Genomic DNA, 113,168 nt, shown 5'->3' with positions numbered 1-113,168 from the left:
AAGTCACGGTAAGCCACTGTTTTCATTAGTTTACTATTGATTCACCCTCCTTCTTGCCCGGCAGAACTTGCCGACCCCCGCCGTTCACTGGGCACATCTTGCCGACCCGAGCCCCAAAAGGACCCGACGAACGCCCCTCGAACGGGGCGGCGTCGGCCCTCAGACGCGGCCTTCAGGGCCAGCCTTCAGGGCCGACCTAGTTGCGGAAGAGGCTCAGCAGGGTCTGGCTGGAGGAGTTGGCGATCGACAGCGCCTGCACGCCCAGCTGTTGCTTGGTCTGCAGGGCGGTCAGGCGCGCGCTTTCCTTGGCCAGATCCGCATCCACCAGATTGCCGATGCCCGCCTCGGTCGCGTCCTGCAGCTTGTTCAGGAAGGTCACTTGCCGACCGACCGACTTGGACTGGGTGCCCAGGGTCGAAAGGGCTTCCGTCACCTTGGCGATGGCGGCGTCGACCGCGCCCGTCGTCGCGGCGCCGGCGGCGATGGCTTGGTTGGTGATGGTGGTGATGGCCGTGTCGGCGGCCATGCCGCCTGCGACCGTGAAGCCGATCGCCGTCGTGCCGCCGCTGACGTCCTTGATCAGATTGGTCGCCGTCGCGCCCGTCCACAGGTTGACCCCGTCGAAGCCCGCCCCGGCCAGGGCCGAGGTGATTTCGGCGCCCAGGGCGCGGAAGTCCGTCAGATAGGAGGTCTGGGTCGCCCCGGTGGAACCGGCGATGCTGACCGCCAGCCCCTTCATCTCCTCCAGGGCGGCCGTCACCGTATCGCCGGCGGCCAGGGCCACATCGACGATCGACTGGCCGCGCTGCAGGGAGGCGCGCACGGACTCCATTGCGCCCATGTTGGCGCGCTGTCCGGTGGCGATGGCGTAGATGGCGCCGCTGTCTTTGGCGCTGGAGACCTTCATGCCCGTGTTGACGCGGTTTTGCGTCATTTCCAACTGGGCGTTGGTCTTGTTCAGGTTCTGCAGCGCGATGGACGCGCCGTAATTGGTGTTGATGCTCGCCATTTTGGCTGCCCTCTTTCACTTCTGTGCATGTGCGACGCCGTTTTAGCGTCGGGAGCATTTTGCTCCGCCCTCCCTAGAGCAAGGGCGGGGCCAAGCCGGTGAGCCGAGCCCATTTCATCAAGCCATTGATTTATCTGCCTTGTTATTGATGGAAAGGCGGAAAACTCGGCAACTTCTGTCGTGCGGCGGCAGAAGTTGCCGAGTCGTTTTTGCCCCATGCCTTCTTAAGGCTGCGGGACGGACGCCCGTCCCGCAGCCTGCATCGCCCGCTCGGCCAGAAGCGTCTCCACCGCCAGCCGGCGAGCGCCGTCACAGGCCAGCACCTGGGCGCCGCGCAACATATAGGCGGCCTCAAGGTCAGCCAGGGTCGGCGCCGCCGGCAGCGTCGCCAGGGCGCAGGGGCGGCTCGCCGTCTCGGGCAGGATCAGACGCGCGGGCGCAACCGGCGAGGTCCGGGGCGAGCCGGCACAGCTCGCGGTCGTGAGCGCGCAGACGATCGGCGCGGCGGCTTTCCAGAAGAGTGTTTGCATCATCGGCCCTTTTCGCCTCGGAGACGGCGACGGCGGTCGCCCGCGTGGCCTCGATCTCCTGCTGTTTGAAATGCTCCAATCGACGAAGTTGCGCGACGGTCCCCGCCTGCTCATGGCGACGAGCCTCGCCCTCCGCCCTCGCCGAGGCTGCGGCCTCGGACGCCCGGGCTTCGGCCCGAACCCGTCGGCGCTGCTCCAGGTTCAGCGGATCCCAGCGAAAGCCCAGCCCGCCCAACAGGGCGACCGTCAACGCCACGACCGCAACGACGGCCGCCGTCCAGCCCCCGGCCCGCAGACCTTTCCTCAGAGCGTCCGGGGTCATGGAAAGACCCTGTGATCCAGTTCGAAATGGGGGCCGTCCCGCAGGGTCCGCCAGTCGCCGCCCCAGATGATCGGGGTCTCAAGCTCCTGGGCCGCCGCCTTGAAGGCCGCCGCGATCCGACCGTAGAGCGGCCAGTCCCAGCGGACCTGTCCGTCCACCAGGGCCGCCACATCGACCGCGTGGCCGGTCAGATGGCGCGAGCGCCGGGTGCGGCTGGCGCCGGCGGCGACCAAGGCGGCCTGTCGTTCCGCCGTCCGAACGCCCTCGGTGATCATGAAATCGACGGGGCTCCGCGCGATGGCGGCCTCGACCACGGCGACCAGGGCGGGATGCACGCCCAGGAGCCGTCGGCGCGAGCTTTGGGACAGTCCGAAACTCATGGCCGACCTCCCGGCAGGCGAGGACGGGCGGTTGCGATCATGGCGGCCAGCTGCTGCGCCGTCGGCGCGACCAGATAGAGCACCAGGATCAGGGCCAGCAGCCCCATCAGCCCGTCCGTCATCTTGGGCAGCATTTCGGGGGGCGTTCGCCCCACCGTCCGCATCAGCAGGACCCACAGGCCGGCGCTGACCATGAAGGCGTAGAGCCTGCGCCACAGCCAGCGCGCCTCCGCCAGGGGCGGACTGAAAGACCGGTCCGAAACCGGCCGTCTGCGTCTGATCATTCTTCGTCCTCTTCATCAAAAGGCGCGCTGAAGTGTCGGCCGTCCCAGCCGGTTTGCGCGCGGCGATCCCAGTCGTTCAGCGCCTCCGGCGCATCCCAGGCGTCCCTGTCCAAGACCTCGATCGGTTCAGGCGCATCGGGCGAACGGCTCATCCGATCGCCGTGATGCGGATCACGCCTCCCGCGCCTGCGCCCCCGGCGCCGGACAGGTTCAGGCCCGCGCCGCCGCCCCCGCCCCCGCCGCCGAACCCGCCGCCAGGGCCGCCCGCCCGGCCTGGACCTCCAGCCTGGGCGTCGCCCCCGCCGCCTCCGCCGCCGACCCAGGCCAGATTGGGCGTTGAAGACGTTTGACCGGGTTGGCCCGCCGCTCCGCCGGGACTTTGTCGGCCGGTCCAGCCGCCGATCCCGCCCGGACCGCCCGCGCGGGGCGCATCGGCGGTCGACAGGCCCCCGCCCCCGCCGCCCCCGCCGGGGCCGTCGGGACACAGGGTTTCGCCCCCGCCTTGGGCCGTCGCTGTGATCGAACTGTCGCCGCCGGGATCGCCTCTGCGCAGCCCCAGGCCGCCGATGCCGCCCTGACCGGCGGCCGCGCCCCCGCCCCGACCCCCGGCGCCGCCGGCGGCGCTCAGCAGCATTCCTCCGCCCTCGCCCAGAGCGGTCCAGCCTCCGTTGGAGCCGTCCGCCCCGGCCCCAGAAGCGGCGGCCCCGCCGGCTCCGCCGGTCCCGACCGTCAGCACCAGCGTCCCCGCCAGATCCTCGACCGCCCAGCGTCCTTCGCTCAAGCCGCCCGCCCCGCCGCCGCCGCCGCCGAACCGCGCCGTTCCCGAAGGCCCCGCCATGCCCGATCCGCCCCCGCCGCCGCCGCCGACGCAGACGACCTCGATCCACCGCGCCCAGGTCGGCGGGGCATAGACGCCGTCCGCAGTGAAGACGCTGGTTTCGCGCCGGGTGGCGCCTTGATCGAAGGCGACCCTGCCCGTCGCTCGATCCACGGCGAAGGCGCGGCGCCAACCGCCGCCGTCGGCGCTGACCTTCAGGCTCAGATCCTCGTCGCCGACCAGACCCAGTTCCGCCCGACCGCCGTATCCGCTCTGGAACAGCAGCGACAGCACGTCGCCCGCCGCCTCCTTGTTCAGGGTCAGGCGCAGATCGCCGTCGCCGCCCTCGCCCGCCCCGCGCGCGGTGAACAGGGCTGCGTTGCTCTTGATCGCCAGGGGGTTTGCGGCGTCCGCCGTCGTTCCCACCCCCAGGCGGGACAGACCCTGGGCCTCGCCCAGACAGTCGCCCAGCGCTTGCCAGCCGGCGGCGCTGCGAACCACGATCACGCCCGCATCCAGAACCAGGGCGATCAATCCCGCGGGCGCGGCGACCTCGGTCCAGCCGCCCGCCTCGAACCGCATCAGGGCGCCCGCCGGGCGCCCGCTCCAGGCCGAGCCGACCGGCTGCTGCGGCAGGATGTAGAGGTCGCCGTCCGCGGGCTGTGCCGGTTGGTTCGAAACCGACCGGCTGATCACCGCCGTCTGCACCAGGGCGTCCAATCGGCTCAGGGCGGCGTTCAGGGTCACATGCTTCTGCATCTGCCCCGCCGCCAGATAGGGCAGGCCCAGGCGTGCCGTGAAATCTTCGCTCATCGCCGTCTCCGTTCTTGTCGGAGACCAATCTGCCGCCACCGCGAACCCAGGCGCGTCAGACGGACGGAGCGGCGATCACAGGCTTGTTTTCACGTCAAAAGTTCGTCGCGACCGGCGGAGTTTCGTCCCGTCGCCCCCAGGCTCAGTCGTGCAGATAGACCACGCGACGCAGGGACTTGTGGTTCCGGACCGTCTCCAGATGGCGTTCATGCTCGCCGCTGGCCCGGGCGTTGGCTTCGGAGTCCTCGACCCAGTGGCTGGTCTCGATGTCCTTTTGCAGGGCCTTGGCCGCCAGCAGCTGGCCGGGGAAGAAGGTATCGACCAGATCGCCGGCGAGCGGCACCGTCCCGGTCGCCGTATCCAGCGCCATATAGGCCGCCATTCTGGCCAGCGTCCCAGGCGCCGCCTTGGCCCGAATCGCCTGCAACAGCAGCCAGGCGCCCGTGCCCGCCGTATAGGCCGTGCCGACCACTGGCGCCCAGGTCAGGAGGGCGTCCATGCCGAAGCCGACCGGACCTATGCCGATGACCCGGTCCGACAGTTTCTTGACGCCCTCGACATTGGACCAGATCTTCTCGATATCCTTGATCGACCGTCTGGCCATGTCGCCTCTCACTGCGGCCCATCAACGCGACATAGCCAACAGCGTTCACCGAGAAAGGCAATAAGGATGTCGTTGCTGAAGACCGCAGCCAACGCCGCCGCCGGTCTGGTCCTGCTCGGCCTGGCGACCGTCGGCGCGGCGGCGCTCAGCGGCGTCGGACATCGCTGGGTGGACATACTGGCCCAGTTCGCGGCGCCGGCCCTTTTGGCGGCGTCCGGCGTGACCCTGGCCTGCCTGATCCTGCGCCTCTGGCCCGCCGCCGGCGCAGGCGTCGCTTCGGTTCTTGTCCTGGCGATCGCCGTCTGGCCGCAGTGGGCGCCGTCCCAGGGCCACGCTGCGCCTGACCAGCCTGTGGTTCGACTGTATTCCGCCAACCTCTGGGTGGAAAACACCGACGTCGCCGCCATGAAGCGATCGATCGCAGCGGCGGACGCCGACATTCTGGTGCTGATCGAGGTGGGCGATGCGGCGTCGGATCGTCTGGACGACCTCCTGGCGGGCTATCCGCACCGCGCGGTCATGGGGGCGGCGGAGGCGCCGGGCGGCCGGGCCCTCTCGGTCGTCGCGTCCCGCTATCCGATCCTGCGCCGCCTGCCCGCCTCTCGCGACGGCCTGTCGGCCGTGGGCGCCGTGGTCGAGACGCCCCTGGGTCCGATCAACGTCTTCGGCGTCCACCTGACCCGGCCGTGGCCCTATCAGTATCAGTGGGGCCAGATCACCCAGGCCATGGCCCTGGACGCGCGCCGACGCGCCGCGCCGCCCCATCCGGTCATCGCCGCCGGCGACTTCAACAGCGTATCGAGCGCCCGGATCGGCCGCCAGATCAAGACGGACATGGGGCTCCTGCCCGCCCCCGGCTTCCCCGGCACCTGGCCCTCGGCCCTGCCCGCCTTTGCGGGTATCGCCATCGACCAGGTCTATCGCTCGCCGGACCTGGCCCTGCTCAGCCGCCGCATCGGCGAACCGACCGGCTCGGACCACTATCCGGTCGTGACCGAGTTCACCCGCGCCACGCCCTGACTTCCGGGTTCAGCCGCCGATCAGGGCCTTCAGCCGGGCCTCATGGCCGTCCGTCGGAAAATCGTCGGCCACCCAGCCCTCCTCGAAGGCCTTGAGGATGCGTCCCGTGTCCGGTCCCGGCTGAAGCCCCAGCCGCGCCAGGTCGCGGCCGCCGACCGGCAGCCGGGGGGGCGTCCAGTCCTCGGCCAGCCGCCGCAGCGGGCCGCCGTCGCTCCCTTCCGCCGCTTCCGCCCGCGCCAGCCGATCTTCAAAGGCGCGGCGCCCCAGCCGATAGATCGCAGCCCGCGCCTCGGCCGCGCCCATGCCGGGCCTCACCGCCGGCCCCTCGGCGACGGCGGCCGCCAGCCGGTCGCGCACGGCGTTGGACAGCCGCAAACCCTCCGCAATCCCCCGCACCGCCGCCTCATCGACGGGCAGAAGCGCCGACAGCCGCAGGACAGGATCGCCGCTGCGTCGGCTCAGGGCCTCGAACATCGCCAGGGGTTGGACCTCCGGCAAGACCTGGCTCAGTACGCCCGTCCTCTCCATGGCGCGCACGCTGGCGATCGGGTCCGGCGCCGCCAGCAGCTTCAACAGTTCCTTGGACACCCGCTCGGCCGAGAGCCGCGCCATGCCGCTTTTCAGAGCGGCGCAGGCGGCCAGTCCCGTCGCGTCCGGCGCGCTGCGCCCATACCAGGCTTGAAACCGGAAGAAGCGGAGGATGCGCAGATAGTCTTCGCGGATGCGCGTTTCGGCCTCGCCGACGAAGACGATCCGCCCCTCGGCGGCGTCCGCCAGCCCGCCGCCCGTCGGATCGAACACCGCGCCGGTCGCATCGGCGTAGAGGGCGTTGAGGCGGAAGTCCCGCCGCGCGGCATCCTCCGCCCAATCCCGGGTGAAGGCCACCACGGCGCGCCGGCCGTCGGTCTCCACGTCGCGGCGCAGGGTGGTGATCTCATAGGGCGCCCGCTCTGAAACCGCCGTGACCGTGCCGTGCTCAACACCCGTCGGCACAGCCTTCAGCCCGGCCGCCTTCAGCGCCGCCATCGTCTGTTCGGGCGTCAGACGCGTGGCGATGTCGATGTCGTCCACCGCTCGGCCCATCAGGCTGTTGCGGACGCAGCCCCCGACGAAACGCGCGCAATCGGCGCCGCCCGCCGCTTCCAGAGCCGCCATGACGGCGCGGGTGGCCGTCGCCTCCAGCCAGGGCTGGCCTCGCACCGAGGCCGTCATGCCTCAACCTCGGCGGCGTCCCGCTCGGCCGCGCGTTCGGGATCGACCTCGTCGCCGTAAAGACGCGCGTGAAGTCCCTTCAGAATGCCGGCCGTGACGCCCCAGATGTAGCGCTCCTGCCAGGGCATGGCCCAGAACCACCGCCGCAGACCGTCTTCCAGATCATAAAAGTCCCGCCGGTGATTGGCCGCGTCCATCAGAAAGTCCCACGGCGTCTCGAACACCTCCGCCACCTCGTCCGGCGACGGCCGGGTCAGGGGCGGCTGGTCCAGCCATCCGATCACCGGCGTCACCAGAAATCCCGTGCCGGTCTCATAGGCGTCCGACAAACCCAGAACCTCGACCGCAGCGGGGTTCAGCGCCACCTCTTCGTCGGCCTCGCGCAGGGCGGCCTGGACGGCGGTTTCGCCGGGGTCCAGCCGACCGCCCGGAAAGGCGATCTGTCCGGTGTGCCGGGCCAGGGTGTCGGCCCGACGGGTCAAAAGGACCGTCGCCCCCTCGGGTCGCGCCACGACCGGGATCAGGACGGCGGCCGGCCTCAACTCCCGTACAGGCCGCGCCGCCTGGGGGTTGAGGTCGAAATCGGAACGCGCCGGCGCCGCCTCCGCCCGCCAGGCCCCGATCGGCGCAAGCCGCTCCGAAAGTCTGCGCCTTAGGGTCTTAAGGCTCACGCCACGGCTCCCAGAGGAAACACCTGCCCGCCGGACCGGACCACCAGCCGCCCGTCCGCCTCCTCGGCCGCCTCGACCAATTCATAGAAGACCGCCCGCGTGATCCGCGCCCACAGGTCACGGCGCACATGCACGCGCGGCGCCGGCTCGCCGGTCTCGGGATCTTCGTCCACCACCAGGGGATCATCAGCCCCGGCCCGCACCTCGTCGCCGACGTCGGTGGTGAAGATCAGGTCCTCCCCCTCGCGCCGCACCGCCACGGCGCGAAACGGCAGGTCCTCGACCTCGATCTTCATCTTCTCGACCGGCGTGACCAGATGATAGCCGTCCGGGTCCAGACGCAGAACGGTGGAGAACAGCCGCACCAGGGCCTCGCGCCCGATCGGCGATCCTTCGTGCATCCAGACGCCGTCGCGGCGGATCACGATGTCGATCTCGCCGCAATGGGCCGGGTTCCACAGATGAACCGGGGGCAGTCCCCGGCCGGGCGCCTGTTTCGCCGCCTCTGCGACCGCGTTCAGACCTTTGGGCGTTTCATCCGGTTCTGTCATGACGCCCCTGACTTAGTGGCTGATCGTCCTGGACGGAACCGCGAAGCGATTCTTCTTCAGCCGATCCGGCTGGCCCTCCCGTCCGATCCGGGCGAGGCGTCGCCCGCCTTCATCCCCCGCCCTCTCCCTCCCCCGGCGTCCCAGGGCCTGACCTCGAACGCCCGCGCGATGTGGCCAGAACACGCCCTCTGTTTCAACGGCTTGCGGCCTCAGCCGCCGAACGATCCGGCGCCCCGCCCGACGCCCCTATAATGACGCCCGGTCTTTGACATCGCAGAGAGAGAGAGAGCAAGGCGGGGCCGCCGCCGGACAGTCCGATCAGTGTCCAGCTGTTTTAGCAATAAGATCAAAGGCCGTCGGACAGATCGGACACATCGGACACCCTTTTTCTCGTCCGATCCTCCGGCCTTGTCAGACCCTCGCCGACGCGACGGTCAGCCCACAGCCGTCGCGGACCCCATCATCGGACAGCCCGATCAGGGCCGGTGAGATTCCGCTTGAAAAACAAGGAGCGTCGGACAGATCGGACACATCGGACACCTTTTTTGTCGGACACATCGGACACATCGGACACTGTTTTCGCGTTCAATGAGCCCGCCGGGGGAAGGTCAGCCGATGCGGACGCCGCCGGCCGCCGTTTCACTCCCGACCGCCAGCCACAGCACGCGCCGCTGATCGACCGGCCCCGGCAACTGGGCCTCGGGCGCCCCGACGAAGCCGAACCGCTCGAAATAGGCGCGGTCGCCGACCAGCAGAACCCCGCCGGTCGCCGTCATCCGGGCATGATCGACGCAGGCCTGAACCAGACGCGCCCCCAGCCCTTCGCTGCGAACCGCCGCCTCGACCGCAATGGGGCCCAGAAACAGGCCGGGCGTCGCGCCGATCACCACGGGCCACAGCCGGACAGACCCGACGATCCGGCCCTGCCGATGGGCGACGAAGCCCACGGCGGGACGCGTCCCCTCGCGCAGCCGCTCGGCCGTCTTGGCGAAACGGCCTGGGCCAAACGCGGCCAGAACCAGGGCGTCCACGCCCGCCGCGTCGGCGGGCGTTTCAAGGGCGATGGGCTCGGCGACCAGGTCAGGGGCCGAAATCTGGATAGAGGCGTGCGACATGGGCGCTCCGACGGGGGCGCGCGCACCTAGAACCAAAGCTGCGCTGAATCAAGGCGCGGTCTTGCGACGCCTTCAGCCCGCCTTCGAAAAGTCGGGCGCCCGCTTCTGGGTGAAGGCCATGAAGGCCTCCATGGCCTCGGGGCTCCGCATCTGGGATCCAAACGCCTCGCCCTCGCGCTGCATCAGGGCCCACAGACCTTCCGCATCGCGCATCAGCCGCTTGGTCTTGCGGATCGAATTGGGCGCACGGGCCGCCACCTTGGCCGCCAGATCCGCCGCCGTCGCCTCGACCGCCTCCGCCGGAACGACGCGATTGGCCAGGCCCCAGGCCGCCGCCGTCCGTCCGTCGACGGGCTCGCCCAGGGCGAACAGTTCGAACGCCCGCTGATGGCCGATCGCGGCGGGCAGCAGCAGGCTGGACGCCGCCTCCGGCGCCAGGGCCAGATTGACGAACGGAACCGACAGCAGGGCGTCCTCGGCCACCACCACCAGGTCGCAGTGCAACAGCATGGTCAGGCCGATGCCGACCGCCCGACCTTTGACCGCCGCCACCAGCGGCTTGTCGAGATCGGCCAGCGCCTTCAGGAAGCGGAACACCGACATGTCGAACGGCCTTTCCGTCTGCGAGCCGATGGCGATGAAGTCCCCGATGTCGTTGCCGGCCGAGAAGCTGTCGCCCTCGGCGCGCAGCAGCAGCACCCGCACCGTATCGTCGGTGCGCGCCTGTTCGACGGCCTCGGACAGGGCCGAATACATGGCCTGTGTGATGGCGTTCTTCTTGTCGGCCCGGTCGAGCGTCAGGGTCAGGACGCCGTCGGCCAGTTGGGTGCGGATATGTTCGCTCACGTCGTTTCCTCGTCCCGTTTGACGGCCGTCCACCAGTCGACGCCGTTCTCATCGCGCGTCCGTTTGGCGCGGCCGCGCTTTTCCAGATAGTTCAGGTGCGCCTGGGCCTCGCCCGTGGCCATGCCCAGCACCCCGTCTCCGACCGCCCGACCGAACACGGCCGGGAAGCCGTCGATCACCCTAGACGGTTGACGCAAGGTCCGTTCAAGCCGTTTCAGCGCCGTCTCATGACCGCGTTTCAGAGCGTCGAGCCGGGCCTGAACGCCCAGGAAGGGCTCCCCGTGCGACGGCAGAATGAAGGCTCCGTCCGGCAGCAGGCGCCGCAGCTTCTCCAGCGAATCCATCCAGTCGCCCAGCGGATCGGCTTCGGGCTCGGTGGGCCAGACCGAGACGTTCGACGAAATCCGGGGCAGGATCTGATCGCCGGAGATGAAAACGTCGTCAGACCTACGCCACAGGCAAACGTGCTCCGGGCTGTGTCCTGACCCGACCACCACGGTCCAGTCGTCGCCGTCGATCTGGATCACATCCTCATCCGACAGCCGCAGATAGCTGCGCGGCATCGCCGACACCCCCTTGGCGAAGCCGCCGTAATCCTTGCGCCAGCGGTCGATCTGGGCCTCGCTCCATCCGGCGGCCCGATAGTAGCGTTCGCCGTCTTCGGGGGCGTCCCCGGCCTCCTCGGCCATCAGCATCCGGGCGGAGACATATTCCAGCCGCGACATCAGCAGCGGCGCGCCGCTCCGCTCGCACAACCAGCCGGCCAGGCCGATGTGATCGGGGTGCATGTGGGTGCAGACCAGGCGGCGGATCGGGCGCCCTTCCAGCGCGCCGGCCAGCGCTGCTTCCCAGGCCGCAATACTGTCAGGCGTGCGCAGGCCGGTATCGACCACCGTCCATCCGTCGCCGTCCTGAAGGGCGTAGACGTTCACGTGGTTCAGCTGGAACGGCAGGGTCAGCCGCATCCACAGGACGCCGGGGGCGACTTCGATCGCCTCCCCTCCCGCGGGCGTCTGGGGCATGGGGTAGGTCAGCCCTCTTGCGTCCATCCCCGTCTTCACCGCCGTCGCATCGTCCGCCAAGTGGGTCTCCAATCAAAACGCGCAGACCTTAATCCCGTCAGCCCTCCATCGTCCACAGCCGCCTTGACCCTGCCCGATTAGAAGGCCACGAAGCGTTCAGTCCTTTCAGATCTCCAAGGTGTTCCATGAAAGCCCGCTTCGCCGCCGTCCTCGCGGCGCTGATGTTCAGCGCCGTTACGGTCGCTCCCGCCGCGGCCCAGACCCGCGCCAATGACGATCGCCAGGCTGTTGCAGAAGGCTCTTCACGAGCCGCCGCAGCGCGCCAACGGCGCGAACGCCGCCCTGCGCCGCCGACGCCTGAGCAGATCATGGCGGCGGCTCAGGAACAGGCCACCCTGGCCAACACCAACTGCCAGGTCACCGAAGCCAAGCTGCTGGGCGAAACCGCCGCCAAGACCTCGGTCTATGAGGTCGCCTGCGCCACTGGCCCGGGCTTCATGATCGAATCCAAGACCCCGCCGTCGGCCACGGATTGTGTGCTTCTGGCCCATTCGGCCTCGGTGGTGCGCGAGCGCGATCCCGCCGCCGACGTCGGCCCGCAATGCACCATCCCCGCCAACACCGACACCCAGAAGGTTCTGCGCGAATACGCCCAGAAGGCGGGCGTCCCTTGCACCGTGGACCAGGCCAAGGTCCTGGGTCAGTCCAACGACGGAGGCGTCATGTATGAGGTCGGCTGCGCCGACGCGGCGGGCTTCTGGGTCAAGCAGTTGAACAACGAATGGACCAAGACACCCTGTATCCAGGTGCTGGCTGAAGGCGGCGCCTGCGCCTTCACCACCGCCGCCGAGAATGCGGCTCAGGTGAAGCAACTGCTGGCGGGATCGGAAGCGGCGGGCTGCGACGTCACCGAGGCGCGCCTGATGGGCCAGAACGCCAACGGCATGTTCTATGAAGCCAAATGCGCCGGCGCCGACGGCGTCATCGCCCGCGTGAACGCCGAGAACGTCGTGCAGCAGATCTACCCTTGCGCCACCGCTCAGCGGATCGGCGGCGGCTGCACCCTGACGCCGGCCCCTGCTGCGGCCCCCGCCCCGGCCGGCGGCCGCCCCTAAGACAGACCGATTGACGGCAAGGGGCCGCCGGAGCGATCCGGCGGCCCTTTTGTTTGCGGCGCCTCTTTCCCGAAACCGAGACGCAGCCTAGCGTCCCCGTCATGCGCATCGCCACCTGGAACGTGAACTCGGTCAACGCCCGCCTGCCCACCGTGCTGGCCTGGCTGGAGCAGGCCGCCCCCGACGTCGCCTGCTTCCAGGAGATCAAATGCGTGGACGAGAAGTTTCCGCGCGAGGCCTTCGAGAGCCTGGGCTACAACGTCGAGACCCACGGCCAGAAGAGCTACAACGGCGTGGCCCTGCTGTCGAAACACCCGCTGTCGGACATCCGGCGCGGCCTGCCGGGCGACGAGACCGACGAACAGGCCCGCTATCTGGAGGCCGTAATCGAGGCGCCGCGACCGATCCGGGTGGCCTCCATCTATCTGCCGAACGGCAATCCGATCGGGACCGAGAAGTTCGACTACAAGCTGGCCTGGTTCGAGCGGCTGAACCGCCACGCCCGCGACCTGCTGGCCTTCGAGGAGCCGCTGGCCCTGTGCGGCGACTACAACGTCATTCCCGAGCCGGAAGACGCCAAGAACCCCGCCGCCTGGACCGATGACGCCCTGTTCCAGCCTCAGAGCCGCCAGGCCTTCCGCGCCCTGAAGCACCTGGGCCTGGCCGACGCGCACGAGGTGGGGGGCGAACCCGCCGGAACCTACAGCTTCTGGGACTATCAGGCCGGCGCCTGGCAGAGGAACCACGGCATCCGCATCGACTTCGCCCTGCTCTCGCCCCAGGCGGCGGACCGGCTCCGGGGGATCGAAACCCATCGCGAGGCCCGCGAGATGGACAAGCCCAGCGACCATGTGCCGGTGGTGGTCGATCTGGACCTGTCGGCCGGATCGGAGGTCTGACCCATGGCCGAGGTCGTTCGGGTGGTCCTGCTGATCGCCTTGGCGGCGGCCCTGCTGACGACCCTGGCCCTGGCCCTGTCCTGGTGGATGGAGCCGCCGCGCCGGATACGCCGGGCCCTTCTGAAAGCCCTCGGCGCCCCGCCTGAGGTCGAGGCCGTTTCCCCCCGCGAGGGCCGGGCCTGCGCGCTGAATTTCGACGTCGAACAGGTGGTGGTCCTTTGGGCCAACGGCGCCCACGGCCTGGCCTACGCCTTCGAGGAGGTGGAGGGCGGAGAGATCATCGTGGACGGCCATGTGGTGGCCCGCATCCGGCGCGGCGAGACGCGCAAGTCGCTGGACGTCATGGCGCCGGACGCCGAACAGGTGGTGCTGCGGCTGATGTTCGCAGACGCCCGTCATCCCGAGTTCGAACTGGCCCTGTGGGACGCCGCCCTGGCCGGCGGAACCGGCTCGCCCGGCGAGGCGCTGCGGCTGGGTCGGCGGTGGCTGTCGCACCTGGAAGCCCTGTTGAAGAGCTGATCGCCCCCTTCCGATTGGGCGGCGAGCGGTCTAGAACCCCCGCTCATTCCTAACGACACGCCTTTTTACGGGAGGCCGCCTTGGCCCGCCTATTCGACGCCTATGTCGTCGCCGACTGGACCGCCGCCGAGACCAAGAAGCTGGGCGACAGCTCGCTGTGGATCGGGGTGGCAAAGCGCGACGTGCGCTTCCGCCTCTATACCGAGACGCACAATGTCGCGACCCGGGCCGAGGGCGAGGCCCTGCTGGCCTCGATCCTGGCGGACCACAGAAAGCGCGGCGACCGGGTTCTGGTCGGGCTGGACTTCAACTTCGGCTATCCCGTCGGCACGGCCGCGCGGCTGAAGCTGGAGGGAACCCCCTGGCAAGCCATGTGGAAATTCATCGCCGCCAATGTGGTGGACAAGGCCGACAATACGAACAACCGCTACCAGGTGGCGGCCAAGATGAACCGGCTGATGACGGACGAGGCCTGGCCCCTGTGGGGCGCCCCGGCCAAACAGGCGCAACGCTGGCTGACCACAACCAAGCCGCCCGCCGGCGCCGGCGCCGACATCCCCGAATTCCGGGCGACCGAGAATGCGGCGCGCAAAGGCAAGCTGCAGCCCAAGAGCGTGTGGCAGATGCACGGCGCCGGCGCCGTGGGCGGCCAGACCCTGGTGGGCATTCCGGCGGTGCGCAGGCTGTTGGAAAGCCTGGGCTCTTCGGGCGCCGTCTGGCCGTTCGGCACCGGCTGGCGCGCGCTTAGCCCTGAGGATGTCGAGCCCCTGTCGGCCCTTGTGGTCGAGGTCTGGCCCTCGATGTTCGACGGCAAACCTCATGAGGGCGAGTTCAAGGATCAGGCCCAGGTCCGCGCCACCGCCGAAGCCCTGGCCCATATGGACGAGGCCGGCGAACTAGCCAAGGCCTTCGGCCCGCCCAAGGACGCAACGCCCGAACTGATCGCCCAGGTCGAGCAGGAAGAAGGCTGGATCCTGGGAGTCTGACCCCCAGGTCCGTCAGGACAGGCGGTCGCGGAACTCTGACCAGTCGAATTCGCGAACCAGCTTCAGCGCGTCGGTGTCGCTGTTCCAAAGGGCGATGGCCGGCAGCGGCACTCCGTTGAAGGTGTTGGTCTTCACCATCGAATAGTGGGCCTGGTCCAGAAAGGCGATGCGGGTTCCGGCGGTCGGCGCCGTGGCGAAGCCATAGTCGCCGATGATGTCGCCGGCCAGGCAGGACGGACCGCCCAGGCGATAGGTCACCCCGCCTTCCGCCTCGTTCAGCATGGCTGGACGGTAGGGGGCCTCGATCACGTCCGGCATGTGGCAGGTCGCCGAGATGTCGGTGATGGCGATGGGCAGGCCGTTGTGGAAGGTGTCCAGCACCTCGCCCACCAGTATGCCGGCGTCCAGCGCAATGGCCTCGCCCGGCTCGATATAGACCTGAAGCCCGTAGCGCTGCCCCAGATCCTTCAGGAAGGCGACCAGGGCGTCGATGCGGTAGTCGGCGCGGGTCACATGATGACCGCCGCCCAGGTTGATCCATTTCAGATCCGGCAGCAGGGGCGCCAGCTTCGGCTCAACGGCCTGCCAGATCCGCTCCAGCGGCTCGAACCCCTGCTCGCACAGGGCGTGGATGTGAAGGCCGTCGACGCCGTTCAAGTGTTCCGGCTTCAGCTGCGACACCGGAAAGCCCAGGCGCGAACCCAGCTGGCAGGGGTCGTACTTGGCGACCTCGCCCTCCGAATGTTCCGGGTTCAGTCGCAGGCCGATGTCGAACGTCTCGCCCTCGGCGCGGGCGGCGGCGATCAGGTCGGCGAAGCGGGCGATCTGGTCCGGGGCGTTGAAGATGACCGTGTCCGACAGCCGCAGGATCTCGGGCAGGTCGGCGGGCTTGTAGGCGGGGGAATAGGTGGTCAGGTGGCCCTTGTAGAACTCCCGCGCCAGCCGGGCTTCCCACAGGCCCGAGGCGCAGACGCCGTCGAGATATTCCCCGACGACGTCGGCCAGAGACCACATGGAGAAGGCCTTCAGGGCCAGCAGCACCCGGGCGTCCGCCCGCGCCCCGACGTCCTGAAGGACGGCCAAGTTGCGACGCACCGCGACCTCGTCGACCACGAAGGCGGGCGACGGGACGCGGTTCAGATCGAACCGGGCGAAGGCGCCCGGTCCGCCGGCCTGGGTCTGCATGACCATGGGGCTTATCCTCAGAAGTCCAGCGGAGCGGACAGTTCCTCGACCGTCCAGGGCAGGCCGTGCTTGTTCAGCATGTCCATGAAGGGATCGGGATCCAGCTGCTCCATGTTGAACACCCCCTCCCCCTTCCACTGGCCGGTCAGCATCAGGGCCGCGCCGATCATGGCGGGGACGCCGGTGGTGTAGCTGACGGCCTGGTTGCCGGTCTCGGCATAGGCGGCTTCGTGGTCGCAGATGTTCTTGACGTAGATCGTCTTCTGCGCCCCGTCCTTCAGGCCGGTGGCGATGGTGCCGATATTGGTCTTGCCCTTGGTGATCGGACCCAGCGACGCGGGCTCGGGCAGCAGGGCCTTCAGGAACTCGATCGGAATGATCTCGCGGCCCTGGAACATCATCGGCTCGATCGAGGTCATGCCGACGTTCTCCAGCACCTCCAGGTGCTTCAGATAGGAGTCGCCGAAGGTCATCCAGAAGCGGATGCGCTTGATTTCCGGATAGAATTTGGCCAGCGACTCCAGTTCCTCATGGTACATGAGGTACATGTTCTTCGGGCCCACCCCCTCGAAGTCGAAGGTCTGTTTGTGGCTCAGCGCCGGGCCCTCGACCCACTGGCCGTTCTCCCAGTGACGCGAATTGGCGGTCACTTCGCGCAGATTGATCTCGGGGTTGAAGTTGGTCGCGAACGGCAGGCCGGTGTCGCCGCCGTTGCAGTCCAGGATGTCGAGGGTCTCGATCGAATCCAGCAGGTGCTTCTTGGTGTAGGTGGTGAAGACCGAGGTCACGCCGGGGTCGAAGCCCGAGCCCAGGAGCGCCATCAGACCGGCCGCCTTGAAGCGGTCCTGATAGGCCCACTGCCACTTGTATTCGAACTTGGCCTCGTCGCGCGGCTCGTAATTGGCGGTGTCGAGGTAGTTGACCCCTGCGGCCAGGCAGGCGTCCATGATCGACAGGTCCTGGTACGGCAGGGCCAGGTTAACCACCAGGGCCGGCTTGACCGACTGGATCAGGGCGGTGGTCGCGGCCACGTCGTCGGCGTCGATCGCCGCCGTGTCGATGGTCACGCCGAAGCGCGACTTCACCGATTCGGCGATGGCGTCGCACTTGGCCTTGGTGCGGCTGGCCAGGGTGATGTGCGAGAAGATGTCCGAATTCATCGCCATCTTATGGACGGCGACCGAACTGACGCCGCCGGCGCCAATGACCAGCACCCTGCTCATCTGTGCTTCTCCTGAAGTCTTGAAAGGCCTCGGCGACATCGCCGCCCGTATAAAGGGCGGGGCTCATAGCACGATGATGACAGGATCGCTAATGGGCGGGGATTTGTGACGAATTCGGCGATTTTTCGCGTCTGGGCGTGGGGGTGTGGGACGTGGGGTGTGGCGAGCGGAAAAACAGTGTCCGATGTGTCCGAACTGTCCGATTGTGACAGGGGGCGTCGAAGCTGACGAAGGCCGAGCGGACGCCAGACGTCGCAGGGCGTCTTTGGGGAAAGGGCTTTACGTTCTCAAGGACCGGCGGGGATTTTAAGCGTGTTTTGAGGCCTGGTGGGTTGATCGGACGTCTGACGCCGGAGCGTATTGGAAGGTGAAGGCTTTTTGCGCCTGGGCGGTTTTGGGTTGGGGGTAGGCGTCAGTATTCCGGCTTGCGCCAAGCACAGTCCGTCGTGGCGGATGGGGAGACGGGTCGCGGCATCGATCTGGTCCTTGAAGCGAACAAGCCGTCCCGACTGACCAACGGCGTCATCCCACGATATCGGCGTCAGGCTCGCCGGCCAACAGGGCGTTTATCCAAGCGAGCGCGAGGTCGCGGCTGCGGTAACGGCCCCACTTAACCGTCTCCTCTCGCTCCACGATTGGGAAGGTCGAGTAGATGTAGCGGATGTCGTCGCGGCTGCGGGTCGGATCGGCTGGGTCGTAGACGCCGTAGAGGATGAAGTAGAGGGCATCCAGCTTGGCGCGCAGGATCAGACGCCGGTCCTCGTCCCAGTCGAACGGCGGCAGGACCTCGCCATCTTCGTCCACATGACCCAGATCGCGGGCGAACGGCGCCAGGTCGTGGGCGGTGTAGCTGAGTTCTAGGACGGCTTCACGGACGATGTCGCGAGCAGTTTTGGCACCGAAGGCGCAGTCGTATGTAGCAGGTGGAACGACAGGCAGTTGCTCGAGCAGATACCAGGCCAAGTGATTGCCGTGTACCTTCTGACGCGCCAGGTAATCTAGGGCGACGGCGTTCAGATTTGCGAGCACTAGTGGAGCCCAATCGACGTAAGAGGGCGAGACCGCATCCTTTACCTGAAACAACACTGGCAGCGTGTGTCCTGCGCCGACCTTCGGAATGACCGCCGAGATGGTGGTGCGAGCATTAGTGACCGAAGTCACGTCCTTTATGGAGAGACACCAGTCCGTTGTGGCATCCCAACCAGTCTCAACCACCCGCACCCAGTAGCGTGGCGCAGGCTGTCGTGAAGGGTCGCGGTGATCATCCTCAGTCAGGTCAGCGCCCTGGCCTGATCTAAATACGTTCGCTTCAGCCAGCACGATGTCAGCGGCGCGGTGGTCGAAGGCTTGGACCATTTTTCCTTCGTAGAGCGGCACCCACTCGCCGGAAGCTGACTGAAAATGGTTCTGCTCTATCGGCCAGGCTTGTTCGTCGCCTTCCAGTTCCTGTCGGGTTCTGAACCGACCACTGTCGTTCGCCATGTCGAGCATGCGCACATAGCGCGCGGGCCAGATTGCCTTGCCTTGACTGCTGGTGCGATCGACCAAAACCGGCAGCCGGCTATAGATGCCTGACGTGATCTCCTTGTCCCGGCGCGATCGGAAAATCGGAGCAGTCCCACTGTTGGGATTGATCTTTCTGATTTCATCTACGGCGATCGGGAAGACCCGTTCAGGATCATCGATCTCTGCGAGCTCACGGATGAAGAAGCCATAGGACGCACTATCGAAGGTTCGCCCCGGCCCGCCTGCGACATAGGCGCAGAACTTGAATCGGTAGTAGACGTCAGGGAAGAACAGGCTTCCGTCGGTTCGGCGGTTGAAAAAGTCGATGACGCAATGGACTTGCTTGTCGCCTGACATCCTGCGGAAGAAGGCGGCTGAACTCTGGTCCGAGGCAATGCCTGACGGGATGAGCAGCCCAACCATGCCACGCGGTTTCACCAAGGCATGGGCTCGCTCAACGAAAAGCGAATTCAGGTTGGTGTCACCGCCGGACAGCAGCGGATATTGACCAGATTTTCTAGCGACCCTTGCGGTATCGACCGCTCGCTGCTCGGCCTTCTCAAAGTCCGCATAGAGAGGGTCGTCGGCCTTTTTGAGCGCCGCAACCATCTTCGTCCGGTCCGACGCGCGCTGGGCCAAGGCGATTTCCGGCCTGCGGGCTGCGAACCATTCGACCTGTTGCAGCTTGATTCGGTCCCAAGGCGGATTGCCGACGACGGCGTCGAAGCCGCCGTGCCGAGCCTCATCGTCCCAGCGATCCCACACGCCCGGGAATGCGATCTGCCAGTTCAGAAACCGCTCTTCGGCGATCAGGTCGCGAGCCCGGAGCCAGATGTCTGTGAACGCCTCGAAGTCTTCTTCTTTGGATCGCCGCCGCTCGGGCACGGCACGACCGCGGGCGATGGCCAGGGCGTCACCGAACTGTCCATCCAGCCACAGGCGGATCAAGCCCTTTTCCGACCGGTTCAGGTTCAGCCAGTCCAAGGCGTGCATGAAACTGACGAAGCTATCTAAGGGACCGACCTGGGCCTCCACGTCGATCCACATGGCGGCGGACCGGTGCGCCTCGGCGATCTCGGCGTCCGTCGCCATCTCGATCGTCTTCATCGCCAGCGCCTGACGCTGGGCGTTCTTCAGCGCTTCGTCGTAGAGCAACGGGGCGCCGAAGGCGCGGGCCTTATCGATCGCATCACGCACCCACAGGCCGAACAGACTGTCGCCAGCGTGCAGGTGGTGGTCGATAAACGACAGGGGCGCGCCGACCGTGAAGGTGTGAAGCCACAGGGCGACCTTGGCCAGTTCGACCGCCATGGGATTTTTATCGACGCCGTAGACGCAACGCTTGAGCACCATGCGCCGGACGATGTGCCGGTCGTCCAGTTGCGCTTCATCGATCGCCCAGCCGGCGGCCTTGGCGTTCTTCAGGATGGTGGCGCGGATATCGTCGATCTTCTCCGCGAGCGGGGAGACGTAGCCGACGTCTTCGCCCAAGGCGGCGGCCTCGGCGATGGCGTCGAGAACATGGTCGGCCAGCGTATCGACGAGGCTGACCAGGAAGTGGCCCGATCCCATGGCCGGGTCGCAGACGCGCAAGGACAAGATCGCCTCTGCGGCGTCGGCGTCCTTCAGCGCGCGGCGCCGGACACCTTCGTCGTCGTTGTCCGATGACGCGGCGAGGGCCGCCCGAAAAGCATCACGACGCTCTTCGATGAGAGGTTCCAGCGTCTCGTCCAGGATCAGGCCGACCAATTCGTCGGGCGTGTAGTAGCTGCCCGAGTTTTTGCGGGCGAACAGGTTGGGTCGAACGATCAGGTGTCCCGCTTCGCCAACCAGCCCTTCACGGACGATCTCGAATTCCAGTAACCGTTCGTAGATCGAGCCCAACTGCTGGACCGACAAGTCGCGGTAGTTGATGTATCGGCGCTGGCCGGTTGAGCGCTCGAACGACAGGGCGTCCAGGGCCGGCGCCATGACGCTGTCAGGGATGCGCGCGCTCGACAGCAGGGTCGTGCCTGACGTCGAGAACAAGCCGCCGTTGTAGGGCGGGATGCCGACCGAGGCGTCGCCCTTGTCGACGATCCGCGACAGGTCCGAGATGTGCCCCCAAACCTTAGCGGCGGTCGATGAAAAGGCGTCGCCGTTCGTGACGCGCTCTCCGACATTGAGGCGGATCGGACGAAGCGCGTAGTCGTTATACCGCTCATCGTTGACCGGCAGCAGGTCTCGGTCCTCTGCGTAGAGCAGGAACAGCAGCCGGTAGAGCAGTATCAGCGCGGCATCACGCACATCATCGAGAGATGCTTCTGGCGTGGACTCCGCCAGTGCGCGAGCCAGGCTGGGGAAGACCTGATCAAAGACGACCTGCGCGAGGCTGGCCGCGACCCGCTCCTCATAGAAGGCCGCCTCGGACCTGGCGCGCTCGTGGAACGTCTTCTGATCGATCCCGGTCGGCAAGAATGCCTCGCGACCGAACATTACGGCGAAGACGCGCAGCCAGTGATCACGGGCTTCCTCGTCGCTGAACAGATCAACGCCGTCGAGCCCCAGCACGCGACCGAGGTCGATCTCCAGAAACTCCTCCGAGATCGATCGGGAGCCGGCCCAATAGAGCCTCCAGCGGAGCCCGTTGGTCAGGATGCCCCAGCGCAATTTACCGTTCGTTAGGTCGTCGATGCGGCGCAAGTAGCGCAACATCTGCGTCGAAGGCGCGGTGGTCTCATTACGCCCCGACGCTCGGTCGAGAGGCCGCCCCCATCGCTTGCTTTCCACGACGGCGAGGCCGTGTTCGTAACGCCGCCATTGCTCGGGCAAGGCGTTGGCGGCCGCCTTGGCGTCGGCATCGGCAAACAGAAGCCCGTCCGGGACGTCGTCGCGACCGCTGACAGTCAGGTTCTGCTGACGCAGGGACTGCGACCAGCCAAGCGCGGTCAGCAAGGGCCAAATAAAGTCGTCCTCAGTCTGGCTTTCATTGGTCTTGGCGCTCTGGGGAAAAGCCGCAGCGATCCGGTCCAGGGCGCCTCGGAGGGTCATCACATCGACGGACTGATAGGCCTGCGACGACTTGATGGCCTCGCCGAGGTAGTCCGTACTGAACAGGCTTCCAGCGGCGAAAAATCCAGAATCAGCCAAGAGTGCCCCCATTCATTCTATCGTTTAGAGGCGGAGGCGTTGTTGGGAAAGCAACATCCGCCGCGCCGCGCAACGTCATGACACCTCGGAGGGAGCGTCTGGTCCCGCCCCCTACCCGATCAACGCCCTTGCCGCCGCCCGCGCCTCGTCGGTGATCTCCGCCCCCGACAGCATCCGCGCGATCTCTTCCTGACGCCTCGCGTCGTCCAGAGCGAGGACGGTGGTGGTGGTCAGGCCGTCGCGGTCGGCCTTCATCACCTTCCAGTGGGCGTGGCCGCGGGCGGCGACCTGGGGGCTGTGGGTGACGACCAGGACCTGGGCGCCGGTGGACAGGCGTTTCAGGCGCGAGCCGACGGCCTCGGCCACGGCGCCGCCGACGCCCTGGTCCACCTCGTCGAAGATCATGACCGGCTGGCGCATGTCCTCGCGGCTGGCGAGCGCCGCCTTCATGGCCAGGGCGAACCGGGCCAGTTCGCCGCCCGACGCAATGGCGTCCAGCGGACCGAAGTCGGTTCCGGCGTTGGTGGCGATCTGGAAGCGGACGGTCTCGACCCCGTCGGGGCCGCGCCGGCCCTCGATCGGCTCCAGCGCCACGCGGAACCGGGCGCGCTCCAGCTTCAACGGGCCAAGCTCGTCCATGACGGCGGCGGTCAGGCGGTCGGCCGCCGCCTCGCGCGCCGAGGTCAGGAATTCGGCGGCCAGGTCATAGGCTTCGGCGGCCTGGGCGGCCTCGCGCCCGGCGGCGGCCAAGGCCTCCTCCCCGTCCTCGATCAGGCGCAGCTGTTCGCGCAGGCGAATGCGTAAGGACGGCAGGGCGTCGACGGTGGTGTGCAGTTTCCGGGCGGCGGCGCGCAGGGCGAACAGCCGTTCCTCGGCCTTGTCCAGACGGCCGGGCTCATAGTCGAAGGCGTCGGCGGCGGCGTCCACGGCGGCGATGGCCTCGGCCGCCTCGACCAGGGTGCGGTCGATGGCCTCGACGGCGGCCGACAGTTTGACAATGACCGGATGGTCGCCCTCGGCCCCGGCCTGACCCGCACGCTGGCGAGCGTGTTCGACGGCGCGCAGGGCGGCGCCCAGCTTCTGGCTCAGCTTGTCGCCGCCCAGCTGGGTGCGGGCGTCGGCCAGATCGGCGATGGCCTTTTCGGCGGCGCCCAAGAGGGCGCGTTCGCCGGCCAGTTCCGTCTCCTCGTCGGGGCGGGGGTCGAGCGCGTCCAGCTCGGCCAGGTTCAGGCTGATCTCCTCGGCGCGGGCGGCGGCGTCGGCCGCCTGGGCCTTCAGCTCGGCCAGTTTGGCCTCGGCGGCCTTCAGCTTTGTCGAGGCGGCGGCGACGGCCTGCAACTGCGGCTGAAGCCCGCCATAGGCGTCCAGCAGTCCCCGGTGGGTGCGCCAGTCCAGCAAGCCAACGGTTTCGTGCTGTCCGTGCACCTCGACCAGGGCGGCGCCGATCTCGCGAAGCGCCGTGACCCCGGCGGGCTGGTCGTTAACATAGGCCCGGCTGCGGCCGTCGGCGTTCAGGACCCGGCGCAGGATCAGCTCCTCGCCCGGCTGCACCTCGAACCCCTTGTCGGCGATCAGGGCCAGCAGGTCGGGATCGTCGGGGGCGCTGAAGACGGCGGTGGCCACGGCCTGTTTGGCGCCGTTGCGCACCAGGCCGGCGTCGCCGCGTCCGCCCAGGGCCAGGCCCAGGGCGTCCAGAATGATCGACTTGCCCGCCCCCGTCTCGCCGGTCAGCACGGTCAGGCCGGTCTCGACGTCGAGATCCAGCACGTCGACCAGAACGACGTCGCGGATGGAAAGGGCGGTCAGCATGACAGTTGGTCGCCGGTGGAACGAATCAGGATCACGCCGTCAGAATCGAGAGATGTGCAGGGATACACAAGGCTATTTCCCCGCCCCCCGGGCGATCAGCCCGGGATGATCCGTTGCAGCCAGCTCTCGCGCTTGGCTTCGGGCGCCTTTTCCGGGGTCTGGCCGTTTTCGGTCAGCAGGGCGTAGGCCTCGGCGTACCAGGGGCTGCCGGGGAAGTTGTAGCCCAGGACGGCGCCGTTGCGGGTCGCCTCTTCCTTCAGCCCCAGTTGCAGATTGACCTCGACCAGGCGGTACAGGGCCTCGGGCGTGTGGGAGGTGCGCTGGAACTCGGGATTGGCGATGACGGCCTTGTAGCGGTTCAGGGCCGCCAGGGGCTGGTTGGCGCGCTGATAGTAGCGGCCGATGTTCATTTCCTTGCCGGCCAGCTGGTCGTTGACCATGTCGATCTTGACGGCGGCGTCGGTGGCGTAGGGGGTGCCCGGATAGCGGCGGGCCACGTCCTTCAGACCGGCCAGGGCGGCGGTGGCGTAGCCCTGGTCGCGGCCCACGTCGGTGATCTGTTCGAAGTTGCAGACGGCCTTCATATAGAAGGCGTAGGCTGCCGACGGATTGCCGGGGAACAGCTGGATATAGCGGTCAGCCGCGGCGATGGCGTCCGTATAGTTGTTGTTCTGATAATAGGCGTAGATCTGCATCAGGATCGAGCGGCGCGCCCAGTCCGAATAGGGGTGCTGGCGTTCCACCTCCTGGAAATAGTCGACGGCGTCGGCCCAACGGCGCTGTTCCAGCCGCTGATAGCCGGTGTTGTACAGCGCCTCGACCGGGCGTTCTTCATAGGCGAGCCTGGGCCGCTTGTTCCCGGCGCAGCCGGAAATCGTCAGAGCGGCGGCCGCTGCGGCCATCAGCACCAGGCCGGAACGGAACTTGGAAACGGACAAGGACGACCCCATGACGAGCGAAAGCGGGGCCCCAAGCCCAGCTTCCAAAAACCAACGCGGCGATCTCTAGCACCCGCGACCGGGGCGCGCCATGCCGAGGAAATCTCCGTGCACGACTTGCCCTGACCGGCCCCGCTGGTAAAGAGCGCGCCAACCGACACCCGTTCATTGGGGGGCGGATGACGGCGAAAGGATGACCAGCCGATGAAGCTGCTCTCAGGCAACTCCAACCGAGGCCTGTCTCAGGCCATCGCCGACCATCTGGACGCGCCCCTGACCAAGGCCCAGGTCAAGCGGTTTGCGGACAATGAGGTCTTCGCCGTCATCGAGGAGAACGTCCGGGGCGAGGACGTCTTCATCCTTCAGTCGACCTCCTATCCGGCCAACGACAATCTGATGGAGCTGCTGATCATCACGGACGCCCTGGTGCGGGCGTCCGCCAAGCGGATCACGGCCGTCATGCCCTATTTCGGCTATGCCCGTCAGGACCGGAAGACCGGCGGCCGCACGCCCATCTCGGCCAAGCTGGTGGCCAATCTGATCACCCGCGCCGGCGCCGACCGGGTGCTGACCATGGATCTGCACGCCGGCCAGATTCAGGGCTTCTTCGACATTCCGACCGACAATCTGGTCGCCATTCCGGTCCTGGCCCAGGACGTGAAGGAAAACTACGCCCGGGGCGACGACCTGATGATCGTCTCGCCCGACGTGGGCGGGGTGGTGCGGGCCCGCGCCCTGGCCAGCCGACTGAACGCCGACCTGGCCATCGTCGACAAACGCCGGCCCAAGGCGGGCGAGAGCGAGGTGATGAACATCATCGGCGACGTCGAAGGCCGTCGCTGCATCCTGTTCGACGACATCGTCGATTCGGGCGGCACCCTGGTCAACGCCGCCAAGGCCTTGATCGACCAGGGGGCGACAGAGGTCTCGGCCTATATCAGCCACGGCGTGCTGTCGGGCCCGGCGGTGCAGCGGATCACCGACGGGCCGCTGAAGGAGCTGGTGATCACCGACTCCATCGAACAACCCCACGAAGTTTTGAACTGCGCGAAAATTCGCAGGGTTTCCGTGGCTCCGCTGATCGGTGAAGCTATCCGTCGGATCGCCAACGAGGAATCCGTGTCGAAGCTGTTCGATTAATCTTCGGCAAACCACTTTCGACACGTTATAAGCGCCTTCCAGTACGCGCCCCCGCCGGGGCCTCCTTTCAGTTCTGTGGACGCGCCCTATGCCCAAGGCCTTCATGACCCGCGGCCTTTCGATCGCCGCCATCGCCGCCGCCGCCCTTCTGGCCAGCTGTTCGACGAAAGAGGCCGAACCGGCCGCGCCGCCTCCGCCCCCGCCGCCCCCGCCCGTCTCGCTGAACGAGGGCGTGGCCCAGGCCGCCTCCATCTATGTGGCCTTCCTGCGCGAGGCCGAAACCATCCAGCCGGGCGGCTTCACCGACGCCGAGGCGGTTCAGGCCGCCATCCGCAAGGGCGTCGCCTTTGAGCCCGCCCAGCTGTCGCGCGGCCTGATCGCCTATGGTTCGATCATCGCGCTTCAGTCGCCCGAGTTCGTCGCCGGGGTGCGTCAGTTCGCCGTCGATCCGGTCCAGCGCCAGGAGATGGTCGCCCGCATCGTCGCCGATCCGGCCTATGCCGCCACCCTGCCCGGCGCCGATGCGGCCGCCGGCCTGATCTCGGCGACCATCGCCAAGGACGCGGTCGTCATTCGCGGCATCGCCGAGGCGGTCGAGGCCGACGCCTATACGATCCAGGAGCGCAACGACCCGCGCCGCCGCTGGGCCGTCACCCACATCCCCAACCGCGAGGTTCGACTGGAAACCGCCAAGACCCTGTCGGCGGCCGCCATGCTGCCCTCGGCGGATGAATCGGCCAAACTGTTCGCCGCCGCCAACTCGGGTTCGGGCCTGGAAGGGGTCGAGGCGTCGCGCAAGGCGCCGCCCTATACGCCGCCGGTCGTGCGGTCCCTGGCCATCGCCGCCCTGGCCGCCCTGGGCGCCGCCGGCGAAGAGGCGCGGGCCAACACCGACGCCCTGGTGGTGGAGCCGAACAACGAATTCTGCCTGAACATGTCCAAGCTGATGCTGTTCCAATGCCTGGCGGCCTCGCGCCCCAGCTATGAGGACATGTTCTGCCTGGGCCGCCACATCACCCGCGACCTGGCCACCTGCACCACCCAGGCGGTGCTGAACACCACCATCACCGTCGGCGCCCCGGAAGAGACCGGCACGCCCCCGCCCCCGGCCCAGACGCCGGTGTCCGTCACCCTGACCCCGACGCCGGCCGCCGCCTCGGCCCAGGCGTCCGCGCCCCCGCCGTCGGGCGCCCGCTGAGCCCCCGCAGCCCCAGCCGGTTCGACGCGATAAAAAAGGCCCGCCCCGAGCGATCGGGGCGGGCCTCTTCTCTTTTGCAGGCAGCGCGCGGCCTATTCGTAGCCGTGGGCGGCCTCGTTGATCACCTGGGACGGCATAGACGAGAAGTCCACGGCGATCGGCCTGGCGACCTTGGCCTGATAGGTCCGCAGGACGTGAGTCAGGCGGCGGCGCACCTCGCGTTCGGCCTCGGTCCCGGCGTCGAGCGCCAGGGGCGCCAGGCAAAAGTCGATGATGGCTTCGGTTTGGGTCAGAGGTTCCATGGCGGTTCCCTTTCTTAAGCCGCGTGGGTGAACTGGGCGGTCTCGGTCGAGTCCTTCAGCGCCGTGGTCGAGGACGTGCCATTGGAGATGACCGTGGCGACCTGGTCGAAATAGCCGGTGCCGACTTCGCGCTGGTGGCGGGTGGCGGTGTAGCCGCGCGCCTCATTGGCGAACTCGCGCTGTTGCAGCTCGGAATAGGCCGCCATGCCGTTGTCGCGATAGCCGTCCGCCAGCTCGAACATCGAGTTGTTCAGGGCGTGGAAGCCGGCCAGGGTCACGAACTGGAACTTGTAGCCCATGGCGCCCAGCTCGCGCTGGAACTTGGCGATGGTGGCGTCGTCCAACTTGGCCTTCCAGTTGAAGGAGGGCGAGCAGTTGTAGGCCATCAGCTTGCCCGGATATTTCTTCTGGACGGCTTCCGCGAACTTCTTGGCGTCGTCCAGATCCGGATGCGAGGTCTCCCACCACAGCAGGTCGGCGATGTTGGCGTAGGACAGGCCGCGCGCGATGCAGTGGTCCAGACCCGTGCCTTCCTTCAGGCGGAAGAAGCCCTCCGGCGTGCGGTTGTCGCGGTCGATGAAGGGCTGGTCGCGCTCGTCGATGTCCGAGGTGATCAGCTGGGCGCTTTCGGCGTCGGTGCGGGCGACCGTGATGGTCGGCGTACCCATGACGTCGGCGGCCAGACGCGCGGCGACCAGATTGCGCTCATGCGCCTGGGTCGGGATCAGCACCTTGCCGCCCAGGTGGCCGCACTTCTTCTCCGAGGCCAGCTGGTCCTCGAAGTGGACGCCGGCGGCGCCCGCCTCGATGAAGGCCTTCATGATCTCGAAGCTGTTCAGCGGCCCGCCGAAGCCGGCCTCGGCGTCGGCGACGATGGGGACGAACCAGTCGCGTTTGGCGCCGCCCTCGGCATGCTCGATCTGGTCGGCGCGCTGAAGGGTGCGGTTGATGCGGCGGCACAGTTCCGGCGCGGCGTTGGCCGGGTACAGCGACTGGTCGGGATACATGGCGCCGGCCGTATTGGCGTCGGCCGCGACCTGCCAGCCCGACAGATAGATGGCCTTCAGCCCGGCGCGGACCATCTGCATGGCCTGGTTGCCGGTGACGGCGCCCAGGGCGTTGATGAAGGGCTCGTCGTGCAGCAGCTGCCACAGGCGATTGGCGCCCCGCTCGGCCAGGGTGTGGGTGATCGGCACCGAGCCGCGCAGGCGCAGGACGTCTTCGGGCGTATAGGGGCGCTCGATGCCGTCGAAACGGCCGGCGGGCGAAGGAACCAGGTCGGCGAAGGTGGTCATGGTCGAACTCGTCTTCTGAAAGGGCGCGGCCGCAGCCGCCGTCTCAGGGACAAGAACACGCCGAAGTCACGAATGACACAGGATCGCGCCGATCAATGAAGTCAGTTTGTCACATCATGACTTTGCATCGGCAGTCATAATATGACATTCTTCAGCCATGGACACCGCCGCCGATCGCAAGCTGTTTCTGGGGGCCCGGCTGAAGCGGCTGAGGCGCGACCTTTCCCTGACCCAGACGGCCATGGCGGCCGACCTGGGGGTTTCCCCCAGCTATCTCAACCACATAGAGCGCAATCAGCGACCGGTGTCGGCCCAGTTGCTGCTGCGTCTGGCCGAAACCTATGACGTCGATCTGCGCAGCCTGAACCAGGGCGGGGCCGTCGATGAGGCGCGGCTGGGCGAGGTTCTGGCCGATCCTCTGTTCAAGGGCTTGGCCCTGCCCCGTCACGAACTGGTGCAGGTGCTGGAAGAGGCGCCGGGGGTGGCCGACGCCCTGCTGCGCCTGTATCGGGCCTTTGACGACGGCCGCGCCAAGGCCCGCGCCGCCGCCGAGACCGGCGAAGGCCTGGTCGAGGCCAGTCCCGCCGAATGGGTGCGCGAATATATCCAGTCGCGCGGCAACCACTTTCCCGAACTGGACCAGATGGGCGAGGCCCTGGCCGAGGTCCTGGCGGCCGAGGCGCCGGCCCATGCCGACGGTTTCGAACCCGCCGCCCGCCAGCGGCTGGCGGCCAAACACGACCTGGGGGTCCGCACCCTGCCGGCCGAGGTCATGGTGGAATGGACCAGGCGCTATGATCTGCACCGCCGCCGTCTGCTGCTGTCCGAGACCCTGGGCCCGTCGTCTCGCGCCTTCGCCATCGCCTATCAGCTGGCCCTGGCCGAGCACGGACAGGCGCTCCACGACATGGTCCAGGCGGCGAACGCCCCGGACGGACCGACGCGCTCCCTGCTGAAGGTGGCCCTGACCAACACCCTGGCCGCCGCGATCCTGATGCCCTACGCCGCCTTTCAGCGCACGGCCGAAGAGACCGGCTATGACCTGGCGCGGCTTCAGGCGCGGTTCGGGGTCAGCTATGAACAGGCGGCGCACCGGCTGACGACCCTGTCGCGGCCGACGGCGCGGGGCGTGCCCTTCTTCCTGATGCGGGTGGATCAGGCGGGCAATATCTCGAAACGCTATGCGGCGGGCGCCTTTCCCTTCTCGCGCTTCGGCGGCGCCTGTCCGCGTTGGCGCCTGCACAGCGCCTTTCGCACGCCGGGCCGGATCATCACCCAGATCATCGAGACGCCAGACGGCGGTCGCTGGTTCACCTTCGCCCGCACCGTCGAACGCCAGGGCCAGGACGGATACGGCGAGACCCACGACCTGGCCGTCGGCCTGGGCTGCGAACTGCGCCATGCGCACCGGCTCGCCTATGCCCACGGCCTGGATCTGGACCGGCCCGAGGTGACGCCAATCGGCCCCGCCTGCCGCCTTTGCCACCGCCATCCCTGCGCCGAACGCGCCGCCGCGCCCATCGACCGGCCCCTGGCCGTGGACGACTGGGCCAAGTCGGTCAGCCCCTATCCGTTCGCAGCGATTTGAGTTCACAACCACTCATAGTTGTGAGATGATGCGGTTATGGCCGATCACGTCCTGACCCTTCCCCTGACCGAAGAGGCGCTTGAGCGGCTCAAGGCCGCTGCGCGCGCAGCGGGCCTGACGCCGGAAGCCTATGCCGGCGCGGTTCTGGACAGGGCGTTCACTGAACAGTCGTTTGGCGTCCGAGAAGACCAGGCGGCTTTCGAAACAGGGCAGACCGAACTTTACGCCTCGCCTCCAGACGGTCCCACAGCGGCCGAGGCGCTCGCCGAGTATGATCGCACGGGCGTCTACGAGACATTCGAGGAATGGTCCACGGCGTTCGAGACGGACCTGAAAGCACGCCTCGACGCCCGGCGGTGAAGCTCCGCTTCTCGCAACAGGCGGTTCGCGACAGGCGACGGCTCGCCGCCTTTTTGGCCGAGCGTAATCCACGCGCCGCCTTGCGCGCGTTGCGGGTCATCACCCGGTTCGTGTCTCTGTTGGCCGGCACGCCGTTCATGGGACGGGAAAGGGGAGATCGCCGCGAGCTCTACATCCCCTTCGGCGACAGCGGCTATGTGGTCCAGTACCGCGTCGATGCGGACGCCGTCGTCGTCGCCCGCATCTTCCACGCCCGCGAGGACCGCTGAGGCCTCAGTGGCTGAACAGCAGCCAGGACTGGCTGCGGTTCAACAGGGCCTGGGTGACGCCGCCCAGGACCCACTCGCGCATCCGCGAATGGCCCCAGGCGCCGGCGACGATCAGATTGGCGCCCGTCTGTTCGACCAGGGCCAGGATGCGGTCGCCGGCCGGACGTTCGTCGCGGACCTTGGCCTCGCTCTCGGCGACGACGCCGTGCCGACGCAGCCAGGCGGCGACGTCGGCGACGCGGGCGGCCGCAGCCGCGGCGTCGGCCGAGGCGCAGATCTCGACCACCTGGACCTCGCGCGCCTGTTTCAGCAGCGGCAGGGCGGCGGCGACGGCGCGCTGGGCCTCGCGCCCCTCCTTCCAGGCCACCAGGGCGACGCCGTCGACCGGCGCGGCCTGGGCGCGCGGCGGAGCGACCAGGACAGGGCGACCGAGATTCATGATCAGGTCGCCCGCGTCCGGCGCCCGATAGGGCAGACGACCGGCGTCTCGGCCGATCAGGATCAGGTCCGCCGCACGCGCCTGGTGCGCGACGCAGGCGGCGGGATAGCCGGTTTCGGCCCGCCATTCATGGGCGATGCCGGTGTCCTTCAGGGCGTCCAGAAAGCGGGTCTTGGCGGCAGCCAACTCCCCATCCGCCTGATCGCGCCGCAGGGTCAGGATCTCGCCCGCCATGCCGCCGGCGACATAGGCGTCCACCAGGGGCGGCTCCGGCTCGCTGACGGATATGCCGATCAGGGTCGCGTCGAAGACGACCGCGAGATCGCGCGCAAAACCAATCCGGGCGACATTGTCGGCCTCGTCGTCCACATAGACCATCAGGCTCGAATAGGTCATGGCGATGCTCCTTGTTTCCGGAGCCTGGATGCGCCCGCCGGGCCGGTCCCGCCTTGATCCGCGTCAAACCTTCAACTGAGCACCACCCGCCCGTTCTCCAGGCGGAAGGCGACGCCGGTGCGCTGGAACAGGCGTGTGATGACGGCGGAGGGATCGGCCACGCCCCGGTCCAGCAGGGTGGAGATGTCATTGGCCAGGGTGGGGTCCCGCGACAGGCGGGTCAGGGCGCCCAGCCATTCGTCGCGGCTCAGGATTCCGTCGTCATTGTCCCGCCGCTGGAAGTCCGCCACCACGTCGAAGAAGTCCCCCCCGCCCGCGCGCCGCTCGGCCCCTTCGATGACTAGGCCGAACACTGCGCCGCAGGCGTAATAGGCGCGGTTGTCGCCCCGATCGCCGGCCGAGGCCAGGGGCCTGCCCGCCGCCAGCCGAACGCAGTCGTCCACCTCGCGCTGAAGCTCGGCCCGATCGTCATAGACGGGGTCGATGGCCTTCAAGGCGCGCACGGCCATCAGGTCGGCGCCGCCCTCGGTGATCCAGGCTTCGCGGGCGTACTGATATCTGAGCCCCTGCGAGCCCAGCCAGAAATGCGCCGCCTCATGGCCGATGAACCAGCGGGCGCGGGCCAGGGCCTGGGCGTCGGGGTCCAGCACCCCCTCGCCTTCAAAATTCATCGAGATCAGACCCGGCAGGACGCTGCCGCCCATGCTGGACAGGGATTTGGTCGGGCCGGTCCAGCTGACCATCAGGGTCGGGGGCTCGCCCTGGGCTGGGCCCAGACGGCGGGCGTAATAGGCCATGACCTGGGGCGTGAAACCGGCCAGTTGGTCGCCCAGCCAGCGCGGCAGACCAGGGTCGATGACGGTGGTGATCCCGTCGCCCCGGCGCGTCGTGGCGTCGCCGAACAGGACATAGGTCTGGGCGTCCACGGCGGTCGCCTCCGGCTTGCGCTCGCCCTTGAACAGGATCGGCCCGGACCGGTCGCGCCAGGTCACGGCCGCCGGGCCGCCCGGCACCTCGACGCCGTTCAGATCGCGCGGCAGGGCGCGGGCGGCGGCGACGGACTCCAGCGGAATGACGTCGAACTGGCCGGAAAACAGCGCCACCGTGCCGTCCGAAAAGACGAGAGCCGGATCATATTCGGCCTCAAGATCGCCGGGGCGCGGCGTCATGACGATGCGCACGTCGCGCGGCACAGGACCGCCGTCGGTCGAGCGCAGCACGTCATAGTCCCCCACCCGCTCCAGCACGACGCCCGGCGTCTCCACCCGCCACCAGTCCGGCCGCCAGGGCCGGCGGCTCTCGCGCAGCAGGGCCGACCGGAAGAAGGCCCAGACCGGCGCGTCGCGGTCCAGCACATAGTCGGCGGTCCACCGGTCACCGTCGCGCTGGACGGTGACGGCCACGCGGCCGTCCTCGGCCGTGACCGGACCTTGAACCGCAACGACGGTGGGCGAGGCGCAGGCTGTGACGGCCGAAAGTCCGATCAAGCCTGCACAGATGAGGGCCGTCTTCAGACGCATGAAGCTCTCCGATAGGTCATGGCGGCCATAGCGACGGCCGGCGACAGCGTCACCTTAAGCTTCGTTCATCCGCGGGCCGCGTCCAGAGCGCGTCCGGCCGCCGCCAGTTCCCCAGCCATGACCGCCTTCAGCCGTTCGGGCGCCAGAATCACCGCCTGTTCGCCCCAGGTGAACAGGTGCCAGGCCAGTTCGCGCATGCCGGACGCCCGGAACCGCACGATCACGCCGCCGTCCGCCTGGTCCTCGAAGGTCTGGGTCGGGTGCCAGCGCCAGCTCTTGGCCTCGGCCGCGCCTTGCGGGGCGATGCGCAGGACCACGTCCTCGATCTCGTCCTGATAGATGCCGAAGGACTGGCTGGCGAAGACGTTCAGGTCGAAGTCGGGCGGCGGGATCGCCACCCCGTCCTGAGCGGCGACATGGCTCATCCGGTCCAGACGGAAGGTCTGGATGCGGCCGGTCTCGCGGTCGGCGGCGACCAGATAGTTGGCGCGGCCGAACATGACGCCGCAGGGGGCGACGCTGCGGCGGCGCGGCTCGGCGCCCGGCCGGGAATAGGTAAAGCCCAGCGGCTGTTGGGCCAATATGGCCCCGCGAATGGCGGTCAGCATGGCCTCGTCAGCCGAGGGACGCGGCCCGGCCTGGACGGCGATGGTCTCGGCCCGGACCAGGGCCTCCAGGTCCGGCGCCATCCGGTTCAAGGTGGTGGAGCGCATCGCCGCTTTGAGTTTCCGTTCGAGCGCCTCCAGCGCCGCCGCCCGCGCCGGTTCGCCTGCCGCGCGCAAGGCCGTCGCCGCCTTGGTCAGCTCCAGCATCTCGGTCGCGGTCGGCGCCTGTTCGAAGGCCGACAGGCCGCCGCGAATGCGCCAGCGTTTCGACGGCGGGTCCGACACCTCCTCCACCGTCGGGAACAGCATGAAGACGGCGTCGCGCATCCGCTCGGCCGTGCGGCGGCTGACGCCCATGTCGCGCGCCATCTCGTCCAGGCTCAGGCCCTCGGCGCTGGCGGCCAGGCGCCGCGCCAGGTCGATCACCATGGCCGCCTTGTCGTGTCTCACCGTCGCTCCTGAAAGATACGTCCGTTTCTGACGCATCAGTGCGCCATAACACAATCATCGACAAGAGGCCGACCGCTTCAGGAGATCATCAGATGGCTCAGTTCCAACCGACCGCCCCCCTGGCCCACAAGGCCGTCAACGCCAACCGCTACATCATCGTGCCGTGCGAGGCCGACGGATCGTCGGACCTGGCCGTCATCTGGGATCGGCTGGAGGAGCAGGTGGTGGACGTCATCTCCGCCGCCGCCAGCAGCCGCTATTCGGACGAGGACATGCTGTGGGACGAGGCCCGGTCGGAATGGGACGCCCCGGAATGGCGGATGGCGGCCTGATCTCAGGCCGGCTTCATCAGGCGGCTTTCGGCTTGGTCCAGCGATCAATCAGCCGCTGGGCCGGGCGTTCGACGTGATTGTGCGCCACCACCGCGACCCCGACGATGAGGCCGAACAGGCCGAGCGCGAACAGGTCGTTCAGCCAGACCGAGCCGAAATCGACACGCCGCCCGCCGGGCATCCAGTCCAGCTTGCGCGCGATGATCAGCATCACGGTCAGGATGAACATATGGACCATGTAGATGGAGAAGGACCATCGACCCAGCGTGACCAGGGCGGGATGATCCAGCAGGCGCGACACCCGCCCCTCCTCGCCCGCAAAGACCCAGACCAGGACGACGAAGACCAGGGTGACGGCGACCGTCACCGGTCCTTCGGCCCAGGCGACGAACAGACAGACGACGGCGACGGCGGCGATCTCCAGCCCCGTGGCGGCCAGCCCCTTCAAGCGGGGGATGTTCGTCCATAGGCCCTGCAGCAGACAGCCCAGGAAGAAGCCGTAAACCGCGCGAGGCACGGCGAAGTCATAGGTGGTGTTCATCCAGCGCCGGGCGTAGCTGACCACCAGAACCCCGCCGATAATCGCCAGAACCAGCCCGATCCAGCGGAACCGCCGGGGCGCGACCAGCACCAGGCCGGCGAAGATCAGATAGCAGGCCCATTCGGCGCTGAGCGTCCACGACGGCCCGTTCCAGGTCAGATAGGGATGGACATGCCAGGCCTGAACCAGGGCCAGATTGGTGAAGATCGCCCCCACCGACCGATCGCGTGTGAAGGGCTCGGCCCCATCGAAGTGGAAGACCAGCCGCGCCACCTCCAGCCCGATGAAGGCGGCCAGCATCAGCACATGCATCGGCCAGATCCGCCCGAACCGCCGCACCATGAACCGGCCCGCGTCCTGCGCCGTCTTCAGCCGCTCGGCATAGGCGTGGGCGATGACGAAGCCCGAGAGGACGAAGAAATAATCGACGAACAGATAGGCGTGCTGGATGAAATCCCAGGTCCGCCAGTGGCTGGCCACCGGCATGTGGAACATGACGACCAGAACGGCGCACACCCCGCGCAGGGAGTCCAGGGCTTCGAACCGGCGATGGGCGGCGGGGGCGGGTTTGGACAGGACGTTCACGGTCGCGTGATAGCGCCGGTCAAGCTCGGACGATAGGGGTTTCAGCGGTTGGCGAGACGATGGGAGCCGCGAGCGATGTCGGCCTCCCCTGCGCCTGTGATCCCACCCCATTTCCCGTCATCCCAGGGCTCGTCCCTGGGATCCATACGCCCGGTGTCGAACATCGACGCACGACGTCAAAACCGGGAGTATGGATCCTGGGCACAAGGCCCAGGATGACGACGGTGGAAGGTCACAGCCCCTTCACGATCCCCTCGACCATCTTCTTCGCATCCGCGAACAGCATCATGGTGTTGTCGCGGAAGAAGAGCTCGTTCTCGACGCCCGCATAGCCCGAGCCCATGCCGCGCTTGATGAACAGCACGGTCCCGGCCTTTTCGACGTCCAGGATCGGCATGCCGAAGATGGGCGACTGGGGGTCGGTCTTGGCGGCGGGGTTGGTGACGTCGTTGGCGCCGATGACGAAGGCGACGTCGGCGGTGGCGAACTCGGCGTTGATGTCCTCCAGCTCGAACACCTCGTCATAGGGGACGTTGGCCTCGGCCAGCAGGACGTTCATATGGCCCGGCATTCGGCCGGCGACGGGGTGGATGGCGTATTTCACCTCGACCCCCTCCTCCTTCAGCTTGTCGGCCATTTCGCGCAGCGCATGCTGGGCCTGGGCCACGGCCATGCCGTAGCCGGGCACGATGATGACCTTGGACGCATTCTTCATGATGAAGGCGGCGTCCTCGGCCGAGCCCTGTTTGACCGGCCGCGTCTCCCTGGCGCCGCCCGCGCCGGCCGCCGCCGCATCCCCGCCGAAGCCGCCCAGGATGACGCTTATGAAGCTGCGGTTCATGCCCTTGCACATGATGTAGCTCAGGATGGCGCCCGACGACCCGACCAGGGCGCCGGTGATGATCAGGGCGATGTTCTCAAGGGTGAAGCCCAGGGCCGCCGCCGCCCAGCCGGAGTAGGAGTTCAGCATCGACACCACCACCGGCATGTCGGCGCCGCCGATGGGGATGATCAGGGTCGCGCCCAGCACCAGGCTGAGGATGAAGACGCCCCAGAAGGCCCAGACGGCCGAGCCGCCCGTGCCGATCAGAATCCCGATCAGGAAGACCAGGGCCAGGCCCAGGCCGACATTGATTAGGTGCCGCGCCGGCAGCAGGATCGGCGCGCCCGACATATTGCCGTTCAGCTTGGCGAAGGCGATGACCGAACCGGTGAAGGTGATGGCGCCGATGGCGACGCCCAGGCTGAGCTCGACGATCGACAGGGTTTTGATGCCCGTCCCGTCCTCCGACAGAATTCCAAACGCCTCGGGCGCATAGACGGCGCCGATGGCGACCAGGCAGGCGGCCATGCCGACCAGGCTGTGGAAGGCCGCGACCAGCTGGGGCATGTCGGTCATGGCCACGCGCCGGGCGATCAGGGCGCCGATCCCGCCGCCGACCACGACCCCGCCCGCGATCAGCCCCAGGGTCAGGGGGTCCAGGGCCCGCGTGGCGCCGAGCGTCAGCAGGGTCACGCCGATGGCCAGCGCCATGCCGATCATGCCGAAGGTGTTGCCCTGGCGGCTGGTCTCGGGGCTGGACAGGCCGCGCAGAGACAGGATGAACAGAACGCCGGAAACCAGATAGGCCAGCGCGGCCAAGGATGCGTTCATCACGCCCCTCCCCTCAAGACGTGCGCGCCAGCCGCCACAGGGCGGCGGCGATGAACAGGGGGCCGATGAAGAACAGGGCCCATTCGAAAACGCCCAGCTGCCGGTCCTGGGTCACGACCCGGACCAGAATGGCCGAAAACACCAGGGCGATGCCGCAGTCGTGCAGCCGCTGGCGTTTGATCGGGATCTTGGTCCCGAACCAGCCGTACAGCCACAGGCCGAAACCGACGCCGGTGGCGATCCAGGAGCCGGTTATGGCGATCTGGGCGGGGTCGATCATGCCGCGCCCTTCTGAGCCGGCCGCTCCTTCTTCTTGTACATGGCCAGCATCCGCCGGGTGACCAGGAAGCCGCCGAAGATGTTGACGCTGGCCAGGGTCACGGCCGCCACGCCCGCGCCCTTGGCGATCCAGGCGCTTGGGCCGGTCGCATCGCCCGACACGGCCGCCGCCGCGATCAGGCCGCCGACGATGATGACGCTGGACACCGCATTGGTCACCGCCATCAGCGGCGTGTGCAGGGCCGGGGTCACGCTCCAGACGACATAATAGCCGACGAAGATGGCCAGGACGAAGATGGCCAGGCGGAAGACAGTGGGATCGACGTGTTCCATAGTCAGCCTTCCACGCGAGGGAGATTGTCAGGCGTCTGCTTGGGCTCTAGCCCGGCGGCCTTCGCCGCATAGACCGCGAGCCCGATAGAGACCGCGACGGCGAGCGGCGCCCATGTTGATCCGACCCAGATCAGGACTGCAGTCGCCGCCACGGCTACAGTCAGGCCCGCGGCCAGAAACGGGAGCATCTTTGTCAAATGAGGCTTCGTCAGCCGGTCGAAAACGTCCTGCCCCGCAAGCACCAGCATCAACCCCAGCCCCAGAACAACAACGCCAATCACCAGCCGCAATGCTTCTTCCCCCGCAAACATCCATACGGACGCTTCAGGCTGCGTGCTTCTCAAATCCGACCACCGCTCCCAGAAGCTCTGTGTGGCCATGGCGAGGACCAAAATCCAAATGCCCGCTCGTATCCATTGAGAGAGTTTCATCCCCTCACCCCCTCATGCACCACGGCCCCGCCGTGCGTCACCACGGCCGCCTTCAGGATCTCGTCCTCAAGATCGACCGCCAGACCCCCGTCCTTGACCATCAGTCCCACGAAGGCCGTCAGATTGCGGGCGTACAGGGCGCTGGCGTCGGCGGCGATGCGGCCGGGCAGGTTGGACCAGCCGACGATGGTCACGCCGTTCGCGGTGGTCACGACCTCGTTGAGCTTCGAGCCCTCGACATTGCCGCCCGCCTCGACCGCCAGATCGACGATGACCGAGCCGGGCTTCATCGAGGCGACGTGGGCCGCCGTCAGCAGCCGCGGCGCCGGGCGGCCGGGGATCAGGGCGGTGGTGATCACCACATCCTGTTTGACGATGTGAGATGCGGTCAGTTCGGCCTGCTTCGCCTGATACTCCGCCGACATCTCCTTGGCGTAGCCCCCGGCGGTCTGGGCGTTCCTGAACTCCTCGTCCTCGACGGCCAGGAATTTGGCGCCCAGGCTCTCGACCTGTTCCTTGGTGGCGGGGCGGACGTCGGTGGCGGTGACGACGGCGCCCAGCCGCCGCGCCGTGGCGATGGCCTGAAGCCCGGCGACGCCGACGCCCATGACGAAACATTTGGCGGCGGCGACCGTGCCGGCCGCCGTCATCATCATCGGGAACCCCTTGCCATAGGCGTAGGCCGCCTCGATCACCGCGCGATACCCGGCCAGATTGGCCTGGGACGATAGGACGTCCATCACCTGGGCGCGGGTGATGCGGGGCACGAACTCCATGGCGAAGGCGGTGGCGTTCGCCCCCTTCAGGGCCTCGACCGTGGCCTTGTCACGCCAGGCGTCCAGCATGGCGACCACGATGGCGCCGGGCTTCAGGGCGCTGATTTCCTGGGCCGTGGGGCCGCGCACCTTCAGCACGATGTCGGCGCCGTCCAGAACGGCGCGGGTGTCGGGCTTCACCGTCGCGCCGGCGGCGGCGTAGTCGGCGTCGGGAATGGACGAGCCCAGTCCGGCCCCTGCCTCGACCGAGACGGCGGCGCCGAGCGCGATCAGCTTCTTGACCGTCTCGGGCGTGACGGCGCAGCGCGTCTCGCCTTCGCGACGTTCACGGGTGGCGGCGATAACGACAGCCAAGCGAATCCCCTCTCATTGAAGCTGGGAGACGAGCCTAGGCCGGTTCCACCGACGCCGTCAAAGACCCGTGTCGGGCGAACGGATCAGTGGCCGGCGCCGCCCTTGGGCTTGAGAGCCCAAAAGCCGACGGCGGCCAGAACCGCCGCCCCTATGAAGCCCGCGACGAAGGTTCCGCCCGGATGGAACCACAGGGTCAGGAACACGAGCACGCAGGCCACAGCCAGGGCGCCCCATTTGGTCAGGCCCATGAACAGGTGGAAGGTCGAGACCTGTTCATTGATCTGCATATCCCCCCGGACATAGGCGCTCGCATCGGCGTCGGCCTGGGCGGTGGCGGGGTTTTTGGCCTTGGCCATGAGAGCTCCCTCGGTCTTGTCGTTGGCGCGACTATAGCGCGGGTTCGACGCCGCTCAAGCTCACACCGAGGAATGGCGAGGGGTGCGGGGTGTGGGGTGTGGCGGCAGCGGCCCACACCCCGCACCCCACATCCTCACCCCAACGCCTCGAACTGATCCACCAGCCGCTCCAGCCGCTTGCAGCCCACGCTCCAGAAGGCCGGGTCGCGCGGATTGAGGCCGAAGGGCTTCAGCGCCTCGACATAGGTCTTGGCCCCGCCCCCGGCCAGCAGGTCGCGGTACAGGGGGGTGAAGCCCTTGGGATCGGCCCGTCGCGCCTCCATCAGGGCCGCCACCAGCAGGTCGCCGAAGGCGTAGGCGTAGACGTAGAAGGGCGAGTGGACGAAGTGGCTGACATAGGACCACCAGTGCTCATAGCCGGGGTTCAGGGTGACGGCCGGCCCCAGCGAAGCGCCCATTTCGGTCAGCCACAGTTCGTTGATCCGCTGCTGCGAGACCTCGCCCTTCTGGCGTTCGTCGTGGAAGCGGGTCTCGAACCGGTGGAAGGCGATCTGGCGCACCACGGTGTTCAGCCCGTCCTCGATCCTCCCGGCCAGCAGACCACGCTGCTCGCGCTTGGGCGCCGTGGCCAGCAGACGGTCGAAGGTCAGACCCTCGGCGAAGATGGAGGCGGTCTCGGCCAGGGTCAGAGGGGTGTCGGCCAGAAGCGTGCCCTGGTCCGCCGCCAGGGTCTGGTGCACCCCGTGGCCCAGTTCGTGGGCCAAGGTCAGGACGTCGCGCCGCTCGCCCATCCAGTTCAGGAAGACATAGGGATGGCGGTCGGCGGTGACCGGATGGGCATAGGCGCCCGATTGTTTGCCCGGCCGGGCGCGGCCGTCGATCCAGGGCCGGTCGAAGAAGCCGGCGGCGCGTTCGGCGAACTCGGCCCCCAGGTCCGAGAAACTGTCCAGAACGATCTCCCGGCCCTGGCTCCAGGTGAAGGCGCGCGGGGCGGTGGTCTCGATCGGGGCGTTGCGGTCCCAGTGATCCAGCCGCGCCTTGCCCATGGCCTTGGCCTTCAGGGCGTAATAGCGGTGGGACAGGCGCGGATAGGCTTCGGCGACGGCCTCGGCCATGGCGTCCACCGCCTCGCCGTCGACCTCATTGGCCAGGTGTCGGCTGTCGGCGGGGCGTTTGAAGCCGCGCCAGCGATCCTCCATCGCCTTGTCGGCGGCGACGGTGTTCAGCACCAGGGCCAGGGTCGGGGCGCGGGCGGCTAAAGCCTCCGACAGGCCCTCGGCGGCGGCCTTGCGCCGCGCGGGCTTGGGATCGGACAGGCGGTTCAGCGCCTCGGCCAGGGTCAGGCTCTCATTCCCTGCCTTGGCGCGCAGCGCCGCCAGCTGTTCGTCGAACAGGCGCGGCCACTGGGCCGTGATCGGCCCGCGTTCGGCGATGAAGGTCTCCAGCTCGCTGGACAGTTCATGCGGCTTCATGGCCCGCACCCGCCGCAGCCACGGCCGCCAGCGCGCGGCCCCCGCGTGGGCCTGAAGCGCGGCCTCCAGGGCGGCGTCGTCGATCTGGTTGATCTCCAGCGTCAGCCAGACGGTCGGGGTGGCGATGACGGTGATCTTTTCGCGCACATCCGCCTCGAACCCCTGCGCCCCCGCGTCGTCCCGCGCCGTCGAGGCCGACAGGAAGGCGTAGGCGCCGAGCGCGCCCAGGATGTCGGAGGCCTGCTCATAGAGGCTGATCGCCTGATCCAGCACCGCCCCCAGGGCGGCCGGATCGCCCGACGCTCCCGCCAGCCGCCCGCGCAGGCCGTTCATCTCGTCCACCAGGGCGCGCGCCCGCGTCAGGTCGTCGGCGAGCCGGGCGTCGTCCCGCGAGGCGTAGAGGTCGGACAGGTCCCACAGGGGGGCGTCGATGTCGGGGGTCTTGAAGGGGGCGTTCATACCCCTGTTTTGGGGGCGGCGTGGGCGCGATGCAACGGCCGCAAGCCGCCAGACGGCGAGAACCGAAGGTCGCCAAGGAAAGACATCAATCTGAAGATCCACCATGACCTATCGCATAGAAGCGCTGCCCCTGGCGCCCTCCGCGCCCTAATTCGCCATGTCCGATAAAGACTTAGCCGCCGTCGGCGCGCGCCGGTGGATCGCCGACGTCTCCGGCCGCGCGCCCTGCCGGGGCTAGGACCGGCGCAACATGATGCTGGAGGGGCTGGTGATCGACGGCGCCGATCTGGATGCGCGGCTGGCCGAGGCGTTCGACCATCCGGCGCTGGACCAGGTCCACATCCATTTCGCCCCGCGCGGCCGTCATCTGGCGCGGGCCTGCCGGATCGAGGCGGCGCTTCCCTGAAGCCGCCTTCTACGGTTAGATGGCGCGCCCCGGTCGGGCTCCGAGCCGGGCGAAAGGGCGCGCCATGACCACCGAAGCCTCGAATATTCTCGGCACGGGCTGGGGCGGGACCACGCCGGACGGCGACCGCCGCCGGATCGCCATCGTGCGGCTGGCGGTCGGTCTGGCGCAGGGGATCGTCCTGTATCTGCTGCTGCGCGCCACCGAGGGCGGCAGCGCCAGCTGGTCGCAGCGCCATCCCGATCTGTTCGCCCCGGCCCTGCTGACCGCCCTGTTCCTGCCCGCCGTCCTGCTGTCCGGCGTCGGCAAGCTGCGGCTGTGGGTCTATGGGGTCTGGAGCCTGATCGCGGGGGCGGCGCTGGCCCTGCTGGCCTGGCACGACATCGCCCGCCAGGCCGACGGCGACCGCGAGGCGACCTTCCCCCTGTTCGTCTTCGCCGCGGCGGCCCTGTTCATCGCCCACCATCTGATCGTGCCGGCGGACCGGGAGCGCCGGCTGGCGGCCTCCTATCCGGCCTATTTCGACGCCGCCTGGATGGCGGGGGTGCAGGGCGTGCTGTCGATCGGCTTCGCCGGCGCCTTCTGGGTGCTGTTGTTCCTCGGGGCGGCCCTGTTCAAGATCATCGGGCTCAGCTTCCTCAGCGACCTGCTGGATAAGGGCTGGTTCACATTGCCCCTGACCGGCCTGGCCTTCGCCACGGCCGTGCATCTGACCGATGTGCGCGACGGCCTGATCCGGGGCGTGCGGACCGTGGCCCTGATGCTGTTGTCCTGGCTGCTGCTGGTCATCACCGTGCTGGTCGGCGGCTTCCTTGTGGCCCTGCCCTTCACCGGTCTGGACGGGCTGTGGGAGACGGGCAGCGCGACGGCCCTGGTGCTGTCGGCCGCCGCCGCCCTGATCGTGCTGATCAACACCGCCTATCAGGACGGACGTCCCGACCATCGCCCCCCGGCGGTCCTGCGCTACGGCGTCCGGGTCGCCTCGGCCCTGATCGCGCCCTTGATGGGCCTGGCCTTCTGGGGTTTGGCCCTGCGCATCGGCCAGCACGGCCTGACGCCGGACCGGATCATCGCCACGGCCTGCGCTGTGATCGGCGCCGTCTATGGCCTGGGCTATCTGTTCGCCGCCGTGCGCCCCGGCCCCTGGATGAAGCCGCTGGAGCCGGTAAACATTCTCGCCGCCGTCCTGTCGGTCGCGGTCATCCTGGCCCTGTTCAGCCCCCTGGCCGACCCGGCGCGTCTGTCGGCGGCGGCTCAGGTCGCCCGGCTGGAGCGCGGCGCCGTGAAGCCTCAGGATTTCGACTTCGACTTCCTGCGCTTCGACAGCGGCAAGGCCGGTCTGGCGGCTCTGGACCGGCTTATGCGGTCATCGGATGCGAAGACAGCCGGATTGGCGCGCGAGGCCAGGGTGCGCGTAAATCGCGAGGCCTATTCCATCCAGGACCGGAATGAACGGGCGGCGGCCGTCCGCATCCATCCTGTCGCCGGCCAGACGACGCCGTCCAGCTTCACCGCACAACTGAGCCGGCAAGACAGTCTCATGTACGCCTGCAACAATGAGGCTCCCTGCCGTCTGCGCACCCTGGACCTGGACGGCGACGGCCGGGTCGAGGTTCTGCTGGCGGCGCCGGGGAGCATCATGGCCTTCGCCCAGGACGCCGGGGGACAATGGTCGCAAACCGGGTCCTACAGCGCCGTATGCGGGACGGCGGCGCCGAAGGATCTGCTGAACGCCTTCGCCGAGGCTGTGACGGTCGCCCCCGCCAGCCTGCCCAACCTGGTCGTGGGCGGTCGGACGCTGAAAGCCCAGCCGCAGATCCGATGCGAAGAGCCAAACACCCGTTAACCCCCCGGTCACCACGCCCCCTCACCCGATTTTCACCTCGTCGCCCTTAGAAGTCGTCCCGAAACGGGCCAGTCCGATCCACGGGCGGCCCATCGGTGATGACAAGGGACGCCCATGGCCAAGACCGTTCTGGTGGTCGACGACGATCCGACCCAGCGCCGCCTGTTGCAGGCTGTGCTCGAACGCGACGGTCACGCCGTGGTCCATGCCGCAAGCGGCGGCGAGGCCATCGACCGGATGACGCGCGGCGGCGGCGCCGACGTCATCCTGCTGGACATGATCATGCCCGAGATGTCGGGTCTGGAGTGTCTGGCCGAGCTGCGCAGCGGGGGCTTGACCACGCCGGTCATCGTGCTCACGGCCAACGGCGGCATCGACACCGTGGTCAAGGCCATGCAGGCCGGCGCCCAGGACTTCTTCGTCAAGCCGGTCGGGCCCGAACGCCTGCTGGTCGGGGTGCGCAACGCCCTCAAGCTGGAGCAGCTGACCACCGAGGTCGGTCGTCTGACCAAGCGGGTCCAAGGCCGCGCCAGCTTCGACGACATCATCGGCGACAGCGCCCCCATGCGGATGGTCAAGGCCCTCGGCGCCCGGGCGGCCAAGTCCTCCATCCCCGTCCTGATCACCGGCGAGAGCGGCGTCGGCAAGGAGGTCATCGCCCGCGCCCTGCACGGCGCCGGCGAGCGGGCCGGCAAGCCCTTCGTCGCCGTCAACTGCGGCGCCCTGCCGGCCAATCTGGCGGAATCCATCCTGTTCGGCCATGAGAAGGGCGCCTTCACCGGGGCCGTCGACAAGACCCTGGGCAAGTTCCGCGAGGCCGACGGCGGCACCCTGTTTCTGGACGAGATCGGCGAACTGCCGCTGGATCTTCAGGTCAAGCTGCTGCGCGCCCTGCAGGAAGGCGAGATCGACCCCGTCGGCGGCAAGCGCCCGGTCAAGATCGACGTCCGCATCGTCTCGGCCACCAATCGCGACCCCGCTCAGCAGGTTAAGGACGGCGCCTTCCGCGAGGATCTGTTCTATCGGCTGAACGTCTTCCCGATCGAGGCGCCTTCCCTGCGCGACCGGCGCGAGGACATCCCCGCCCTGATCGATCATTTCATCGCCCGCTTCAACGCCGAGGAGGGCCGCCGCATCGCCGGCTGCGCCCCCGAGACCCTGGCCATGCTCCAGGCCTATGACTGGCCCGGCAATGTGCGCCAGCTGGAGAATGCGGTGTTCCGCGCCATCGTCCTGGCCGACTCGCCCTTCCTCCAGCCCTATGACTTCCCGTCCATCTCGGGCGTGGCCGCGCCCCTGCCCGATGCGACGCCCACGCCGCCCGCCGCCGCGCCGTCCTACGCCGACCTGCCGCCCCTGCCGGAACAACCGATCCGCATCCTGGACGACCGCGGCCATCTGCGGACGCTGGAAGACATCGAACGCGACCTGATCCAGCACGCCATCGAGGTCTACGCCGGCCACATGAGCGAAATCGCCCGCCGCCTGGGCATCGGCCGCTCGACCCTGTACCGCAAGGTTCGCGAACAGGGGCTGGAGGGGCAGCTGAAAGAGGCGGGCTAAGATCCAGCCGGCGGAGGACCGTAGCGGTTCACCGTCTTCTTGCCGTCCAGCACAAGCAGGATAACAAGACCGATCAGGCTGGCCATGTAGAGGACGTTGTTGAGAAACAGCAGCATGAACAGGCCTATGTCCGGCGCATTCTCCCGCATGAAGCTGGTCATTACAGTGGGAAACGCCGTCAGGCCGATCGTCAGAAACACCACAGGCGGCAGACCCCAATAGCCCGCCCGGCCGGTGTCATGCAGACGGCGCGTCACGGCGGCGGCCAAAAGGATCACAACCGCTGCCACGCCGATCCTCAGAACCAGGAAAAACGGGCCCATATCCGGCATGAACGTCGGATCGTGGATTTCGACCGAGTAGTGCCCCGGGCCGCTGACAACGGTCGCCGCCTCGGGGTTTGTCGCTGCGGCCGCAGACGCCTGTTCAAACACGGCGGCCATCGTCGGGATCATACCCAACCAAAGCCCGACGAAAGACAGTCCGACAACGGTCAGGGCATACGGCCAGAACTGCGATCGCCTGTCCCGCCCTTTGAAATCCGCCAAGCGGCGAAAGCCGGCCAGGATAGCGTACATCAGTCTTCCCCCGTTGTGTTGCCGTAATCCTGAGGTCGATTCGAGCCAGACGTCTTGCTGCGTCCCCAACGTTTCGGCTCTTCGCCCTTCGCCTTGGCGGCGATCTCCTTCAGCTTGCGGCCCTGCATGGCCGACAAAGCCTGGCCCGGCGCGCCCTTTTCGGGGTCGGCGAAGGCGCGGCCGTGGGTTTTGACCCGCTCGCTGACCGAATCGAGGAACTCCCCCTCCCATTCCGACAAGGAAACGCCCGCCTTCTCGGCCGAGCGGCGGGCGCGTTTGAGAGCATTGAGCGCAGACCGCTGGGCGGCCTTGCGCTGCTGATCCCAAGGGCTCAGCAGCTCCTTTTTTGAGGCGCTACCGCCCTTCGGGCTGCTTGAGCGCGACAGCCGGCCTTTCGACGAATCGGTGGGCGTGCGCTTCAGCCCCTAATCTCCTCAGACCTCGCCGAGGGCCGACAGATAGAGGTCCAGGATGGCCTCCTCCTCCTGGCGCTTGGCCTTGTCCTGCTTCCTGATGCGGATGACCTTGCGCAGGACCTTGACGTCATAACCCTCGCCCTTGGCCTCGGCGAAGACCTCCTTCATGTCGGTCATGACGGCCTGTTTGTCCTCTTCGAGGCGCTCCAGCCGCTCGATGATGGTGCGCAGACGGCCCTGGGCCGTTGCGGTCAGGACGTCGGGATTGCCGTCGAACGAGGCGTCATCGGCCATGGGGAATACTCCAGAAATCAGGCGCGGACGCTAACCACGCCGTCCGGCGCGACTCAACCGCGAACACGAAAAAGGCCGCGGACAGAATCCGCAGCCTGTGGATCGTCAGGGCTTTTCCTGCCCTACCGCCCCTTGGGCGGCTTGGGCAGACCTGCGTGCGCGCGCCGCCGAGCAGTGCGCCTCGAACGCAGCTTAGCCTTGCTTGGCCTTGAAGCGCGGGTCGGTCTTGTTGATGACATAGACCCGGCCCTTGCGACGCACGACCTTGCAGTCGCGGTGACGGGTCTTCAGGGACTTGAGCGAGCTGCGGACCTTCATGGTCGGACGTCCTGAGAGAAACCAATAGAAAAGCCGCTGACCCGGGCGGATCGCGGCGGAGGCGGTCGTATAGAGAGCGGTCCTTAGAAGGTCAAGCCGCTTGGGACCGAAAACCCGCTAAAGCAGCCCAAGGGGACGGTAGCGCCCCAAAACGCGCTCAAGCAGCGCGAAGCGCGATAGCGCAAAAAATATGGAGGCCTGACCTCCGAGTCGAACGGAGGGTATTCGGGTTTGCACGCCCGTTGCGTCGCCACTCCGCCATCAGGCCGTCGGAGAAGTCTGCGCCATTACGCCGCAGCGGGCGCCTCCGTCGATATAAATGAGGGTTAACGACGCTGATTGGGGAGTCCGTGGACGGACTTTTCTCCTCCCAGGCGGATCAGGGCCGGCGAAACCGCTTCGCGCGTATGTCATTTCCCCTATCCGTTCGGGGACTGTAGTCTGAATCTCATGCGCTTTTCCTATCGCCTTCTCCTCATCGGCTCCGTCGCGGCCTGCGCTCCCATGTTGCCGGAGCCGCCGGTGTCCCTGCCGACGCCGCAGCCTGATCCGGTTCCCGCCGCCGTGGTCCCGCCGCAGGCGCCGCCGCTCGCCGCCTATGACCAGGAAGGATTCGAGGGCTGGAAACAGGGCTTTCTGGCGCGCAAGGGCGGCGCCCGTCGCGCCGACTATGAGCGGGAACTGGCCGGTCTGACGCCGGACCCCAGCGTGGTGCGGCTGGACCGGAATCAGCCGGAATTCTCCAAACCCGCCGGCGCCTATATCCAGAACGCCGTGACTGCGGTGCGGATCGCCCAGGCCAAGCAGCGGATCGACCGGGTGCCCTGGGCGGTGGTCCAGCGCTTCGGCGTCCCCTCTGAAATCCTGGTGGGCGTCTGGGCCCAGGAAAGCGCCTTCGGCCAGGTCCAGGGCGATTATGACGTCATCCGCTCCCTGGCGACCCTGGCCTATGACGGGCGCCGCCGCGACTGGGCCGAGGCCCAGTTGAAGGACGCCCTGGACATCGTCGTCGACGGCCGCCGCGAACGGGCGGGCCTGAAGGGCAGCTGGGCCGGCGCCATGGGCCAGACCCAGTTCATGCCGGACAACTATCTGCGCCTGGGCGTGGATCAGGACGGCGACGGCAAGGTGGACATCTGGGGCGACGACGCCGACGCCCTGGCCTCGGCCGCCAATCTGCTGGCCCAGGCGGGCTGGAAGCGCGGCCAGACCTGGGGCTATGAGGTCGTCCTGCCCGCCGGCTTCGACTACGCCCTGGCGGAAGGGCCCAAACACGACTGGGCCTATTGGGCGGCCAAGGGCGTGCGCCTGGCCCAGGGCGGCACGCCGAACGGAGCCGAGGCGGTGGAGGACGCGACCATCCTCCTGCCGCAGGGGGCCAACGGCCCGGCCTTCCTGGCCCTGCCGAACCACTATGTGATCCGCAGCTACAACAACTCGGTCTCCTACGCCCTGGCCATCGGCCTGACGGCGGACGGGATCATGGGCAAGCCCGGCCTGACCAAGGCCTGGCCCAACGACGCCTCCCTGTCCCGCGACCAGAGGATCGGCGCCCAGGCGGCCCTGACGCGACTGGGTTACGACACCCGCGGCGTGGACGGGGTGATCGGCGCGAACACCCGCGCCGCCCTACGCCGCTGGCAGCTGGCCAACGGCCGCATCGCCGACGGCTATCTGACCGCCGCCCTGGCGGACGAGCTGATCCGCAAGGCGAACTGAGGGGCGACACACCGTCTCCTCCCCGTCGCGCAGCGATGGGGAGGTGGCTCGAAGCGTAGCGGAGAGACGGAGGGGCTCTTCACCGCGCAAGCGTCAGTGGGGCGTCAGAACCCCTCCACCGCTTCGCGGCCCCCCTCCCCACTTCGCGGGGAGGAGACGACTTCGCCTTAGGCCGCCTTGTCCCAGTTCAGCACCACCTTGCCCGACTGGCCCGACTTCATCGCCTCGAAGCCCTGGCGATAGTCGGCGTAGTCCAACCGGTGGGTGATCAACGGGCTCAGGTCCAGGCCGGCCTTCAGCAGACCCAGCATCTTGCGCCAGGTGGTGAACATTTCGCGGCCATAGACGCCCTTGATCGTCAGGGCCTTCAGGATGATCGCGCCCCAGTCGGTCTCCATCGGCTTGCCCGGAATGCCCAGCATCGCCATGCCGCCGCCCATGATCAGGGTGTCGACGCACTGTTTGAAGGCGACGGGCGAGCCCGACATTTCCAGCGCCACGTCGAAGCCGACCTTCAGGCCCAGTTCCTTCATGACGTCGTGGATGTCTTCCTTGGTCGTGTTCACGGTGCGCACGCCCGGCGCCACCTTCTGCGCCAGCTCCAGCCGGAAGTCGTTGATGTCGGTCAGGACCACGGTGCGCGCCCCGGCGTGACGGGCCACGGCGGCGGCCATCATGCCGATGGGGCCGGCGCCGGTGACCAGGACGTCCTCGCCCAGCAGGTCGAACTGCTGGGCCGTGTGCACCGCATTGCCGAACGGATCCAGGATCGAGCCGATCTCATAGGGGACGTCGTCGGGCAGTTCGATGACGTTGAAGGCCGGCGCCACCACGAACTCGGCGAAGGCGCCCTGGCGGTTGACGCCGATGCCGCGCGTATGCGGGTCCAGGTGGAAGTGCCCGGCGCGGGCCGCTTCGGAGTTCAGGTCAATCACGTGTCCCTCAGCCGAGACGCGCTGGCCGATCTTCAGCGGGCGATCCACCTCCTTGCCGATGGCGACGATCTCGCCGGAGAATTCATGGCCGGTGATCATCGGGGTCGGAACGTTCTTCTGGGACCACTCGTCCCAATTCCAGATGTGGATGTCGGTGCCGCAGACGGCGGTGCGATGCACCTTGATCAGCACATCCTCCGGCCCCGCCTCCGGGATCGGCGCGTCGATCAGTTCCAGGCCCTCGACCGGTCCGGTCTTGGCGAGGGCTTTCATGGTTTCGGCCATTACGGCGTCTCCTAAAACTCTAAGATCGTCATCCTAGGCCTTGTGCCTAGGATCCATAGCCTCCGTCGAGGACGGTGCGCACCGGCGAAAACCGGGAGTATGGATCCTCGGGACAAGCCCGAGGATGACGGGAATAATGTGGCGCAGCGGGCTGCGGAGGAAGACCTCAGATAACCCCCAGCTCCCGGCCCGCCTGCGTAAACGCCGCAACCGTCCGGTCGATCTGTTCGAACGTATGCGCCGCCGACATCTGGGTGCGGATCCGCGCCTGACCGCGCGGCACCACCGGGAAGGAAAACCCGATCACATAGACGCCCAGCTCCAGCGCCCGCGCCGCGAAATCCTGGGCCAGTTTGGCGTCGCCCAGCATGACCGGGATGATCGGATGTTCGCCGTCCAGCAGGGCGAAGCCCGCATCGGCCATAGCGTTGCGATAGCGATGGGCGTTGGCCGACAGGCGAGTGCGCAGCGCATCCCCCTCCGCCCCTTGGGCGATGCGGATCGCCTCCAGCGAAGACCCGCACACCGCCGGCGACAGGGCGTTGGAGAACAGATAGGGCCGCGCCCGCTGTTTCAGCAGGTCGACCACCGCCTTCTTGGCGCAGATGAAGCCGCCCATGGCGCCGCCCAGGGCCTTGCCGAAGGTGCCGGTGACGAAGTCCACCTCGACACCGTGATAGGCGAAGGAGCCCCGCCCCTGCGGCCCCAGGAAACCCGTCGCGTGGCAGTCGTCGACCATGATCAGGGCGTCGTACCTATCGGCCAGCGCCCGGATCTCGTCCAGCTTGGCGATATAGCCGTCCATCGAGAAGGCGCCGTCGGTGGCGATGATGATGTCGCGGGCGCCGGCGGCCCGGGCCTCCTTGAGGCGGCTTTCCAGCTCATTCATATCCGAGTTGGCGAAGCGATAGCGCTTGGCCTTGCACAGCCGCACCCCGTCGATGATCGAGGCGTGGTTCAGGCTGTCCGAGACGATGGCGTCGTTCTCACCGAACAGGGGTTCGAAAATCCCGCCGTTGGCGTCGAAGGCGGCGGCGAACAGGATGGCGTCCTCGAAGCCGAGATAGCCGGCGACAGCCGCCTCCAGCTCTTTATGAATCTCCAGGGTGCCGCAGATGAAGCGGACCGAGGCCGTGCCCGCGCCCCACTTCTGTTGCGCCGCGATCCCGGCCTGGGTCACGCGCTCGTCGCCGGCCAGGCCCAGATAGTTGTTGGCGCAGAAGTTCAGCACCTCCCGCCCGCCGACCTGAATCACAGGCCCCTGGCGCGAGGCGATGATCCGTTCGGGCTTGGTCAGGCCCTGGGCGTCAATGTCGGACAGTTCGCCGGCGACGCGGTCATAGAAGCTCTGGGTCATGGCCGCGACCTACGCCCATTTCGTCCGGGTTTCCAGACGTCTCGGCGCGGTGTCAGGTCGCGGCCTGGGGGTTTTCCTCGGCCCGGATCGGACTGACGCGGATCTTGCCGCCGCACGGCTGGAAGGCGAAGGCTAAGGGAATTACCGCCGTGTCGCCCGGCGCGGTGGCTCGCAGGGTCGCCGCCGAGGGGCAGGTCTTCTCGCCCATGGCCTCGTTGGGGACCACGCTCCAGGCCAGTTCGAACCAGGCCTTGGCCTGGGGCGCCAGGGTCACCGGGGTCGGGGCCTGGCCCTGGCGGAAATAGCTGCCGGGGCTCTGGTCGGCGCGGATTGCGGTCAGAGGCCGCCCCTGTCCGTCCAGCAGAGTCATGCCCGGATAGCCGGTCAGGCTGCAGGCCTGGCTTCCAATGTTCTGAAGGCTGAAGTTGCGCACCCGATTGCCCGCCCCGGCGTCGCCGTCCTCGGCCGCCAGCTTCAGCTGCGGTCCCTTGCAGGGGGCGGCGGCCGGCAGGACCCCGCCCGGCGCAGGCGTGACGGCCTGATCCGGCTGGGCTGCGCTCAAGGGTGACGGCGTCGCCGCCGGTCGCGCGCAGCGTTCCAAAACGGCCACGCCGACCTGGTCGTTCGGGCTGAGCCGGCTGAGGGTGGCCGTCTCCTGGCCGTCGCGGGTGACGGTCCACCATTCGACGCCGGAGCCGACATAGCGGGCCCCACTGGCGGCCTGGGCGGACCGCAGATCATAGGTCTGGCCCTTATAGGTCAGCTGAGCCGTGGCGCTGTCGGCATAGCGGGCCTCGACCGTCGCGCCGCTTTCGCAGGCGTAGCCGACGCCCGGAACCGGCGGGGCGGGCACGGGCTGGGCCTCGACCGGGGCGACCGGCTGCTCCGGCTCGGCCTGCTGACAGGCGGACACGCCCGTCAGGGCGGCGATGGCGAGCAGGGCGGTCAGGCGGCGCGTCATGATCAGGTCTCCTGTTCACGCCCTTAACGGTCAAGCTGGCGAAAAGCTCCAGCGACCCGTGATCGGTCTTCAGTGATCGCCTTTCGGCGTCTCCATCAGCTCGATCAGCACCCCGCCCATCTCTTTCGGATGCAGGAAGACGACCGGCGTTCCGTGCGCCCCGATGCGCGGCTCGCCCGTGCCCAGGAGGGTCACCCCCTTGGCCCGCATCTCGGCGACGGCGTCGTGGATGTCCTCGACCTCGAAACAGACGTGATGCTGGCCGCCCTTGGGGTTCTTGGCCAGGAAGCCGACGATGGGGCTGGTCTCGTCATAGGGCTCGATCAGCTCGATCTGGGCCGTCGGGGTGTCGATGAAACAGACCTTCACCCCCTGCGCGGGCAGGTCGAAGGGCTCCCCGATCTTGGTCGCTCCCAGCACGTCGCGATACAGTTTGATCGAATCCGCGATGGACGGGGTCGCGACCCCGACATGGTTCAGGGCGCCGATCATGCGGTCTCCTTAGGCGCGGGCTGGGCGTAACCCAGGCGCTGGTTCAGCTTTTCGATCAGGTCCACCGCCGTATCGGCGATGGCCGAACCGGGCGGATAAACGGCGGCCGCCCCCATATCGAGCAGGGGCTGCACGTCCGAGGGCGGAATGACGCCGCCGACCACGATCATGATGTCGGGCCGCCCCAGCTTCTCCAGCTCGGCCTTCAGTTCGGGAACCAGGGTCAGGTGGCCCGCGGCCAGCGATGACGCGCCGACCGCATGGACCCCCTTCTCCACGGCGTCCTTCGCCGCCTCGGCCGGGGTCTGGAACAGGGCGCCGGCGGTGACGTCGAAGCCCAGGTCGCCGTAGCCGGTGGCGACCACTTTCTGGCCCCGATCGTGCCCGTCCTGACCAAGCTTGGCGATCAGGATGCGCGGCGGCCCGCCGTCGTTCTCGACGAAGGTCGCCACCATCTCGCGGGCGCGGGCGAAGCGGGCGTCCGTCCCCGCCTCCTTGGCATAGACGCCCGACACGGTCTGCACCGTCGCCACATGGCGGCCGAAGGCGGCCTCCAGCGCGTCGGAAATTTCACCCACCGTCGCCTTGGCCCGCGCGGCCTGGACCGCCAGCTCCAGCAGATTGGCGGTCCCCCGCGCCCCGTTCGTCAGCGCCTCCAGCGCCGCATCGGTCGCCGCCTGATCCCGCTCGGCCCGCAGCCGTTTCAGCTTGTCGATCTGGGCGGCCAGCACTGCCGCATTGTCGACCTTCAGCATCGGAATATCGTCGACGACGGGGTTCAGATATTTGTTCACCCCGACCACCGTCTGCTGGCCGGTGTCGATCCGGGCCTGGGTGCGGGCGGCGGACTCCTCGATCCTCAGCTTGGGGATGCCGGCCTCGATGGCCTTGGCCATGCCGCCCAGGGCCTCGACCTCGGCCATGTGGGCGCGCGCCCGTTCGGCCAGTTCGTGCGTCAGCCGCTCGACATAATAGCTGCCGCCCCAGGGGTCGATGACGCGGGTCAGGCCGGTCTCCTGCTGCAGCAGGATTTGGGTATTGCGCGCGATCCGGGCCGAGAAGTCGGTCGGCAGCGCCAGGGCCTCGTCCAGGGCGTTGGTGTGCAGGCTCTGGGTCTGCCCGCCCGCCGCCGCCATGGCCTCGACCATGGTGCGGGGCACATTGTTGAAGACGTCCTGGGCCGCCAGCGACCAGCCCGAGGTCTGGCAGTGGGCGCGCAGGGACAGGGACTTCGGATCGACCCCGCCCTCTTTCCGCACCGCCTCGGCCCACAGCAGGCGGCCCGCTCGCATCTTGGCCACCTCCATGAAGTAGTTCATGCCGATGGCCCAGAAGAAGCTCAGCCGCGGCGCGAAGCGGTCGATCGGCATCCCCGCCGCGACGCCCGCCCGCAGATATTCGATCCCGTCCGCCAGGGTGTAGGCCAGCTCTATATCGGCCGAGGCCCCCGCCTCCTGCATGTGATAGCCGGAGATGGAGATGCTGTTGAACTTCGGCGTCTCCTGCGCCGTCCAGGCGAAGATGTCGGCGATGATCCGCATCGAGGGTTCGGGCGGATAGATGTAGGTGTTCCTGACCATGAACTCCTTCAGAATATCGTTCTGAATGGTCCCGGTCAGGGCCGCGTGCGGCACGCCCTGTTCTTCCGCCGCGACGACATAGAGGGCCAGGATCGGCAGCACCGCCCCGTTCATCGTCATCGACACCGACATCTGGTCCAGCGGGATCCCGTCGAACAGGGTCCGCATGTCATAGATGCTGTCGATGGCCACGCCGGCCATGCCGACGTCGCCCTTCACCCTGGGATGGTCGCTGTCATAGCCCCGGTGCGTCGCCAGATCGAAGGCGATGCTCAGACCCTTCTGCCCCGCCGCCAGATTGCGGCGATAGAAGGCGTTGGACTCCTCCGCGGTCGAGAAGCCGGCGTACTGGCGGATGGTCCAGGGATTGCCCGCATACATGGTCGGATAGGGCCCACGCACAAAGGGGGCGAAGCCCGGCAGACCGTCCTGGTGATCCAGCCCCTCCAGGGCCTCAGGGCCGTAGGCGGTCTCGACCGTCAGCCCCTCGGGCGTCGCCCACGGCTCGCGCGCCGGCCCCTGCCCGGTCGGCGCCAGGTCCAGGCTGATCTTGCTGAAATCGGGGAAGCTCATCCGATGACCTCCTCGAAGGCCGCCGCGAAGCGGATCGGGGTCAGGGGTTCGCACACCCGCACCCCCGCAACCGCCGCCTCATCGCCCGCCTCGACCGACGCCGGCCGCACCTCCGGGTCTACATATTTGGTCACCCCGATGATCTGGACCGCGCCGTTCGCCAGCGCCGCCTCCCGCTGGGCGCGGGCGCGGGCGATGCGGGGCTGGATCACCGACCCCTTCAGGGCCTCGACCAGACCGCCCTCGGCCTCGATCATCTGGAACTCGGCCCAGCCGGCCTCGGCCAGATCCCGCGTCCGGGCGTCCAGATACCAGCTCCCCGCCGCCGGATCGTCGACTCGGCCCAGGTTGGTCTCCTCCATCAGCACCAGCTGTGTGTTCCGCGCCTGCCGCCGAGCAAAGGCGTCGGACCGGCCCGAGGCGCGCGTGAAGCCGTCCAGCACCACTACGTCCGCGCCCCCCACGGCGCCCGCAAACCCCGCCGCCGTTAGCCGCAGCAGATTGGGCCAGGGATCGCGCGCCGCCAGCATCCGCCGCGACGACCGCGCCTCGATCACCGCCGGCGCCTCGACCCCGAAGGCTCGCGTCAAGGCCGCCCAGATCAGCCGCATGGCCCGGATTTTGGCCAGGCTGTCGAAATATTCCGCATCCACCGACAGGCCGAGCACCGTCCCCTTCAGCGCCGCCTCGACCGACATCCCGGCGTCCACCGCCGCCTTCGCATGGGCCACGACGCTTGAGGCCGCAAAGGCCAGCTCCTGCGCCGCCGATCCGCCCGCCTCGTGCGCCACGCGCCCGCCGGCCATGAAGAAGCTCGCCTCGGGATAGGCCCCCGCATGCCGGGCCGCCGTATTGGCCGCCAGGCTCAGATGCTCTTCGACCGAACGCGGCGCCCCGCCCGCCTCGGCGAAGGCCGAGACCGGATCCATGTGGAACCTCAACTTGGCGCGCGGCGACCCCTTGGCGACGACCGCCAGGGCGTTGGCCGCGTCCGGCCCGTCGATCCCGGCGTCCAGCGCCACCGGCGCCAGCTCCAGCGCCACGCTCTCCAGCGCCCGGCCCAGCGGCGCGGAATCCGCCAGCACCCGCCCCTTCAGCACCACCGAGGCGGCCCCGTTCTCCAGATCAGTCAGCACGGCCTCATTGACCGCCTCGGGATCATCCCCCTCGACCAGGGTCCGCAGATCCCAGGCCCGGCCTTCGGAATCGGACGGCCGGGGCGCGAAGATCGGCTGAACACCGGTGGCGCCGGCGTATAGAGGCCGCGTCACCAACTGGTCCGCGTCGAGGTGCATCAGCGACTCGATCGGTCGATCCTTCAACGCCTTCTGGGCCGCCTCGCGCCATTCGAGGGGCGTGGGGATGGGGAAGCTCATGCGCCCGCCCCACCTTCTACTTTCGTCATCCTCCGGCAAGCCGCGAAGCGGCGCAGACCGGGGGAGCCAGCGGCGCGCGAGAGCGCGAACCTGCCGCACACGCCGGCCTGCCCGTCGAGGCGCTGACGCGCCGCCCTGCGGGCTTTCGCCTTCGCTTCGCTACGGCGCCGCTGGGTCCCCCGGTCGCTCCTGCGGAGCGCCGGAGGATGACGAAAGAGGAGAAGGGCAACCATCACCCGAACTCCACCAGCACATCATCCGCCGCCACCGGATCCCCGTCCTTGGCCCCCACCGCCTTCACCACCCCGTCGCGCTCCGCCTTCAGGATGTTCTGCATCTTCATGGCCTCGATGATGGCCACCGTCTCGCCGGTCTTGACCGCCTGGCCCACCACCACCGGGATCGACACCACCAGCCCCGGCATGGGCGACAGCACCAGTTTCGACGTATCCGCGACCGCCTTCTCCGGCAGGCGCGCATACAGTTCGGCGACATGCGGCCGCAGCACCCGCACCCGCGCCTTCGCCGCGCGGTGGCGAATGTCGAAGCCGTCGGCGATGCGTTTGACCTCGGCGGTGAAGGCCTCGCCATCCAGCTCGGCCTTGAACTGGGCCAGGCCGGGCCGCCAGTCGATCTCCGACAGGCGGATGTCGCCCCCGCCCGTCAGGGTCAGGATCATCGCCTCGTCCGCATCATAGGACAGGCCCACCCCGTGCGGCGTCTTGTCGATCATCACGGTCCAGTCGGTGCGGTCGGACGGATCGCCCTCCTGCTCAGCGAGGATCTCGTGCATGGCCATGGCGGCGGCGATCAGGACTCGCTCCTGGTGCTGCGTCGGCTTGAGGCCATGGAAACCGTCCGGGAACTCGTCCTTGATATAGCTGGTCGACAGCCGGCCCGACCTGAACCGCTCCTGGTCCATCACCGCCGCCAGGAAGGGCACATTATGCCCCAGGCCCGACAGGTGGGTGTCCTCCAGCGCCCGGGCCATGCCCGCCACCGCCGCCTCGCGCGTCTCGCCCCAGGCGCACAGTTTGGCGATCATCGGGTCGTAGAACATGCTGATCTCGTCGCCCTCGCGGACGCCGGAATCGTTGCGGACCACATAGCCGTCCTGCTCGCCCTCCTCCGGCTGCTCGTATCGGACCAGCCGACCGATGGAGGGCAGGAAGCCGCGATAGGGATCCTCGGCGTAGATCCGGCTCTCGATGGCCCAGCCGTCGATCTTGAGGTCCTTCTGCTCGAAGGCCAGTTTTTCACCCCAGGCCGAACGGATCATCTGTTCGACCAGATCGACCCCGGTGATCAGCTCCGTCACCGGATGTTCGACCTGAAGACGGGTGTTCATCTCCAGGAAATAAAACGACTTGTCCTGCCCCGCCACGAACTCGACCGTCCCGGCCGAGTCATAGTTCACCGCCTGGGCCAGGGCCACGGCCTGGGCCCCCATGGCGGCGCGGGTGGCCTCGTCCAGCAGGGGCGAGGGCGCCTCCTCGATGACCTTCTGGTTGCGGCGCTGGATCGAACATTCGCGCTCGAACAGGTGGACCACATGGCCATGCTTGTCGCCCAGCACCTGGATCTCGATGTGGCGCGGATCGATGATGAACTTCTCAAGGAAGACCCGGTCGTCGCCGAAGGCGTTCAGCGCCTCGGCCTTCACCGCCGCGAACCCTTCGGCCATGTCGGCGTCCGAATGGGCCACGCGGATGCCCTTGCCCCCGCCCCCGGCGCTGGCCTTGATCATGATAGGATAGCCGATCTGGTTGGCGATCCTGACCGCCTCCTCCGGCGTCTCGATCAGCCCCATATGCCCCGGCACGGTCGAGACCCCCGCCTCGGCCGCCAGCTTCTTGGAGCTGATCTTGTCGCCCATGGCCTCGATGGCCTCGGGGTTCGGCCCGATGAAGGCGATCCCCTCGTCCCTCAGCCGCCGCGCGAACCCGGCGTTCTCGCTCAGGAAGCCAAAGCCCGGATGCACGGCCTGCGCCCCCGTCTGGCGCACCGCCTCGACGATCTTGTCCGCCAGCAGATAGGACTGCGCCGCCGGCGCCGGCCCGATCAGCACCGCCTCGTCGGCCATCTCGACCGCCAACGACCCGGCGTCGGCCTCCGAATAGACCTGCACGGTTTTGATGCCCATGCGGCGGCAGGTCTTGATGATCCGAACCGCGATCTCGCCCCGGTTGGCGATGAGGATTTTGGAGAACATGGCTATACTTCCTCTGCCAAGCGATGGGGGATGCAATGGTGACGGCGGACAGCCTGATCGGCTGCTACATGATGGCCAATCGGATGCACGGCGTCGTCTATGTCGGCGTCAGCAGCCAGTTGATCACACGTATCGGCCAGCATCGCGCGGGCGTCATCGACGGCTTCACGAAGCGGTGCGGCCTGAAACGCCTTGTCTGGTACGAATTCCACGACTCCATCGTCGGCGCGATCCAGCGCGAAAAAGCGCTGAAACACTGGCCGCGCGACTGGAAGGCCAATCTGATTGAACGCACCAACCCGCACTGGGACGACCTGTTCGACGGTCTGGTGCGGGCGTCGGGGGCGGAGCCTGACCCGGAAGTCTATCGAAACTGGGTTCCGCCGGAAGAGTGATCCCCCTCCCCCAAAACCGTCATCCTCGGGCTTGTCCCGAGGATCCAGACTCCCGGTCTTCAACGCTGCGCCCCAGCCGGTGACGCGGCGCGGGTGAGACCGGCGGTCCACGCTCGACACCGGGAGTCTGGATCCTCGGGACAAGCCCGAGGATGACGGAGAGCTGGCGGCGGACAAACGAGCAACCCTCACAGCGGAATATTATCGTGCTTCTTCCAGGGGTTTTCCTGGACCTTGTTCTTCAGCGTCCGCAGCGCCTTCACCAGCCGCCGCCGTGTCCCGTGCGGCATGATGACGTCGTCGATATAGCCCAGGCCCGCCGCCACGAAGGGATTGGCGAACCGGTCCTTGTACTCCGCCTCGCGCGCGGCCAGGGCCGCAGGATCGCCGGCCTCCTTGCGGAAGATGATCTCGACCGCGCCCTTGGCGCCCATGACCGCGATCTCGGCGGTGGGCCAGGCGTAGTTGACGTCGCCGCGCAGGTGTTTCGAACTCATCACGTCATAGGCGCCGCCATAGGCCTTGCGCGTGATGACGGTCAGTTTCGGAACCGTCGCCTCGGCATAGGCGAACAGCAGCTTGGCCCCATGTTTGATCAGGGCGCCGTACTCCTGCTTGGTCCCCGGCATGAAGCCCGGCACGTCCACCAGCGTCACCAGAGGAATGTCGAAGGCGTCGCAGAAGCGCACGAACCGCGCGGCCTTGCGGCTTGAATCAATGTCCAGCACCCCGGCCAGCACCTGGGGCTGGTTGGCGACGATCCCGACCGTCTGGCCGTCCAGCCGGCCGAAGCCGCAGATGATGTTCTTGGCGAAGTCGGCGCCGATCTCGAAGAAGTCGGCCTCGTCGACCACCTTCAGGATCAGCTCCTTCATGTCATAGGGCTGGTTCGGATTGGCCGGGATCAATGTGTCCAGGCTCGGCTCGTCCCGCTCGGGCTCGTCATAGCTCTCGCGCACCGGCGGCTTTTCGCGGTTCGACAGGGGCAAAAAGCCGATCAGGCGGCGCACCTCCGACAGGGCCTCCAGGTCGTTCTCGAACGCCCCGTCCGCCACGCCCGACTTGCCGGCATGCACCCGCGCGCCGCCCAGGTCCTCGTGGCTGACGACCTCGTTGGTGACGGTCTTCACCACATCGGGGCCGGTCACGTACATATAGCTCGTGTCCTTCACCATGAAGATGAAGTCGGTGATGGCCGGCGAATAGACGTCGCCCCCCGCGCACGGCCCCATGATCACGCTGATCTGGGGAATGACGCCGCTGGCCAGGGTGTTCTGCAGGAAGATGTCGGCGTAGCCGGCCAGGCTCTCCACCCCCTCCTGGATCCGCGCCCCGCCCGCGTCGAACAGGCCGATGATCGGCGCGCCGGTGGTCAGGGCCATCTTCTGCAGCTTGACGATCTTGGCCGCATGGGCGCCCGACAGGCTGCCGCCGAACACCGTGAAATCCTTGGAGAAGACATAGACCAGCCGCCCGCCGATGGTGCCGCGCCCCGTCACCACCCCGTCGCCGGGGATGCGCTGCGTCTCCATCCCGAAGTCGTGGCTGCGGTGCTCGACGAACATGTCGGTCTCCTCGAAGGAACCCTCGTCCAGCAGAACGTCGATGCGTTCGCGCGCCGTCAGCTTGCCCTTGGCGTGCTGGGCGGCGATACGCTTTTCCCCGCCGCCCAGTTTCGCGGCGGCGCGACGGCGCTCCAGTTCTTCAAGGATGGCTTGAGTCATGATCGGTTTCGGCCTCTCGTTCGAACGGCAAGGCGTGGCGCCTTCATCGCAAAATGGCAAACGCAACTTTGCAAAAGATGCGGAACTGCGCGGACTTGCAAAGGCGGCGGCTGTGAACTGCAAACTTGCGAATGGCTGAGAAGCTTTTTCTGGGACCCAAGCTGCGCAAGCTGCGCGAGGCGCGCGGCTGGACGCTGGAGGCCTGCGCCGAACGGCTGGGCCTGTCGCCCTCCTATCTGTCGCAGATCGAGACCAATCAGCGTCCGGCCACGGCCCGCGTCCTGATCGCCCTGACCCGCGCCTTCCATATCGACGCCAGCCTGTTCGATCTCGAGGGCGACGCCCGCCTGATCGCCGACCTGCGCGAGGCCACCACCGACATCGCCGGTCCGGTCAGCGGCGGGGCCGAGCCCCCGACCGCGGCCGAGCTGAAACAGGCCGTCGCCAACACCCCGCGCCTGGCCCATCAGTTCCTGGCCCTGCACCAGGCCTTCCGCCAGCTGGACGAGCGGGTGAAGGCGCTGGACGACACCCTGGGCCGCGACGAACTGGGCGCCCGCGTCGCCCTGCTGCCCTATGAGGAGGTCCGCGACTTCTTCCACTACCGCGACAACTACGTCGACAGCCTGGACACGGCGGCCGAGGCCCTGGCGGCCGACATCCCCCAGGACGGCCCGATCGAACGGGCGCTGGAGACCCTGCTGGCCGACCGGCACGGCGTCCGCACCGTCTATGTCGCGGGTCAGGAGGCGCTGCGCCGCTACGATCCCGCCAGTCGCATACTCTCCCTGGACGCCTGGCAGCCGGGCGCCACCCGCTCCTTCCAGCAGGCCCACCAGCTGGCCCTCATGTCCTTTCGCGACCTGATCGAGAGCGAGCTGGACCGCGCCGCCTTCCGCACCCAGGCCGCGCGCGACGTGGCCCGCGTCGGCCTGGCCAACTACGCCGCCGGCGCGCTCCTGTTGCCCTACCGCGCCTTCCTCGAGGCGGCGCGGGCCGAGAAACACGACATCGACCGCCTGCGCACCCGCTTCCAGGTCAGTTTCGAACAGGTCTGCCACCGGCTCTCGACCCTGCAACGGCCCGGCTGGCGCGGCGTGCCCTTCTATTTCGCCCGCGTCGATATGGCCGGCAACATCACCAAGCGGCACAGCGCCACCCGCTTCCAGTTCGCCCGCTTCGGCGGCGCCTGCCCCCTGTGGAACGTCCACGAGGCCTTCGCCACGCCCGACCGGATCGGGGTGCAGCTGGCCGAAATGCCCGACGGCTCGCGCTACATCTCCATCGCCCGCTCCGTGTCCAAGCCCAGCGGCTCATACCTCGCCAACGACCGCCGCTACGCCCTGTCCCTGGGCTGCGAGATCGAGCACGCCGGGTCGCTGGTCTACGCCGCCGGTCTGGACCTGAACGGCCCCGCCGCCCGGATCGGCGTCAGCTGCCGCATCTGCGAGCGCACCGACTGCACCCAGCGCGCCTTCCCGCCCCTGGACCGCCCCCTTCACGTCCCCGAGAACGAGCGCGGCGTGGTGCCCTATGTGCTGGATGGCCCCCGCCCGGACCGCTATTGATCGGGGCATGACCTCACATGCACCCATCGGCGTCGCCGTCGTCGGCTACGGCCTGGCGGGCCAGACCTTCCACGCCCCCCTGATCGAGGCGACCCCCGGCCTGACCCTGTCCGCCGTCGTCTCGTCGCGGCCGGATGCGGTCCACGCCGACCGGCCCGGCGTCGAGGTTCTGCCCGACCTGGATGCGGCCCTGAGCCGTGACGGCATCGGTCTGATCGTCGTCGCCACCCCCGACGCCCTTCACGCCGAACAGTCGATCGCGGCGCTGAAGGCCGGAAAGTCCGTGGTGGTGGACAAGCCCTTCGCCGCCACGCTTGAGCAGGCCGAGGCCGTCGCCGCCTTCGCGGCTTCGTCGCCCGGCGTCTTCAGCGTCTTCCAGAACCGGCGCTGGGACGCGGACTTCCTGACCCTGCGCCGGCTGATCGACCAGGGCGAACTGGGCGAGATCGCCGTGTTCGAAAGCCATTTCGACCGCTTTCGCCCCGCCGTCGCCGACCGCTGGAAGGACAGGCGCGACGGCGGCGTCTGGGCCGACCTGGGTCCGCACCTGATCGACCAGGCGGTGCAGCTGTTCGGCCCGCCCCTGGCCGTCTACGCCGATCTCCAGCCCCAGCGCGTCGGCGCTGCGGCCATTGACTACGCCCACGTCCTGCTGCGCTACGACCGGCTGCGGGTCATTCTGAACATGGGCCACCTCGTCGCCGAGTCCGGCCTGCGCTACCTCGTCCACGGCACGGGCGGCAGCTTCATCAAACACGGGCTGGACGCCCAGGAGGGCCAATCCAAGGCGGGCCTGCGTCCCGGCGACGCCGACTGGGGCCTGGACCCGTCGCCCGGCGTGCTGACCAGGCAGATCGACGGCGAGATCGTCCGCACCACGCCTGAGCCCGAACGCGGCGACTACCCCGCCTTCTACGCCGCGGTCCGCGACGCCATCCGCAGCGCGGCGCCCGCGCCCGTTCCCGCCGACCAGGCGCTGGTCGTCATGCGCGTCCTGGACGCCGGCCTGCGCAGCGCCGCAGAACGTCGGGAAATCCCCCTGTGAAGACGGTCTGAAAGCCGGTTTGAACCGAACGCGGCAATGGAGTCCGCAACCATGGCGGAACTGTCACGCTATAGGTCCATGCTTAAGACCAAGATGAATCCGCGCGTCTTCTGGGGCGCAAGCCTGATCGTCGGCCTGCTGCTGGCCCTGGCCGTCGCCGCCCCCGGCGAGTCCGACCGTCTGTTCCAGGCCGCTCAAGGCTGGGTGATCGACACCTTCGGCTGGTTCTACATCGCCGCCGTCGCCGGATTTCTGCTGCTGATCCTGTTCCTCGCCCTGGGGCCGACCGGGGCCCTAAAGCTGGGGCCGGACGATTCGGAGCCGGACTTCCCCTATGTCTCCTGGCTGGCCATGCTGTTCGCCGCCGGCATGGGCATCGGCCTGATGTATTTCGCCGTCGCCGAGCCGATCCAGCATTACGCCAGCCCGCCCGAGGCCCAGCCCCGCACCTTCGAGGCGGCGCGAGAGGCGATGGTGATCACCTTCACCCATTGGGGCGTCCACGCCTGGGCCGTCTATGCGCTGGTCGGGCTCAGCCTGGCCTATTTCGCCCATCGCAAGGGCCTGCCGCTGACCCTTCGCTCGGGCCTGTCGCCCCTGTTGGGCCGGAGGATCAACGGACCGATCGGCGACGCCGTCGACGTCTTCGCCATCTGCGGCACCCTGTTCGGCATCGCCACCTCCCTGGGTCTGGGGGTGTCGCAGATCAACAGCGGGCTTAACGATTTGACCGGCCTGCCCAATACGCCCTGGGTGCAGGTGGGGCTGATCGCTTTGGTCATGGCGTGCGCCACCGCCTCGGTGCTGACCGGACTGGACAAGGGGGTCCGGCGGCTGTCGGAGCTGAACCTGGTGCTGGCGGTGCTGCTGATGCTGTTCGTCCTGGTCGTCGGGCCGACCGGCTTCCTCTTGAAGGCCCTGGTCCAGAACTTCGGCCTCTATCTGGACCATTTCTTCATCCGCACCTTCAACCTTTACGCCTATGAGCCCCGCGGCTGGATGGCGAACTGGACCCTGTTCTACTGGGCCTGGTGGATCGCCTGGTCGCCCTTCGTGGGCATGTTCATCGCCCGCATCTCACGCGGCCGCACGGTGCGGGAGTTCGTCATCGGCGTACTGCTGGTTCCCACCGGCTTCACCTTTCTGTGGATGACGATCTTCGGCAATACGGCGGTCAATCTCGACATGGGGGTCGCGGCGGGGGCCATCGCCGATGCGGTGACGGCGGACCTGTCCACCGCCATATTCCGCTTCTTCGAGGAACTGCCGGGCGCCGCCGTCACCTCGACCCTGGCGGTGCTGCTGGTGGCGGTCTTCTTCGTCACCTCGGCGGATTCCGGCTCATTGGTGATCGACACCATCGCGTCCGGCGGGGCGGACGATACGCCGCGTTGGCAAAGGGTCTATTGGTGTTCGCTGGAGGGGTTGGCCGCCGCCCTGCTGCTGTTGGCCGGCGGCCTGGGCGCGCTTCAGGCGGCGACCCTGGTGGCCGCCCTGCCCTTCGCCGTCATCATGATCCTGCTGGCCGCCGGACTGGTGCGGCAGATGAACGCCGACCTGGCCGGACGCGCGGTCGAGACCGAAGGCCCGCCCCTGTCCGAACAGCTCAAACGCATTCTGTCGCCCGCGAACCGGCACGACATCGACCGCCAGCTGGATCAGGCCGGAGCCCCGGCCCTTGAGACGGTTCGCGCGGCCCTGTCCGCCGAAGGACTGGAGGCTGAGGTGGCGCGCGAGGCGACAGGCCTGGTCCTGACCGCGACCGGTCAGAACGGGCCGACGTTCCATTATCGCCTCGCGGCGCGTGAACGTCCGCGACCCGCCATGACCGCGCTGGATGCGCCCGAGAAACGCCGCGCGATGGAATGGCGGCTGTCCGCCTATTCCGACGCCGCAGGGCGGGCGCGCGATCTGACGGGGTTCACGCGGGAACAGATCGTCGCGGACGTGCTTGAACATCTGCGTCTGTGGCGCATGGGTTGACGTCGCCCGGACGAGGTCGGCGATACGGATAAGCGATCGGAACGGCCATGCTGAGCCAGGTTCACGCCTTCATCCAACCGTTTGCGGTGCTGCTGGAGTTGGCCGGCGCCGGCATCATCGTGGGCGGAGTCCTGCTGGCGACCGGGTTGTTCGCCCTGAACGGCGTCCGGGATCGAAACTGGCGCCAGGCCTATACCACCTATCGGGCGAACCTGGGCCGCGGCATCCTTCTCGGCCTGGAACTCCTGGTCGGGGCGGACATCATCAGCACCATCACCGCACCCCTGACGCTTCAGACGGTCGGCCTGCTGGGTCTGGTGGTCCTGATACGGACCTTCCTCAGCTTTTCTCTGGAAACGGAGATCGAGGGCTGCTGGCCCTGGCGCCGGGCCGCGAGGGCGGAGCCTGGGCGAGCCCCAAGGGCGGAGCCTGGGAGAATGGATAGGCGCTGACGCCGGCAACCCCCCTCAGTCGACCTTTTCGTCGACCGGCTGGTGGGTGAAGCCCTTGACCCCGCTCAGGGGTTTGGCGTCACGGCCGATTTCGACCTCGCTCTCGGCATAGGCGATCAGCAGACGCGTCAGGTCCGCCAGGGCGGTTTCGTGGATTCGCTCATAGCCGTGGCTGGCGTCCACGCCGAAGGTGATCAGGGCGGTGCGGATGTCCGCCCCGGATTCCAGCGCGGAGGCCGAGTCCGAGCGGTAATAGCGGAAGACGTCCTTCTGATGCGCGATGTCGTGGTCGCGCGCCAGTTGGACCAGTTTGCGCGACAGGTGCCAGTCGAACGGCCCCGTCTGGTCGGCCATGGCGATGGTGACGCCGAACTCCGACGAATTCTGGCCCGGCGCGGTCGTGCCGTTGTCGACGGTGACCATGGCCGCCACGTCCGGGATCAGCACGGACGAGGCGCCCAGCCCCACCTCCTCGGCGATGGTGAACAGCCACCAGGTGTCGACCGTGGGGGTGCGCTCCTCGCGGATCATGCATTCGAGAGCGGCCAAAAGGACCGCGACCCCCGCCTTGTCGTCCAGATGGCGCGAGACGATGAAGCCGGTGTCCGTGAACTCGGGCTGGGGGTCGATGGCGACGATGTCGCCGACGTCGATCCCGAGAGCCAGGGTGTCGTCGCGCCCATGGGTCACGGCGTCGATGCGCAGCTCGACCTGACGCCAGCTGACCGGCTGGGTGTCCACCTCCTCATTGAAGGTGTGGCCCGAGGCCTTCAGCGGCAGGATGGTGCCGCGCCAGGCGCCGCCCTCCGAAAAGACTGTGGCCCGCGCGCCCTCCGCGAAGCGCGACGACCAGTGGCCGATGGCCACCAGCTCCAGCCGGCCGTTGTCCTTCACCTGTTTGACCTGGGCGCCCAGGGTGTCGACGTGGGCCACGACCGCGCGGGCGGGTTTGGAGGCCCGGCCCGGCAGGCGGGCCCGGATGGCGCCGCGTCGGGTCAGTTCATAGTCCAGCCCCAGCCGCTGCAGCTCTCGGCACACCTGCCACACGGCCTCGTCGGTATAGCCGGTGGGGCTGGGCGTGTTCAGCAGGTCGGCGAGGCGGGACTTCAGATAGTCAAGGTCGATCGCAGGACGGGCCAAGGGGCCTCCTTCAGACGTCGGCGCGAACCACGGCGCGCGCCGAGGTCGGGGCGGACAGGGGGAACAACAGGTCGATGAAACGCTCGGCCGTCGGCTGGGGTTCGTGATTGGCCAGGCCGGGGCGTTCGTTGGCCTCGATGAAGGCGTAGTCGGGCTCGCGTGGCGACTTCACCATCAGGTCTATGCCGGTGACCGGGATGTCGATGGCGCGGGCGGCGGCGACGGCGGCGCGGATCAGGGTCGGGTGCACCTCCTCCGTCACATCGTGAATGGTGCCGCCCAGGTGCAGATTGGCCGCCTTGCGCACCAGAACCTCGACCCCCTCGGGCGCGACGTCGTCCAGGCCATAGCCGGCCTCGCCCAGGGTGCGTTCGGTCTCTTCGTCAATCGGTATGGTCGATTCTCCGCCGGTCGCGGCGGCGCGGCGGCGGCTCTGATGCTCGATCAGAGCCCGAAGCGGGGTGCGCCCGTCGCCGATGACGCGGGGCGGGCGACGCAGGGCGCAGGCCACGACCTTGTAGTCGATCACCACCAGACGCAGATCCTCGCCCTGGACCTGTTCCTCGATCAGCACTTCGGAACAGATGCGGCGCGCGCGGACCAGGGCCGACTGGACGTCCTTCATGGTCGTCAGACCCACGGCGACGCCCTGCCCCTGTTCGCCCCGCGCCGGCTTGACCACCAGGGCGCCGAACCGCTCCAGGGCCGCGTCGATGGCGGAGGGATCGTCGGGATCGATCCGCTCGGGCACGCGCACCCCGGCCGCCTCGACGATGCGTCGCGTCATCCGCTTGTCGTCACAGATGCTGAGCGCCACGGCCGAGGTCAGCTCCGACAGGCTCTCGCGGCACCGCACCGACCGCCCGCCCCAGTTCAGGCGAAACAGCCCGCCTTCGGCGTCGATGATCTCTGTATGGATGCCGCGCCGCCGCGCCTCATTGACGATGATCCGGGCATAGGGGTTCAGGTCGTGATCGTCGGTCGGGCCGACGAACAGGGCCTCATTGATCGGGTTCTTGCGCTTGACCCCGAAGAAGGAGACGCGACGAAAACCCAGCTTTTCGTACAGGGCGATGGCCTGGTCGTTGTCGTGCATGACCGACAGGTCCATGTGGGCCAGGCCTTGGGTCTTGAAATGCTCGGCCAGCCGCCGGACCAGGGCCTCGCCCACGCCCGGCTGGGTCGCCTGGGGATCGACCGCCAGACACCAGAGCGACGAACCGCATTCGGGATCGTCGAAGGCGCGCGCGTGATTGACCCCCGTCACCGTGCCGATGACGGCGCTCGTCGTCGCATCTTCGGCGACGAAATAGGTGATCGTCCGGTCGTCGCGACGGGACCAGAAGAAGTCGGGCGGGACCGGCACCATCCTGCGCTTGGCGTAGATGTCGTTGACCGCCTGGGCGTCCGCCTCCGACGTCAGACGGCGCACGGTGAAGCCTCTCGGCTGGCGACGACCGGCGCGATAGGTGGCCAGTTCCAGCCGATAGGTGTGCGACGGGTCCAGGAACAGCTCCTGCGGCGCCTGGGCCAGCAGGACATGCGGATTGCGGACGTAGAAGGCGATGTCGCGCCGATCCGGCCCTTCGGCGCGCAGGGCCTCGACCAGGGGCTCGGCCGTCTCGAAGGTCTGGGCGAACAGCAGCCGGCCCCAGCCGCAGTCCAGCACGGCGTCCGGCCTCGGTCCGTCGCCGGACTGCACCGGCGGCTTCAGCCCCTCGTGACGCAGCCGCTTCAGCCGGTGCGCCTTGGACCGTTCGGGTCGAACGTCAGACGCCATGCTGTTGCATCCACATCTCGAGTACGGCGACCTGCCACAGCTCCGACCCGCGCAGCGGCGTGATGTGCTGGGTCGGATCGGCGAACAGGGTGTCCAGATACCCCCTGTCGAACAGACCCCGGTCGCGGGCGGTCTGATTGGTCAGGGCCTCGCGCACCATCTCCAGATACGGACCCTGGATGTATTTCAGCGCAGGAACGGGGAAATAGCCCTTCTTGCGGTCGATCACCTCGGACGGGATCACCAGACGCGCCGCCTCCTTCAGCACCCCCTTGCCGCCCTGGGCCAGCTTGTGCTCCGGCGGAATCCGGCCGGCCAGTTCGACCAGCTCGTGGTCAAGGAACGGCACCCGCGCCTCCAGCCCCCAGGCCATGGTCATGTTGTCGACCCGCTTCACCGGATCGTCGACCAGCATCACCTGGCTGTCCAGGCGCAGGGCCTGGTCGACCGGCGTATCGGCGCCCGGTTGGGCGAAATGGGCCTCGACCAGGGCGCGGCTGACGTCGGTGTCGGCCATATAGGCGCCGTTCAACTGGGTCTTCAGCGTCGCATGGCTGCGGTCGAAAAAGGCCTTGGCGTAGGTCTCGACCGGGTCGGTCGCCTCCATCATCGGCGGGTACCAGTGATAGCCGGCGAAGACCTCGTCCGCCCCCTGGCCCGACTGCACCACCTTGATATGTTTAGAGACTTCCTGGCTCAGCAGATAGAAGCCGACGTTGTCGTAACTGACCATCGGCTCCGACATGGCCCCGATCGTCCCCGGCAGGGCCTCCATCAGCCGCTGGTGCGGCACGAAGATCTGGTGGTGTTTGGTCCCATAGTGTTTGGCGATCAGGTCGGAATAGACGAACTCGTCGCCCTTCTCGCCATTGGCCTCTTCGAAGCCGACCGAGAAGGTCAGCAGATCCTTCTGGCCCAGCTCGGCCAGCAGGCCGACGATCAGGCTGGAGTCCACCCCGCCCGACAGCAGTACGCCCACCGGCACGTCCGCGACCATGCGGCGCTTCACCGCCTCGCGCAGACTGTCCAGCACCCGGTCGCGCCAGTCCTCGGCGGTCAGGGCCGCGTCCTCGGCATGGCGGGTCATGTCGGGCCGCCAGTACAGCCGGTCCTTGGCCGTGCCGTCCGCCTCGATCACCCGGATGGTCGCCGGGGGAAACTTCTTTACCCCCTTCAGTATGGTGTGGGGCGGCGGAACGACCGCATGGAAGGTCATATAGTGGTGCAGGCCGACCGGATCGATGGTCTTGTCCACATCCCCCGCCGCCAGCAGGGCCGGCAGGGTCGAGGCGAACCTCAGCCGCTTGCCGCTCTCGGCCAGATACAGCGGTTTGATGCCGAACCGGTCGCGGGCGATCACGGTTCGGCCCGTGTCCCGCTCGTGCAGGACGAAGGCGAACATGCCCTTGAACCGTTCGACGCAGGCCTCGCCCCAGGCCTTCCAGGCCTTGATGATGACCTCGGTGTCGCCGTGCGAGAAGAAGCGGAAGCCCAGCCCCTGCAGCTCTTCGCGCAGTTCCGGATAGTTGTAGATGCAGCCGTTGAAGGCCAGGGTCACGCCCAGGTCGGCGTCCACCATGGGCTGCTGCGCCGCCTCCGACAGGTCGATGATCTTCAGCCGGCGATGCCCCAGACCCACCGGGCCGCGCATAACGATGCCGGACCCGTCCGGTCCCCGAGGCGAGAGCGCATCCGTCATGCGTTGTACGGCGCCGGCGTCGGCCGGCCGTCCGTCGAAATTGATCTCGCCGCTAAGACCGCACATGGGGCCTCCTTGAATTGTGGATGCAGCGGGTACAAATGTTTCGTGTACGAAAGAGTTCAACCGGATGATTGATCTTTCAGCGGGGCTGTCTCCCAAGGCGCCGACGGATTCCACGGCGACCCTGGTCCGCTCCCTCAGGCGGATCGCCCAGGCGATCGACGTTCGATCGCGGGAAATCGCGCGCCTGACGGGCCTCACCTTGCCGCAGCTGCTGGTGCTGCAATCCATCCGCGACCTGGGCGAGGTCAGCACCAGCGCCATATCCCGCGACGTCTCCATGTCCCCGCCCACAGTGGTCGCCGTGCTGGACAAGCTGGAGGCCAAGGGGATGGCCGTGCGTTATCGCTCAACGATTGACCGTCGGATCGTCCATGTCCGGCTGACAGAGGCCGGGCGAGACGCCCTCGCCTCCTCGCCCGGCCTGTTCGGCGACGGCTTCATTTCAGGTTTCGGCCGACTGTCGGCGGACGACCGGGCGGCGATGGCGACGGCCGTGGATCGGCTGGCGACGATGATGCAACCGCGCCCGCCTGCGTTTCCAGAAGACGGCGAACCGGGCTGAGGACGACCGCCGTCAGCCGCCCCGCCACTCGCTGAGCAGCTTGCCGCTCGCATCCTCAAAGGCCACGCGGTCCAGCCGAACCGCGCCGATACAGACCGGCCGTTGATCGGGGCCGGCGGCGCGGCAGCGGATGGCGCGGCCGTCGGCGAAGGCGGCCATTCGCCCTTCCAGCACCAGCCGGTAGCCGCCGGACGGCGCCGGGGGCGGCTGGTCCCCTTCGCCCCTTACGACATATTCGTAGGCGCGACCGTTGCGGCGGCCGGTGCGCGGACCGTCCTGGTCGAAGACCGCCGCCAGGCCCACGGTTTGGGGAGACGGGGCGACGGGGCCGCCGGCCAGGGGATCGCCCTGGACGCCGGGGCAGCCCTCGGTCCTCAACCAGGGACGGGTCAACCAAAAGCCCTCGGCGGCCTCCCAGCTGTCGGCGCCCCCGGCGATCAGTGCGGAGTCGGTCCAGTCGCCCGGCGCCAGCGTCAGCTTCAGAGTTCGGCGCCGATCGCCCCAGGACCAGCGGGCCAGGCCGTCGCCGGACGCAGCGTCCGCGGCGGGCGGCGTCGCAGGCCCCGTACAGCCGAAGACCTGACGCAACGCAAAGCGCCGACCGACCAGATCGGCGCCGCCGACCTCGCCCCCCGCCGCATAGGCCGAAGCGGCCACGTCCATGGCCTGCAACAGGCCCGCCCGATCCAGGGTCGGCGCAGGCGCGACCGAAACGACCGGGGCCTGGGTCTGGGGTTGGGGCTGAGACGGAGCGGCTTCAGGCGCCGGCTCCTCGCGCTGGCAGCCCGCCAGGACGGGACCGAGGAGGAGGACAGACGCCGCGAGCGCGACGACCGACGGGCGAGGCGACGCGATCGGTTCGAGCATGAACCAAGCCTAGCATAAGGTCGGTCGCTTTTGGGGCGATCTTGCGAAAAAGGTTGACGAAGGGCGCGGAGAACGGTCTGCACGGCCTATGACTTTCGACCAGATGGTTGCCCTGGCGGTGCTGATCGGCGTGGTCGGCGTCCTGATCCACGGCAAGCTGCGCGCCGACGTCGTCGCCCTGAGCGGCGCGGCCGTCCTGCTCTTGCTCGGCGTCGTGCGGCCCGTCGAAGTGCAGAGCGCCTTCGCCAGTCCGGCCGTCATCGCCCTGGCCGGCCTGTTCGTGATCGCCTACGCCATCGAACTGTCGGGCCTGCTGGGCCTGCTGATCCGGCAGGCGACCGGTCTGGCGGCCCGCGTCGGGGCCCAGGGCATCTGGATCGTCATCGGCCTGTGCGGCGCGGTCGGGGGCTTTTTGAACAACACCCCGGTGGTCGTCCTGGCCGCGCCGGTGATCCGCGACGTGGCCCAGTCGCTGAAGCTGTCGCCCAAACGTTTTCTGATGCCGCTAAGCCACGTCACCGTCATGGGCGGGCTTCTGACCTTGATCGGCACCTCGACGAACCTGTTGGTCAACGACATGGCGCGCAACGCCGGCCAGCCGGTCTTCGGCCTGTTCGAGATCACGCCGGTGGGTCTGTTCATCGCGATCGTCGGCGGCCTGTGGCTCTATTTCTTCGGGGCGCGACAGCTGGGTCGTTCCGTCGCCCAGGACGAGGCCCAGGCCGCGCGGCTGGCCGAGATGGAGGCGGCGCGACGACGCGCCGAGGCCGAGGCGGCGAAGCGGCGCAAGCGCATCATCCCCTTCGGCCTGCCGCGCCTGGGCGAATCCCGCAATCAGGCGGACGGGTCGGGGGACGCCCATCTGGGCGACGTCACCCTGTATGAGGCGGCGGACCGCCCCTTCCGGCTGCGCCCGGCCATGATGTCCCTGGCGGTCTTCGTCCTGGTGATCGCCTCAGCGGCCCTGGGCTGGGCGCCGATCGCCGCCTCGGCCTTCGCCGGGGCCGTGGCGCTGATCCTGCTTCGGGTCATCACGCCGGAGGAAGCCTACGCCGGTCTGAGGCCGGAAATCCTGCTGCTGATCGCCGGAATGGTGGTGGTCGGAACCGCCATTGAGGTGACCGGCCTCGCCGCAGCCGGCGCTGAGCGACTGATCGACGTCATCCGCCCCATGGGGCCGTTCGGCGCCCTGGTCGTGCTCTATGGCGTCACCCTGTTTGCGACGGAGCTTCTGTCCAATGCGACCGTAGCCGTGCTGATCACCCCCATCGCCGTCGCCCTGGCGGAAAGCCTGGGCGTCGATCCCCGGCCCTTTCTGGTCGGGGTCATGATGGCCGCCTCTGCCGCCTTCGCCACCCCCTTCGGCTATCAGACCAATGTGCTGGTCTTCAACATGGGCGGCTACAGCTACATGGACTTCGTTCGCGTGGGGCTTCCGCTGAACCTGGCGACCTGGGTCGCGGCCATGGTGGCGATCCCGATCGTCTTTCCGTTCTGATCAAGCCTCAGGCCGCGGCGGCGTAGATCCGGTCCAGGGTCCGGGCCACCTCCACCAGCCGCTCGACCTCAGGGTCGTATCGTTTCCCTTCCGCCAGGGCCTGAGCCCAGGCTTGAGCGGCGCGGCCGCCCCAGTCGTCCGGCGGCGACGCCAGAACGCGCCGCGTCACCCCTTCAAACGCCGTGGCCTCGAAATCATAGAAGGAGCCGCCGAGATTGCGCAGGGCCGCCCCGCCCCGCTCGCCGTAAAAGGCCGCTTCGATCACCGCGTCCTGGCCCGCAGGCAGTCGCCATGAACAGGCCAGGCGGACCACCGCGCCGGATTTCAGGATCAGGGTCGCGACGGCGTAGTCTTCCGCCTCCTTGCGACCAGCCAGGGGACGACCCTGTCGCCGCAGATGCGCCTCGACCCCCGCCACCGCGTCATCCAGCAGCCACAGACACAGATCGACCAGATGGACGCCTAGATCCATGACGCATCCGCCGCCAGAGAGAGCCGCGTCGTAGAACCAGGGCTTGTCCGGTCCATAGGCGTTATGGAAGGTCAGATCGACCGCATGAACACGGCCCATGGCCCCCAACTCGAGCTGGGTCTTCAGAGCCTGAACGGCTGCGGTGAACCTGTAGCTGAGGTCCACCGCCAGCAGCCGGTTCGCGCGGCGGGCGGCGGCGATGGCGGCCTCGGTCTCCTGCGCGTTCCGGCCCAGCGGCTTTTGGCAGAAGACGGCGACGCCGGCGTCCAGGGCCCGTTGCGCCTGATCGGCGTGAAGCGCGCTGGGTGTGGCGATCACCAGACCGTCCAGATCCTGGGCCAGCAGATCGTCGAGGTCGGCGCAGACCGTCGCGTCAGGGGCGAGAACCAGGGCCTCGCGCGCCATGTCCGGGTCGGGCTCGGCGACGGCGACCGCCTCGATCCGGCCGGCGTCCAGCATGGCCGCCATCCGATGCCGCCCGATCCAGCCCACGCCCAGGAATCCCACGCGCGGGCGACGCAGTTCAGACGACGCGCCCCGTTGCAGAAGCAGATCGGTCATCGCATCCTCACCACCGCCTTCAGGAAGCCGTCCGGTCGGTCGCGGGTGGCGTCCAGCGCCTGGGCCAACTGTTCCAGCGGATAGGCGTGGGTGATCAGGTCGTTAAGGTCCAACTGCCCTGAGCGCACCGCCTCCACGGCCTCGCGCACCCCTTCAGCATAGACGGCGGGGTCGCGCTCATGGGCGTTGACAACATCCAGGCCGCGCCAGTTCCACAGCTGCATATTGATCTGCCTAGGGCCGTCCTGGTGATAGCCGGCGATGACCAGCCGACCGCGTTCACGGGTCAGTTCGGCCGCCAGGTCCAGCGGCCAGGCCTTGCCGACCGCCTCGATCACCACATCGCAGAACCGCCCCTCCGTCAGTTCGGACACCCTGGCGATCAAGGCGTAGTGGTCGTCCAGCGCCAGGGTTTCGACCGCCCCCATGCGGCGGGCGACGTCCAGGGAATAGGGCCGCCGGGACAGGGCGATGACGCGGGCGCCCGCATCGGTCGCCAACCGTGTCAGGATCGCCCCCAGAAAACCAATTCCGACGATGGCGACGGTCTGACCGGGCGCGATCCCGCTGCGCCGAAAGATGTTCATGGCGCAGCCCAGGGGCTCGCCCGCAAACGGCAGGCCGTCCAGTTCGGGCGGCAGGGGCACCACCGCCGCCTGATCGGCGACGTCGTATTCGGCGAAACTGCTGTGGGACAGGGCCGCGACCCGATCGCCGACCGCGACACGCGATACGCCCTCGCCGACCGCATCCACGACGCCCCAACCTTCGTGGCCCAGCCCGCCGGGCGGCGTTGGAAACGTCATCCAGTCCGGCCCCGCCCAAGGCGTCAGATTGGAGGCGCAGACGCCGCAGCCCTCCAGCCTGATCCGGACCTGCCCCGGGCCGGGTTCAGGCCTGGGCACGCGATGCACCTCCAGTTGACCGGGGCCTGTGACGACCGCCGCGCGCATGGTGTGCGTCTGGTCAAGAACCTCTGTCATCGTCTTCCTCATTTGATCGCGTGATCTGATCGAGAACGGCGTCCGGCGCGACGTCGCGGCGCAGCTCGTCCAGGTCTGGGTCCGTCTCCGAAAGTCCCGCGTGCGCGGCGAGGCGACCCACCAGATCAATCAGCCGCGTGATTTCGTGTTCGGCCAGCAGATTGATCTGCAGGTCCAACTCCGCCCGCCCGTGCTCCGCCGCCGCCATCCGGTTCTGGCTGATCAGGACGAAGGTCGACAGGAAGATGGCCTCCACGGAGGCGGCCATGGCCAGGATGACCAGGGTCGCGTCGAAACGCCACGGCTCCGGAGCCAACAGGTTCCAGACGATCCAGCCGCCGAAAATCAGCAGGTGCAGCAGCACGAACCCCATGCTGCCCGCGAATCCGGTGATGCGCTCGGCGAGCCGTTCCGGCCATGGCGCCGCCTCGGCCGCCTCTTTTCGCTGCGCACGCATGGCCTCGATATTGCGCCGCAGAACCTCCGCCATGTCGCCGTCGGCCCGCACCTCAGGCGCTGAGGGCCGGACGGTCGCTGACCACAATCGGGCGATCGGCGTCGAACCAGTTGATGGTGCGGCGCAGACCGTCAAGCAAGGCGGTGGTCGGGCGCCAATCCAGGACTGCATCGGCCTTGTCGATATCCGGACGGCGACGCCGCGGGTCGTCGGCGGGCAGCGGGCGGTGGACGACGCCGGAACCGGAGCCGGTCAGATCAAGAATGACCTCGACCAGTTCGGACACCGTCAGCTCGACCGGATTGCCGAGGTTGATCGGTCCCGGCTGCGGTCCCTCATGCTCCATCAGGGCGATCAGTCCGCCGATCATGTCGTCCACATAGCAGAAGGACCGGCTCTGGCTGCCGTCGCCATAGATGGTGATGGGCGCGTCCGACAGGGCCTGGGTGATCAGGTTGGAGACGACCCGACCGTCGGCCGCCGACAGGCGCGGCCCATAGGTGTTGAAAATCCGCGCCACGCGAACCTCGGCTCGTCCCGCCCGATCATAGTCGAACACCAGGGTCTCGGCCGCCCGCTTGCCCTCGTCATAGCAGGCGCGCGGGCCGATCGGATTGACGTTGCCGCGATAGGTTTCCGGCTGGGGATGGACCTCCGGATCGCCGTAGACCTCGCTGGTGGAGGTCAGCAACAGACGCGCGCCGGTCTTCTCGGCCAGTTGCAGCAGGTTACGAACCCCGAGGATGCAGGTCAGCATCGTATGCTCCGGATCCTGCTGATACTGCGGCGGCGAAGCGGCGCAGGCCAGGTCGTAGATGCGGTCGAACCGACGGGCGGTGATCCGCTCCGGCAGGGGATCGACGATGTCGTGGCGCACGAACTCGAACCGCGGCTGTTTCATCGCGTCCTTGAGGTTCGCCAGGTCGCCCGTCCGCAGATTGTCGAGGCAGACGACGTGGCGACCTTCCGCCAACAACCGGTCGCACAGGTGCGAACCGAGGAAACCGGCGCCGCCGGCGACCAGGACGGTGCGGGTGTCGGATATGGACTTCATAGGTCGGTCCTTCGTCTTGGCCCGTAGAGCCGCGATCAACTCACGCTCCAGAGTGTGGGCGCGGTGGGAGGGGGTGTGTTCGGACAGGATGCGGCGGCGCGCGGCCTCGCCCATCGCCCGAGCCTGATCCACAGGCGCGGACAGCGCCTCGATCACCGTCTCGGCGGCGTCGGCCAGCAGGATCTCCTCGCCGGGGGTGAAGAGCGTCTCGATGCCGGGCCAGGCGTCCGAAATGATCGGGCAGCCGCAGGAGCCGGCCTCGAACAGCCGGATCGAGGGGCTGTGCCCGGCCGCCCGCATGTCCGCGCGAGTGACGTTCAGGGTGAAGCGACTGGCGGCGTAGAAGGCGGGATGGTCGGCCGGGGGCAGATGGTCGATCCGCTCGACATTCTGGGGCCAGTCGATGTCGTCGGGATACTGAGGGCCCGCCACCACGAAGCGACGATCCGGCATACGCCGCGCCGGCTCCAGCAGCAGGCGCTCCAATGTCGGCTGACGATCCGGGCTGTAGGTGCCGAGATAGGACAGATCCCACCGCGGAGCGACGGCTTGCGGTCGATAGGCCTCGGGGTCCGCCGAACAATAGAGGGCGCGGGCCGCCGGCGCGTCGTGGTCGCGCTCCAGACGCTCGAGCGTCGCCCCGCCGGTGAAGGAGAAATAGACGTCGTAGTTCGCAATCTGGTCGACTCGCAGATAGTCGCAGTCGTCTTGCGCCAGCCGGGCCAGGGTCACAGGGGTATCGATGTCGTAGAAGGCCACCACGCCCGTCGCCGTGCGACGCGCCCACCGGCCGACCTCGATCCCCTGGGGCACATATGAGCCGACCAGGACGGCGTCTGCGCTGCGCACCTCGTCGGCGAAACGCTCCAGATCCTGCAGATCCGAATAGAAGTCGAGGCGGCAATAGGGCGGGTCCGACACATCGCGGTGCGCCGCATACCAAGGGGTTTCCCGCTCCAGGAACACCACCTCGTGCCCCCGGTCCGCGAAGGCGGACAGCAGGGCGCGGAAGGTCACGGCGTGGCCATTGCCCCAGGCGGACGACAGGCTGAGCCCCAGCACGACCAGCTTCATGCCGCGCTCCTTTCGCGGCGCGCCGCGAGCCGTTCGCGGAGCAGGGCGTCCACCGCCTCGGCCCGCTGGGCGTAGGTATGGTCGGCCAGGACGCGGTCTCGCGCCGCCCGGCCGATGGCCTGCGCCCGTTCCGGCGTCAGGGCGGCCAGATGCGCCGCCACGTCCTGGCCGTCGCGCGCCACCAGCACTTCGACGTCCGGCTTCAGAAACTGTTCGACGCCTTCCCAATAGTCGGTGATCAGGCAGGCCCCGGCGCCGGTGGCCTCGAACACCCGCGTGGCGGGCGAGAAGCCGACCTCGGCCATGCTGTCGCGGGCGACGTTCAGCACCGCCAGGGGCGTACAGTTGAAGGCGTTGTGCTGGGCCGTGCCCACATGACCGATGGTCTGGACGTTCGCCGGCATGGCCTTGTCGGCCCAGCCGTTGCCGCCCAGCAGAAACCGGCGTTGCGGCAGGGCGGCGGCGGGCTCCAGAAAGAAGGTCTCGATTCGGCGTTCCCGATCCGGCAGTCGATTGGCCAGGAGCGCGAGGTCGGCGGAGAAGCCGGGGTCCGGCTGGACGGGATGATGGGTGGCGGGATCGAGCGCATTATAGATCGGACGGCAGTCGCGGGCGCCGAGCGCTTGGAACGCCTGCACGACCGGAGCGCCGCCGCCATAGGTCAGGACGTGATCAATCTGCGGCAGGACCCGCCGCAGCGGATGATCGGGCGCGGCCTTCACCTCCGCCAGGGTGGCGGGGGCGTCCACGTCCCAGTAGACGGTCAGGGCGTCGGGGCGCGCCAGGTCGAACACGCCCAGCAGGACGTCGTCGAACACGCCGACGCCGGAAGCCTTGACCACTACGTCGGCCTCCACGGCGCGCGCCATGGCTGTCTTGCAGCCTTCGACGGTGTTGTCCCACACCACCACCTCAGCCCAGTCCGGCGCATCAATGTCGCGATGCTGCTGCCGGTCGAAGGCGTCGGGCTCCAGAAACAGGATGTCCCATCCGCGTTCGGCCAAGGCGCCCAGCAGGCCGCGATAGTAGGTGGCCGCGCCGTTCCAGTAGGACGACAGCAGGCTGGAGCCGTAAAAGGCGATCTTCATTCCGCAATCTCCATGACGGGGTGGAAGGTTGGAGCGGGATCGGCGGCGGGCGCGCCGAGCCGCCCCAGCACCGCCATCAGTTCATCGACCCGGTGTGCGCAGGTGTGGCGGGCGCGGATTGCCGCCAGTCCGTGGTCGGTCAGTTCCGCGCGCAGGCCGGCGTCCGACTTGACCGCCCGGAGCGCCGAGGCCATTTCGCTGCCAGACCGCACCATCAGGAAGTCACGACCGACCTCGAACAGGCCCTCGCTGTCCGTCCACGGCGCACTGACCAGAGGGATTCCGCAGGCCAGGGCTTCGAACACGCGAATGGTCGGAATGCCCGGAAGCGTCTCGACGTAGAAACGGCGCGGGACGTGAACGGTCGCCAGGCGCCGCGCGAACACTTTCGGCGCCGCCGCATTGGGCAGCCAGCCGTGATAGCGGACGTCGTAGCGGTCCAGCAGCCGCCGCGCCGCCTCGGGATAGCGGACGCCGTAGAGATCAAGTTCAAGGCCGCTCGCCGCCGCCGGGGCGAACAGAAATCGCTCAAGCTCCGCCGTCCGCTCCCCGTCGCCCCAGTTGCCCACCCAGACCAGTCCTTCCCGGCCCTGCTGCTCAAGCGGAGGATGGAACAGGCGGACGTCGGCCGCCTCATGCCAGACGAAGACGCGATCGCCCCAACCCCATCGGCGATACACCGCCGCCAGGGTTTCACCGAAGGCGAGCACCCCGTCATATTGCGACAGGTCGAAAGCCTGCATGGCCTCCGGCTCGCTGACGGCCCGGTGGTGGGTGTCGTGAAACAGCAGAGTAAAGCCGCCCCGCCGCCGCGCGCGACCGACGGCCGCCACCAGCGCCGGATCGTTCCATTCATGCACGATGACCACATCCGCCCCGTCCAGCGCCCGATCCACATCAAGGGGCGGATGGAAGCGGCGGCTGACCAGTTCGGGATAGGCTTGTCGATAGGGCGCCAGTCCGTCTTCGCCATGGTCCGCGACCAGATTGGCGCGGCTCCACGCGTCGTGCGGCTCCCACGCCTCGACCTGATGGCCGCGGGCGCTCAGTTCACGCAGCACCCCACGCAGGAAATGCGCATTGCCGTGGTTCCAGCATGACTCCAGCGAATGGGTGAAATAGACGATCTTCACGCCGCCGCCTCCCCGAAGGGGGTGCGCTGGGCCAAGGCCTCGGCGTAGACGGCCAGGGTTCCCTCCACCATGGCGTCGAGGCTGAACTGTTCGGCGCGATCGGCGGCCAGCCTTCCCAGACGGCGCGCCCGGTCGACGTCTTCCAGCAGTTCGTCCAGAACGACCGCCAGGGCGGCGTCGTCTTGCGGGGAGACGAACAGCGCCGCCCCCTCCCAAAGCTCGCGGAAGGTCGGAATATCGGCCAAGACCAGGGCGCATCCCGCCTGGGCCGCCTCCAGTACGCCCAGGCCGAAGGGCTCGTAAAGCGACGGGGCGCAGAAGATTGACGCCAGTCGAAGCCTTTGCTGCAAGTCGGTGGGGCCCAGCGCGCCCAGGGGCTGGATCCGGTCCAGATGAACCGACTGACCGTTCGGTCCCTCAAGCGGACCGGCGGCCTCGACCCGGCCCCGCATCCGTCGGGCGGCCCGTTCGAGGGTCGCAATATTCTTGCCCTCGTCCCACAGCCGGCCCGAGGTCAGAACCTGCCGGCGCCGCGGAACTGGGCGGGTTCCAATGGGACGGCGGCCGTTTCGAACCGTAGCGGGCAGGACGCCGTAGCGCGCCGCCGTCGTCTGCATGAAGGCGAAACTGGGGGCGATCAGACGGTCACAACGCCGGTAGCCCTGGGCGAGCCGCTCCGTCCGCCAGACGAAATCCTCCGGCAAGGCCGTTCCGCGCACCGCGTCCCACCAGGTCGCCACGCAGGAGTGACAAACCCCGACCACGGGCGCGCCCCAGTCCTCGTCGCCCCGCAAGGCGGGGCTGTTGAGGTGCACCAGATCCACGCCGCCCTGGGCCGCCAAACCGCGGAGGGCCCGCGCCGTCTGGTCCAGCGGGCGGGGACCGTCCGCCAGCCAGTCGAGCGTCCCCCCGGCATCGACCAGCGTGAGCCCCCCAATCTGTTCGGCGGCTCGTCGCTGGGCGGGACGGGGCGCAGGGCCCGACACGGCCAGGGTGATGCGGACGCCGCGCGCCGACAGGCCTTCCGCCAGATCCAGCGCATAGGTCCAGACGCCGCCCACGGCGTCGGTGGTCATCAGCACGTGACGGGGGACCAGACTCATGCCGCCGCCGAGCCGATGCGGGCGTCCAGTCGCCGTTCCGCCCGCAGCCAGTCCGCCAGGTCCGACACGCCCGGCCGCCAGGACTTGACCGCGCCCAGCCCCAGGGCGCGGTGGGCCGCCGAGGCGTCGGCGACGAAGTAGCGCTGATCCCCGGCCCGCCAGTCCTCAAACTGCAGTTCGGTCGCGCGACCGAGCAGTCGGTCGATATGAGCGATCAATCCCCTCAGGCTGACGGCGTTCTCAGGCCCGCCGCCCAGGTTGAAGGCGCGGCCCGACACGGCCTCGATCCGCTTCCAGGCCGCGACATAGGCGTCGACCGCGTCGGACACGTCCAGAATATCGCGCACCTGCCGGCCGTCGCCGTAAAGGGTGATCGGGGCGCCTTCCAGCGCCCGGATCAGGAAATGGGCGACCCAGCCCTGGTCCTCCGTACCCATCTGACGGGAACCGTAGATGCAGCTCATCCGCAGCACGCAGGTCGGCACGTCGTAGCTGCGGGCATAGTCCAGCACATACTGGTCGGCCGCGCCTTTGGAGCAGCCGTAGGGCGTGTGGAAGTCCAGCGGCCGCCGTTCGTCCACGCCCCGCGTCCGCAGGGCCGCATCCGTCGGCAGCCAGGCCTCGTTCTGAACGCCCAGCTCGATGTCGCCCAGGTCGCCGTAGACCTTGTTCGTGCTGGCGAAAACGACCGGAGTGCGTCGCCGGCGCGCCGCCTCCAGGACGTTCAGCGTCCCGACCAGATTGACGTCGAAGTCGTTGCGGGGATCAGCCAAACTGGTCGTCACCGCCACCTGGGCGGCCAGGTGAAAGACCACGTCCGCCTGGGCGATCGCCGTCTCGACCGCCTCGGCCTGGCGCACGTCGGCCGCCAGGTGCCGGACCTGTGCGCCGTGGCGCAGCAGCAGCCATTTGAGGTTTCCCTCCACCCCCGGCCGCGCCAGGGTGTCCAGCACCACGATCTCATGCCCCTGGCCGGCCAGGCGGTCGGCGAGGTTGGAGCCGATGAAACCGGCGCCGCCCGTGATCAGGACCCGGCTCATGCCACCAGCCCCCGACGTTCCAGCTCGCCGCGCGCCTGATCGACCCGGTCCTGGGCTTCCTGACGCGCCACCCATTCGGCCAGTTCCTCAAGACCTGCCGCGAAGTCCTGACGTGATTCATAGCCGAGTTGCTCGCGGGCCTTCGTCAGATCGGGAATATTGTGGCGGATGTCGCCCGCCCTGGCCTTGTTGGTGATCAGTGGCTCGATATCGGGCCGCCCCATCGAGGCCGCCTGCAGCCGCGCCACGTCCTCGACGGTGCGGTCCTCCCCAGAGCCGATGTTGAAGACCTCCCCGTTCGCCTCCGGCTTCTCCAGCGCCAGAAGGAAGGCGCGCGCGACATCCGAGACATGCACGAAGTCGCGCCTCTGCAGGCCGTCCTCGAACACCATCGGCGCCTGACCGTTGGCGATACGGGAGGCGAAGATGGCCAGGACGCCGGTGTAGGGATTGGAAAGGGCCTGCCCCGGCCCGTAGATGTTCCAGAGCCGCAGGGCGCAGCTTTCCATCCCGTATTGGGCCGTCAGGGTCAGGGTGAGCCGTTCCTGAACGAATTTGTTGATCGCATAGACGCTCTTCAGCGCCGGCGACTTGGTCTCTGGCGTCGGCACGGGGATCAGCGCACGCCCCTGGTCGTCCGTGGGGTCCCATGAGCCGTCCGGGTTCCGGGCGCCGCGCACCACCTCCTGACGCAAATCGCCGTCTTCAGTGCGGTACAGGCCCTCGCCGTAGATGCTCATCGAGGAGGCGACGACCACCCGCTGCACCGGCTGGTCGATCAACTGCTGGAACAGCACCGCCGTGCCGTAATCATTGACCGAGGTGTAGCGGTCGATCGCATACATGCTCTGGCCGACGCCGACCTCCGCCGCCAGGTGAACGACCTTGTCCACCCCCTGAAGCGCCGCCCGGACCCGGTCCTCGTCGCGAATGTCGCCGACCACCAGTTCGACCTCGGGGTCCAATTCGTCGGGCCGCGCGCCGGTGGGGTGGACCTGCTCGATCAGGCTGTCCAGCGCCCTCACCCTGTGGCCCTGTTCAAGCAAGGATCGGGCGAGATGACGGCCGACGAAGCCCGCGCCGCCGGTGATCAGGACAGTGTTCGCCATGGGGATCTCCGGCTCAGCGCTGCACGAATTTGGAGAAGCGGCTCGTTTCGCCGCCGCTCGTATGGTCCTGCGCAAGCAAGGCCAGGTCGCTGTCTTCGAAGATGCGGAAGAAGTCGTCCCAGGAGATCTCCTCCAGCGCCTCTTCCTTGTCGCCGAAGTCGAACCTCAGCACCCCGCCGCCGTCGGCGTCGGCCGTGCTGGCCACGCGAGAAGGCCTGGCGCCGCGGGCCTCGGCCCAGGCGCGGATGTCGTCATGATCAGTCAGGCGGTTCGCTTCGGACATGGTGCAGCTCCGGCAGGTTCACCCGAGCAACAGCTTCTTCTACCCATCTGTTCCGATATTCGGAGCGTTCAATTTTGAACATATTGCGCTAGCACTTCCCTTTCCGCCTTTTCTTTCAATGTTCAAAATTCGACACAAGAACATATATCGTCCGCTTCGATCCTTGATCTGACGGATACTTGGCCATTTCACGGAACCGGGAGCTTTGTAGATCCTTCCTCTTGCTGCGGCCGATCGGGTCGCGGAACGGCGAAGGGACCAGCCAATGCAGCGAAAATCCGTTCGGATCGGCGTCGTGGGCGTGGGCAACTGCGCTTCGTCCTTCGTGCAGGGCCTGGCCCATTACGCGGCGGCCCCCAGCAACGCCCCTCCGCCCGGGCTGATGAACGTCGAACTCGGCGGTTATCGTATCGAAGACATGGAAATGGTCAGCGCCTTCGACATCCATGCGGCCAAGGTCGGCCGCGACTTGTCGGACGCCGTCTTCGCCCCGCCGAACAACACCTTCCGCTTCGCCTCCCCCGGCCCCTCGGGCGTCACCGTCCAGCGCGGACCGACGTTGGACGGGATCGGCCGATACATGATCGACGACCTGGAAGAGAGCGCCGCTCCCCCCGTCGATGTGGCCCAGGCCTTACGCGACAGCGGAACCCAGGTGCTGGTCTCCTACCTGCCCGTGGGATCGCAAAAGGCCACCGAATATTACGCCGAACAGGCGCTGCGGGCCGGCTGCGCCTTCGTCAACTGCATTCCGGTATTCATCGCCTCTGACCCAGGCTGGGCGAAGCGGTTCAGCGACGCCGGACTGCCGCTCGTCGGCGACGACATCAAGAGCCAGGTCGGCGCCACCATCGTTCACCGGGTTCTGGCCAATCTGATGCGTGAGCGGGGCGTGCGCGTGGATCGCACCTATCAGCTCAACTTCGGCGGCAATTCCGACTTCAAGAACATGCTGGAGCGCGAAAGACTGACGTCGAAGAAGATTTCCAAGACCCAGGCGGTCACCAGTCAATTCGAGACGCCCCTGGCCGACGACGACGTCCATGTCGGCCCCAGTGATTTCGTCCCGTGGCTGACCGACCGCAAATGGGCGCACATCCGTCTGGAGGGCACCACCTTCGGCGACGTGCCGATCAGCATGGAGGTCAAGCTGGAGGTCTGGGACAGTCCCAACAGCGCCGGCGTCGTCATCGACGCCGTCCGATGCGCCAAGGTGGCGATGGATCGCGGCGTGTCAGGGCCTCTGATCGGGCCGTCCAGCTGGTTCATGAAATCCCCCCCGGAACAGTTCACGGACGAGGAGGCGCGCGAACGGACGCTGCGCTTCATCCGCGGCGAGGAGCCCGCCCCTGCCCCGCGCGCCGCTCGCCTGGTCTCGTGACGATCATCCACCTGATCCGACACGGAACCCACGATCTTGTGTCCCGACGGCTTTGCGGACGCACCCCTGGCGTGGGTCTGAGCGACACAGGAAGACGTCAAGCTCAGGCTCTGGCGCGCGCCTTCCCCCGACTTGATCGGGTGCTGACCAGCCCCCTGGACCGGACGCGAGAGACCGCCGCCGTGATAGCCGCCGCCCACTCCGGTCGGCTCGAAGAGGAAGCCGCCTTGAACGAAATTGATTTCGGGGACTGGACCGGCCGGGATTTCGCCCAACTGGACGCCCTGCCCGAATGGCGCCGGTGGAACGCCGCCCGCGACCAAGGCCGGGCGCCGAACGGCGAGTCGATGCTGGAGGTCCAAGGCCGCCTGTCCCGCTGGCTGGAGACGATGGCGGCCGCCGACGCCGGAGCCGTGGCGGCGGTCAGCCACGCCGACGTGATCAAGTCGGTCGTCGCCCTGACTCTGGGGCTTTCGCTGCGACACCACGATCGGTTCGAGATCGCGCCGGGGTCGATCACCACCGTCTCGGCGACGCCGGAACACCTGTCCCTTCTTCGCCTGAATGAGGTTCCTCATGGCTGAACTCAGCGCCGCGCAGGTTCGCGCTCGGGTGGCCGAACTCGGCCCCTGGTTTCACAATATGGAGCTGAAGGGGGTTCGCACCGCGCCGGATCACTTCCTCCACGACTATCCCGCCAACAAGTTCGCCCGCTTCGCCCATGTGATCCCCGATGATCTGAGCGGGCGCAGCGTGCTCGATATCGGCTGCAACGCCGGCTTCTACTCGCTGGAGATGAAGCGGCGGGGGGCGAACCGGGTGCTGGGCGTCGATTTCGACGACCGCTATCTGGACCAGGCGCGGCTCGCCGCCGAGGTCGAAGACGCGGATATCGAGTTCCGCAAACTGTCGGTCTACGACCTGGCCAAACTCGGCGAACGGTTCGACCTCGTCATCTTCATGGGCGTCCTCTACCACCTGCGCCACCCGCTGCTGGCGCTGGACCTGATCCACGAGCACGTGGCCGACGACCTGCTTCTGTTCCAGTCGATGCAACGCGGCGCGAATGAAATCTTTGAACCCGAAATCGACTACGACTTCAGCCAGACTGCGCATTTCGACCGGCCCGACTATCCGAAGCTGCACTTCATCGAGCACCGCTACGCCGGGGACTGGACCAACTGGTGGGCGCCCAACGCCTCGGCCAGCGCGGCCATGCTGCGTAGCGCGGGGTTCCAGGTGCTGGATCGACCGGAGGAGGAAGTCTTCCTGTGTCGCCGCACAGAACGACCGACCGAGGCCGGCGCCGTCTATCCCGCCCGCTCGCCCCTCAACGGCCATGACAAGACCAAGGAGCCGCGCCGATGATCGAGGCCGTCAAGATCTGGAACGAACCGAACAACAAGTCCCACTGGGACCCCCTGCTGGACCCCGAATGGGCGCGTTTCGCCGAGATGACGCGGCTGGCCGGGGCCGCTGTCCGGGCGGAGAACTCCACGGTGACCCGCGTCCTGGGCGGGATGTCCCCCATCGACCCTTCCTTCGTTCGGCGACTGGAGGAGATGGGGGTGATGGAGGCGATCGACGTGGTCGCCGTCCATGGTTTTCCCCTGGACTGGAACCTGTGGCCCATCGACGAATGGCCCGCGCGAATTGACGAGATCAAGGCGGTCGCCGACAAGCCGGTCTGGGTGACGGAGGTCGGGGTCTCCGCCTTCGGCTCCGAAGAGGTTCAGGCCTGGGGTGTGAAAAAGACCGCCGAACTGCTGATCGGCAAGGCGCCCCGCATCCACTGGTACAGCCTGTACGACCTGCCCCGCACCTGGGAGGCCACGACACGGCATCGGGAGGCTGAGGGATCGTCCTACTACCGGCACTTCCACATGGGCCTGTTGCGCGAGGACGGCTCGCCCAAGCCGGCGCTGGAGGCCTTCCGGCCCTATGCGGCCGACATGGGGGTCTGCCAGTGGTTTCACTTCCAGGATCACAGGCTGGACGATGCGGTCCGATGGCTGAAGGACCTTGGCGTGCGTCGGCTGCGCACCGGCCTGTCCTGGGCGGACCGTTATCGCGACGGCGCCCTGGATTGGTTCGACCGGCAGATGGAGACCTTAGCCGACTTCGACGTGACCGTGACCTTCTGCTTCACGCCCGAGCATCGCGGCCTGGAGCCCCACCACACCAGCCCGCCGCAGGTCGCCGAAGAGTTCGCAGACTTCTGCGCCGAGATGACCGCCCGCTATGCGCCGGCCAGACCTCAGGATGCGGCGATCAGCCCAGCACGGCTGATCGCGTGATGCGCCCCGCCTCGTCTGCAGACAGGCGGCGCCCCCGCCCAAAGTCGGCGGCGCCCGGTCCGGTCGAGCCGAAGGTCGCGAATCGCGCCTCCTCCGGCTGAAGCATGGTGCGCGGATTGCCGTCGCGCCCCGTGTACCACATCTCCGTCCAGCCCTCCCGGGCGATGTGGTCGTCCATCCAGCAGTCCACAAAGGCGGCCGCGCCGACGTAACGGGGATCGCCGTATCGCCCATCGGGAAAGGCGCTGGACGGCCGCCAGGGTCGGCCCAAGAAGACGGAGCCCGGACGAACATCGGCGTCCTTGGTCAACCGGCAGTCTTTGAAGACGAAGCCGAACGGCTGATCGATCGGGGTGCTGGGCGCGGTGACGTAACCCTCGATCGGATCGGCCGGACGTGTGCGCGATCGGATTTCGCAGCCTTCGAACCAGGCGCGCCCGCCGCCGAAGATGAAGTCATAGCTGCCGGTGATCAGACAACGGTCGAACAGGGTCGATCCCGCATCGGGGAACAGGGTGTCCTGGTAGCTGAGGATGTCGCAGGCGCGCACCACCGCCCGGTCGGAACCCTTGTCCATCATCAGGGCGACCGCCTGAGGACCGGCGCCGTTGTGAGAATGCAGGCCGTTCGACTTGGTCATCTCCGCCAGGCCGTCGAAGGCGTTGTTGATCGTCAGGGTCTCGGCGTGAAAATCCGGGGCGCGGACGAACAGAGTCGCGGTGCGGAAGGTGCCCCAGGGCCGCCCGTCCGGCGCCGCCAGACCGGAGGCGGCCAGATGGTTGATCACTGAACCGCTGCGGTCTTCACCGATCAGATGGACGAAGGGCTTGTCCACCACCACCTGTTCGGTCCAGATCCCGCGCGTGATCAGGATGCGGAACGGCCGCGTCCCGTTCGCCGGGGCGGCGGCGATGGCGGCCGACAGGCTGGAATAGGCCGGGGCGGCGAAGGTCCGCCCCGAGGCGGGTTTGGCGACCACCGCATCATAGGCCCGCGCCCTCGACCAGGCGGGCGGACTGACCGTCGCGAGCGGCAAGGCGGCGCCGGCGGCCAGGACAGAACGACGATGAAGCAGCGGGTTCATGGCGTCTCCGAATGAAAAGCGGGCGCCGACCGGCGAACCGGCCGACGCCCATCCTCGGGAGGGGAGAGGATGACTAGAAGCTGTAGCGGACGCCGAAGTTGTACTGCCGGCCGGTGTGCGAATAGACGTAGATGCTGTCGCGACGGCTGTCCGTATATTGCTCGTTGAAGGCGTCGGTCAGGTTCAGCCCTTCGAACGTCAGCTTGATGCGGTCGTTCAGGGCGTAGGAGGCCGAGGCGTCCACAGTGACGATGTCGCGCACCCCGTCGATGTCGTTGGTGCTGGTCCCGCTGGGCACGGCCGTCAGATAGCGGTCGCGGTAGGCGGCCGAGACGCGGGCGCTGAACCGATCGTCCTCGTAATAGAGGGTGGCGTTATAGGCCGTTTTCGACAGGCCGATCAGGTCGTTCTCGACAAAGCCGGTCGGGGACCGCGACGAGATATAGCTGATCTTGGAATCCACCAGGGTGACGTTGAAGATGGCGCCCAGATTGTCGAAGGGTCCCGGCAGGAAGCTGAACGGCTGCTGGTAGCTGACTTCGATCCCCTTCAGCGGACCGCCCTCGGTGTTGACCGGCTGGCTGAACAGGAAGACGTCGCTGGGCGAGACCCCCAGGCCGTTCAGCAGTTCGAGCGGCAGACCCGATTCATTGAACGGGCGCGAGATCCTGGACGTCTGAATGTAGCTGTCGATGTCCTTGTAGAACAGACCGACCGACAGCAGGGCTTCCGGCGCGAAATACCACTCGGCCGAAAGGTCGTAGGTGGTGGCCCGGATGGGGTCCAGATAGGGGTTGCCCGAGCTGACGCTGAAGACGCCCACGGTGCTGAGGCTGCCGCCGGGCGTGACACTGCCCAGGTTCGGGCGGGTCATGACCTTGGCCGCGCCGAAGCGGACCAGGAAGTCCGGCGTCACTTCAGCAGTGACGTTCAGGGCGGGCAGGACGTCGTCATAGTCGCGGTCCACCGTCGTCTGCTGCGCCGCTCCGGCGACCAGCTGATAGCCGGTCGAGCTCTGTTCCGTCTTCACATAGCGCACGCCCACGTCGCCGCGGATCGGCACGCCGGCCAGTTCGGTGCTGAAGTCCAGTTGCAGATAGGCGGCCGAATCCTTCTCCGTCACGCTGCGGATATTGCCGCGCGCATTGCTGTTGGACGCCCCGCTCAGCTCGAACAGGCCCGTGTTGCTGTAGATGTCGAACAGGTCGGCGAAGGCCTGAAGGTTCGGCGCGATCCAGCTGGTGACCGTTCCGGCCGGCGCATCCAGGTTCCGGCCGAAGCCGCTGACCAGTTCGGTCAGGCTGGCCAGGGTCACCCCGGCCGGCAGCTGGGGCACCACGCCTTCGTTGACCCGCGCCAAGGCCCAGGAATCGAACTCATATTCCTTGTAGTTGACGCCGGCCTTCAGGGTCAGGGACGGATTGAAATCATAGCCGGCGTCAAACTGGGCCGTCTTGATGGTGTTGGTCACGCCCTGAGGCCGCAGACGGATTTCCGAGCGGGCGGCGCCGAAATTATAGGCCAGCGGATCGGTGACGTCATAGCCGAAGCCGATCAGCGGCGCGTTCCGGTTCTCACGGTAGTCGTAGAAATAGTTGTCCGAATTCTCGCGGTTCAGGATGACCGTGGTCTGGATCGGATTGTCGAAGTCCGACTTGGAGTAGCCGACCAGACCCTTCACCCGGAAGCGATCGCTGAAGTCGTGCTCCAGGCTCAGCGTCGCCTGGGTGTATTTGGTGTCCAGCTCGTCAAAGCGGGTTTCGGTCTCCACATCGACGTCGTCGAACAGACCATAGACCATGTCGCCGTTCGCATCGATGACGCCGTCGCGAACGATGATTTCAGGCCGGCCGCCCTGGGAGGCGTTGCGGGCGAAGGACAGGGCTTCCAGCCAGTTCTCCTGCCGCGTCGCCTTGAAATCGGAATAGAGGAGATCAAGGTTGATCAGCGTCTGTTCCTGCGGGCGGAACTGCAGCGAACCCGTCAGGCCCAACCGCTCCTGATCATGGGTCAGACGGCCGTAGCGGGGAAAGCGCGGCGAATAGACGTCCGCCCGGCGCGCATCGGCGAAGGGTGAAGCCGGGTTGTATCCGCCCGCCTCGGTTCCGTTCAGCCAGCCGCCGGACCCGTGGCCTTCCTCCAGCAGACGCCGCTTGGTGTAGGCGACCGAGACCAGGGCGCCCAGGCGGCCGTCCATCCAGGTGTTGCTGGCCAAGGCGGCGAACCGGGGGTCCCATTCCTGCGACAGATCATTGTAGCCGTACTGACCCGACAGGACCAGGTTGGCGCCGGCGTAGTCGAAGGGCCGGCCGGTCTGCAGATCGACGGTGGCGCCCAGCGAGCCTTCCTCCGTCTCGGCCGAGGCGGTCTTACGCACGGTGATGCTGTTGAAGAGTTCCGAGGCGAAGACGTTGAAATCGAAGGCGCGGTTGCGGTTGGCGCCGCCCGAGCTGTCGGTGCCCGAGGCCGTGCTCTGACCCTCCACGCCGTTGATGCGCACGCGGGTGAACTGCGGTCCCAGGCCGCGCACGGTGATCTGTCGGCCCTCGCCGGCGTCGCGGGCGATGGAGACGCCCGGCACCCGCTGGATGGATTCCGCCAGGTTTGCGTCCGGGAAGTCGGCCATGTCCTCGGCCTTGATGACGTCCACGACGCCGTTGGCGCGGCGCTTGGTCGTCAGGGCGCTGCTGAGCGAGGCGCGGAAACCGGTTACCACAATCGAGTCGACTTCAGAGACCGGATCCTGCGTCTCATCCCCCTGGGCGACGCGGGTGTCGCGGGCGAGGACGGCGGTCCGTCCGTCGTTGGACGCGACGACGAGGTTGGTGCCGGCGAGCAGTCGGTCCAGGCCCTGCTGCACGGTCAGCACCCCCTGAACCGCGCCGGTCTGCTGCCCCGCCACGGCGTCAGAGGACGCCAGGAGCTGGAGATCCGCCTGCCGGGCGAAGGCCGGCACGCCGGTCGCGGCGGGTTGGGCCGGCACGTTGAACTGCCGCGTCTGGGCGTGGGCGGCTCCGGCCGAAGCCAGGGCGATGGTGCTGACGGCGATCATGAGCGACGCGCGAGCGTCGAATTTTGGCGCGAATGGCATGCGCAGGCCCTCCCTTATCTGTTTCCTGTTCCCGGACCCTTCTGACGAGGGTTCCATTCAAGCGATGCTCAGGCGCGGACTTTCCGTCACGCGCCCGTCATTTTTCTTCTTCAGCCGCCCAAGACGATGACGGTGTCGGCAACCTGGACCGATGCGCCGTGCGCGACGGCGACCGCCCGTGCGAAGCTGTCGGGCTCGTTCGTGCGGAACCAGCCCACCACACGGCGCCCCTCCAGGGCCGGGTCGCTGATGATGATCTTGCGGCTGTTGTAGCGATTGAACTCGGCGGCGGCGGCGGCGACCGTGTCGCCGTCAAGCACCACCTGACCGTCGCGCCAGGCCAGGGCGCGCTCCGCCTCCAGGGGGCGGCTGACGGGACGCGCCGCGCCGGCCTTGTCGCCGATGAAGACCTGTTCGCCCGCCTTGACGCGCCGCCGCGCGCCGCCGGGGTCGTCGACGCTCCAGACCTCGACGACGCCTTCGGTCACCATGACCTGGGCGCCGATGGTCTTGCGGCGCACGGAAAAGGCAGTGCCGACCGCCTGCACCCGCACAGCGCCGGCCTCGACGACGAAGGGGCGGGCGGCGTCCTTGGCGACCTGGAACCAGGCCTCGCCGCGCTCGATCGCGACCTCGCGGCGGCGCGGCTTCAGGCTGACCTCGACCACCGTATCGGTGTTGATCGCGGCCAGAGATCCATCCTCCAGGGGCACCCGGCGGATCTCGCCCAGACGAGTGGACAGTCGCTGGCGTTGCAGGGCCGAGACGAAAACACCGCCGGCCGCCAGCGAGGCGGCCACGCCGGCCGCGCCCGCCAGGACCCAGCGCCGAGCCGGCCGCTCTGTCGGCGCCCCGGGTTCTGCCGCCTGGGCGGGCGCGGCGGCTAGACAATAGGCGGCCTGCGCTCGCGCCAGCGCTCCGCGGTGACGTCGATCGTGGGCCAGCCAGGTCTCCAAGGCCGAGCGTTCGCAATCCGGCAACGGGCGATCCAGCTTCACCGCCCAGGCGGCCGCTTCCGCATCGATCGGATTCAGGTCGGAAGCGCTCATGCCTTGCGCCTCGTCATGGCCGGCGCCTCCTCGGCGGCCAAGGCGGCCAGAATCGCCTTCAGCCCACGCGCGGCTTCGTTCTCGACCACATTCTCGCTGACGCCCAGTTGGCGTGCGATCTCCCGCTGCGACAGACCCAGAATGCGCCGCATCTCGAAGATGCGCCGGCATCGGTCGGGCAGACGGCTGATGATCTGCATCACGCGTTCAAGTTCCTTGCGCCCGGCCGCAATACGCTCCGGAGACGGTTCGTCCCACTCGATGTTCAGACCGTCGATTTCCGTCACGGTTTCGAACCGAACGACGCGTTGCCGACGCAGCTGTTCGAGAACGATCGACCGGGCGGTCTGGAAGAAGTAGGCGCGGGGGCTGCGGATGCGGCCTGGATCGTCCAGATCGACCAGTCGGCAATAGGCCTCCTGGATCACATCGTCCGTTTCGGAGGCGGCGACCAAGGACTGGGCAAGCCAGCGGCGGACGTCCGCCTCATGCGGCAGAACCTCGCGCGCCAGCCAGCGCACGGCCTCGTCGCTTGGAATGCTCAGTCTGGTCGCCACAGGCCCCTCCATCTGATGACGATGAGCGGCGCGACCGTTTCCGTCAAAGGCCGCCGAACGAGGGAGAAAAAAGTTCGACGGCCGGACGCCCCCGATCAGCCGTTCTCCGCCGACCAGACGGCGTACAGATCAAGCGCCCGTTGCGGCGAGGTGATCCACCAGGAATAGCCGTTGCGCCGCCCGATCGAAATCTCGTTCACGTCGTCGTGGATGGTCTGGTCCTTGTCGCCGAAGATCGGCCGTCCGGTCACCAGATCATAGTTGCGCGACCAGATCGGACCGGCGCCGGGCTTGTCGATCAGTTTGCGGCCCTGATCTGTCATTTCGAACGACTTGTCATAGACCCGGACCGCCTCCAGCCAAGCCGCCGCGCCGCGCACGGCCGCCTTGAGCTCGGCGGAAGGGTTCGGCTCGCGCATCAGGAAGATTAGGATGTCGGTGGTTTCGCCGCTGGCGATGGAGCGAGGCTCATAGTTGCGGGCGCTGGTCGGGACCAAGCGCATCGGCTCCACCTGCTGAGGCCAGCCCAGCAGGCGATCGCCCTGACGCACCTGGGCCGCCAAAATGACTTCGACCGCCTTGTGCGTCGCCTCCCCTGCCCTGGACTTCAAATCGTTCGAAACGAAGTCGAAGCCCTCGCGTCCCTCCGAAACGTCCCGCAGCAGCATGGCGGCGTTGGCGACAGCGTTGTCGTTGAAGGTGATGGAATCGTGGAAGCCGCCTTCCAGAGGCCAGATCTGCGGCCAGCCGCCGTTCGGATATTGGGCGTCCAACAGATAGCGCACGCCGCGCTCGATACTGGCGCGCCAGGCGTCGCCCTGGGCGCCGGGGGCGTGGGCCGCGACCTTGGCCAGGAAGCGCATCTCTGTCCAGGTCGCCTCATTGTCGAGGGTGCCGACGAAGGTCCAGAACCGGTCCGCGGGGGCGTCGAAATTGGCCGGATTTTGCTCCATGGTCTCGGCGTCGTTCGAGAACCGTTGACCGGGCAGACGCGCGATCGTCCGATCCTGGTTCTTGCTCCACCCGCCGGCCGGCGTCTGGAAGCTGACGATGGCGTCGGCGATCCGGCGAGCCTGCGCCGATCCGTACCAATCCGACGCCCGGTCCAGAGGCATGTTGTACTGGCTGGGCCCCACGGCCTGAGGCGGCGGCGGCGGAGTCGCGCCAGGCGGCAGTTCGGCGGCCAGAGCCGCCCGGTCCGCCAGGTGCTGGGCCTGGGAACGAGCCAGATACTCGACCCAGGCGCCGCGCTCCCCATCCGGCAGGGCGCCGATCCGATCAATGGTCAGACCGACGGCCGGGGTGTTCAGGCGAAGAACCTCGGCCTCAGCCGGCGCTCCGGCCATGGCGACCAGGGTCAGAGCCCCCAGGGCGGTGAAGGATCGGGTAAAGACAGAACTCACGAGCGTACTCCCAATATTTTGGGAAACACTTCTACATAATGAAACATGAGACGCAACCGCCCGCCGTTGGACGGCCCCTGCGCCGTCACTCCACGATCAGAGTGCGATCAAGGGCGGAGACGAACTTGGCTCCCGTCAGGGTCATGGCCACGCGCATCTCCTTTTCGAACAGATCGAGAAGGTCGCCCACGCCCGCCTGCCCCCGCGCCGCCAGGGCGTAGATGAAGGCGCGCCCTAACATCACGGCGTCCGCGCCGAGCGCCAGGGCCCGCACCACGTCTAGGCCGTTGCGGATGCCGGAATCCACGAGGATCTTCAGGTCGCCCTGAACCGCGTCGGCGATGGCCGGCAAGGCCCGCGCCGAGGAGAGAACGCCGTCCAGCTGACGCCCGCCATGGTTCGACACAACGATCCCGTCGGCGCCGAAGGCCACGGCGTCACGCGCATCCTGGGGATCCAGGACGCCCTTGATGATCATGGGACCGTCCCAGGCGTCGCGGATCCACTGAAGATCCTTCCACGAGATCGAAGGATCGAAATTGGCGCCCAGCCAGCCGATATAGTCGGCCAGACCCGTCGCCTTGCCCAGATATCGGGAAACGTTGCCCAGGTCGTGCGGCCGCCCCCTCACCCCGACGTCCCAGGCCCAGGCGGGATGGGTCATGGCCTGGATCATGCGGCGCATCTCGGCGTTGGGCCCGCTCATGCCGGAATGGGCGTCGCGATAGCGGGCGCCGGGGGTGGGCATGTCGACGGTGAAGACCAGGGTCTTCACCCCCGCCGCCTTCGCCCTTTCCAGGGCGTTCTTCATGAAGCCCCGATCGCGCAGCACATACAGCTGGAACCACATCGGCCGGTCGATGGCGGGCGCCACCTCTTCGATGGGGCAGACCGAGACGGTGGACAGGGTGAAGGGCACGCCGCGCGACGCCGCCGCCCGGGCCGCCTGCACCTCGCCGCGCCGGGCGTACATGCCCGTCAGGCCGACCGGCGCCAGGACGATCGGCAGACGCAGGGTCTCGTCGAACAGTGGCGTCTCCAGGCTGAGGCTGGACATGTCCTGCAACACCCGCTGGCGCAGGGCGACGTCGCGCCAGTCCTCGACGTTGCGGCGCAGGGTGTGTTCGGCATAGGCGCCGCCGTCGATATAGTGAAACAGGAAGGGCGGCAGTTTGCGCCGCGCGGCCTCGCGGTAATCGCTGGGCGACGAGATGATCATGGGCCTGTCTTACTGGAAGTTGGCGAACGCGCCGCCGTCGACCAGCAGGGCGGCGCCGGACATATAACCCGCCATGTCGGACGCCAGGAAGGCGACCACCGAGGCGATGTCCTCGGGCCGGCCCAGCCGCCCCAGCGGAATACGGCCTTCCATATAGGTCCGCTTGGCGGGATCGGACAGGTCGTCCTTATTGATGTCGGTGGCGATGGTGCCGGGCAGGACCGAGTTGCAGCGAATGCCGTATTGGCCCAGGGCCACGGCGCAGGATTGCATCAGACTGTGAACCCCGGCCTTGGTCGGGGTGTAGTGGGTCTGCATCTCGCCGCCGACCAGGGCCGAGATGGAGCTGATCGCCACAATGGCGCCGCCGCCCCCCTGCTTCACCATCTGGTTCGCGGCGGCCTGGGTCATGAAATAGGCCCCGTGCAGATTGACCTCCATGGTCCGGCGCAGGGTCTCCACCGGCATGTCCAGAAAGGCGTGGAAGGGGCAGATCCCGGCATTGGAGACGAAGACGTCCACCCGGCCCAGGGCCTGGACCGACCGGTCGATGAAGTCGGCGGCGCTGTCCGGCAGGGCCACGTCGCCATCGACGGCGACGGCCCGGCGGCCCAGCCGCTCGATCTCGGCGACGACATCTGCGGCGGCCTCGGCGTCGCGAAAGGTGTTGATCGCCACGTCTGCGCCCTGGCGCGCAGACTCGATCGCGGTCGCCCGTCCGATGCCTCGCGACGCCCCGGTGATCAGGACGACCTTGTTCTCAAGCAGCATGGGGGCTCCAGCGGTTCTGTGGGTTTGGATCAGGTTTTGGGCGACCAGCCGAGGTCGGCGCTGATGGCGTCAGCGGCCTCCGTCACGGTCTTGGTCAGTTCGCTCATTCGCGCGTCGGACATGTATTGAGCGGCCGAGGAGACGCTGAGGGCCGCGACGATTCGGCCGTCGACCGAGCGGATCGGAGCAGCGACGCAGCGGATCTGGTCTTCGTTCTCCTCAAGATCGAAGGCGTAGCCCTTCTGGGCGTAGCCGCGCATCCGCTCCAGCCAGACGGCGCGCGCGGCCGAGTCGAACTTGGCGTCCGGCTCGGCGTAGAAATCGATCCACTCCGCCTCGGTCTTGTCCAGGATCAGCGCCTTGCCCAGGCCGGTCGAGGCGATGGGGTGACGTTCGCCCAGGCGCGAACCGATGTTGATGCGGCGACGCCCGGCCACCTTGTCCAGATAGAGGGCATGACGGCCGTCCAGCACGCCCAGATGCACCGTGTCGTCCGTGGCGGCCGACAGCTGCTCCAGCCAGGGCCGGGCGACGCGCGGCAGATGCATCTGCTGGCTGGCGGCGTGCCCCAGCTCCAGCAGTTTCGGCCCCAGGGAATAGCCCTCGCGCGGCCGGAACGACAGCAGACGACGCTCCACCAGGGCCGAGGCCAGGCGGTGGGTGGTGCTGCGGGTCAGATCCAGCTTTTCCGACAGTTCGGCCAGCGGCAGGGAGCCTTCGATCAAGGCGTCGATGACGTCCAGACCGCGCAGCAGGGTCTGGCTGCCGGACGCCTTGGCCCCCGCCTCTTCTTCACCTGCGACCTGCATGGTCTTGATTGACGCCGTTCGTCCCATTTCGTAATCCTCATTCTCAGAATGTAGCAAAACGCGCAAGTCGTCCAAAGCTATGCAGGGAACCTTGGCGTGTCGCAGGGAGGAAAGCCAGTGAAATCCCGAAATATGGGAGAGGATCGCCGCTTTTTGGCGGGTTCGCAATGAGCCGCCTGCCCCGGATCAAGCATGTCCGCGCCTTCGTCGTTAAAAACGACGGGACCGGCGGCGGCGCCGACTATCACGATCAGGGCGACGGCCACTGGATCGACGACCATATCGCCACGCCTATGGCGAAATATCCCGAGTATCGTCAGAGCCGCCGCAGCTTCGGCATCAATGTGCTGGGCACGCTGGTGGTCGAGATCGAGGCCGAGAACGGCGTCGTCGGTTTCGCGGTCACGACCGGCGGCGAACCCGCCGCCTATATCGTCGAAAAACACCTGGCCCGCTTCCTGGAAGGGCGCGACCCGTCCGAGGTCGAGAAGATCTGGGACCAGATGTATTTCTCGACCCAGTATTACGGCCGCAAGGGTCTGGTGGTGAACGCCATCTCGGGCGTCGATCTGGCCCTGTGGGACCTGTTGGGCCGTCTGCGCCAGGAGCCGGTCTTCGCCATGCTGGGCGGGGCCGTGCGCGACGAACTGACCTTCTACGCCACCGGCGCCCGGCCCGACAAAGCCAAGGAACTGGGTTTCATCGGCGGCAAGATGCCCCTGCACCACGGCCCTGCCGAGGGCGAGGAGGGCCTGAAGAAGAACCTCGCCGAGCTGGAGGCCATGCGGAACGCCTGCGGCGACGACTTCTGGCTGATGTTCGACTGCTGGATGGCGCTGGACCTGAACTACGCCACCCGCCTGGCCCATGAGGCGCACAAACTGGGTCTGAAGTGGATCGAGGAGGCGCTGAGCCCCGACGACTACTGGGGCTATCAGGCGCTGAAAAAGAACGCCCCCAAGGGGATGCTGGTGACCACCGGCGAGCATGAGGCGACCCGCTGGGGCTTCCGCATGCTGCTGGAAATGGAATGCTGCGACATCATCCAGCCGGACGTCGGCTGGTGCGGCGGCGTCACCGAACTGCAGAAGATCTCCGCCCTGGCCGATTCCAAGGGCGTGCTGATGATCCCCCACGGGTCCAGCGTCTATTCCTACCACTTTGTGGTCACGCGCCATAACAGCCCCTTCGCCGAGTTCCTGATGATGGCCCCCGGCGCCGACGAGGTCGTGCCCATGTTCCATCCGCAGCTGATCGGCGAACCCGTGCCGGTCAACGGCAGGCTCAAGGTTCCTGACACGCCAGGCTTCGGCGTGGAGCTGAACCGCGACATCGCCCTGCACCGCCCCTACGCCCGCTAGTCGAGAGTCCCCCCGTCTCATGAAACTGCTTCGCTACGGCCCCAGGGGCCAGGAAAAGCCCGGCCTGCTGGATGCGAACGGCCGCATCCGCGACCTGTCCGGCGTGGTCGCCGACATCACGCCCGACCAGCTGTGGGGCGAAGGCCTGGCTGCGCTGAAGGCGATCGATCCCGAGCGCCTGCCGCTGGTCGAAGGTCAGCCGCGCTACGGCGTGCCGGTGAACGGCGTGCGCAAATTCATCGCCATCGGCCTGAACTTCGCCGACCACGCCGAGGAATCGAACCTGCCCATTCCGTCGGAGCCTGTCGTCTTCGCCAAGGCGGTCTCCTGCCTTCAGGGACCGAACGACACGGTCGTCATCCCGCGCGGCTCTGAGAAGACCGACTGGGAGGTCGAGCTGGGCATCGTCATCGGCAGGCGGGCCTCCTACGTCGAACAGGCCGACGCCCTGGATCATGTGGCCGGCTATGTGCTGATCAACGACGTGTCCGAGCGCGCCTTCCAGACCGAGCGTGGCGGCACCTGGGACAAGGGCAAGGGGTGCGACACCTTCGGTCCGGTCGGCCCCTGGATCGTCACCCCCGACGAGGTCGGCGACGTCCAGAACCTGGACATGTGGCTGGACCTGAACGGCAAGCGGATGCAGACCGGCAACACCCGGACCATGATCTTCGGCGTCGCCGAGATCGTGTCCTACGTCAGCCAGTTCATGACGCTGGAGCCGGGGGATCTGATCACCACCGGCACCCCGCCCGGCGTGGGCCTGGGCCAGAAGCCCGAACCCTTCTACCTCAAGGCCGGCGACGTGATGGAGCTGGGCATCGACAAGCTGGGCAGCCAGCGTCAGGCCGTGGTCGCCTGGTCCAGGGATCTGGTCGCATGAGCGCCTATGAAGGACGTTTTGCAGGCCGGGCCGCCGTCGTGACCGGCGGGGCCTCGGGCCTGGGCAAGGCCGCCGCCGCCCGCATCGTCGCCGAGGGCGGCCGGGTGGTGCTGTGGGATCTGAACGCGGACACGCTTAAGGCCGCCGCAGCTGAGGTCGGCGCCGTGACGACCGTGGCCCTGGACGTGGCCGATCCCGAGGCGGTCGCGTCGGCCGCCGAGACTTCGAACGCGGCCCTGGGCGGCCGCATCGACATCCTGGTCGCCTCCGCCGGCGTCACGGGCGCCACCGCGCCGGTGCAAGAGTTTCCGATCGACAGCTGGAAGCGGGTCGTGGACATCAATCTGAACGGCGTCTTCTACTGCTGCCGCGCCGTCGTGCCCTTCATGCTGGCGAACGGCTACGGCCGGATCGTCAATGTGGCCTCGGTCGCGGGCAAGGAAGGCAATCCCAACGCCAGCGCCTATTCGGCGTCAAAGGCGGGGGTGATCGGCTTCACCAAGTCTCTGGGCAAGGAATTGGCCGGCAAGGGCGTCATCGCCAACAGCCTGACCCCCGCCACCTTCGAAAGCCCGATCCTGGAGCAACTGCCCCAGAGCCAGGTCGACTATATGCGCTCCAAAATCCCCATGGGCCGCTTGGGCGAGGTCGAGGAAAGCGCCGCCATGGTCTGCTTTATGGCCTCCGAAGAGTGCAGCTTCACCACCGCCTCGACGTTCGACACGTCCGGCGGGCGCACGACCTACTGAGTGTACGCCGTGGGCTCGGATCTCCGCATCGTCGATTCGCACGTCCATCTGTGGGACCTGTCACGGGCGCGCTACGGCTGGCTTCAGGACGATCCCCTGCCGAACAATCCAGCCGGGGACATGTCGTCCATCGCCAACGCGAACTATCTGCTGGACGACTATCTGGCCGATACGGCCGGCTGGCGTGTGGAAAAGATCGTTCACGTCGAGGCCGGCCAGCCGGTAGGCCGGCAACTGGCCGAAACAGACTGGCTACAATCGCTCGCCGATGACACCGGTTATCCACACGCGATCGTCGCCGGCGCCGACATGCTTGACCCACACCTGGACGCCCTGCTGGAGGCTCACGCCGCCCGCGCGAACGTGCGCGGCGTGCGCCAGATCGTCTGCTGGCACGAGGATCCGCTGAAAACCTATACCGACCGAGACCTGTTGCGAGATCCGCAGTGGGTGGCGGGCTTCGCGAAACTGGCGCGGCACGGCCTGTCGTTCGACCTCCAGCTCTATCCGTCGCAGATGGCGGCCGCCGCCATCATCGCCGCGCGTCACCCCGACATTTCGATGATCGTCAATCACGCCGGACTGCCGACCGACCGAGACGCAGCGGGAATGGAGCGCTGGAAGCGGGGTCTGCGCCTGCTGGCCGCCCAACCCCAGGTCTCGATCAAGATTTCCGGCCTCGGCATCACCGACCTCGCCTGGACCCCCGACAGCATTCGCCCCGTCGTCCTGGAGTGTATCGACGCCTTCGGGACCGAGCGGGCCATGTTCGCCTCCGACTTCCCGGTCGAGCGGGTCCACGGAACCTTCGACGCCTTCTATTCCGCCTTCGACGCGATCACGGCCGACTTCTCGGCCGAAGAGCGCGACCGCCTGTTCGCCGCCAACGCCGAGGCGATCTACCGCATCTGACACCCACCCGCCGAGGCCGCGAAAAGACGGCCAGGCCCGCGAGAAACACCAGGAGAGCCCCAATGGTCATCGAGACCGACGCCGCCCACACCCCCGGAGGTCTGGCCCAGCCCTCAGTTTCGGGGCCTGCCGGTTCCTTGAAGGGCCCGCTGGCCTTCGCCATCGCCTGCTTCCTGATCTGGGGCCTGGCCTATGGCCTGCTGGACGTGCTGAACAAGCATTTCCAGGAGACGCTCAGCATCAGCCAGGCCGACAGCGCCTGGCTGCAGATCGCCTATTTCGGGGCCTATCTGCTGCTGTCGATCCCGGCGGGCCTGTTGCTGCACGCCCGGGGCTACAAGTTCGGCATCGTGTCGGGCCTGGCGGTCACCGCGATCGGCGCCCTGCTGTTCATCCCGGCGGCGGGCGCAGGGGCCTTCCTGCCCTTCGTCGGATCCATGTTCGTTCTGGCCGCCGGCCTGTGCATTCTGGAAACCAGCGCCGACACCTACGTCAACGTCTTGGGCGATCCGGCCAAGGCGTCTCAGCGGCTGAACCTGGCCCAATCGTTTAACGCCCTGGGCGTCTTCTTCGGGCCGCTGATCGGCGGCGCCGTCTTCTTCAGCCCGACGACGACCCAGGCCCTGGGCGGGGCGACCCGCTCGATCCAGATCGTCTACGGCCTGATCGCCGTCGGGGTGATCCTGTTCGCCCTGGCCGTCTGGCGCGCCCGCCTGCCGGAGACCGGCCTGTCGGACCACGGCTCGGCCGAGGGCGACGTTCCCGCCCTGCCCCTGTCGAAACAGCCGCACTTCGTCGCCGGCGTGATCACCCAGGCCCTTTATATCGGCGCCCAGGTCGGCATCGGCGCCTATTTCATCAATCTGGTGACCCACAACTGGCAGGGCCTGACGTCGCAGCAAGGCGCCTTCATGCTGTCGCTGGCGGCCATCGGCTATCTGGTCGGCCGCTTCTTCGCCACCGCCCTGCTGCTGAAGATCAGGCCGCGCGCCCTGCTGACGGCCTATGGCCTGATCAATGTCGTCCTGACCCTGGTCGTGGCGGCCGGGATCAATATCGTCTCGCCGGTCGCCCTGATCGCCGTCTTCTTCTTCATGTCGACCATGTTCGCGACCATCTTCGCATTGGGCACGACCGGGCTGGGCGCCGCCACCAAGCGCGCCTCGTCCCTGATGGTCATGGCGATCGGCGGCGGCGTGCTGCTGCCGTGGCCGATGGGCAGGATCGCCGACCTCTACGGCGCCAACGTCGCCTTCCTGATGCCTGCGGTCTGTTTCGCGGTCGTCGCCTGGTACGGATGGAAGGGCGCGGGCTTGGGGCTGAAGGCGGAGGCGAAGTAATGGGTTTCCGCGCCGCCCTTCTCGCCTTCACCCTGCTGGCCGGCCCCACTGCGGCCTGCGCCCAGACAGTCGCGCCCGTCGCCGTCGCGCCCGCCGCGCCGATCGACCGACACGCCCTGGTCACGCGCCATAATGTGACGCTGACCTCGATAGACCCTCATGCGCCGATCATGCTGGGCAATGGGAACCTGGGCTTCACCGCCGACATCACGGGGTTGCAGACCTTTCCGGCACAGTATTCGGAACTGTCCCCCCTGCTGACCATGGCGCAGTGGGCCTGGCACAGCTTTCCCAATCCGAACGGCTATACCGAACAGGACGGCCTGATCGACGTGCCCGTGCCGGGACGGGGGGAACAACCCTATGCCTGGATGAAGTCGTGGGCGGTGGCCGAAACCCAGCCCGCCTACACCTGGCTGCGGGCCAATCCGCATCGGTTCTCTCTCAGTCGCATCGGCCTGACCTTCGCCGACGGCGGGCCGCTGGAATTCGCCAAGGTCGCTCACACCCGCCAGACGCTGGACCTGTGGTCCGGGGCCCTGACCAGCCGCTTCACCTATGACGGCCAGCCGGTCGAGGTCGTCACCCGCGTCCACCCGAGCCTGGACATGGTTATGGTCGAGATCGTCTCCCCCTTGGTCTCCACGCGAGGCCTGGGCGTTCAGGTCCGCTATCCAAGCGTCGCCCCCGCCATCAATCCCGATCCGACGTCGTTTGACGCCTCGGGAGCCCAAAGCCTGACCGTCGTCGCCCAAGACGCGGGCGACGTCCGCATTCGCCGCACCCTGGACGACACCCGCTATTATTCGGGCATCACCGCTTCCGGTGAGATCGAGCAAACCGGCGCCGACGCCTTTCGAGCGGTCGCCGCCGGTCGCGACCGGCTGACCGTCATGGTCCGCTTCGATCGGCAAGAGCGAGCGCCCGCGACACCGGCCTACAGCGCCGGCGTCCAGGCGACGACCGCCCACTGGAACGGCTTCTGGACTGACGTGCCCCTGAGTTTTCATCCAGCGGCGACCAGAGTCCTTGGGTTAGTTACGCCTCGTAGCGTGGGGTGAGCAACAGGCCGAGCCGCGCAGCTTTCATCCTGCGCAGCGGGTCGGCCTGTTGCGGTCAGACTGGCGGCAAAGGCCTCCGGGGTGAGGTAGCCGATCGACGAGTGCGGCCGGCGGGTATTGTAGTCCAGCGCCCAGGCAGCGACCTTCTGGCGGGCGTGATCCAGACTAAAGAACAGGCTCTCGTTGAGCAGTTCGTCGCGCATCCGGCCGTTGAAGGATTCCACAAACCCGTTCTGGGTCGGCTTGCCGGGCGCGATGTAGTGCCAGTCGACGCCATGATCCTGCGCCCAGGCCAGGATGGCCGTGGACGTGAATTCCGTGCCGTTGTCGCTGACGATCATGGCGGGACGGCCCCGTCGAGCGATCAGCGCTGTCAGCTCGCGCGCGACGCGGCGTCCCGAGATCGATCGGGGATCGCCGCCAGGCACTCGCGGGTGACGTCGTCGACCACGTTGAGAATGCGGAAGCGGCGGCCCGTGGCGAACTGGTCGTGCACAAAGTCCAGCGACCAGCGGGCGTTCGGCCTTGCCTCGATCAGGATCGGCGCCCGCGTGCCGATGGCTCGACGACGGGAGCGGCGCTTGCGCACCGTCAGACCTTCCTCGCGGTAGAGCCGGTAGATCCGGTTCTTGCCCGAAGGCTCGCCTTCACGTCGCAGCAGCACGAACAGCCGGCGATAGCCGAACCGTCGCCGCTCGACAGCCAGGGCGCGCAGCCGCTCCCGCAGCGCCGTGTCTGGCGGGCGGCAAGAGCGATAGCGCACCGATTTGCGGTCGGCCTTGATGATGGAGCAGGCCCGCCGCTCGCTGACGCCGAACGTCGCCTTCACATGGGCGACGGCTTGGCGCATCGCCGCGGGCCCTACCACTTTTTTGAGAGCAGATCGTTCAGCGCCGCCTTGTCGAGCATGGCGTCGGCCAGCAGGCGCTTCAGCTTTCCGTTCTCATCTTCCAGGGCGCGCAGGCGCTGGGCGTCCGACACGCTCATCCCGCCGAACTTGGCTTTCCAGGCGTAGATCGTGCCCTCCGACACGCCGTGCTTGCGCGCCAACTCGCCCGCTTTGGCACCGGCCTCGTTCTCCCGCAGGATCCCGATGATCTGCTCTTCCGTGAATCTCGCTCGTTTCATTCCGTCCGTCCTTTCAAGGGCCGGACTCTAGCTCCGCGTGGAGGAAATTCTCAGGGGCACGTCACGTCGCCCCGCATACGGCACAGCTAGTAACAGCGGATTGTTAAATGGTTACGGCGCCGGAAGGAGGCACGCCTCCCCTCAAGGAATTCATCTCCTCTTGAACCGCCGCCCGTGTCGCTTCATAGGTTGAATACGGTTTCGGCCGTTGGGCTACGTCCCCCACCCCTTCGGGGGCCAACCACGCTGATAAAGGCCTCCTGGGTCCTCGCTCAGGGAAAGACGTGTCACCGCATCCATAAGCGTCGTTTGAACGGGCCCATTGGCGCCCGGTCTCCCCTTCTAGCTGCCTCAGAGATCCCTGCGCCTTCACCGCCCACCGAGCTCACGGGTCCGAACTGCAACTCAACACGGGTTTATGGCTTGATCCATCGTTCGATACGGTGGGGGTCCCTCGCTTGAGACGCCCCCGTTGACGCGATCACTCACCTATCGTCATCGGCCAGGAAGGCCATGAATATGGTCGCCAACCTCTCATCCATGCGGAGCCCGACCGGGATATCGAACGGCCGTTCCCCGAGAGGGCCGAACACGTGAAGAGCGGCCTGGGCTGCAAGGTCACGGACCTGCGTGAACTGATCATTACCCAACTGCTTTCTGGCCACCGCCGTAAGGAGCGCCACAGTCAGCATGGTCTGGTAGCCGGCCTGCTGGGCTACCCAGTCTTTGCGATCGACAGATAGATTCTCGATGGCCACGTCGAGAATCCGCCCGATAGGCCTGCAGGTTGTGCGCGATATCTCGCTAAGCCGAGCTTTTGTCTTCGGCTGAACATGGCCGGTGATCCTGGGTAGTTTCGTCGCCATACAAATTCTGGATCTCGGTAGGTGGGCACGTCGACGTGCACACCCTAAGATGCTGTTTCTGCGGCATAAACGGCGACTTTTCCCCTAGCAACACCGTCGACGTACCCACCCATTCGTAATTAATTTATTTAATAATTTCAAATTACTACACGGACCGCAGGTGTGCGTAATGTGTGCACCTCCCGAGGGAGGTTGCTGAACGAGTCCCCACCAGGGCGATCGGCGCGAAAATGCACAGGGTCTCGGACCTGCCGAAAGGCAGCACAAACCTCTAGGCCGCAAGGGCGTAAACCGAGCCTGACGCCCTTGGCGACACCGCCTTCCAGAGGACCACACGCTGCGTTTCGACGCAGAAATTCGGCCCGCGCCCCGAGATGGAATCTTGCGCGTCGATGACCGTTCAGACCGGGCTTACGCGCACCTCCAAACCGACCTCGTGCAGGAGGCCGACGAAGGCCGCCAGAGAGAGGCGCTGGCCGCCCTTTGATCGAAGGATGACGCCCAAGGTGCTCGCCAGCTCCTCAGGCCCCTCCTCTTCCGCGACAGCGAGCTTGAGATAGGCCGCGACATCGGCCGGTGTCTCGATGTAGTTCGCGGCGTCGAACTCTCGGGTCTCCAGCAGGCTCGATGGGATCATGATCAACTCCGGAATGCTCAGTTCGTGGACTGGAAACTCACCCTCACGCCGACCGCACGGGCGATGTTCAGAACAGTTGCGAACGACGGATCGGCGCCATCCGCCAGGGCCTCGTGAAGGGCCAGCTCGGACAGGCCGGCGTCGGCCGCGACGATCGACGCCCCGCGCGCTCGCACCGCGACACGAAACGCCCGAATGATTTCTCCAGCGTCATTGTCCGTGTCATCGGCGACGACCTGAATGTAGGCGGCGATGCGCTCAGCACTCGTGAGCACCTCTGCGGGATCAAACTCGCGAATACCCAAGTCAGCCACGCAGTACCTCCATACCTATCGAGAGCGCCATCCGAACGAAACCGCTCCCGGTCTCGAGACGTGTAGCCGTCACTTGATAACCACCAACCTATCACGCCCCTTGATCACAGGCCGCATCGTGACGTGTGGACGAGCACGCATCGCCTGGAGACGAGATCCGGTCGAGACCGGGTGACGTTCGGCGAACAGAACCGGATAGTCGCACGTTCGACCCAGCAGTCCAGTCAGGCCGTCATGGATCGCTTCCAGTTCGACGACCTCAAGTTCGAACGCCGACAGATAATCGACAACCTCATGGGCATTCAACGGCGGCTTGAAGCGCCGGTTCTCTTCAAACCAGCGCCATCGCGCCTGCAGCATGACCAGCCATTCGCGCCCCCCAACCGGAACCCTGGCTTCAGCCTGTGAGAGATAGGTGTCGATCGCCTCCTCGGCCTCGACCATCGCCTCCAACCGACGACGAACGTGGGACACACGCCAGAACCTGTCCAGGCGCACACCGAGGTCGCCATCACTTCCATTGAGAAGCGGCTCGAGACTCAGCTCGACATCCCCGCTCAGGTAGAGATCCAGATCGTCCACCCTGACGAAGCCGATGAGCTGGCGCAGCCCCTCATGAACGCGCACCGCATCGAGACCTGTCAGGTCTTCGAGGTGAGCATCCAGGGTCGCCACGATATAGGGCGCCTGAGACCGTCGGCTGACCGGACGCTGCTGCCAGAGCATGAGGAGCGCCTGCAGGACCTGGGTGCCTTCGACGCCCAGACCCAGTGCTACAGCCCGGCGCATGGCGTCTAGAGAAGCGAACTGCAGCAACGCCTGAAGGTCAGCGTCAGCCAGATGGGTATCCTCACCGATCACGCTGTCCAACAGACTGCCGGCCGTATTCGTCATGGTCTTTGCCTCGGAATTCGAAATCACACTGATAGTGTGTAGATGAGGGCAGAGCTCGGCCGCAAGTCGAAGAGGTGGAAACTGATCCGGACCTTCTCGCCTTCGGCCAGGCTGTCAAACAGCTCCGACTGGCGCGCGACCTCAGCCAGGAGGAACTGGCCCACCGCTCAGGCCTGCACCGGAACTACATCGGCGGTATCGAACGCGGGGAGCGCAACGTCGGCGTGAAAGCCGTCTTCGCCCTGGCCCGCGGCCTAGGTTGTGCGCCCCGTGATTTCTTCAGCGCCTGACGAGGGTTTCCACGTAAAACAGCATCAACCACTCATTAACCCGACCGCGACCAGCCTAAGCGGGCTGTGAGCCCGATCCCTGCATCCCCTTACCCAAGGATGCAGGAACATGAGTATTGATAAGACCGCTCCGTCTGGAGCTTCGATCACCCCTACCCGCCTCGCGCAGGAGCAGACCCCAGCTCCCGCAGCGACGGCGGAATCAAGCCCTGCGACCGGCTCGCCGGATTCGTTGGGCATGGCCGCACACGATGCTCAGGCATCGATGCATGCCGCTGCCGTCATCTTCCAGCAAGCCCAGACACTTGCTCTGGGCGCCTCCGCGCGGCCGGAGGTGCGTATCGCCCTAGCAGAAAGCCTTCTGGCCGAACTCGCCCGCGCTCTTATGCGCGTGGCGCTGGGCTCTCAGACCTGCGCGCCCTCGGTGCCGCCGGAACCTGACGCTTAACGCCTCGCTGTGCAGGCGAAGCCCCGCCGGCAGTCGGCGGGGTGCCCCCTCCCCCACGTTCAGGCCATCGCCTGGACGCAGCCCTGTCACCCTCAGCCCGAGCCATCGTGGCTGGCCGCCTTTTCGCTGATCTGCGCCGTCACCCTAGCGCGTGCAGCGCCCGATCAGCGACCCTGTCCTTGTTCTTTTTCTCACCGGAGCCAGACTTCTCATGCGTGCCGCCCTCTACACTCGCAGCGCCAGCGTTCCCCAACAATTCGCCGAGATCCATGACCCGTTCTCGGCGTGCCGGACCTTCGCCGAGCGCGAAGGCATCGACGTCGTCGCCGCCTTCGAAGATGCAGGAGCATCCGGCGTTTCCAGCGTCGATCGTCCCGGTTTCCTTGACCTGATGCAGACCGCCAAAACCGGTGCGTTCGACGTCGTCATCTGCGAGGGACTGGATCGCCTGTCTCGATCCCAGGCGGACATCATCGACATCTTCGAAAGCCTGCGCGTCCTTGAGGTCTCAGTCATCACGCTGGCGGACGGCCGTGTCGACGCGATGCAGGTCTGCGAAAACGGAGCGTCAGACACCCCTCGGCTCAAGGCGATGCAGCGCAAGGCTATGACCGAACACCAGGGCGATGAGATCAGTCCGTCCGCACCCGAATCCGAGCCCGAGGCCGCGTAATGGTCAACGCCGCCCCTTCAACCGCAACCCGGCCCCTGATGCGGGCGGCCCTCTACGCCCGCTTCTCCAGCGATCTGCAGAAGCAGACCTCGATCGAGGATCAGTTGGTCGCCTGCCGCGCCTTCGCTGCCCGTCAGGGCATCGAGATTGTCGGCGCCTTCGAGGACGCCGGCATATCCGGCGCCTCGATCGTCAACCGCCCCGGCTTCCTGGCCATGGAACGCGCCGCCAAGGGCGGCGCGTTCAACGTGGTGATCTGCGAAGCCCTGGACCGACTGTCGCGGTCCCAGGCCGACATCGCCGCCATCTTTGAGGACCTGCGCTTCCACGGCGTCGCCATCCACACGATCTCGGAAGGCGCCGTCGACGAACTGCACGTCGGCCTCAAGGGCACGATGAACGCCCTCTACCTGCAGGAGACCCGCCGGAAAACCCGGCGGGGCATGGAGGGGGTCGTCCGGGACGGTCGCCATACGGGAGGTCGGGTTTATGGCTACGCTATCCGCCGCGCCTTCGACGCCGCCGGCGAGCCGATCAGGGGCCTTCGCGATCTCGTCCCGACTGAGGCCGAGGTGGTCGTCGAGATCTTTCGCAAGTACGCCGCGGGCGCCTCACCACGCGCCATAGCGGCGGACCTGAATGCGCGTGGCGTCCGCAGCCCTCGGGGCGGGACGTGGAACGCCTCGACCATCAACGGCAACGCCGATCGCGGGAACGGCGTCATTCACAACGAACTCTATCGGGGCGTCCTGGTATTCGGCCGCCAGACCTGGCTGAAGGATCGCAGCACGGGCGCGCGCAATGCGCGCAAGGGCGATCCCGCCAGCATCGTCCGTCAGGAGGTTCCGGCCCTGCGCATCGTTCCAGAAGAGCTCTGGCTCAAGGTCCGCGCCCGCTATGAAGAGAACCGCCTGGGCCCGCAGAAGACATCGTCACTGGCCTCGGTGCGCCCGAAGCATCTGCTCAGCGGCAAGCTGACTTGCGGCTGCTGCAGCGGCCCGATGATCCGCAGCGGATCAGAGCAACGCTTCGTCTGCTCCTGGCGACGCGAGCGCGGCCCTGCCGCCTGCGACAACGGGCGTGGAGTCAAGGGCGCAGACATCTCCGACCGGGTTCTAGCGGCCCTTAGGGATCGCCTTCTCGCGCCTGACATCGTCGCCGCCGCCATGGAGGAGGCGCGCCTGGAAATGGAGAAACGCAATCGGGAAGTCCGAAGCCGGCGCGGCAAACTGGAAGCCGATCTGGCCGAAGCTATTCGCCGGTCAGAGCGCCTGATCGACCAGGTCGCCGACGGCGTCCTGAGCGGCGCGGCGATCAAGGACAAGCTGGCCACGCTTGAGGCCCAGCGCGCGGCTTTGGAAGCGGAGCTGGCGGCCGAGGAAGCGCCCTCGCCCGTATCGCTGCATCCGGGGATCGCCGAGCACTATCGCCGTGTGGTGGGTGACCTCGCCCAGGCGCTTCACCGCAGCGACAGCGAGGCGGCGGCCGAGGCTCGCGATCTGGTGCGTCGGCTGATCGAGACGGTTGTAGTCACGCCGCTGCCCGAGCGAGGACAATATGGGCTGACCGTCAAAGGACAAATCGCCGCCCTGGTAGGCCAGGACGGCGATTGTACTATTGTAGTGGGTGCGGGAGCAGGATTTGAACCTGCGACCTTCAGGTTATGAGCCTGACGAGCTACCGGGCTGCTCCATCCCGCGGCAGGGGTGGTTTGTGGAGGAAGAGGGGTTCGATAGGTTTTTCATCATCGGCTGTCCGCCTGGTAGACCCGGCGGCGACCTACTCTCCCGCGCCTTGAGACGAAGTACCATTGGCTCTGGAGGGCTTAACGACCGAGTTCGGAATGGGATCGGGTGGGGAACCTCCGACATAGCCACCAGGTCAACGAGGCGGACAGCGGATGATGAGAAGACATTGTCGTGACGATCATCGGGTCATTGATGATCATCGAATGAGTTTTGCTGAGAAACGATCAAACCGATCGGATTATTAGTACCAGTAAGCTTCACGCGTCGCCGCGCTTCCACACCTGGCCTATCAACGTGGTAGTCTTCCACGATCCTCAGCGAAGCCTTGTTTTGAGGTTAGTTTCCCGCTTAGATGCTTTCAGCGGTTATCTATTCCATACTTAGCTACCCTGCTGCACAGCTGGCGCCATGACAGGTACACCAGAGGTATGTCCATCCCGGTCCTCTCGTACTAGGGACAGATCCTCTCAAGCTTCGAACACCCACGGCAGATAGGGACCAAACTGTCTCACGACGTTCTGAACCCAGCTCACGTACCACTTTAAATGGCGAACAGCCATACCCTTGGGACCTGCTCCAGCCCCAGGATGTGATGAGCCGACATCGAGGTGCCAAACTTTGCCGTCGATATGGACTCTTGGGCAAAATCAGCCTGTTATCCCTAGAGTACCTTTTATCCGTTGAGCGATGGCCCTTCCACTCGGGACCACCGGATCACTATGGCCGACTTTCGTCTCTGCTCGACTTGTCAGTCTCGCAGTCAGGCGAGCTTATGCCATTGCACTCGACGAGCGATTTCCGACCGCTCTGAGCTCACCATCGCGCGCCTCCGTTACACTTTGGGAGGCGACCGCCCCAGTCAAACTACCCACCACGCCATGTCCCGGGACCGGATAACGGTCCTCGGTTAGACGTCAACGACAGTAAGGGTGGTATTTCAAGGACGACTCCACCAGAGCTGGCGCCCCGGTTTCATAGTCTCCCACCTATCCTACACATACGGTCGCTAACGCCAAGGCGAAGCTATAGTAAAGGTTCATAGGGTCTTTCCGTCTGACCGCGGGAACCCCGCATCTTCACGGGGAATTCAATTTCACTGAGCCTGTGCTGGAGACAGTGGGGAAGTCGTTACGCCATTCGTGCAGGTCGGAACTTACCCGACAAGGAATTTCGCTACCTTAGGACCGTTATAGTTACGGCCGCCGTTTACCTGGGCTTCAGTTCGGAGCTTTCACTCCTCCCTTTAACCTTCAGGCACCGGGCAGGCGTCAGACCCTATACGTCGCATTGCTGCTTCGCAGAGCCCTGTGTTTTTGCTAAACAGTCGCTACCCCCTGGCTTGTGCCACTCAGTCCTGGTTGCCCAGGGTGAGTCACGCTTATTCCGAAGTTACGCGTGCAATTTGCCGAGTTCCTTCAGCACAGTTCTCTCAAACGCCTTGGTATGCTCTACCTGACCACCTGTGTCGGTTTCGGGTACGGTCTCTGCTGGAGTTATTTCCTGGGACGACGCCCCTGCACGGACAATCCAATAAGCCCGTACAAGTTATGCCATCCGTCACTTCCAGCTGGTGCAGGAATATTTACCTGCTTCCCATCGACTACGCTTTTCAGCCTCGCCTTAGGGGCCGACTAACCCTGCGCAGATTAGCTTTACGCAGGAACCCTTGGTCTTTCGGCGAGAGTGTCTCTCACACTCTTATCGTTACTCATGTCAGCATTCTCACTTCCGATACCTCCAGCCAGGCTCACGCCTGACCTTCACCGGCTTACGGAACGCTCCGCTACCGCTTGCACAAAGTGCAAACCCATATCTTCGGCGACTGGCTTGAGCCCCGTTACATTTTCCGCGCAGGATCGCTTGATCAGTGAGCTGTTACGCTTTCTTTAAAGGATGGCTGCTTCTAAGCCAACCTCCTGATTGTCAAAGCAATCCCACATCGTTTCCCACTTAGCCAGTACTTGGGGGCCTTAGATGATGGTTAGGGTTGTTTCCCTTTTCACGACGGACGTTAGCACCCGCCGTGTGTCTGCCCGATAGTTCTCTTAGGTATTCGGAGTTTGGTTAGTATTGGTACCGCTCGCGCAGCCCGCAACCATCCAGTGCTCTACCCCCTAAGGAATTCGTCGGACGCTCTACCTAAATAGATTTCGCGGAGAACCAGCTATGTCCAAGTTTGATTGGCCTTTCACCCCTATCCACAAGTCATCCGAGAATTTTTCAACATTCACCGGTTCGGTCCTCCAGTTGGTGTTACCCAACCTTCAACCTGCTCATGGATAGATCACTTGGTTTCGGGTCGTCATACGTCGAACTTAGCGCCCTATTCAGACTCGCTTTCGCTGCGCCTACACCTAACGGCTTAAGCTTGCTCGACACATGAAGTCGCTGACCCATTATACAAAAGGTACGCCGTCACCCCGCTTGGGGGCTCCGACTGCTTGTAGGCTTCCGATTTCAGGATCTGTTTCACTCCCCTTGTCGGGGTGCTTTTCACCTTTCCCTCACGGTACTTGT

Annotated in this window: 106 protein-coding genes, 2 tRNA genes, 2 rRNA genes and 2 pseudogenes (1 of these 112 only partly in view); 36 read left to right on the top strand and 76 right to left on the bottom strand. The window is 67.3% G+C overall.

What is annotated here, in order from left to right:
- Positions 1-196: 196 nt before the first annotated feature.
- The 7 genes from BSP_RS07210 to BSP_RS07180 form a co-directional block, all read right to left on the bottom strand.
- Positions 197-1,009, bottom strand: a complete 813-nt coding sequence (locus tag BSP_RS07210) for a flagellin (protein ID WP_054765098.1) — start codon at positions 1,007-1,009, stop codon at positions 197-199.
- 357 nt (positions 1,010-1,366) lie between these two features.
- On the bottom strand, positions 1,367-1,861 hold the full coding sequence (locus BSP_RS07205; RefSeq protein WP_152949781.1) for a hypothetical protein: 495 nt from the start codon (positions 1,859-1,861) through the stop codon (positions 1,367-1,369).
- Positions 1,858-2,241, bottom strand: coding sequence for a M15 family metallopeptidase (locus BSP_RS07200; RefSeq protein ID WP_152949780.1), 384 nt, complete (start codon positions 2,239-2,241; stop codon positions 1,858-1,860). Before BSP_RS07200 ends, BSP_RS07205 begins: the two co-directional genes overlap by 4 nt.
- Entirely contained in the window at positions 2,238-2,525 is a 288-nt protein-coding gene (locus BSP_RS07195; protein WP_152949779.1) for a hypothetical protein, read from the bottom strand. The genes BSP_RS07200 and BSP_RS07195 overlap by 4 nt, the downstream gene beginning before the upstream one ends.
- Complete coding sequence (locus tag BSP_RS07190; RefSeq protein ID WP_152949778.1) at positions 2,522-2,677, bottom strand: hypothetical protein; 156 nt, start codon at positions 2,675-2,677, stop codon at positions 2,522-2,524. Before BSP_RS07190 ends, BSP_RS07195 begins: the two co-directional genes overlap by 4 nt.
- Positions 2,674-4,155, bottom strand: coding sequence for a DUF2793 domain-containing protein (locus BSP_RS16520; protein ID WP_152949777.1), 1,482 nt, complete (start codon positions 4,153-4,155; stop codon positions 2,674-2,676). The genes BSP_RS07190 and BSP_RS16520 overlap by 4 nt, the downstream gene beginning before the upstream one ends.
- A gap of 142 nt (positions 4,156-4,297) precedes the next feature.
- Positions 4,298-4,759, bottom strand: a complete 462-nt coding sequence (locus BSP_RS07180; RefSeq protein WP_152949776.1) for a DUF4112 domain-containing protein — start codon at positions 4,757-4,759, stop codon at positions 4,298-4,300.
- 66 nt (positions 4,760-4,825) lie between these two features.
- Between BSP_RS07180 and BSP_RS07175 the strand changes: the two genes are divergently transcribed.
- Positions 4,826-5,779, top strand: coding sequence for an endonuclease/exonuclease/phosphatase family protein (locus BSP_RS07175; RefSeq protein WP_152949775.1), 954 nt, complete (start codon positions 4,826-4,828; stop codon positions 5,777-5,779).
- A 9-nt stretch (positions 5,780-5,788) separates the two neighbouring features.
- Here BSP_RS07175 and BSP_RS07170 read toward each other — a convergent pair whose 3' ends face one another.
- From BSP_RS07170 to BSP_RS07145, 6 genes are all read right to left on the bottom strand, one after another.
- Complete coding sequence (locus BSP_RS07170; RefSeq protein WP_152949774.1) at positions 5,789-6,991, bottom strand: CCA tRNA nucleotidyltransferase; 1,203 nt, start codon at positions 6,989-6,991, stop codon at positions 5,789-5,791.
- Positions 6,988-7,662, bottom strand: a complete 675-nt coding sequence (locus BSP_RS07165; RefSeq protein WP_152949773.1) for a CoA pyrophosphatase — start codon at positions 7,660-7,662, stop codon at positions 6,988-6,990. Before BSP_RS07165 ends, BSP_RS07170 begins: the two co-directional genes overlap by 4 nt.
- Positions 7,659-8,213, bottom strand: coding sequence for a DUF1285 domain-containing protein (locus BSP_RS07160; protein ID WP_054765090.1), 555 nt, complete (start codon positions 8,211-8,213; stop codon positions 7,659-7,661). Before BSP_RS07160 ends, BSP_RS07165 begins: the two co-directional genes overlap by 4 nt.
- Before the next feature lie 608 nt (positions 8,214-8,821).
- Positions 8,822-9,328 (bottom strand): GNAT family N-acetyltransferase, encoded by a 507-nt coding sequence (locus BSP_RS07155; RefSeq protein WP_054765089.1) that lies wholly within the window; start codon positions 9,326-9,328, stop codon positions 8,822-8,824.
- Positions 9,329-9,400: 72 nt separating this feature from the next.
- Positions 9,401-10,174, bottom strand: coding sequence for an enoyl-CoA hydratase (locus tag BSP_RS07150; RefSeq protein WP_054765088.1), 774 nt, complete (start codon positions 10,172-10,174; stop codon positions 9,401-9,403).
- Positions 10,171-11,196, bottom strand: a complete 1,026-nt coding sequence (locus BSP_RS07145; RefSeq protein WP_227976078.1) for an MBL fold metallo-hydrolase — start codon at positions 11,194-11,196, stop codon at positions 10,171-10,173. Before BSP_RS07145 ends, BSP_RS07150 begins: the two co-directional genes overlap by 4 nt.
- 185 nt (positions 11,197-11,381) lie before the next feature.
- Between BSP_RS07145 and BSP_RS07140 the strand changes: the two genes are divergently transcribed.
- The 4 genes from BSP_RS07140 (at position 11,382) to BSP_RS07125 (ending at position 14,715) form a co-directional block, all read left to right on the top strand.
- Positions 11,382-12,311, top strand: coding sequence for a hypothetical protein (locus BSP_RS07140; protein ID WP_152949772.1), 930 nt, complete (start codon positions 11,382-11,384; stop codon positions 12,309-12,311).
- Between the two features lie 101 nt (positions 12,312-12,412).
- On the top strand, positions 12,413-13,210 hold the full coding sequence (gene xth, locus BSP_RS07135; RefSeq protein ID WP_152949771.1) for an exodeoxyribonuclease III: 798 nt from the start codon (positions 12,413-12,415) through the stop codon (positions 13,208-13,210).
- 3 nt (positions 13,211-13,213) lie between these two features.
- Positions 13,214-13,729 carry a hypothetical protein gene (locus BSP_RS07130; RefSeq protein ID WP_054765085.1) on the top strand — a complete coding sequence of 172 codons (516 nt, stop codon included), beginning with the start codon at positions 13,214-13,216 and terminating at the stop codon, positions 13,727-13,729.
- 80 nt (positions 13,730-13,809) lie between these two features.
- Positions 13,810-14,715 carry a cobalamin biosynthesis protein CbiG gene (locus tag BSP_RS07125; RefSeq protein ID WP_152949770.1) on the top strand — a complete coding sequence of 302 codons (906 nt, stop codon included), beginning with the start codon at positions 13,810-13,812 and terminating at the stop codon, positions 14,713-14,715.
- A gap of 12 nt (positions 14,716-14,727) precedes the next feature.
- On the opposite strand, the gene BSP_RS07120 is transcribed toward BSP_RS07125, so the two are convergent.
- The 5 genes from BSP_RS07120 to BSP_RS07100 form a co-directional block, all read right to left on the bottom strand.
- A complete protein-coding gene (locus BSP_RS07120; protein ID WP_227976077.1) occupies positions 14,728-15,906 on the bottom strand; it encodes a carboxynorspermidine decarboxylase in 1,179 nt (392 codons plus the stop codon).
- 11 nt (positions 15,907-15,917) lie between these two features.
- On the bottom strand, positions 15,918-17,123 hold the full coding sequence (locus tag BSP_RS07115) for a saccharopine dehydrogenase family protein (protein ID WP_152949769.1): 1,206 nt from the start codon (positions 17,121-17,123) through the stop codon (positions 15,918-15,920).
- Between the two features lie 522 nt (positions 17,124-17,645).
- On the bottom strand, positions 17,646-21,758 hold the full coding sequence (locus BSP_RS07110) for a hypothetical protein (protein WP_227976076.1): 4,113 nt from the start codon (positions 21,756-21,758) through the stop codon (positions 17,646-17,648).
- Between the two features lie 111 nt (positions 21,759-21,869).
- Entirely contained in the window at positions 21,870-23,567 is a 1,698-nt protein-coding gene (gene recN, locus BSP_RS07105; protein ID WP_152949767.1) for a DNA repair protein RecN, read from the bottom strand.
- A 95-nt stretch (positions 23,568-23,662) separates the two neighbouring features.
- Positions 23,663-24,517: an outer membrane protein assembly factor BamD gene (locus BSP_RS07100; RefSeq protein ID WP_054765080.1), complete on the bottom strand. Its 855-nt coding sequence runs from the start codon at positions 24,515-24,517 to the stop codon at positions 23,663-23,665.
- 192 nt (positions 24,518-24,709) lie between these two features.
- Here BSP_RS07100 and BSP_RS07095 point away from each other — a divergent pair, with 192 nt between their 5' ends.
- Positions 24,710-25,645, top strand: coding sequence for a ribose-phosphate pyrophosphokinase (locus BSP_RS07095; protein ID WP_054765079.1), 936 nt, complete (start codon positions 24,710-24,712; stop codon positions 25,643-25,645).
- An 88-nt stretch (positions 25,646-25,733) separates the two neighbouring features.
- The gene (locus tag BSP_RS07090; RefSeq protein ID WP_152949766.1) at positions 25,734-26,843 is read left to right on the top strand and encodes a hypothetical protein; all 1,110 of its coding nucleotides are present in this window, start codon (positions 25,734-25,736) and stop codon (positions 26,841-26,843) included.
- Positions 26,844-26,935: 92 nt separating this feature from the next.
- On the opposite strand, the gene BSP_RS07085 is transcribed toward BSP_RS07090, so the two are convergent.
- Positions 26,936-27,145, bottom strand: coding sequence for a hypothetical protein (locus BSP_RS07085; RefSeq protein WP_054765077.1), 210 nt, complete (start codon positions 27,143-27,145; stop codon positions 26,936-26,938).
- Positions 27,146-27,159: 14 nt separating this feature from the next.
- Positions 27,160-28,440, bottom strand: coding sequence for an isocitrate lyase (aceA, locus tag BSP_RS07080; protein WP_054765076.1), 1,281 nt, complete (start codon positions 28,438-28,440; stop codon positions 27,160-27,162).
- A gap of 157 nt (positions 28,441-28,597) precedes the next feature.
- Between aceA and BSP_RS07075 the strand changes: the two genes are divergently transcribed.
- From BSP_RS07075 to BSP_RS07065, 3 genes are read left to right on the top strand one after another with little or no spacing between them, the layout of a single operon-like run.
- A complete protein-coding gene (locus BSP_RS07075) occupies positions 28,598-30,028 on the top strand; it encodes a short-chain fatty acyl-CoA regulator family protein (RefSeq protein WP_054765075.1) in 1,431 nt (476 codons plus the stop codon).
- A 36-nt stretch (positions 30,029-30,064) separates the two neighbouring features.
- A complete protein-coding gene (locus tag BSP_RS07070) occupies positions 30,065-30,388 on the top strand; it encodes a hypothetical protein (RefSeq protein WP_054765074.1) in 324 nt (107 codons plus the stop codon).
- Positions 30,385-30,657 carry a type II toxin-antitoxin system RelE/ParE family toxin gene (locus tag BSP_RS07065; RefSeq protein WP_054765073.1) on the top strand — a complete coding sequence of 91 codons (273 nt, stop codon included), beginning with the start codon at positions 30,385-30,387 and terminating at the stop codon, positions 30,655-30,657. The genes BSP_RS07070 and BSP_RS07065 overlap by 4 nt, the downstream gene beginning before the upstream one ends.
- Positions 30,658-30,661: 4 nt before the next feature.
- Here the strand turns inward: BSP_RS07065 and BSP_RS07060 are convergent, their stop codons facing one another.
- The 3 genes from BSP_RS07060 to BSP_RS07050 all read right to left on the bottom strand — a co-directional run bounded on the left by BSP_RS07060 (position 30,662) and on the right by BSP_RS07050 (position 34,067).
- Positions 30,662-31,492, bottom strand: a complete 831-nt coding sequence (locus BSP_RS07060) for a universal stress protein (RefSeq protein WP_152949765.1) — start codon at positions 31,490-31,492, stop codon at positions 30,662-30,664.
- Between the two features lie 71 nt (positions 31,493-31,563).
- Positions 31,564-33,012, bottom strand: coding sequence for a hypothetical protein (locus BSP_RS07055; protein ID WP_152949764.1), 1,449 nt, complete (start codon positions 33,010-33,012; stop codon positions 31,564-31,566).
- A 65-nt stretch (positions 33,013-33,077) separates the two neighbouring features.
- Positions 33,078-34,067 carry a YafY family protein gene (locus BSP_RS07050; protein WP_227976075.1) on the bottom strand — a complete coding sequence of 330 codons (990 nt, stop codon included), beginning with the start codon at positions 34,065-34,067 and terminating at the stop codon, positions 33,078-33,080.
- 92 nt (positions 34,068-34,159) lie between these two features.
- Between BSP_RS07050 and BSP_RS07045 the strand changes: the two genes are divergently transcribed.
- Positions 34,160-34,399 (top strand): hypothetical protein, encoded by a 240-nt coding sequence (locus BSP_RS07045; RefSeq protein ID WP_054765069.1) that lies wholly within the window; start codon positions 34,160-34,162, stop codon positions 34,397-34,399.
- 16 nt (positions 34,400-34,415) lie between these two features.
- Here the strand turns inward: BSP_RS07045 and BSP_RS07040 are convergent, their stop codons facing one another.
- From BSP_RS07040 to BSP_RS07005, 8 genes are all read right to left on the bottom strand, one after another.
- Positions 34,416-35,525, bottom strand: coding sequence for an acyltransferase (locus tag BSP_RS07040; RefSeq protein WP_054765068.1), 1,110 nt, complete (start codon positions 35,523-35,525; stop codon positions 34,416-34,418).
- A gap of 232 nt (positions 35,526-35,757) precedes the next feature.
- The gene (locus BSP_RS07035) at positions 35,758-37,179 is read right to left on the bottom strand and encodes an NAD(P)(+) transhydrogenase (Re/Si-specific) subunit beta (protein WP_054765067.1); all 1,422 of its coding nucleotides are present in this window, start codon (positions 37,177-37,179) and stop codon (positions 35,758-35,760) included.
- A 13-nt stretch (positions 37,180-37,192) separates the two neighbouring features.
- Positions 37,193-37,459: a hypothetical protein gene (locus BSP_RS07030; RefSeq protein ID WP_152949763.1), complete on the bottom strand. Its 267-nt coding sequence runs from the start codon at positions 37,457-37,459 to the stop codon at positions 37,193-37,195.
- The gene (locus tag BSP_RS07025) at positions 37,456-37,791 is read right to left on the bottom strand and encodes an NAD(P) transhydrogenase subunit alpha (RefSeq protein WP_152949762.1); all 336 of its coding nucleotides are present in this window, start codon (positions 37,789-37,791) and stop codon (positions 37,456-37,458) included. The genes BSP_RS07030 and BSP_RS07025 overlap by 4 nt, the downstream gene beginning before the upstream one ends.
- A 2-nt stretch (positions 37,792-37,793) precedes the next feature.
- A complete protein-coding gene (locus BSP_RS07020) occupies positions 37,794-38,222 on the bottom strand; it encodes a hypothetical protein (RefSeq protein ID WP_152949761.1) in 429 nt (142 codons plus the stop codon).
- Positions 38,219-39,352, bottom strand: coding sequence for a Re/Si-specific NAD(P)(+) transhydrogenase subunit alpha (locus tag BSP_RS07015; RefSeq protein WP_152949760.1), 1,134 nt, complete (start codon positions 39,350-39,352; stop codon positions 38,219-38,221). The genes BSP_RS07020 and BSP_RS07015 overlap by 4 nt, the downstream gene beginning before the upstream one ends.
- 83 nt (positions 39,353-39,435) lie before the next feature.
- Complete coding sequence (locus BSP_RS07010; RefSeq protein ID WP_054765063.1) at positions 39,436-39,708, bottom strand: aa3-type cytochrome c oxidase subunit IV; 273 nt, start codon at positions 39,706-39,708, stop codon at positions 39,436-39,438.
- 134 nt (positions 39,709-39,842) lie between these two features.
- Positions 39,843-41,639 (bottom strand): M3 family oligoendopeptidase, encoded by a 1,797-nt coding sequence (locus BSP_RS07005; RefSeq protein WP_152949759.1) that lies wholly within the window; start codon positions 41,637-41,639, stop codon positions 39,843-39,845.
- 250 nt (positions 41,640-41,889) lie between these two features.
- On the opposite strand from BSP_RS07005, the gene BSP_RS07000 reads away from it, so the two are divergent.
- From BSP_RS07000 to BSP_RS06990, 3 genes are all read left to right on the top strand, one after another.
- A complete protein-coding gene (locus BSP_RS07000) occupies positions 41,890-42,045 on the top strand; it encodes a DUF1203 domain-containing protein (protein WP_152949758.1) in 156 nt (51 codons plus the stop codon).
- 64 nt (positions 42,046-42,109) lie between these two features.
- Complete coding sequence (locus BSP_RS06995; RefSeq protein WP_152949757.1) at positions 42,110-43,891, top strand: DUF4153 domain-containing protein; 1,782 nt, start codon at positions 42,110-42,112, stop codon at positions 43,889-43,891.
- Positions 43,892-44,005: 114 nt separating this feature from the next.
- Positions 44,006-45,454, top strand: coding sequence for a sigma-54 dependent transcriptional regulator (locus BSP_RS06990; protein WP_152949756.1), 1,449 nt, complete (start codon positions 44,006-44,008; stop codon positions 45,452-45,454).
- Here BSP_RS06990 and BSP_RS06985 read toward each other — a convergent pair.
- The 5 genes from BSP_RS06985 to BSP_RS06965 all read right to left on the bottom strand — a co-directional run bounded on the left by BSP_RS06985 (position 45,451) and on the right by BSP_RS06965 (position 47,328).
- Positions 45,451-46,032, bottom strand: a complete 582-nt coding sequence (locus tag BSP_RS06985; RefSeq protein WP_152949755.1) for a DUF805 domain-containing protein — start codon at positions 46,030-46,032, stop codon at positions 45,451-45,453. The genes BSP_RS06990 and BSP_RS06985 overlap by 4 nt on opposite strands.
- A complete protein-coding gene (locus BSP_RS06980; protein ID WP_191558619.1) occupies positions 46,032-46,370 on the bottom strand; it encodes a hypothetical protein in 339 nt (112 codons plus the stop codon). The genes BSP_RS06985 and BSP_RS06980 overlap by 1 nt, the downstream gene beginning before the upstream one ends.
- A gap of 96 nt (positions 46,371-46,466) precedes the next feature.
- On the bottom strand, positions 46,467-46,742 hold the full coding sequence (locus BSP_RS06975) for a DUF2312 domain-containing protein (protein WP_054765057.1): 276 nt from the start codon (positions 46,740-46,742) through the stop codon (positions 46,467-46,469).
- Between the two features lie 192 nt (positions 46,743-46,934).
- Entirely contained in the window at positions 46,935-47,060 is a 126-nt protein-coding gene (ykgO, locus tag BSP_RS06970) for a type B 50S ribosomal protein L36 (RefSeq protein ID WP_031448545.1), read from the bottom strand.
- 191 nt (positions 47,061-47,251) lie between these two features.
- Positions 47,252-47,328 (bottom strand) — tRNA-OTHER (locus BSP_RS06965).
- Between the two features lie 182 nt (positions 47,329-47,510).
- Here BSP_RS06965 and BSP_RS06960 point away from each other — a divergent pair.
- Positions 47,511-48,779: a lytic murein transglycosylase gene (locus BSP_RS06960; protein ID WP_152949753.1), complete on the top strand. Its 1,269-nt coding sequence runs from the start codon at positions 47,511-47,513 to the stop codon at positions 48,777-48,779.
- Between the two features lie 167 nt (positions 48,780-48,946).
- On the opposite strand, the gene tdh is transcribed toward BSP_RS06960, so the two are convergent.
- From tdh to BSP_RS06925, 7 genes are all read right to left on the bottom strand, one after another.
- Complete coding sequence (tdh, locus tag BSP_RS06955; RefSeq protein ID WP_353790620.1) at positions 48,947-49,987, bottom strand: L-threonine 3-dehydrogenase; 1,041 nt, start codon at positions 49,985-49,987, stop codon at positions 48,947-48,949.
- A 178-nt stretch (positions 49,988-50,165) separates the two neighbouring features.
- The gene (locus tag BSP_RS06950; protein ID WP_152949751.1) at positions 50,166-51,356 is read right to left on the bottom strand and encodes a glycine C-acetyltransferase; all 1,191 of its coding nucleotides are present in this window, start codon (positions 51,354-51,356) and stop codon (positions 50,166-50,168) included.
- Positions 51,357-51,408: 52 nt separating this feature from the next.
- Complete coding sequence (locus tag BSP_RS06945) at positions 51,409-52,317, bottom strand: DUF4232 domain-containing protein (protein WP_152949750.1); 909 nt, start codon at positions 52,315-52,317, stop codon at positions 51,409-51,411.
- A gap of 69 nt (positions 52,318-52,386) precedes the next feature.
- A complete protein-coding gene (mce, locus tag BSP_RS06940) occupies positions 52,387-52,809 on the bottom strand; it encodes a methylmalonyl-CoA epimerase (protein WP_054765052.1) in 423 nt (140 codons plus the stop codon).
- Positions 52,806-54,962, bottom strand: coding sequence for a methylmalonyl-CoA mutase (scpA, locus tag BSP_RS06935; RefSeq protein WP_152949749.1), 2,157 nt, complete (start codon positions 54,960-54,962; stop codon positions 52,806-52,808). Before scpA ends, mce begins: the two co-directional genes overlap by 4 nt.
- Positions 54,959-56,338 (bottom strand): methylmalonyl-CoA mutase family protein, encoded by a 1,380-nt coding sequence (locus BSP_RS06930; RefSeq protein WP_152949748.1) that lies wholly within the window; start codon positions 56,336-56,338, stop codon positions 54,959-54,961. Before BSP_RS06930 ends, scpA begins: the two co-directional genes overlap by 4 nt.
- A 232-nt stretch (positions 56,339-56,570) precedes the next feature.
- Positions 56,571-58,550: an acetyl/propionyl/methylcrotonyl-CoA carboxylase subunit alpha gene (locus BSP_RS06925; protein WP_152949747.1), complete on the bottom strand. Its 1,980-nt coding sequence runs from the start codon at positions 58,548-58,550 to the stop codon at positions 56,571-56,573.
- 35 nt (positions 58,551-58,585) lie between these two features.
- Here BSP_RS06925 and BSP_RS06920 point away from each other — a divergent pair, with 35 nt between their 5' ends.
- Positions 58,586-58,945 carry a GIY-YIG nuclease family protein gene (locus tag BSP_RS06920; RefSeq protein WP_152949746.1) on the top strand — a complete coding sequence of 120 codons (360 nt, stop codon included), beginning with the start codon at positions 58,586-58,588 and terminating at the stop codon, positions 58,943-58,945.
- Positions 58,946-59,133: 188 nt separating this feature from the next.
- Here BSP_RS06920 and BSP_RS06915 read toward each other — a convergent pair whose 3' ends face one another.
- Positions 59,134-60,669, bottom strand: coding sequence for an acyl-CoA carboxylase subunit beta (locus BSP_RS06915; protein WP_152949745.1), 1,536 nt, complete (start codon positions 60,667-60,669; stop codon positions 59,134-59,136).
- Between BSP_RS06915 and BSP_RS06910 the strand changes: the two genes are divergently transcribed.
- Genes BSP_RS06910 through BSP_RS06890 form a run of 5 tightly spaced genes read left to right on the top strand, consistent with a single transcriptional unit; the run spans position 60,668 to position 65,717 of the window.
- Positions 60,668-60,808, top strand: a complete 141-nt coding sequence (locus BSP_RS06910) for a hypothetical protein (RefSeq protein ID WP_152949744.1) — start codon at positions 60,668-60,670, stop codon at positions 60,806-60,808. The genes BSP_RS06915 and BSP_RS06910 overlap by 2 nt on opposite strands.
- Complete coding sequence (locus BSP_RS06905) at positions 60,801-62,237, top strand: short-chain fatty acyl-CoA regulator family protein (RefSeq protein ID WP_152949743.1); 1,437 nt, start codon at positions 60,801-60,803, stop codon at positions 62,235-62,237. The genes BSP_RS06910 and BSP_RS06905 overlap by 8 nt, the downstream gene beginning before the upstream one ends.
- 7 nt (positions 62,238-62,244) lie before the next feature.
- Positions 62,245-63,282: an oxidoreductase gene (locus BSP_RS06900; protein WP_182714090.1), complete on the top strand. Its 1,038-nt coding sequence runs from the start codon at positions 62,245-62,247 to the stop codon at positions 63,280-63,282.
- Positions 63,283-63,333: 51 nt separating this feature from the next.
- Positions 63,334-65,265, top strand: coding sequence for a BCCT family transporter (locus BSP_RS06895; RefSeq protein WP_227976074.1), 1,932 nt, complete (start codon positions 63,334-63,336; stop codon positions 65,263-65,265).
- A gap of 47 nt (positions 65,266-65,312) precedes the next feature.
- On the top strand, positions 65,313-65,717 hold the full coding sequence (locus BSP_RS06890; protein ID WP_152949741.1) for a DUF1622 domain-containing protein: 405 nt from the start codon (positions 65,313-65,315) through the stop codon (positions 65,715-65,717).
- Between the two features lie 15 nt (positions 65,718-65,732).
- Here the strand turns inward: BSP_RS06890 and BSP_RS06885 are convergent, their stop codons facing one another.
- From BSP_RS06885 to BSP_RS06875, 3 genes are read right to left on the bottom strand one after another with little or no spacing between them, the layout of a single operon-like run.
- Positions 65,733-66,857, bottom strand: coding sequence for an osmoprotectant NAGGN system M42 family peptidase (locus tag BSP_RS06885; RefSeq protein WP_152949740.1), 1,125 nt, complete (start codon positions 66,855-66,857; stop codon positions 65,733-65,735).
- A gap of 10 nt (positions 66,858-66,867) precedes the next feature.
- Complete coding sequence (ngg, locus tag BSP_RS06880; RefSeq protein ID WP_152949739.1) at positions 66,868-68,637, bottom strand: N-acetylglutaminylglutamine synthetase; 1,770 nt, start codon at positions 68,635-68,637, stop codon at positions 66,868-66,870.
- Positions 68,627-70,402: an N-acetylglutaminylglutamine amidotransferase gene (locus BSP_RS06875; protein WP_152949738.1), complete on the bottom strand. Its 1,776-nt coding sequence runs from the start codon at positions 70,400-70,402 to the stop codon at positions 68,627-68,629. The genes ngg and BSP_RS06875 overlap by 11 nt, the downstream gene beginning before the upstream one ends.
- 64 nt (positions 70,403-70,466) lie before the next feature.
- Here BSP_RS06875 and BSP_RS06870 point away from each other — a divergent pair, with 64 nt between their 5' ends.
- Positions 70,467-70,964: a MarR family winged helix-turn-helix transcriptional regulator gene (locus BSP_RS06870; protein WP_152949737.1), complete on the top strand. Its 498-nt coding sequence runs from the start codon at positions 70,467-70,469 to the stop codon at positions 70,962-70,964.
- Positions 70,965-70,976: 12 nt separating this feature from the next.
- Here the strand turns inward: BSP_RS06870 and BSP_RS06865 are convergent, their stop codons facing one another.
- Complete coding sequence (locus BSP_RS06865; protein WP_152949736.1) at positions 70,977-71,831, bottom strand: hypothetical protein; 855 nt, start codon at positions 71,829-71,831, stop codon at positions 70,977-70,979.
- An 88-nt stretch (positions 71,832-71,919) separates the two neighbouring features.
- On the opposite strand from BSP_RS06865, the gene BSP_RS06860 reads away from it, so the two are divergent.
- Positions 71,920-73,329 carry an SLC13 family permease gene (locus tag BSP_RS06860; RefSeq protein WP_054765040.1) on the top strand — a complete coding sequence of 470 codons (1,410 nt, stop codon included), beginning with the start codon at positions 71,920-71,922 and terminating at the stop codon, positions 73,327-73,329.
- Between the two features lie 7 nt (positions 73,330-73,336).
- Here BSP_RS06860 and BSP_RS06855 read toward each other — a convergent pair whose 3' ends face one another.
- The 10 genes from BSP_RS06855 to BSP_RS06805 are packed head-to-tail and all read right to left on the bottom strand — an operon-like array spanning position 73,337 to position 83,686.
- The gene (locus BSP_RS06855) at positions 73,337-74,362 is read right to left on the bottom strand and encodes a Gfo/Idh/MocA family protein (RefSeq protein ID WP_152949735.1); all 1,026 of its coding nucleotides are present in this window, start codon (positions 74,360-74,362) and stop codon (positions 73,337-73,339) included.
- Entirely contained in the window at positions 74,359-75,345 is a 987-nt protein-coding gene (locus BSP_RS06850) for a zinc-binding dehydrogenase (RefSeq protein ID WP_227976073.1), read from the bottom strand. Before BSP_RS06850 ends, BSP_RS06855 begins: the two co-directional genes overlap by 4 nt.
- Positions 75,329-75,835, bottom strand: a complete 507-nt coding sequence (locus BSP_RS06845) for a DUF1003 domain-containing protein (RefSeq protein WP_194167013.1) — start codon at positions 75,833-75,835, stop codon at positions 75,329-75,331. The genes BSP_RS06850 and BSP_RS06845 overlap by 17 nt, the downstream gene beginning before the upstream one ends.
- A 19-nt stretch (positions 75,836-75,854) precedes the next feature.
- Entirely contained in the window at positions 75,855-77,930 is a 2,076-nt protein-coding gene (locus BSP_RS16345; protein ID WP_227976072.1) for a bifunctional glycosyltransferase/UDP-glucuronate decarboxylase, read from the bottom strand.
- Complete coding sequence (locus BSP_RS06830; RefSeq protein WP_152949733.1) at positions 77,927-79,018, bottom strand: glycosyltransferase; 1,092 nt, start codon at positions 79,016-79,018, stop codon at positions 77,927-77,929. Before BSP_RS06830 ends, BSP_RS16345 begins: the two co-directional genes overlap by 4 nt.
- Positions 79,015-80,151, bottom strand: a complete 1,137-nt coding sequence (locus BSP_RS06825) for a glycosyltransferase (protein WP_152949732.1) — start codon at positions 80,149-80,151, stop codon at positions 79,015-79,017. The genes BSP_RS06830 and BSP_RS06825 overlap by 4 nt, the downstream gene beginning before the upstream one ends.
- Entirely contained in the window at positions 80,148-81,254 is a 1,107-nt protein-coding gene (locus tag BSP_RS06820) for a glycosyltransferase family 4 protein (protein ID WP_227976071.1), read from the bottom strand. The genes BSP_RS06825 and BSP_RS06820 overlap by 4 nt, the downstream gene beginning before the upstream one ends.
- Positions 81,251-82,294 carry an SDR family NAD(P)-dependent oxidoreductase gene (locus BSP_RS06815; RefSeq protein WP_054765036.1) on the bottom strand — a complete coding sequence of 348 codons (1,044 nt, stop codon included), beginning with the start codon at positions 82,292-82,294 and terminating at the stop codon, positions 81,251-81,253. The genes BSP_RS06820 and BSP_RS06815 overlap by 4 nt, the downstream gene beginning before the upstream one ends.
- Complete coding sequence (locus BSP_RS06810) at positions 82,291-83,403, bottom strand: NAD(P)-dependent oxidoreductase (protein WP_054765035.1); 1,113 nt, start codon at positions 83,401-83,403, stop codon at positions 82,291-82,293. The genes BSP_RS06815 and BSP_RS06810 overlap by 4 nt, the downstream gene beginning before the upstream one ends.
- Positions 83,404-83,416: 13 nt before the next feature.
- The gene (locus BSP_RS06805; protein ID WP_054765034.1) at positions 83,417-83,686 is read right to left on the bottom strand and encodes a hypothetical protein; all 270 of its coding nucleotides are present in this window, start codon (positions 83,684-83,686) and stop codon (positions 83,417-83,419) included.
- Positions 83,687-83,951: 265 nt separating this feature from the next.
- On the opposite strand from BSP_RS06805, the gene BSP_RS06800 reads away from it, so the two are divergent.
- The 4 genes from BSP_RS06800 to BSP_RS06785 are packed head-to-tail and all read left to right on the top strand — an operon-like array spanning position 83,952 to position 87,364.
- Positions 83,952-85,067, top strand: a complete 1,116-nt coding sequence (locus tag BSP_RS06800; RefSeq protein WP_054765033.1) for an inositol-3-phosphate synthase — start codon at positions 83,952-83,954, stop codon at positions 85,065-85,067.
- A complete protein-coding gene (locus tag BSP_RS06795) occupies positions 85,064-85,651 on the top strand; it encodes a histidine phosphatase family protein (RefSeq protein WP_227976070.1) in 588 nt (195 codons plus the stop codon). The genes BSP_RS06800 and BSP_RS06795 overlap by 4 nt, the downstream gene beginning before the upstream one ends.
- Complete coding sequence (locus BSP_RS06790) at positions 85,644-86,435, top strand: TIGR04290 family methyltransferase (protein WP_054765031.1); 792 nt, start codon at positions 85,644-85,646, stop codon at positions 86,433-86,435. The genes BSP_RS06795 and BSP_RS06790 overlap by 8 nt, the downstream gene beginning before the upstream one ends.
- Positions 86,432-87,364 (top strand): beta-xylosidase, encoded by a 933-nt coding sequence (locus BSP_RS06785; protein WP_152949730.1) that lies wholly within the window; start codon positions 86,432-86,434, stop codon positions 87,362-87,364. The genes BSP_RS06790 and BSP_RS06785 overlap by 4 nt, the downstream gene beginning before the upstream one ends.
- Here BSP_RS06785 and BSP_RS06780 read toward each other — a convergent pair.
- The 8 genes from BSP_RS06780 to BSP_RS06745 all read right to left on the bottom strand — a co-directional run bounded on the left by BSP_RS06780 (position 87,339) and on the right by BSP_RS06745 (position 97,374).
- Positions 87,339-88,448, bottom strand: coding sequence for a pectinesterase family protein (locus BSP_RS06780; RefSeq protein ID WP_054765029.1), 1,110 nt, complete (start codon positions 88,446-88,448; stop codon positions 87,339-87,341). The two genes, BSP_RS06785 and BSP_RS06780, sit on opposite strands and share 26 nt — an antisense overlap.
- 73 nt (positions 88,449-88,521) lie before the next feature.
- A complete protein-coding gene (locus BSP_RS06775) occupies positions 88,522-91,500 on the bottom strand; it encodes a TonB-dependent receptor (RefSeq protein ID WP_227976069.1) in 2,979 nt (992 codons plus the stop codon).
- A gap of 149 nt (positions 91,501-91,649) precedes the next feature.
- On the bottom strand, positions 91,650-92,588 hold the full coding sequence (locus BSP_RS06770) for a FecR family protein (RefSeq protein ID WP_152949729.1): 939 nt from the start codon (positions 92,586-92,588) through the stop codon (positions 91,650-91,652).
- Positions 92,585-93,145, bottom strand: a complete 561-nt coding sequence (locus tag BSP_RS06765; RefSeq protein WP_227976068.1) for a sigma-70 family RNA polymerase sigma factor — start codon at positions 93,143-93,145, stop codon at positions 92,585-92,587. The genes BSP_RS06770 and BSP_RS06765 overlap by 4 nt, the downstream gene beginning before the upstream one ends.
- A gap of 95 nt (positions 93,146-93,240) precedes the next feature.
- The gene (gene pelA, locus BSP_RS06760; protein WP_227976067.1) at positions 93,241-94,548 is read right to left on the bottom strand and encodes a pectate lyase; all 1,308 of its coding nucleotides are present in this window, start codon (positions 94,546-94,548) and stop codon (positions 93,241-93,243) included.
- An 85-nt stretch (positions 94,549-94,633) separates the two neighbouring features.
- Positions 94,634-95,767 (bottom strand): FMN-dependent L-lactate dehydrogenase LldD, encoded by a 1,134-nt coding sequence (gene lldD, locus BSP_RS06755; protein WP_152949727.1) that lies wholly within the window; start codon positions 95,765-95,767, stop codon positions 94,634-94,636.
- A gap of 9 nt (positions 95,768-95,776) precedes the next feature.
- Positions 95,777-96,538 (bottom strand): SDR family NAD(P)-dependent oxidoreductase, encoded by a 762-nt coding sequence (locus BSP_RS06750; RefSeq protein ID WP_152949726.1) that lies wholly within the window; start codon positions 96,536-96,538, stop codon positions 95,777-95,779.
- A gap of 29 nt (positions 96,539-96,567) precedes the next feature.
- Positions 96,568-97,374 (bottom strand): IclR family transcriptional regulator, encoded by an 807-nt coding sequence (locus BSP_RS06745; RefSeq protein ID WP_183217621.1) that lies wholly within the window; start codon positions 97,372-97,374, stop codon positions 96,568-96,570.
- Between the two features lie 140 nt (positions 97,375-97,514).
- On the opposite strand from BSP_RS06745, the gene rhmD reads away from it, so the two are divergent.
- From rhmD to BSP_RS06715, 6 genes are all read left to right on the top strand, one after another.
- Complete coding sequence (gene rhmD, locus BSP_RS06740; protein ID WP_152949724.1) at positions 97,515-98,708, top strand: L-rhamnonate dehydratase; 1,194 nt, start codon at positions 97,515-97,517, stop codon at positions 98,706-98,708.
- Between the two features lie 19 nt (positions 98,709-98,727).
- Positions 98,728-99,591 carry a fumarylacetoacetate hydrolase family protein gene (locus BSP_RS06735; RefSeq protein ID WP_152949723.1) on the top strand — a complete coding sequence of 288 codons (864 nt, stop codon included), beginning with the start codon at positions 98,728-98,730 and terminating at the stop codon, positions 99,589-99,591.
- Positions 99,588-100,340: an SDR family NAD(P)-dependent oxidoreductase gene (locus BSP_RS06730; protein ID WP_152949722.1), complete on the top strand. Its 753-nt coding sequence runs from the start codon at positions 99,588-99,590 to the stop codon at positions 100,338-100,340. Before BSP_RS06735 ends, BSP_RS06730 begins: the two co-directional genes overlap by 4 nt.
- Positions 100,341-100,349: 9 nt before the next feature.
- Positions 100,350-101,252 carry an amidohydrolase gene (locus BSP_RS06725; protein ID WP_152949721.1) on the top strand — a complete coding sequence of 301 codons (903 nt, stop codon included), beginning with the start codon at positions 100,350-100,352 and terminating at the stop codon, positions 101,250-101,252.
- A 62-nt stretch (positions 101,253-101,314) separates the two neighbouring features.
- Positions 101,315-102,592: a sugar MFS transporter gene (locus BSP_RS06720; protein WP_152949720.1), complete on the top strand. Its 1,278-nt coding sequence runs from the start codon at positions 101,315-101,317 to the stop codon at positions 102,590-102,592.
- Positions 102,592-103,653: a hypothetical protein gene (locus tag BSP_RS06715; RefSeq protein ID WP_152949719.1), complete on the top strand. Its 1,062-nt coding sequence runs from the start codon at positions 102,592-102,594 to the stop codon at positions 103,651-103,653. The genes BSP_RS06720 and BSP_RS06715 overlap by 1 nt, the downstream gene beginning before the upstream one ends.
- On the opposite strand, the pseudogene BSP_RS06710 reads toward BSP_RS06715, so the two are convergent.
- From BSP_RS06710 to BSP_RS06690, 5 genes and pseudogenes are all read right to left on the bottom strand, one after another.
- Positions 103,599-104,781 (bottom strand): annotated as a pseudogene (locus tag BSP_RS06710) (IS3 family transposase). The gene BSP_RS06715 and the pseudogene BSP_RS06710 overlap by 55 nt on opposite strands.
- A gap of 485 nt (positions 104,782-105,266) precedes the next feature.
- Positions 105,267-105,539, bottom strand: coding sequence for a hypothetical protein (locus BSP_RS06705; RefSeq protein WP_152949718.1), 273 nt, complete (start codon positions 105,537-105,539; stop codon positions 105,267-105,269).
- Positions 105,540-106,047: 508 nt separating this feature from the next.
- Positions 106,048-106,284 (bottom strand): DNA-binding protein, encoded by a 237-nt coding sequence (locus BSP_RS06700; RefSeq protein ID WP_152949717.1) that lies wholly within the window; start codon positions 106,282-106,284, stop codon positions 106,048-106,050.
- Positions 106,285-106,301: 17 nt separating this feature from the next.
- Positions 106,302-106,598: an addiction module antidote protein gene (locus BSP_RS06695; protein ID WP_152949716.1), complete on the bottom strand. Its 297-nt coding sequence runs from the start codon at positions 106,596-106,598 to the stop codon at positions 106,302-106,304.
- 69 nt (positions 106,599-106,667) lie between these two features.
- Positions 106,668-107,492, bottom strand: coding sequence for a hypothetical protein (locus BSP_RS06690; RefSeq protein ID WP_152949715.1), 825 nt, complete (start codon positions 107,490-107,492; stop codon positions 106,668-106,670).
- Between the two features lie 74 nt (positions 107,493-107,566).
- Between BSP_RS06690 and BSP_RS06685 the strand changes: the two genes are divergently transcribed.
- Together BSP_RS06685 and BSP_RS06680 are read left to right on the top strand one after the other, a co-directional pair.
- A complete protein-coding gene (locus tag BSP_RS06685; protein WP_152949714.1) occupies positions 107,567-107,782 on the top strand; it encodes a helix-turn-helix domain-containing protein in 216 nt (71 codons plus the stop codon).
- Between the two features lie 659 nt (positions 107,783-108,441).
- The gene (locus tag BSP_RS06680) at positions 108,442-108,903 is read left to right on the top strand and encodes a recombinase family protein (protein ID WP_152949713.1); all 462 of its coding nucleotides are present in this window, start codon (positions 108,442-108,444) and stop codon (positions 108,901-108,903) included.
- Between the two features lie 17 nt (positions 108,904-108,920).
- Here BSP_RS06680 and BSP_RS16470 read toward each other — a convergent pair whose 3' ends face one another.
- Positions 108,921-109,280 carry a hypothetical protein gene (locus tag BSP_RS16470; RefSeq protein ID WP_152949712.1) on the bottom strand — a complete coding sequence of 120 codons (360 nt, stop codon included), beginning with the start codon at positions 109,278-109,280 and terminating at the stop codon, positions 108,921-108,923.
- Between the two features lie 18 nt (positions 109,281-109,298).
- On the opposite strand from BSP_RS16470, the pseudogene BSP_RS16600 reads away from it, so the two are divergent.
- Positions 109,299-110,021 (top strand): annotated as a pseudogene (locus BSP_RS16600) (recombinase family protein); the annotation flags it as partial.
- Positions 110,022-110,165: 144 nt separating this feature from the next.
- Here BSP_RS16600 and BSP_RS16335 read toward each other — a convergent pair.
- The 4 genes from BSP_RS16335 to BSP_RS06650 form a co-directional block, all read right to left on the bottom strand.
- Complete coding sequence (locus tag BSP_RS16335; protein ID WP_227976066.1) at positions 110,166-110,483, bottom strand: hypothetical protein; 318 nt, start codon at positions 110,481-110,483, stop codon at positions 110,166-110,168.
- 43 nt (positions 110,484-110,526) lie between these two features.
- Positions 110,527-110,603 (bottom strand) — tRNA-Met (locus tag BSP_RS06660).
- Between the two features lie 66 nt (positions 110,604-110,669).
- Positions 110,670-110,784 (bottom strand): 5S ribosomal RNA (gene rrf / locus BSP_RS06655).
- Between the two features lie 87 nt (positions 110,785-110,871).
- Positions 110,872-113,168, bottom strand: a 23S ribosomal RNA gene (locus BSP_RS06650); it runs 489 nt beyond the window's last position.

This window comes from Brevundimonas sp. Bb-A, from assembly GCF_009394735.1.
Classification (GTDB): domain Bacteria; phylum Pseudomonadota; class Alphaproteobacteria; order Caulobacterales; family Caulobacteraceae; genus Brevundimonas; species Brevundimonas aurantiaca.
This window is presented reverse-complemented; position numbering and strand designations above follow the sequence as displayed.

Bases quoted from the DNA above. Each gene is read 5' to 3' on its own strand.
- lldD (WP_152949727.1), bottom strand. From the start codon at position 95,767: ATGATCATCTCGTCGCCCAGCGATTACCGCGAGGCCGCGCGGCGCAAA.
- BSP_RS07075 (WP_054765075.1), top strand. From the start codon at position 28,598: ATGGACACCGCCGCCGATCGCAAGCTGTTTCTGGGGGCCCGGCTGAAG.
- BSP_RS06780 (WP_054765029.1), bottom strand. From the start codon at position 88,448: ATGAACCCGCTGCTTCATCGTCGTTCTGTCCTGGCCGCCGGCGCCGCC.
- BSP_RS06720 (WP_152949720.1), top strand. From the start codon at position 101,315: ATGGTCATCGAGACCGACGCCGCCCACACCCCCGGAGGTCTGGCCCAG.
- BSP_RS06995 (WP_152949757.1), top strand. From the start codon at position 42,110: ATGACCACCGAAGCCTCGAATATTCTCGGCACGGGCTGGGGCGGGACC.
- BSP_RS06920 (WP_152949746.1), top strand. From the start codon at position 58,586: ATGGTGACGGCGGACAGCCTGATCGGCTGCTACATGATGGCCAATCGG.
- BSP_RS06700 (WP_152949717.1), bottom strand. From the start codon at position 106,284: ATGATCCCATCGAGCCTGCTGGAGACCCGAGAGTTCGACGCCGCGAAC.
- BSP_RS07190 (WP_152949778.1), bottom strand. From the start codon at position 2,677: ATGAGCCGTTCGCCCGATGCGCCTGAACCGATCGAGGTCTTGGACAGG.
- ngg (WP_152949739.1), bottom strand. From the start codon at position 68,637: ATGGCGTCTGACGTTCGACCCGAACGGTCCAAGGCGCACCGGCTGAAG.
- BSP_RS07170 (WP_152949774.1), bottom strand. From the start codon at position 6,991: ATGACGGCCTCGGTGCGAGGCCAGCCCTGGCTGGAGGCGACGGCCACC.
- BSP_RS07120 (WP_227976077.1), bottom strand. From the start codon at position 15,906: ATGGTCATGCAGACCCAGGCCGGCGGACCGGGCGCCTTCGCCCGGTTC.
- BSP_RS06805 (WP_054765034.1), bottom strand. From the start codon at position 83,686: ATGTCCGAAGCGAACCGCCTGACTGATCATGACGACATCCGCGCCTGG.
- BSP_RS07130 (WP_054765085.1), top strand. From the start codon at position 13,214: ATGGCCGAGGTCGTTCGGGTGGTCCTGCTGATCGCCTTGGCGGCGGCC.
- BSP_RS07145 (WP_227976078.1), bottom strand. From the start codon at position 11,196: ATGCCCCAGACGCCCGCGGGAGGGGAGGCGATCGAAGTCGCCCCCGGC.
- BSP_RS07095 (WP_054765079.1), top strand. From the start codon at position 24,710: ATGAAGCTGCTCTCAGGCAACTCCAACCGAGGCCTGTCTCAGGCCATC.
- BSP_RS07205 (WP_152949781.1), bottom strand. From the start codon at position 1,861: ATGACCCCGGACGCTCTGAGGAAAGGTCTGCGGGCCGGGGGCTGGACG.
- BSP_RS06875 (WP_152949738.1), bottom strand. From the start codon at position 70,402: ATGTGCGGTCTTAGCGGCGAGATCAATTTCGACGGACGGCCGGCCGAC.
- BSP_RS07025 (WP_152949762.1), bottom strand. From the start codon at position 37,791: ATGGAACACGTCGATCCCACTGTCTTCCGCCTGGCCATCTTCGTCCTG.
- BSP_RS06990 (WP_152949756.1), top strand. From the start codon at position 44,006: ATGGCCAAGACCGTTCTGGTGGTCGACGACGATCCGACCCAGCGCCGC.
- BSP_RS06915 (WP_152949745.1), bottom strand. From the start codon at position 60,669: ATGACTCAAGCCATCCTTGAAGAACTGGAGCGCCGTCGCGCCGCCGCG.
- BSP_RS06690 (WP_152949715.1), bottom strand. From the start codon at position 107,492: ATGACGAATACGGCCGGCAGTCTGTTGGACAGCGTGATCGGTGAGGAT.
- xth (WP_152949771.1), top strand. From the start codon at position 12,413: ATGCGCATCGCCACCTGGAACGTGAACTCGGTCAACGCCCGCCTGCCC.
- BSP_RS07060 (WP_152949765.1), bottom strand. From the start codon at position 31,492: ATGACCTATTCGAGCCTGATGGTCTATGTGGACGACGAGGCCGACAAT.
- recN (WP_152949767.1), bottom strand. From the start codon at position 23,567: ATGCTGACCGCCCTTTCCATCCGCGACGTCGTTCTGGTCGACGTGCTG.
- BSP_RS07030 (WP_152949763.1), bottom strand. From the start codon at position 37,459: ATGATCGACCCCGCCCAGATCGCCATAACCGGCTCCTGGATCGCCACC.
- BSP_RS07210 (WP_054765098.1), bottom strand. From the start codon at position 1,009: ATGGCGAGCATCAACACCAATTACGGCGCGTCCATCGCGCTGCAGAAC.
- rhmD (WP_152949724.1), top strand. From the start codon at position 97,515: ATGAGCCGCCTGCCCCGGATCAAGCATGTCCGCGCCTTCGTCGTTAAA.
- ykgO (WP_031448545.1), bottom strand. From the start codon at position 47,060: ATGAAGGTCCGCAGCTCGCTCAAGTCCCTGAAGACCCGTCACCGCGAC.
- aceA (WP_054765076.1), bottom strand. From the start codon at position 28,440: ATGACCACCTTCGCCGACCTGGTTCCTTCGCCCGCCGGCCGTTTCGAC.
- BSP_RS07160 (WP_054765090.1), bottom strand. From the start codon at position 8,213: ATGACAGAACCGGATGAAACGCCCAAAGGTCTGAACGCGGTCGCAGAG.
- BSP_RS07005 (WP_152949759.1), bottom strand. From the start codon at position 41,639: ATGAACGCCCCCTTCAAGACCCCCGACATCGACGCCCCCCTGTGGGAC.
- BSP_RS06975 (WP_054765057.1), bottom strand. From the start codon at position 46,742: ATGGCCGATGACGCCTCGTTCGACGGCAATCCCGACGTCCTGACCGCA.
- BSP_RS07155 (WP_054765089.1), bottom strand. From the start codon at position 9,328: ATGTCGCACGCCTCTATCCAGATTTCGGCCCCTGACCTGGTCGCCGAG.
- BSP_RS06865 (WP_152949736.1), bottom strand. From the start codon at position 71,831: ATGCTCGAACCGATCGCGTCGCCTCGCCCGTCGGTCGTCGCGCTCGCG.
- BSP_RS06895 (WP_227976074.1), top strand. From the start codon at position 63,334: ATGGCGGAACTGTCACGCTATAGGTCCATGCTTAAGACCAAGATGAAT.
- BSP_RS06770 (WP_152949729.1), bottom strand. From the start codon at position 92,588: ATGAGCGCTTCCGACCTGAATCCGATCGATGCGGAAGCGGCCGCCTGG.
- BSP_RS07140 (WP_152949772.1), top strand. From the start codon at position 11,382: ATGAAAGCCCGCTTCGCCGCCGTCCTCGCGGCGCTGATGTTCAGCGCC.
- BSP_RS06750 (WP_152949726.1), bottom strand. From the start codon at position 96,538: ATGCTGCTTGAGAACAAGGTCGTCCTGATCACCGGGGCGTCGCGAGGC.
- BSP_RS06790 (WP_054765031.1), top strand. From the start codon at position 85,644: ATGGCTGAACTCAGCGCCGCGCAGGTTCGCGCTCGGGTGGCCGAACTC.
- BSP_RS06890 (WP_152949741.1), top strand. From the start codon at position 65,313: ATGCTGAGCCAGGTTCACGCCTTCATCCAACCGTTTGCGGTGCTGCTG.
- BSP_RS07045 (WP_054765069.1), top strand. From the start codon at position 34,160: ATGGCTCAGTTCCAACCGACCGCCCCCCTGGCCCACAAGGCCGTCAAC.
- BSP_RS06950 (WP_152949751.1), bottom strand. From the start codon at position 51,356: ATGACCCAGAGCTTCTATGACCGCGTCGCCGGCGAACTGTCCGACATT.
- BSP_RS06905 (WP_152949743.1), top strand. From the start codon at position 60,801: ATGGCTGAGAAGCTTTTTCTGGGACCCAAGCTGCGCAAGCTGCGCGAG.
- BSP_RS07175 (WP_152949775.1), top strand. From the start codon at position 4,826: ATGTCGTTGCTGAAGACCGCAGCCAACGCCGCCGCCGGTCTGGTCCTG.
- BSP_RS06900 (WP_182714090.1), top strand. From the start codon at position 62,245: ATGACCTCACATGCACCCATCGGCGTCGCCGTCGTCGGCTACGGCCTG.
- BSP_RS07000 (WP_152949758.1), top strand. From the start codon at position 41,890: ATGATGCTGGAGGGGCTGGTGATCGACGGCGCCGATCTGGATGCGCGG.
- BSP_RS06680 (WP_152949713.1), top strand. From the start codon at position 108,442: ATGCGTGCCGCCCTCTACACTCGCAGCGCCAGCGTTCCCCAACAATTC.
- BSP_RS06745 (WP_183217621.1), bottom strand. From the start codon at position 97,374: ATGGGACGAACGGCGTCAATCAAGACCATGCAGGTCGCAGGTGAAGAA.
- BSP_RS06845 (WP_194167013.1), bottom strand. From the start codon at position 75,835: ATGGCGGAGGTTCTGCGGCGCAATATCGAGGCCATGCGTGCGCAGCGA.
- BSP_RS06735 (WP_152949723.1), top strand. From the start codon at position 98,728: ATGAAACTGCTTCGCTACGGCCCCAGGGGCCAGGAAAAGCCCGGCCTG.
- BSP_RS06775 (WP_227976069.1), bottom strand. From the start codon at position 91,500: ATGATCGCCGTCAGCACCATCGCCCTGGCTTCGGCCGGAGCCGCCCAC.
- BSP_RS06830 (WP_152949733.1), bottom strand. From the start codon at position 79,018: ATGAAGATCGCCTTTTACGGCTCCAGCCTGCTGTCGTCCTACTGGAAC.
- BSP_RS06850 (WP_227976073.1), bottom strand. From the start codon at position 75,345: ATGACAGAGGTTCTTGACCAGACGCACACCATGCGCGCGGCGGTCGTC.
- BSP_RS06810 (WP_054765035.1), bottom strand. From the start codon at position 83,403: ATGGCGAACACTGTCCTGATCACCGGCGGCGCGGGCTTCGTCGGCCGT.
- BSP_RS06785 (WP_152949730.1), top strand. From the start codon at position 86,432: ATGATCGAGGCCGTCAAGATCTGGAACGAACCGAACAACAAGTCCCAC.
- BSP_RS07035 (WP_054765067.1), bottom strand. From the start codon at position 37,179: ATGAACGCATCCTTGGCCGCGCTGGCCTATCTGGTTTCCGGCGTTCTG.
- BSP_RS07100 (WP_054765080.1), bottom strand. From the start codon at position 24,517: ATGGGGTCGTCCTTGTCCGTTTCCAAGTTCCGTTCCGGCCTGGTGCTG.
- BSP_RS06985 (WP_152949755.1), bottom strand. From the start codon at position 46,032: ATGTACGCTATCCTGGCCGGCTTTCGCCGCTTGGCGGATTTCAAAGGG.
- BSP_RS07020 (WP_152949761.1), bottom strand. From the start codon at position 38,222: ATGAAACTCTCTCAATGGATACGAGCGGGCATTTGGATTTTGGTCCTC.
- BSP_RS06930 (WP_152949748.1), bottom strand. From the start codon at position 56,338: ATGAGCTTCCCCATCCCCACGCCCCTCGAATGGCGCGAGGCGGCCCAG.
- BSP_RS07055 (WP_152949764.1), bottom strand. From the start codon at position 33,012: ATGCGTCTGAAGACGGCCCTCATCTGTGCAGGCTTGATCGGACTTTCG.
- BSP_RS07085 (WP_054765077.1), bottom strand. From the start codon at position 27,145: ATGGAACCTCTGACCCAAACCGAAGCCATCATCGACTTTTGCCTGGCG.
- BSP_RS06715 (WP_152949719.1), top strand. From the start codon at position 102,592: ATGGGTTTCCGCGCCGCCCTTCTCGCCTTCACCCTGCTGGCCGGCCCC.
- BSP_RS06945 (WP_152949750.1), bottom strand. From the start codon at position 52,317: ATGACGCGCCGCCTGACCGCCCTGCTCGCCATCGCCGCCCTGACGGGC.
- scpA (WP_152949749.1), bottom strand. From the start codon at position 54,962: ATGAGCTTCCCCGATTTCAGCAAGATCAGCCTGGACCTGGCGCCGACC.
- BSP_RS07010 (WP_054765063.1), bottom strand. From the start codon at position 39,708: ATGGCCAAGGCCAAAAACCCCGCCACCGCCCAGGCCGACGCCGATGCG.
- BSP_RS07200 (WP_152949780.1), bottom strand. From the start codon at position 2,241: ATGAGTTTCGGACTGTCCCAAAGCTCGCGCCGACGGCTCCTGGGCGTG.
- BSP_RS07195 (WP_152949779.1), bottom strand. From the start codon at position 2,525: ATGATCAGACGCAGACGGCCGGTTTCGGACCGGTCTTTCAGTCCGCCC.
- tdh (WP_353790620.1), bottom strand. From the start codon at position 49,987: ATGAAAGCCCTCGCCAAGACCGGACCGGTCGAGGGCCTGGAACTGATC.
- BSP_RS06860 (WP_054765040.1), top strand. From the start codon at position 71,920: ATGACTTTCGACCAGATGGTTGCCCTGGCGGTGCTGATCGGCGTGGTC.
- BSP_RS06960 (WP_152949753.1), top strand. From the start codon at position 47,511: ATGCGCTTTTCCTATCGCCTTCTCCTCATCGGCTCCGTCGCGGCCTGC.
- BSP_RS07180 (WP_152949776.1), bottom strand. From the start codon at position 4,759: ATGGCCAGACGGTCGATCAAGGATATCGAGAAGATCTGGTCCAATGTC.
- BSP_RS06820 (WP_227976071.1), bottom strand. From the start codon at position 81,254: ATGAGTCTGGTCCCCCGTCACGTGCTGATGACCACCGACGCCGTGGGC.
- BSP_RS16520 (WP_152949777.1), bottom strand. From the start codon at position 4,155: ATGAGCGAAGATTTCACGGCACGCCTGGGCCTGCCCTATCTGGCGGCG.
- mce (WP_054765052.1), bottom strand. From the start codon at position 52,809: ATGATCGGCGCCCTGAACCATGTCGGGGTCGCGACCCCGTCCATCGCG.
- BSP_RS06800 (WP_054765033.1), top strand. From the start codon at position 83,952: ATGCAGCGAAAATCCGTTCGGATCGGCGTCGTGGGCGTGGGCAACTGC.
- BSP_RS07090 (WP_152949766.1), top strand. From the start codon at position 25,734: ATGCCCAAGGCCTTCATGACCCGCGGCCTTTCGATCGCCGCCATCGCC.
- BSP_RS06730 (WP_152949722.1), top strand. From the start codon at position 99,588: ATGAGCGCCTATGAAGGACGTTTTGCAGGCCGGGCCGCCGTCGTGACC.
- BSP_RS07115 (WP_152949769.1), bottom strand. From the start codon at position 17,123: ATGAGCAGGGTGCTGGTCATTGGCGCCGGCGGCGTCAGTTCGGTCGCC.
- BSP_RS07070 (WP_054765074.1), top strand. From the start codon at position 30,065: ATGGCCGATCACGTCCTGACCCTTCCCCTGACCGAAGAGGCGCTTGAG.
- BSP_RS06910 (WP_152949744.1), top strand. From the start codon at position 60,668: ATGATCGGTTTCGGCCTCTCGTTCGAACGGCAAGGCGTGGCGCCTTCA.
- BSP_RS06855 (WP_152949735.1), bottom strand. From the start codon at position 74,362: ATGACCGATCTGCTTCTGCAACGGGGCGCGTCGTCTGAACTGCGTCGC.
- BSP_RS06925 (WP_152949747.1), bottom strand. From the start codon at position 58,550: ATGTTCTCCAAAATCCTCATCGCCAACCGGGGCGAGATCGCGGTTCGG.
- BSP_RS06870 (WP_152949737.1), top strand. From the start codon at position 70,467: ATGATTGATCTTTCAGCGGGGCTGTCTCCCAAGGCGCCGACGGATTCC.
- BSP_RS16345 (WP_227976072.1), bottom strand. From the start codon at position 77,930: ATGAAGCTGGTCGTGCTGGGGCTCAGCCTGTCGTCCGCCTGGGGCAAT.
- BSP_RS06815 (WP_054765036.1), bottom strand. From the start codon at position 82,294: ATGAGCCGGGTCCTGATCACGGGCGGCGCCGGTTTCATCGGCTCCAAC.